Source organism: Streptomyces sp. NPDC051364 (assembly GCF_040682115.1).
In the GTDB taxonomy this organism is placed as follows: Bacteria; Actinomycetota; Actinomycetes; order Streptomycetales; family Streptomycetaceae; genus Streptomyces.
In genome coordinates, this window is record NZ_JBFBAH010000013.1 from 1 (window position 1) to 110021 (window position 110021).

Consider the following 110021-nt stretch of genomic DNA (forward strand, 5'->3'; position numbering starts at 1 on the left):
CTCATCCACCGAAGTGGACGGGGTATCAACTTCTGGCGTTGATTTTTGGCACGCTGTTGAGTTCTCAAGGAACGGACGCTTCCTTTGTACTCACCTCAGTAACACTTACTGGGGCTTTCCTCCGGGCTTCGTTCTTCGTTTCCAACTCTACCAGATCATTTCCGTTGTCGTTTCCGACTTGGATTTGAATTCCGGTGGCCGTTGGGGGCCTTTGCCTTTCGGCGTTCCACCACTTTAGCGCTTATCCCTTGCGACTCATAATCGAGCCATCGGATTCGAATTCGGGCATGCCGAAATCGACCCCGCCAGGGGTACGTCGTAGGTAGTGGGTTGGCCGCTCCGGGGGTCTGCTGACAGCAGTGCCCCGTTCAAGCGGCTCGGGCTACGTTAGGCGTCCGCCAAGGGCGAGTCAAGTTGAGCGGCGGCGTGGCGCGTGGGCGCGATACGGGCTCACCGTCGGGTCGTGGGTGAGCCAGTAGCGGTACGGGTGGCCCGCGCCGGCGCCGCCGACTCCCGTGCGGGGACCGTTGCTCACCAGGTCGGGTGAGGTGGCGGTACCCGTCAGGAGTGCCAGGGGGGATTCCGGACCGGCACAGAGGTCGGCGCCGTCCAGGGAGCGGTCCACCGCCAGGGCAGTGGCCAGGCGGGCCGGGCCTTTGGCCAGTTCCTTGTCGCTTCTGGCTGAAAGTCGACGTTTGCGGGCCAGGTCCGCGCCCACGGTGATCTCGCCCGCGCGCAGCAGGACCCCGCTCGCGTGGTCGGGTGGGCCGCACACCAGGTTGAGGCTGAACCACATGCCGTAAATGAAGTAGACGTACGCGTGTCCGGGCGGACCGAACATCGATGCGTTCCGTCCGGTGCGGCCCCGGTAGGCGTGGGAGCCCGGGTCGGCCTCGCCCTCGTACGCCTCCACCTCCGTGATGCGGAGCTCGAGGGGGCCTTCGGGTGTACGCCGGACCAGGATGCGGCCGAGGAGATCCGGGGCCACCGTGAGGACCGGCCGGTCGAAGAAGGACCGGGCCAGGGGCGTACGGTCGGGGCGCGCGCTCATCCGGTCGAGCGTAGTGGAACGCGTGCACCTGCAACCGGGGCCTAAGGTTCCGCGTTTGTCAGTGTGTACTCGTAAGCGGTAGTCGCACGAGCCTTCAAGGGGAGTCAGAGCATGGGGTTCAAGAAGCTGTTCGCGGCGCTGGGTGCCGGCGGTGCTTCGGTGGACACGATCATCACCGAGCCGAACGTGGTGCCGGGCGGGATCGTCCAGGGCGAGGTCCGCATCCAGGGCGGTTCCGTGGAGCAGCAGATCGAGGGCCTGTCCGTCGGTCTCCAGGCGCGGGTCGAGGTGGAGGGGAACGACCAGGAGTACAAGCAGGACATCGTCTTCACCAAGCAGCGCCTCGGCGGTGCCTTCCAGGTGCAGGCGGGCGCCCTGCACGTGGTGCCGTTCGGGCTGGAGATCCCGTGGGAGACGCCGATCACCCACTTCGGGGGCCAGCACCTGCACGGGATGAACATCGGGGTCAGCACCGAGCTGGAGATCGCGCGTGCGGTGGACGCCGGCGACCTCGACCCGATCAACGTGCACCCGGTGCCGGCGCAGCAGGCGATCCTGGATGCCTTCCGTCAGCTCGGCTTCGGCTTCCGCAGTGCGGACATGGAGCGCGGGCACATCCGCGGGACGCGCCAGACGCTGCCGTTCTACCAGGAGATCGAGTTCCTGCCGCCGTCGCAGTACCGCGGGCTGAACCAGGTCGAGCTGACCTTCATCTCGGACGGCCGTGAGATGGACGTCGTCCTGGAGATGGACAAGAAGTCCGGGCTGTTCTCCGAGGGCAGTGACACGTACCGCTGCTTCCAGGTGGGTCTGCAGTCGTACCAGGAGACCGACTGGGCGGCTTACCTCAACCAGTGGATCGCGTCCGTGGGTTCGCAGCGCAACTGGTTCTAGGCTCGGGCCCGGTACTGGTTCGGTACTGGTTCGCGATCAGGAGGTTCAGCAGTGGCCGAGCAGAACAGGGCACCTCTTCCGCACGACTTCCACCCTCAGGTGCACGCGTTCTCCGTGGAGAGTGTGGATCTGGAGCCCGGTGCGGACCTGGGTGACGCCCAAGTCCTGCGGGGCGGGAACGTCTCGCCGCATCTGCGGTGGGAGGGGTTCCCGGAGGGGACGAGGAGTTTTGCGGTGACGTGCTTCGACCCGGACGCCCCGACGGGCAGCGGGTTCTGGCACTGGGTGCTCTTCGATCTGCCTGCGTCGGTCACCGAGCTGCCGGCCGGGGCGGGGAGCGGGAAGTTCGAAGGGCTGCCCGCCGGGGCCGTGCACGTACGGAACGACTACGGCACGAAGGACTTCGGCGGGGCTGCTCCGCCGGCCGGGGAGCGGCACCGGTACGTGTTCACCGTGTACGCGGTGGACCAGGAGAAGCTGGGCCCCGGTGCGGACGTCTCGCCGGCGGTCGTCGGATTCAACCTGCGGTTCCACTCGTTGGGCCGGGCGCAGCTGATCGGTGAGTACGAGGGCCCCACGGGCTGATCGTTCGCCGTGTGTTTGCCCGGTCCTGGTCTAAAGGCGGCCAGGACCGGGCATTTTTATTGCGTTGTCCCGCGTGGCGCGCGCGGCCAGAGTGGTTGCGGGCCCTGCCGCCGGTGTGGTTGCGGGCCTGCACACGGGAGGTGGGCGAGATGCGGGACACGCTGGTGCTGAATGCGAGCTTCGAGCCGCTGTCGACGGTGACGCTGAACCGGGCTGTGGTCCTGGTGCTCCAGGACAAGGCCGTCGTCGAGCAGTCGCATCCGGAACTGCGTGTGCGCGGTGCCTCCATGGACCTTCCGCTGCCCCGGGTGATCAGGTTGTGCCGGTACGTTCGGGTGCCGTTCCGAAGACATGCCCCCTGGTCGCGGAGGGGGGTGCTGGTCCGGGACCAGCACCGGTGCGCGTACTGCGGGAAGCGCGCGACGACCGTGGACCACGTACTGCCCCGGGCCCAGGGCGGCGGGGACACGTGGTTGAACACGGTGGCCTCCTGTGCCGAGGACAATCACCGCAAGGCGGCCCGGACTCCGGAGGAGGCGGGGATGCCGCTCCTCCGGAAGCCCTTCGTACCGTCTCCGGCGGACGCCATGCTGCTGGCCCTGGGGGTGGGGGGCCGCGATGCGCTGCCTGACTGGCTGGAGCGTTCCGCCTAGTACGGCCGGTCCGGCTGGTCCGGCCGCATCATCGTCGGTGCGCTGGGCGACGTAGTTCCGCTACGTCGCTCAGCGCAACAGCAACTGCACGATCGCGATGACGCCGACCGTCACGATGACCGCGCGGAGCACGGTCGGCGACAGGCGGCGGCCGACCTTGGCGCCGATCTGGCCGCCGAGGGTGGAGCCGACGGCGATCAGGAGCACGGCCGTCCAGTCGAACTCGGCGACGAACAGGAAGAAGACGGCCGCGATGCCGTTCACGAGGGCGGCGATGACGTTCTTGACGGCGTTGATGCGCTGCAGCTCCTCGTGGAGGAGCAGGCCCATCAGGCCGAGGTAGAGCACGCCCTGGGCGGCGCCGAAGTAGCCCCCGTATGCGCTGGAGAGCAGCATTCCGGTGAGCAGGGCGGGGCCGCCGTCGGGGTGTCCGGTGTCTCCTCCGGCGGCTTCCTGGCGCTTGCGCAGGGCCGCGGCGAGCCGGGGCTGGAGGATGACGAGCACGAGGGCGAGTCCGATGAGGACGGGCACGATCGTGTCGAAGGAGTCCGACGGCAGGGTGAGGAGCAGGACGGCGCCCGCGAGTCCCCCGACGAGGGAGACGGCGCCGAGCCGGATGATGCGACGGCGCTGGCCCTGCAGCTCCTTGCGGTAGCCGATGGCCCCGCTGATGGAACCGGGCACCAGGCCGAGGGTGTTGGACACGTTGGCGGTGACCGGCGGGAGTCCGGTGGCGAGCAGCACCGGGAAGGTGATGAGCGTGCCGGAGCCGACGATGGTGTTGATGGTGCCGGCGCCGATGCCGGCGGCGAGCACCGCTACTGATTCCCAGATGGACATGGACATGGACTGGGCCATCCCCTTTGCATGAGTGAGTCGCCTCCCCGCCATGAAGGTCGAGGGGCCTCACTGATCATGCAGGAGGGGATGCCGGTCCGGGGCGTGCGGGGGGGGGTCAGTCGATCGGGGGCTGCTCGCGCCGGTCCGTGCCGTTCGCGCCGTTGCCGGCGCCGTTTCCGTCGGCTCCGGCGGACTTGCCGGAGTTCTGTGGGTTGAAGCCCGAACCGCCGCCCATGGGGCCGAAGTTGCCCATGGCTCCCGAGAGGCCCTTGAGCGCGTCTCCGATCTCGCTGGGCACGATCCAGAGCTTGTTGGCGTCGCCTTCGGCGAGCTTCGGGAGCATCTGGAGGTACTGGTAGGCGAGGAGCTTCTGGTCGGCGTCGCCGGCGTGGATGGACTCGAAGACCGTACGGATGGCCTGCGCCTCGCCCTCGGCGCGCAGGGCCGCGGCCTTGGCCTCACCCTCGGCGCGCAGGATGGAGGACTGCTTCTCGCCCTCGGCGCGCAGGATCTCGGACTGCCGGACACCTTCGGCCTGGAGGATCGCGGCGCGCTTGTCGCGGTCGGCGCGCATCTGCTTCTCCATCGAGTCCTGGATGGAGGTCGGCGGCTCGATCGCCTTGAGCTCGACGCGGTTGACGCGGATGCCCCACTTGCCGGTGGCCTCGTCGAGGACTCCGCGCAGGGCCGCGTTGATCTCCTCGCGGGAGGTCAGGGTCCGCTCGAGGTCCATGCCGCCGATGATGTTGCGCAGGGTGGTGACGGTGAGCTGCTCGATGGCCTGGATGTAGCTGGCGACCTCGTACGTCGCGGCCCGGGCGTCGGTCACCTGGTAGTAGATGACCGTGTCGATGTTGACGACCAGGTTGTCCTGGGTGATGACCGGCTGCGGCGGGAACGGCACGACCTGCTCGCGCAGGTCGATGCGGTTGCGGATCGAGTCGATGAACGGGACGACGATGTTGAGGCCCGCGTTGAGGGTGCGCGTGTAGCGGCCGAAGCGTTCGACGATGGCGGCGCTGGCCTGCGGGATCACCTGGATCGTCTTGACCAGTGCGATGAAGACCAGAACCACCAGAATGATCAGGACGATGATGATCGATGACATGTGGTTCCCCGTGCCCTTCCGGCTGTCTGTGCTGCCCCGTTGGGCGAGTCTCGCAGACCTCGCCGCCGCGGGTCGGCTCCTTGGCTCACAAGCTCACATCACGACCGCGGTGGCTCCGTCGATCTCCACGACGTCCACCTGCTGGCCCGGTTCGAAGCTGCTGTCCGCGTCGAGGGTGCGCGCGGACCAGATCTCGCCGGCGAGTTTGATCCGGCCTCCGCTGCCGTCGACGCGTTCGAGGACGAGCGCGCTTCTGCCCTTCAACGCGTCGATTCCGGTGCGGTGTTGGGGCCGCTGCTCGCGGTGGTGGTTGGCGATCGAGCGCACGACGGCGACGAGCGCCACCGACACGATGACGAAGACCAGGACCTGGGCGACGATTCCCCCGCCGAACGCCGCCGTGACGGCGGCCGCGACCGCGCCGACGGCGAACATGCCGAACTCCGGCATCGCCGTCAGGACGAGCGGGATGCCCAGTCCGACCGCGCCGATGAGCCACCACAGCCACGCGTCGATGTTCACATGGTCATGGTAGGTCCGGCGGGCGCGGTCGGGACAGGGTGCGACGGCGCCCGTACCGGCGGTGTCTGCCCGGTACCAGGCCGTCTCACCTAGCGCAGCGGGAGGCCCTGGGCGGTCCAGCGGTCGTGGTCGTTGCGCTCGACGACGAGCGGGAGGCCGAAGCAGAGCGAGAGGTTGCGGGAGGTCAGCTCGAGCTCGATCGGGCCCGCGGTGACGACCTTGCCCTGGCGGATCATCAGGACGTGGGTGAAGCCGGGGGCGATCTCCTCGACGTGGTGCGTGACCATCGCCATGGACGGCGCGAGCGGGTCGCGGGCGAGGCGGCCGAGGCGGCGTACGAGGTCCTCGCGGCCGCCGAGGTCGAGACCGGCGGCGGGCTCGTCGAGGAGGAGCAGCTCGGGGTCGGTCATCAGGGCGCGGGCGATCAGGGTGCGCTTGCGCTCGCCCTCGGAGAGGGTGCCGAACTTCCGGTCGAGGTACTCCGTCATGCCGAGGCGGTCGAGAAAGGCGCGGGCGCGCTGCTCGTCGATCTCCTCGTACTCCTCCTGCCAGGTCGCCGTCATGCCGTAGGCGGCGGTGAGGACGGTCTGCAGGACGGTCTGGCGCTTGGGGAGCTTGTCGGCGAGCGCGATGCCGGCGACGCCGATGCGCGGGCGCAGCTCGAAGACGTCGCTGCCGGGCTTGCCGAGGGTGCTGCCGAGGATGGTGGCGGATCCCTTGGTGGGGAAGAGGTAGCTGGAGGCGAGGTTCAGCAGCGTGGTCTTGCCGGCGCCGTTGGGGCCGAGGATCACCCAGCGCTCGCCCTCCTTCACCGACCAGGAGACCTGGTCCACCAGAGCCCGGCCCTCGCGGACCACGGATACGTCCACCAGCTCCAGAACATCGCTCATGAGCGTGTTGTCTCCCCTTGCAGTCTCGGTTTCGTCTGTGCACCGGTAGGCGCAGCCCCAGGGGAAAACCTACGCCACTCGGCGAGGGGTCCGGGCGCCAGGTGGGCAGGGGGGCCGGATCCGGGGTGATCCGTAAAGTGGGGGAATGCTTTTCGAACCACGTTCAGGGCGGTTGGCCGCCTGGGGGAACGCACTGCTGGCCGGACTGGCCTCGCCCGACGAGGCCGTGTTGTCGATCGTGGGCGAGGACGCCGTGCACCGGGTGGAGGGGCTGCCGGGCGAGTCGGGTCCGGTGGGCCTCACGCTCGCGCTCGGGCGGATGCGGGCGCTGGGGGTGACCGGGCTGCGGGTGGCACTGCCGGCGCCTGGGCATCCGCTGGGGCTGAGCGGGCCGGCGGAGTTCAATGCGCGGGCGCTGGATGCCGAGGAGGCGGTGGTCGCGGTGGGCGCGGCGCTGGGTCTGGTGCCGGAGGTGGCCGAGGCCGGGCCGGAGGGGGACGTGCACGTCTCGGTGACGTGGCACTGCCTGCCGGTACGGGAGGCCCCGCCGGCGGACGTGCCGTCGCTCGGTGAGGCGGAGCGGGAGCTGGCAGAGGCGCTGCGCGAGGCGACGGTGGTGCTGACCCGGCTGGACGTGGCGGGGTCGGGGCCGGTGGCGGAGGCCGCGCTGTCGGCGTACCGGGCGCGGGCGGAGGCCGGGCGGGAGGTGCTGGCGCCGGGGTATCCGGCGCGGGCGGTGCGGGTGCTGTCGCTGGCGCAGCGGGTGGATCTGCTGGTGTCGCTGGCGTACGAGCACGGGCCGGGCGGTGCGGTGGCGGCCTCGGAGATGGCGGCGAGGGCGGAGGCGCTGCGGCCGGTGGAGCGGGTGGCCCGTCAGGCGCTGGTAGCGGCGTACAACTCGGCGGTGGAGGAGCGCGAGCGCGGCTAGGGGGCGGCTAGGGGGCAAGACACCCCCTGACGCGCCGCGGCCCCGCTTCCCGGGGAGAGGTGGGGGAAGCGGGGCCGGTGGAGGGGGCGTCAGGCGTTCACGCCGGTGTTGCCGAAGGCGCCGTTCAGCAGGCCGATCACCGTGACGGTGTTGCCGACCACGTTCACCGGGACGTGGACGGGGGCCTGGATCAGGTTTCCGGAGGCGACGCCGGGCGAGCCCACGGCCTGGCCCTCCGCCGACGCACCGCCGTGCGCCGAGGAGACACCGGCGCCCGCGGCAAGGAGGCCTCCCGCGATCATGGTGACGGCAGTGGCCTTCTTGATGTTCTTCACGTTCTTCGTCCTCCAGTACGTCTGCCGCGGCCAGCCGCCGCGGCACGTCATGAAGAACGGGTCATCCGACGAACGGGATGCGCCATGTGGGCGACATCCACCCGATGGTATGAATCCGGGATCGGAGCTGGACGGTCCGTTTCCGGCCTGCTCCGGCCCGGTTCAGTCCGTGATCCCGTGCCTGACCGCCCACAACGCGGCCTGCGTGCGGTCCGCGAGGTCCAGTTTCATCAGGATGTTCGAGACGTGCGTCTTGACCGTCTTCTCGGACAGCACCAGCGCACGGGCGATCTCCCGGTTGGAGCGGCCGTCCGCGATGAAGGACAGGACCTCCCGCTCCCGCTCGGTCAGGGAGCCGCCCCGGCTCGACGAGGGCTGTTCCTCCTGGGAGAGCAGGGCCTCCGCCACCTCCGGCTGGAGCAGCACGTGCCCGGCGTGGACGGAGCGGATCGCTCCGGCCAGGGCGTCGGGGTCGATGTCCTTGTAGACGTATCCCGCGGCGCCGCCCCGCAGGGCCGGCACGACCGTCCGCTGCTCGGTGAAGCTGGTGACGATCAGCACCCGCGCCGGGTTCGCCAGTGCGCGCAGCCGGCGCAGGGCCTCGATGCCGTCGGTGCCCGGCATCTTGATGTCCATGAGGATCACGTCGGGCCGCAGCTCCTCGGCGCGGGCCACGCCCTCCTCGCCGTCGGCGGCCTCCCCGACCACCTCGATGTCGTCCTGGACCTCCAGGAACGTGCGCAGGCCGCGGCGGACCACCTGGTGATCGTCCACGAGCAGAACGCGGATGGGCGTGTCAGCCACCGGGGACCTCCATCTCGATCGTGGTGCCCGTACCGGGCTCCGAGTGCACGGTGAGGCGGCCGCCGGCGCCGCTCGCCCGGTCCCGCATGGAGACCAGGCCGAGGTGGCGCCCGGCCGCGCGGATCGAGGAAGGGGAGAAGCCGCTTCCGTTGTCCGTGACGGTCAGGACGGCTCCCGCGTCCCGGCGGGCGAGGGTGACCTCGACGCGGTCGCCGCCCGAGTGCCGCAGGGCGTTGTGGAGGGCCTCCTGGGCCACCCGGAGCAACGCCTCCTCCTGGGCAGCCGGGAGGGCCCGTACGCCGTCACAGGTGAAGGTGACGTGCGCGGTGTGGGCGCGGTCGAGTACGTGGACCTGGTCGCGGAGGGTGGCGACGAGGCCGTCCTCGTCGAGGGCGGCCGGGCGCAGCTCGGTCACGGCGGCGCGCAGCTCGTCTGCGGCCTCCGCGGCGAGGGCGGCGACCTGCTGGAGCTCGCCCTTGGCGCGGGCCGGGTCTCGGTCCACGAGGGTGGCGGCGGCCTGGGCGGTCAGGCGGAGCGAGAAGAGCTTCTGGGCCACGGCGTCGTGCAGCTCGTGGGCGAGGCGGGAGCGCTCCTCGGCGATGGTGAGCTCGCGGCTGCGCTCGTAGAGCCGGGCGTTGGTGAGGGCGATCGCCGCGTGCTGGGCGAGGAGGGCGAGGAGCTCCTCGTCCTCCTCTGTGAAGCCGCCGGGTCTGCGTTTGTTCGCGAGGAAGAGGGCGGCGAGGGTCTCCTCGCCGTCGCGGACGGGCTGTCCGAGGAAGTCGGACATCTCGGGGTGGGCGGCGGGCCAGCCCTCGAAGCGGGGGTCCTTGCGTACGTCGGCCAGCCGCTCGGGGCCGTCCTGGTGGAGCATCGCGGCGAGGATGCCGTGCTGGCGGGGCAGCGGGCCGATCCGGCGCCACTGCTCCTCGGTGATGCCGTCGACGACGAACTGGGCGAAGCCACCGTGGTCGTCCGGGACGCCCAGGGCCGCGTACTCGGCGTCCAGCAGCTCGCGGGCCGAGACGACGATCGTGCGCAGGACGTCGCGGACCTCCAGCCGGCGGCTCATGGCGAGCAGCGCGGTACTCACGGCGGCGAGGCCGCCGCGGGGTCCTCCGAAGACGGGACTACCGGTCATGGGCTCACCGTACTAGCGGCTCTGACCTGCGGGATCGGGCTCGAGCCCTAGGGCTGGGGGCGGTGTCTCCTCCTCCTTGGGGAGGGGGTCGCGGGGGTCTTCTCTGACTTGGGGATGACGGCCTACGCCGGTTTGTGGTCCTCAGGGTGGAGAATTCCGTTACAGAATGCATTGCTTCAGCAACGGATGGTGAGACTGTTACGTGGCCGATGTGAGCCCGCACATAGGACCCACGTCACTTACGAAGGCGCCTAGTGGACGTGTAAAGACGGTGTCAGCACTGCTGCGCCTAGCGGCTGGCCCGGAATTCCGGGATCGGCGGCGCCCCCTGATCCACTAAGCGGCATCGTACGTCACACCTTTGCCACAAGATTTTGCCGCCGCTAAGAATTGCTCCCGTCGCACAGCACCGCGGATCCCGGATCCAACGGCGCTTTCCTGCGGCTCCCGCTATTCGAAGAGGTTGCTACGCATGTCCAAGACCAGCACCCCCGGCCAGATTCGTCGTCTGACGAAGGCGCACAAGATGTCCTTCGCCGCCGTTGCCACCATCGGCGCCGCCGCCCTGGCCGCCACCCTCGTCCCCGCCGGCACCGCCGACGCCGGCACGACCGTGGCCGCCGCCCCCGTGGCGTGGACCCAGGCTGTCGAGGGTGTCCAGGCCAAGACCGTGCAGCACCTCTCCGCGCAGACCAAGCTGGCCACGGACGCCGCGAAGCTCGAGGCCGCGGTGAAGGCCAAGGCCGCCGCCGCGAAGGCGAAGGCCGACGCCGACGCCGCAGCCAAGGCGAAGAAGGACCGCGAGGCGAAGGCGGCCGCCAGCCGCTCCACCGTCCGCAAGCCGATCTACGCGAACAACCTTGACGGCTGGATCAAGGAGTCGCTGGCGATCATGAAGGCGCACAAGATTCCGGGCACGTACAACGGCCTGTACAAGAACATCATGCGCGAGTCGAGCGGCAACCCGCGGGCGATCAACAACTGGGACATCAACGCCCAAAACGGCATCCCCTCGAAGGGTCTGCTCCAGGTCATCAAGCCGACCTTCCTCGCGTACCACGTCTCCGGCACCCCGCTGGACCAGTACCACCCGGTCGCCAACATCGTCGCCGCGGCCAACTACGCCGCCGACCGTTACGGCTCGATCGACAACGTCAACAGCGCCTACTAAGGGCCACGGGCGTAGCAACCCCCATGCGCCTCAGGGCGGCACCCGGTATCCGGGTGCCGCCCTGAGGCGTTCGTGGCGGGGAGTGCGCGCAGCGGTGCCGGCTAGTTGCGCATGACCTCGGGCTCGTGGCGGCGCAGCAGCTTCTGCACGGCGAAGCCGCAGGCGACGCCGATGAGCAGCAGGATCGTGATGTTCACACCCCACTGGGCGATGGAGTGCTCCCACAGCGGGTCGGTGTTGGACGGGTTCTGCTGGTCCCACGGCGGCATGAGCTTGCCGAGGTCGAGCGTGGTGCCCGCGGCGGCGACCGCCCAGCGCGACGGCATCAGCCAGGCGAACTGCTCCAGGCCGGGCGAGTCGTACACCTGGAAGAGGATGCCGGTGAACACGACCTGGACGATCGCGAACATGACCAGCAGCGGCATGGTCTTCTCGGCGGTCTTCACCAGCGCGGAGATCACCAGGCCGAACATCATCGACGTGAAGCCGAGCGCGGTGACCGACAGGCACAGCTCGACGGCCGGCGGCATGACCAGGCCCTCGGTGGGCAGGTCGCGCGGGACGAAGCCGATGGCGCAGATGACCGCGCCCTGGATGGCCGTGATGAAGCCGAGGACGATCACCTTCGACATGAGGTACGCCGACCGGGACAGGCCGGTGGCACGCTCGCGCTCGTAGATGACCCGTTCCTTGATCAGCTCACGGACCGAGTTCGCGGCGCCCGAGAAGCACATGCCGACGCAGAGGATCAGCATGATCGTGCCGGCGTCGCCGTTGAAGCGGGACGGCGGCTTCGGCGGCGCGAGGCCGAAGGTCGCGGGGATGACCGTCGAGACCACGCCCAGGACCGCGGGCAGGATCAGCATCAGGGCCAGGAAGCCCCTGTCGGACGCGATCACCGAGACGTAGCGGCGGATCAGGGTCCACAGCTGGTCGCCCCAGCCCTGCGCCTTCGGCGGCATCAACTGCTGAATCGGCGCCATGGCGACCTGCTGCGGGGCGACCGAGTCGAGGTCGGCGGCGTACAGCTGGTAGTGCTGCGAGCCCTTCCAGCGGCCGGCCCAGTCGTAGTCGCGGTAGTTCTCGAAGGCCGAGAAGACGTCCGCCCACGTGGTGTAGCCGAAGAAGTTCAGCGCCTCGTCCGGCGGGCCGAAGTACGCGACCGAACCGCCCGGGGCCATGACCAGCAGCTTGTCGCACAGGGCCAGCTCGGCGACGGAGTGGGTGACGACGAGGACCGTGCGGCCGTCGTCGGCGAGGCCGCGCAGCAGCTGCATGACGTCGCGGTCCATGCCCGGGTCGAGGCCGGAGGTCGGCTCGTCCAGGAAGATCAGCGACGGCTTGGTGAGCAGCTCCAGGGCCACGGACACGCGCTTGCGCTGACCACCCGAGAGCGAGGTGATCTTCTTGTCCTTGTGGATGTCGAGCTTGAGCTCGCGCAGGACCTCGTCGATGCGGGCGGCGCGCTCGGACTCGGCGGTGTCGCCGGGGAAGCGGAGCTTGGCCGCGTACTTGAGGGCCGTGCTGACCTTCAGCTCCTTGTGCAGGATGTCGTCCTGCGGGACCAGGCCGATGCGCTGGCGGAGCTCCGCGAACTGCTTGTACAGGTTGCGGTTGTCGTAGAGGACGTCGCCCTCGTTGGCGGGCCGGTAGCCGGTCAGCGCCTTGAGCAGCGTCGACTTTCCGGAGCCGGAGGGGCCGATGACGCCGATGAGCGACTTCTCCGGGACGCCGAAGGTGACGTCCTTGAGGATCTGCTTGCCGCCGTCGACCGTCACCGTGAGGTGGCGGGCCGAGAAGGAGACGTCACCGGTGTCGACGAACTCCTCGAGCCGGTCGCCGACGATCCGGAACGTCGAGTGGCCGACGCCGACGATGTCGTTCGGTCCGAGCAGCGCGGTGCCGGACTTGGGCAGCGGCTGGCCGTTGACGTAGGTGCCGTTGTGGCTGCCGAGGTCGTGGATCTCGAAGCGGCCGTTCGCCGAGCGGAACTCGGCGTGGAGGCGCGAGACCTGGAGGTCCGAGACGACCAGCTCGTTCTCCAGCGCACGGCCGATCCGCATGACGCGGCCGACGGCGATCTGGTGGAACGTCGTCGGGCTGCGGTCACCGCCGTAGACGGGAGCGGCACCCTGTGCGGGCACGCCGGCGCCGCCGCCCTGCTGCTGCGGGAAGTGCGGCTGCTGCGGCTGCTGGTGGGCGGCGGCCTGCTGCGGCTGCTGCTGCCAGGCCTGCTGCTGCGGCTGCTGCGCCTGGGCAGGGGCCTGGTACGCAGGGGCGGCCTGCTGGGCCGGGGCCTGGTAGGCGGGCGCCGGGGCCTGGTAGGCCGGCGCCGCCTGCTGCGGTACTGCCTGTTGCGGCGCGGCGGCGGCGCTCAGATTGAGCCGCGGGCCGTCGGTGGCGTTGCCCAGGTGGACCGGCGTGCCGGGCACGAGCTCGGTCTGCTGGACCCGCGCACCGTGCACGTAGGTGCCGTTGGTGCTGCCGTGGTCCTCGATGCCCCAACCCCGGCCGTTCCAGGCAATGGTGGCATGCCGCCACGACACCCGGGCGTCGTCGATCACTACGTCTCCCTGGGGGTCGCGCCCCAGCGAGTACGACCTGGACGGATCGAGCGTCCAGGTCCTTCCATTCAATTCCAGTACGAGTTCCGGCACTCCAGCCCCACTTAGGTCCCCCGAGAATCCCCCTGACGTCAGGGAGTCCGACGTCAGGGAGTCTAGGGATGGCGAACATCCGGGGGAACTATTTCAGGCCTGGGGCCACATGTGGAATCGGGGCCTTCCCGGGGCGTCTACGCCTGCCCGTTGACGGGGTCGAAAGTCACCCGGAGAGTGAGATACGGGACTTCTCGCCCTGGCCGGGCCCGTCCCGCTCGGCACGCACACCCGCCACACCCACCGCACACGCTCGGCACGCATCGGGGGCACGCATGCGCCGCATTCGCTGGGGAGACGTGGTCCTGTCGGCCATCGCCGCCACCGGCTGGGCCCTCGTCGTGATGGCCGGGGTCGCCGCGCTGGGGCTCCACCTGCTGGGCGCCGACGCCGCGGGGGGCTCGCTCGGGGCGATGACGGCCGCCGTGGTGGTCGTCGCGATCGGCGGCACGGTGACCCCGTCGGGGGACGTGTCGGTCCTCGGGGTCACCGGGCCGGGTGCGCAGACCTCACTGGACGTCATGCCGCTCGGGGTGGGGCTGGCCGGGGCGCTGGTCCTGGCCCGGATCTTCCTGCGGTCGGTGCGGACCGGGGCCGGGCCGGGGGAACTCGCCGCCCGGGCGGTCTCGGTGGCGGTGTTGCTCGTCGCCGCGGCGGGCGGGCTGGCCCGGGCCGGGCACGACGTGGTCACCCTGGACGGGCCGCGGCTGCCGAGCACCCCGCCGAAGGTGATGGTCCCCGGGATCGGGGACATCGGCGGGCTGCTCCCGGACCGCATCGGCGACCTGATCGACACCGAGGCCCGGGTGGGGTTCTCGGTGGAGTTCGGGCCGACGCTGCTGGGCGCGGCGCTGTGGGTGCTGGCCGTGCTGACGGTGGCACTGCTGGCTTCGCGGCGCGGCCCGGCGGCGTTCGCGCGGCTGCGGCCCGCGGTGTCGGCGCTGGTGGTGGCGCTGCTGGTGGCGGTGGCGGCCGGGCTGGCGGCGGCGGTGTGGGCGGCGCTGGGGGACGACCATCCGCGGCGGGTGCTGGGCGCCGCGCTGCTGGGGGCGCCGAACGGGGCCTGGACGGGGATGCTGCTGGGGCTGTTCGTACCGTTCGACGGGCAGGCCACGGGCACACTGGGCCGGCTGCTGCCGGATCCGCTGGACGATCTGCTGGGGATGTCGGCCCGCGAGCCGGTGACGGTGGCCCGGCTCGCGGAGTACGACGGGCGGGTCTGGCTGCTGGTCGCGGGGGTGGGGCTGCTGCTGCTCTGTGCCGGTGTGCTGGCCGCCGTACGAACCCCGGGGCCCGGGATCCCGGGGTGCGCGGTGCGACTGTCGGCCGTGACCGGGATGGTGCTGGCGGGACTGGTGTGGCTGACGGGGGTGTCCGTCGACGGCTCGCTGTCGGTACTCGGCGTCGACGCGGTGGACGCCGGGGTGGAGCTGCGGGGCGACGCGCCGTACGCGCTGCTGCTCGGGGCGGCCTGGGGTGCGGCGGCGGGCGGTGCGGGGGCGCTGCTGGCCCGGCGCCGCCGCCCGCCGCGGCCGGTCCCGGCGCCGCCGGGGGCTGCGCCCGATGCGCCGACGGCCCCGTACCGGCCCCCGCCGGGGCGGCCGTACCCGTACCCGAACCCGAACCCCGGGCCGAACCCGTCCCCCGACCCGTACGCCGAGCCCGACGGCTCCTGGGACGTCACGATCACGTGGCTGCCCCGGAGGCCCTCCGGGCGCCCGGCTCCGCCCCACCGCCCGCCTTTCACCCCGCCCCCGCCGCCGCCGCCGCTCGGGCCCCCGGGCTGAGCCGTCAGGAAAGGGGCGGGGCGTATCAAATCGAACATGGTCGGCCGCCCGCCTGCCCCGAAGGCCCCTGACACCTTCCCGGCGGCCCCTGTTCACCCCGCCGCCGTCCCCCGGACGCCTGCACCGGGCAGCGGCGGGGAGCACTCAGCCGGAGAATGGTTCCGGCAGGTGGGACGGGGGTCCAAGCACGGAGGGCGGGAAGATACGGTGAGGGCACCATGAGCGCTTCGCAGACCTCCGACGTCCCCACCCTCCTCGTCAAGATCTTCGGCAAGGACCGTCCCGGGATCACCGCCGGGCTGTTCGACACCCTCGCCGCCTACTCCGTCGACGTCGTCGACATCGAGCAGGTCGTCACCCGCGGCCGCATCGTCCTGTGCGCCCTCGTCACCAAGCCCGCCGGCGGCGCCGAGGGCGAGCTGCGGGCCACCGTCCACAGCTGGGCCGAGTCGCTCAAGATGCAGGCCGAGATCCTCTCCGGCACCGGCGACAACCGGCCGCGCGGCAGCGGCCGTTCCCACGTCACCGTGCTCGGGCACCCGCTGACCGCCGAGTCCACGGCCGCCATAGCCTCCCGGATCACCGCGACCGGTGGCAACATCGACCGTATCTTCCGGCTCGCCAAATACCCCGTGACGGCTGTCGAGTTCGCCGTGTCCGGCTGCGAGACCGAGCCGCTGCGCACGGCCCTGGCCACCGCCGCCGCGCACATCGGCGTCGACGTGGCCGTGGTCTCGGCCGGCCTGCACCGCCGGGCCCAGCGCCTGGTCGTCATGGACGTGGACTCGACCCTCATCCAGGACGAGGTCATCGAGCTGTTCGCCGCGCACGCTGGCTGCGAGACCGAGGTCGCCGAGGTGACCGAGCGGGCCATGCGCGGTGAGCTGGACTTCGAGCAGTCGCTGCACGCCCGCGTGAAGCTGCTGGCCGGCCTGGACGCCTCCGTCGTGGACAAGGTCCGCTCCGAGGTGCGGCTCACGCCGGGCGCCCGGACCCTGATCCGCACCCTCAAGCAGCTCGGCTACCAGGTCGGCGTGGTCTCGGGCGGATTCACCCAGGTGACGGACGATCTGCAGGAGCGGCTGGGGCTGGACTTCGCCTCGGCCAACACCCTCGAGATCGTGGACGGGAAGCTGACCGGCCGGGTCACCGGCGAGATCGTGGACCGGGCGGGCAAGGCCCGGCTGCTGCGCCGCTTCGCCGCGGAGGCCGGCGTACCGCTGGCCCAGACGGTGGCCATCGGCGACGGCGCCAACGACCTGGACATGCTGAACGCGGCCGGGCTGGGCGTGGCCTTCAACGCCAAGCCGGTGGTCCGCGAGGCCGCGCACACGGCGGTGAACGTGCCGTTCCTGGACGCGGTGCTGTACCTGCTCGGGGTCACCCGTGAAGAGGTCGAGGCCGCCGGCCTGACCTGACCCGCCCGTGTACGAGGACGGGCCCCGGCGCGGATCGATCCGCGCCGGGGCCCGTCCTCGTATCCGTGCTCAGTGGTCCTTGGGGGTCCAGTAGTCGAGCAGCGTGCCCACGCCGTGCTCCACGGACTTCCAGGAGCCGGTGAAGGAGACGACGGCGAACGCGGCGGTCGGGAACCCGGTACGGGTCATCCGGGCCAGGGTGTCGCCCTCCGCGCGCCCGGCGAGGGCGTCGGCGAGGGCGTGCACGCCCGGGTTGTGGCCGATGACGAGGAGGTCCTTGACCTCGTCGGACGTCTCGTTCAGCAGGGCGATGAGCTCGCCCAGCGAGGCGTCGTACAGCCGTTCCTCGTACGAGGTCCGCGGCCGGTGCGGCATCTCCTGGACGGCGAGCTTCCAGGTCTCACGGGTGCGGGCGGCGGTGGAGCAGAGGGCCAGGTCGAAGGCGATGCCGGTCTCGGCCAGCTTCAGCCCGGCGGCCGGTGCGTCCTTGCGGCCTCGCTCCGCCAGCGGGCGCTCGTGGTCGGACACCTCGGGCCAGTCGGCCTTGGCGTGCCGGAGGAGGACGATCCTGCGGGGTGTGTCGGCGCTCATGGCTCCCAGCTTCGCATGGATCGGGCCTTGGGGCGCAGGGTGTTGGGGGCTGCGCCGCGGGTGCGGGCGGCTCCCGGCGCACGCCGGCGCGGGCGCCCGGCGGGCGGTCGGGGCGTACCCCGGTCAGCCGACGAAGCGCAGGAGCTGTTCGGCGACGTGGAGGAGCGCGGAGGCCTCGCCGGAGGCGGCATGGGCCTCGGCGGAGCCGGCGAGGAGCAGCAGCAGGAGGCTGAAGGCGAGCGCCGGCAGGGCCAGCGCCCACCAGTGCAGCCGGGCGCTCGCGCCGTGGACTCGGAGACCGGGGCCGGGGATGTGCGGGGGAGTCGTGGGGGCCGACATGGGCCGCCTCCGTGGGTGCGCGGGGTGGGACTGGCTCGCTCTCTTCGAATCTATGGATCCGAAGGCGCGGGGCCCATCCGGGGCACACCCCACTCGACCCTGAACCTGTCCCCCTAAGGGTTGGTGGGGTTACCCCCACCAACGGCCCCTGTCAGGGGGAGACGACGGTCGCGAGGACGGAGATGATCACGGTCACGACGAGCATGGCGCCGAGCACCATGCCGAGCTTCTTGTGGCTGTTCTGCGGGTTCGGTTCGAGTACGGGCGACATGCCGCTCAGTCTCGCATGCCGCATTCGTCCTCGATCGTGCGGTCCCGGCCGGCCAGGACGCCCAGCGCGATCTGCGGGATCAGCAGGCCCGCCATGAGGGTGAGGGGCAGGTCCCAGCCGCCGCTGTGCTGGTAGAGGGCGCCGATGAGGAGCGGTCCGGGGATGGAGATGAGGTAGCCGACGCTCTGGGCGAAGGCGGACAGCTTGACGACGCCGGCCGGGGACTTGGCGCGCAGCCCGATCAGCGTGATGACGAGGGGGAAGGCGCAGTTGGAGACGCCGAGCAGGAGCGCCCAGGCCCAGGCTCCGGCGGCCGGGGCGAAGTGGAGGCCGGTGTATCCGACGAGGCCGAAGACGCCGAGGGTGACGGCGATGGCCCCCTGGTTCTTCATCCGGCCGGCCAGGTTGGGGATGACGAAGGCGAGCGGGACTCCCATGACCATGGTGACGGCGAGCAGGACGCCGGCGGTGGAGGCGGAGACCCCGGCGTCGCGGAAGATCTGCGGGAGCCAGCCCATGGTGATGTACGCGCCGGTGGCCTGGAGGCCGAAGTAGCAGGCCAGGGCCCAGGCGGTGCGGCTGCGGACGATCTTCGGGCCCGTGTCCGCCCGTACGTGCGCGGCCGGCTCGGAGGCGGCGGCCCGCTTCTCCCGCCGGGCGGCCGCCGCGACGGGCAGCCAGGGCAGTACGGCGACCACCGCGAGCACGGCCCAGACCAGCAGGCCCGTACGCCAGCTGCCGCCGAGGGCGGAGGTCATGGGGACGGTCGCGGCGGCGGCGAGCGAGGTGCCGAGGGCCAAGGCCATGGAGCACAGGCCGGTCATGGTGCCGACGCGGTCCGGGAACCAGCGCTTGACGATGACGGGGAGCAGCACGTTGGTCAGGGCTATGCCCGCAAGGGACAGGGCGCTGGCGGCGAGGAAGCCGGCGGCGTTGTGGGTGAAGGGCCGGATCAGCAGGCCCGCCGCGACGGCGGCCATGCCGGCGCAGACGACGGCGGCCGGGCCGAAGCGGCGGGAGAGCCGGGGCGCGGTGACGCCGAAGACGGCGAAGCAGAGGGCGGGGACGGAGGTGATCAGTCCGGCGACGGTGCCGCTCATGCCGAGGCCCGTGCGGACCTCCTCGAAGAGGGCGCCGAGGCTGGTGATGGCGGGCCGCAGGTTGAGGGCGGCCAGCACGATGCCGACGATGAGGACCGGGCCGAGCCAGGTGGGCTGGGGGCGCGCGGGAGCGGCGGGACGGGCCTGTGGGGGTACCGTGCGCGCGGCCTGGGGCCGGTCGATGGTCTGGATTTCTTCGTCGGGCATTACACCATCATAGAATCATGGGATGATTGGTTGTCCACCTCCAGACCGGACCTCCGAGAGGACCCTGCACGTATGCCGCTGACCTCGCCCCGGCGATCCGCGCTGGTCGACCAGGTGATCGCCCAGCTCAGGAACCAGATCACGTCCGGCGAATGGCCCGTCGGATCCCGCATCCCCACCGAGCCGGAGCTGGTGGAGCTGCTGGGCGTCGCCCGCAACACCGTGCGGGAGGCCGTCCGCGCCCTCGCGCACAACGGGCTGCTGGACATCCGGCAGGGCTCGGGTACGTACGTCATCGCCACCAGCGAGCTCGCCGGGGTGATGCACCGCCGCTTCGCGGGCGCCGACCCGCGGCACATCGCGGAGCTCCGCTCGACGCTCGAGTCCTCCGCGGCCCGGCTGGCGGCGGAGCGGCGGACCGAGCGGGACCTCGGACAGCTGGACGCGCTGCTGGCGCGGCGCGAGGAGGCCTGGGCGAGCGGGGAGGCGGAGCGGTTCGTGGCGGCGGACGTGGCGCTGCACATGGCGGTGGTGGCGGCCTCGCACAACGAGGTGCTCATCGAGCTGTACGCGGACCTCGGCGACCTGGTGGCGGACTGGCTGCGCACGGACGTCGGCACGGAGCTGGATCCCGCGTCGCACCTGGACCACGCCCGGCTGATCGAGGCGATCCGGCTCGGCGACGGGGACGCGGCGGCGTCGGAGGCGGCGGGCTATCCGTTCGTGTGCCTCGGCCGGAAGTAGCGCGGGGTTCGCGAGCGAGCCGGCCGGGTCAGAGCCGCTGGTGAGTGACCCAGGCCGAGCGGACTTCCTTCCAGCAGCGGCCGGCGAGCTCGACCCGGCCGGCCGGTCCGACGGCCACGGCGGCACTGTCCGCGTCCAGGTCCCACCAGCGGTCGCATTCCACGTGCAGGCGGACCAGATCGGTCTCCGGATAGCCGTTGTGGCAGGCCGCCGTCACCTGCGAGCCCTCGATCAGGGTGTCGCAGTCGGCGCCGAACAGCTCCCGGGCGGCGGGCGGCTCGGGCCGCAGTGGCGGCTCTGCGGGGATCTGGTCGAGATCCACGACGGCGGGGGCCGCCGCCTCGGGCCCGAGGGCCGGGTCTCCCCCCTCGGGCTGCGCGACGGCGCCCGGGACCAGGAGGCCCGTCAGGACCACCGAGGTGACCAGCAGCGATACCGCTCGGCTCCGCCTCCTACGCACGGCCGCACCTCCTCCCCGCCGGAGCCGGGAAGATCCCGACCCGGTCAGTTTGCAGGCATCTGTCCCGGTTTACGACTCGGGAAGATCCGGCCGGAGGGCGAAAATCTGATCGAGCGCCCGGCCGGAATCCCGCCCCCACCGGCACGTACGGCGGCGGCCGCGCCCCCCGGAAGGGAGACGCGGCCGCCGCCGTACGGACGTACGAGTACCTCGCTCAGGCACCCATCGCGTGCAGGCCGCCGTCGACGTGGACGATCTCGCCGGTGGTCTTCGGGAACCAGTCCGACAGCAGGGCGACGATGGCCCTGCCCGTCGGCTCCGGGTCGCTCATGTCCCACTCCAGCATCGAGCGGGAGTTCCAGACGTCCGCCAGGTCCGAGAAGCCCGGGATGGACTTCGCGGCCATCGAGCCGAGCGGGCCGGCCGAGACCAGGTTGCAGCGGATGTTCTCCTTGCCCAGGTCACGGGCGAGGTAGCGGCTGGTGGCCTCCAGGGCGGCCTTGGCCGGGCCCATCCAGTCGTACTGCGGCCAGGCGAACTGCGCGTCGAAGGTGAGGCCGACGACGGCCGCGCCCTCCGCCGGGAACAGCGGCTTGCACGCCATGGTCAGCGACTTCAGCGAGAACGCCGAGACGTGCATGGCGGTCGCGACCGACTCGAACGGGGTGTTCAGGAAATTGCCGCCGAGGGCGTCCTGCGGCGCGAAGCCGATGGAGTGCAGGACACCGTCGAGGCCGCCGAGCTCGTCGCGGACGAGGCCCTCCAGGCGGGCCAGGTGCTCGTCGTTGGTGACGTCGAGCTCGATCACCTTGACCGGCTTGGGCAGCTTCTTGGCGATGCGCTCGGTCAGCGTCGGGCGCGGCCACGCGGTGAGGATGACCTCGGCGCCCTGCTCCTGGGCCAGCCGGGCGGCGTGGAAGGCGATGGACGACTCCATCAGCACCCCGGTGATGAGGATGCGCTTGCCGTCGAGAATTCCGCTCATGGTGATCAGTGACCCATGCCCAATCCGCCGTCAACGGGAATGACGGCTCCTGTGATGTACGCGGCGTCGTCGGACGCCAGGAAGCTCACGGCTGCCGCGATCTCCTCGGGCTGCGCGTAGCGGCCCAGGGGCACCTGCCCCACGATGCCCGCGCGCTGCTCGTCGGTGAGCACCTTCGTCATGTCGGTGTCCACGAAACCGGGGGCCACGACGTTGAAGGTGATGTTGCGGGAGCCGAGCTCACGGGCGAGCGAGCGGGCGAAGCCGACCAGCGCGGCCTTGGAGGCTGCGTAGTTGGCCTGTCCGGCCGAGCCCAGCAGCCCGACGACCGAGGAGATCAGGACGACGCGGCCCTTCTTGGCACGCAGCATGCCACGGTTCGCGCGCTTGACCACCCGGAAGGTGCCGGTGAGGTTGGTGTCGACGACGGACGCGAAGTCCTCCTCGGACATGCGCATGAGCAGCGTGTCCTTGGTGATGCCGGCGTTGGCCACCAGCACCTCGACCGCGCCGTGCGCGTCCTCGATCTGCTTGTAGGCCTGCTCCACCTGCTCGGAGTCGGTGATGTCGCAGCGGACCGCCAGGACGCCGAGCGCGGTGAGCTCCTGCGGCGGCTCACCCGACCGGTACGTGATCGCGACCTTGTCGCCGGCCTGCGCGAAGGCTCGGGCGATGGCGAGGCCGATGCCCCGGTTTCCTCCGGTGACGAGAACCGAGCGGCTCAACGGATCACCCTTTCGACTAGCGGTCTGATTACCAAAAACCTATAGGCCGGGCCCCCCGAGCGGAGAATCGATCTCCCACAGGGCCTCGGTACGGGCTCTGTCGAGTCCCTACAGAAAGATGTAGGCACAAGCGCCCCGAGCGCGACATGATCGAGGCGACCGGCCCCGACCCCGGGAGGACTTCCGTGCCCCATTCCATCGACGCGGCCTTCACCGCGCTGCCCCTGCGGGCGCTCGCCGACGCGGCGCTCGCCCGGGCCCGCGCGCTGGGCTGCGACCATGCCGACTTCCGGCTCGAGCGGATCCGCAGCGCCTCCTGGCGGCTGCGGGACGCCAAGCCCGCCGGCGGCTCCGACACCACCGACCTCGGGTACGCGGTCCGCGTGGTGCACGGCGGCAGCTGGGGGTTCGCCTCCGGTGTGGACCTGACCATGGACGCCGCCGCCAAGGTGGCCTCGCAGGCCGTGGCCATGGCGAAGCTGTCCGCCCAGGTCATCAAGGCCGCCGGTTCCGAGGAGCGGGTCGAGCTCGCCGACGAGCCGGTGCACGCCGACAAGACGTGGATCTCCGCGTACGACGTGAACCCGTTCGAGGTGCCGGACGCCGAGAAGGCGGCCCTGCTCGCCGACTGGAGCTCCCGGCTGCTGGCCGCCGACGGGGTGGCGCACGTGGACGCCTCGCTGCTCGCCGTGCACGAGAACAAGTTCTACGCCGACACCGCCGGCACCATGACCACGCAGCAGCGCGTGCGGATCCACCCGCAGCTCACCGCGGTCGCCGTGGACTCCGGCACCGGCGAGTTCGACTCGATGCGCACCATCGCCCCGCCGGCCGGGCGCGGCTGGGAGTACCTGACCGGCACCGGCTGGGACTGGGACGCCGAGCTCGAGCAGATCCCCGTACTGCTCGCCGAGAAGATGCGGGCGCCGAGCGTCGAGGCCGGACGCTACGACCTGGTCGTGGACCCGTCCAACCTGTGGCTCACCATCCACGAGTCCATCGGCCACGCCACCGAGCTCGACCGGGCGCTGGGCTACGAGGCGGCGTACGCGGGGACCTCCTTCGCCACCTTCGACCAGCTCGGCAAGCTCAAGTACGGCTCCTCGATCATGAACGTGACCGGTGACCGCACCGCCGAGCACGGCCTCGCCACCGTCGGTTTCGACGACGAGGGCGTCCAGGCGCAGAGCTGGGACCTGGTCAAGGACGGCACCCTGGTCGGCTACCAGCTGGACCGGCGGATCGCGAAGCTCACCGACCTGGGCCGCTCCAACGGCTGCGCCTTCGCCGACTCCCCCGGGCACGTGCCCGTCCAGCGGATGGCGAACGTCTCGCTCCGGCCGGATCCGGGCGGGCTGTCCACCGAGGACCTGATCGGCGGGGTGGAGCGCGGCATCTACGTCGTCGGCGACCGCTCGTGGTCGATCGACATGCAGCGCTACAACTTCCAGTTCACCGGCCAGCGGTTCTTCCGGATCGAGAACGGCAAGCTGGCAGGGCAGCTGCGCGACGTCGCCTACCAGGCCACGACCACCGATTTCTGGGGCTCGATGGAGAAGGTCGGCGGGCCGCAGACGTACGTACTGGGCGGCGCCTTCAACTGCGGCAAGGCCCAGCCGGGCCAGGTCGCGGCGGTCTCGCACGGCTGCCCGTCCGCGCTGTTCCGCGACGTGAACATCTTGAACACCACGCAGGAGGCGGGACGCTGATGTCGACGAGTCGCACGAATCCACACGAGATCGTCGAGCGCGCGCTGGAGCTGTCCACCGCCGACGGCTGTGTCGTCATCGCCGACGAGGAGTCGACGGCCAATCTGCGCTGGGCGGGCAACACGCTCACCACCAACGGCGTCACCCGCGGCCGGACCCTGACGGTCATCGCCACGGTCGACGGCAAGGAGGGCACGGCCTCGGGGGTCGTGTCGCGCTCCGCCGTGACCGCCGCGGACCTGGAGCCGCTGGTCCGGGCCGCCGAGGCCGCGGCACGGGGCGCAGGCCCGGCGGAGGACGCCCAGCCGCTGGTCACCGGCACCCCGTCCTCGCCGGACTTCACCGACGCCCCCGCCGAGACCTCCTCGGCGGTGTTCGCGGACTTCGCGCCGGCCCTCGGCGAGGCCTTCGCCCGGGCCCGCGCCGGCGGCCGGGAGCTGTACGGCTTCGCCAACCACGAGCTGGTCTCCACGTACGTCGGCACCTCGACCGGGCTGCGGCTGCGCCACGACCAGCCGAACGGCACCCTGGAGCTCAACGCAAAGTCCCCCGACCGGCAGCGCTCGGCCTGGGCCGGCCGCTCCACCCGGGACTTCAAGGACGTGGACCCGACCGTGCTGGACGCGGAGCTGGCCGTACGGCTGGGCTGGGCCGAGCGGAAGATCGACCTGCCCGCCGGCCGGTACGAGACCCTGCTGCCGCCGACGGCCGTGGCCGACCTGCTCATCTACCAGATGTGGTCCGCGGCGGCCCGGGACGCGGTGGAGGGCCGGACGGTCTTCTCCAAGCCCGGCGGCGGCACCCGGCTCGGCGAGAAGCTGTCCGGGCTGCCGCTGACCCTGCGCAGCGACCCGAACGCGCCGGGCCTGGAGTCCGCGCCGTTCGTGATCGCGCACAGCTCGGGCGACGACGCCTCGGTCTTCGACAACGGCCTGCCGGTCCCGGCGACCGAGTGGATCCAGGACGGCCGGCTGGCCCGGCTGACCACGACCCGGCACAGCGCGGCGATGACCGGGATGCCGGTCTCGCCCGGCTTCGGGAACCTGATCCTGGACGGCGGCGGCGACAAGTCGCTGGAGGAGATGGTGGCCGCCACCGAGCGGGGCCTGCTGCTGACCTGCCTCTGGTACATCCGCGAGGTCGACCCGGCGACGCTGCTGCTCACGGGCCTGACCCGGGACGGCGTGTACCTGGTGGAGAACGGCCAGGTCGTGGGCGAGGTGAACAACTTCCGGTTCAACGAATCGCCGGTGGACCTGCTGTCGCGGGCCTCGGAGGCGGGCCGGACCGAGAAGACCCTGCCGCGCGAGTGGAGCGACTGGTTCACCCGGGCCGCGATGCCCGCGCTGCGGATCCCGGACTTCAACATGAGCTCGGTCAGCAAGGGCGTCTGATCCACCTAGACTGAATCCTTGGCGCGACGCACACCATCCGAAGGAGTCGAGAAACCGTGACGGACATCGTCGACGAGTTGAAGTGGCGCGGGCTCTTCGCCCAGTCCACCGACGAAGAAGCGCTCCGCAAGGCGTTCGCGGACGGTCCGGTCACCTTCTATTGCGGCTTCGACCCGACGGCGGCCTCGCTGCACGTGGGACACCTCGTACAAGTGCTGACCGTACGCCGGCTCCAGCTGGCCGGGCACCGACCGCTGGCGCTGGTCGGGGGGGCCACCGGGCAGATCGGTGACCCGCGGCCGACCGCGGAGCGGACCCTGAACGACCCGGAGACCATCGCGAACTGGGTGACCCGGCTGCGCACCCAGATCGAACCGTTCCTGTCCTTCGAGGGCGAGAACGCGGCGCTCATGGTGAACAACCTGGACTGGACGGCGGGCTTGTCCGCCATCGAGTTCCTGCGGGACATCGGCAAGCACTTCCGGGTCAACAAGATGCTGACGAAGGACTCGGTCGCCAAGCGGCTCGACTCCGACCAGGGCATCAGCTACACCGAGTTCAGCTACCAGCTGCTCCAGGGAATGGACTTCCTGGAGCTGTACCGGCGCTACGGCTGCGTGCTCCAGCAGGGCGGCTCCGACCAGTGGGGCAACCTGACGGCCGGGCTCGACCTGATCCACCGGGTCGAGCCGGGCGCGGTCGTGCACGCGCTGGCGACCCCGCTGATGGTCAAGGCGGACGGCACCAAGTTCGGCAAGTCCGAGAGCGGGGCCGTGTGGCTCGACCCGGAGATGACCACGCCGTACGCGTTCTACCAGTTCTGGCTGAACGTGGACGACCGGGACATCTCCACCTACATGCGGATCCTCTCCTTCAAGTCCCGCGAGGAGCTGGAGGAGCTGGAGGCGCAGACCGCCGAGCGGCCGCAGGCGCGCGCCGCCCAGCGGGCGCTGGCGGAGGAGCTGACCACGCTGGTGCACGGCGCCGACCAGTGCGCGGCCGTGATCGCCGCGTCGAAGGCGCTGTTCGGCCAGGGCGAGCTGGCGGACCTGGACGAGGCCACACTGGCCGCCGCCCTGTCCGAGCTGCCGCACGCCCGGGTCGGCGAGCTCGGCCTGGTGGTGGACCTGCTCGCGGAGACCGGGCTGGTGGCGAGCAAGTCGGCCGGCCGCCGGACCGTGAAGGAGGGCGGCGCCTACGTGAACAACGCGAAGGTGACCGCCGAGGACGCGGTCCCCGCCAAGGAGGACCTGCTGCACGGGCGCTGGCTGGTGCTGCGCCGCGGCAAGAAGAACCTGGCGGCGGTCGAGGTCACGGGCTGACGCCCGGGGCCTGACGCCTGAGCGCGGCGGAGGGGCCGGTCCGGACACCACGTCCGGCCGGCCCCTCCGTCGTGCCGCCCTCAGGTCATCTGCTTGCTGCCACCCCTGAGCGACTTGTAGACCATCTCACCGAGAGCCACGATCAGCACTGCTCCGGCAAGTTGCAGCAAGTGCCTGGTCCAGTCGATGCCCTTGGTTTCCCCGACGCCGATCCATACCGCGACGGCGTTGCCGAGGATGCCGCCGGCGATGCCGAACAGGGTGGTCAGCCAGAGGGGCTGATGCTGCTTGCCCGGCAGGACGGCCCGGGCTATGAGGCCCAGCACGAAACCGACGATGATCGCCCACAACCATGACATGTCGAGCCTCCTCGTGGCGCGTTGTGCGCATGTGGGCCCAGTTTCAACCTGTCCGGCGTACTGCGCATTTCGGACAGCCCCGTTCGGGGGACACCCCCTCTCCTCGCCGTGGGTGTGGCGGCGTACGGTGGGAGGATCCGGACCGGGGAGTGTCCGGCAGGCGGATCGGGCGGTGGAGCGTGGAGCGGAAGAAGCGGAACGGGGCCGGGGTCTTCCGGATCACCGGAGCCCGGATGGGCCTCGACGAGGACGTGCGGGGACGGCAGCGCCGGTACGTCATCTCGATGTCGATCAGGACGCTGTCGGTCCTGGCGACGGTGATCCTGTGGAACGTGGAACGTCATGTGGCGATCGTGACGCTCATCGCGGGCGCGCTGCTGCCGTACGTGGCCGTGGTCATCGCCAACGCGGGACGCGAGTCGACCCCCTCGCTGCCCTCACACTTCATCCCGTCACCTGTGCGTCCGGCACTGAACACGGGAAACCTCAATAAAAGCTCAGATCAATCATGAAGTTCCGGTGCACTGCACCGGGTCCTGCGTGACATACTGCCTACGCGCTCCGCATCCCCCGTCGGAGCGACGGACCGACGCCGGGCAGCTCCCCCCGTGGCTGCTCGGCGTCGCCCTTCCGTGACAGGGGTTTGTAGGGTTGAGGCGTGAACTCCCCTGACTCCCCCGACTCCGCTCGTTCCACCGGTCCCGTGGACGTGCCCACCTGCTCGGCCAAGGGCTGCCGCGATGCGGCCGTCTGGGTCCTGGCGTGGAACAACCCGAAGCTGCACACCCCGGAGCGCCGCAAGACCTGGCTGGCGTGCGGGGAGCACCGCGAACACCTCTCCCAGTTCCTGGGGGTCCGCGGTTTCCTCAAGGACGTCGTGAAGCTCGACGAATGGGTCCAGCCGGAGGGCTCGGAACGCCTCTGAGCGGCCTTGGTGAAGTGGGGTGCGTTTTCGCGTCGTCCGGTGCGGTGCATCGCAAGGCGGAGCGGCACGCTTGTACTGGACAACGCGGCGAGGCGCCGTGCCGGGCGGCGCGGGGGCGTGCCCCCACTTCCCCGAGGCCGCTTAGCCACCCCTGCCGGGGCCCTCAGCCGCCGATCGCGGACATCGGGCGGTCGGGCTGCAGGAAGGACGGGTCGTCGAGACCGGACCCGGCCTTCTTGCCCCACATCGCCACCTTCCACAGGCGGGCGATCTCCTCGTCCGGGGCGCCGGATCGCAGGGCTCCGCGCAGGTCCGACTCCTCGGTGGCGAACAGGCACGTACGGACCTGACCGTCGGCGGTGAGCCGGGTGCGGTCGCAGGCGCTGCAGAAGGGCCTGGTCACCGAGGCGATCACGCCGACGGTGGCCGGGCCGTCGTCGACCACCCAGCGCTCGGCCGGGGCGGATCCGCGCTCCGTGGCGCCTTCCTCGGTGAGCGTGAAGCGGGTGCGCAGCGACGTGAGGATGTCCCCGGCGGTGATCATGCCGTCGCGCTTCCAGCCGTGCTGGGCGTCGAGCGGCATCTGCTCGATGAAGCGGAGCTCGTACTCGTTCTCCACGGCCCAGGCGAGCAGGTCGGGGGCCTCGTCGTCGTTCAGGCCCGGCATCAGGACGGCGTTGACCTTGACGGGGGTCAGGCCGGCCTCGCGGGCGGCGGCCATGCCGTCGATGACGTCGCGGTGCCGGTCACGCCGGGTGAGGGTCTTGAAGACCTCGGGCCGCAGGGTGTCCAGCGAAACGTTCACGCGGTCCAGGCCGGCGGACTTGAGCGCCTGTGCGGTGCGCTTGAGGCCGATGCCGTTGGTGGTGAGGGACATCTTGGGGCGGGGCTCCAGCGCCGCGCACTGCTCGACGATCCCGACCAGGCCGGGGCGCAGCAGCGGCTCGCCGCCGGTGAAGCGGACCTCGGTGATCCCGAGCTGCGTGACGGCGATCCGGATCAGCCGGACGATCTCCTCGTCACTCAGCAGATCCGATTTCCCGAGCCACTGCAGACCCTCCTCGGGCATGCAGTACGTACAGCGCAGGTTGCACCGGTCGGTGAGCGAGACGCGCAGGTCAGTGGCCACGCGACCATAGGTGTCGAGAAGCATTTCAGGCCCCCTCCCCTGTCCGGTTCGTAGAGGTTCGCGCCACCTCGGAGAAACGCCTGGCGCCGTTATCGAGCCTACGCGACGCGTATGAGGCGTAGGGATGCCGGAATGAACGAGACACGACGTGGCCGCGTCGTAGGGAAGTACGACGCGGCCACGCTGTGTGTTCGGCCCATGTCACATGAGCACGGTCTCAGTGCGCGCCGGTTCCCGTAAGGGAGCGCACCTCGAGTTCCGCGAACTTCTGGGGGTCGGCCTTCTCCTTCGACAGGACGGTTCCCAGCCAGCCCAGCAGGAAGCCGAGCGGGATCGAGACGATGCCCGGGTTCTCCAGGGGGAACCAGTAGAAGTCGGCGTCCTTGAACATCGAGGTGGGCTTCCCGGAGACGACCGGCGAGAAGAGCACCAGGACGACCGCGGAGACGAGGCCGCCGTAGATCGACCACAGCGCGCCCTGGGTGCTGAAGCGCTTCCAGAAGAGGCTGTAGAGGATGGTCGGCAGGTTGGCGGAGGCGGCGACCGCGAAGGCGAGGGCGACGAGGCCGGCGACGTTGAGGTCGCGGGCGAGGGCCCCGAGGCCGATGGCGACGGCGCCGATCACGACCGTGGACCAGCGGGCCGCCCGGACCTCCTCCTGCTCGGTGGCGTTGCCCTTGCGGATCACGTTCACGTACAGGTCGTGGGCGAAGGACGAGGAGGAGGCGAGGGTGAGCCCGGCCACCACCGCGAGGATGGTGGCGAAGGCGACCGCGGAGATCACGGCGAGCAGGACGGCACCGCCCGTGGAGCCCGCGCCGCCGCCGAGTTCCTGGGCGACCAGCGGGGCCGCGGTGTTGCCGGCCTTGTTGGAGGCGATGATGTCGGTGCGCTTGAGCAGGGCCGCGGCGCCGAACCCGAGGGCGATGGTCATCAGGTAGAAGGCACCGATGATGCCGATGGCCCAGTTCACGGACTTGCGGGCGGCCTTGGCCGTGGGAACCGTGTAGAAGCGGATCAGGATGTGCGGCAGGCCGGCGGTGCCGAGGACCAGGGCGATGCCGAGCGAGATGAAGTCCAGCTTCGTCGTCGCGTCCTTGCCGTACTTGAGACCGGGCTCCAGGAACTTGGTGCCCTGGCCGCTGTTCTCGGCCGCCTTGCCCAGCAGGTCGGAGATGTTGAAGTTGAACTTCAGCAGCACCAGGAAGGTGATGAGCAGAGCGCCCGCGATGAGCAGGACGGCCTTGATCATCTGGACCCAGGTGGTGCCCTTCATACCGCCGATGGTGACGTAGAGGATCATCAGTAGGCCGACCAGCGCGACGACCGCGACCTTGCCGCCGTCGCTGGTGATGCCGAGGAGCAGCGAGACGAGCACGCCGGCGCCGGCCATCTGGGCGAGCAGGTAGAAGATCGAGACGACGATGGTCGAGGTTCCGGCGGCGGTACGGACGGGCCGCTGGCGCATCCGGAACGCGAGGACGTCGCCCATCGTGTAGCGGCCGGAGTTGCGCAGCGGCTCGGCGACGAGCAGCAGGGCGACCAGCCAGGCCACGAGGAAGCCGATGGAGTAGAGGAAGCCGTCGTAGCCGAAGAGCGCGATGGCGCCGGCGATGCCGAGGAACGACGCGGCGGACATGTAGTCGCCGGAGATGGCGAGGCCGTTCTGGAAGCCGGTGAACTGGCGGCCGCCCGCGTAGAAGTCGGCGGCGTCCTTGGTCTGGCGGCCGGCCCAGATCGTGATGATGAGGGTGGCGACGACGAACAGCCCGAACAGGGTGATGATCAGCGGCCGGTGCTCGGTGGCGCCTGCGGCCACGTTCGTCGCGAGGTGGAGGGTGCCGCTCATTCGCCGGCCTCCATCCGCGCCTTGATCGCCGCGCCCTTGGGGTCGAGCTTCGCGGCGGCGTGCCGGGAGTACAGCCAGGCGATGAGGAAGGTCGTCGCGAACTGGGCGAGGCCGAACACGAGGGCGACGTTGATGTTGCCGAAGAGCTTGGTCCCCATGAAGCCGCCGGCGTAGTTGGACAGCAGGACGTAGAGCAGGTACCAGACGATGAAGGCCACGGTGAGCGGGAAGGCGAAGGAGCGGTAGGAACTGCGCAGTTCGGCGAATTCGGCGCTCTGCTGGACGGCTGTGAACTCTTCGGCCGTGGGGCTCGCCGTGGTTGTTCCCGCGCTGCCGTGCGGCGGCGCTGCTTCGGTGGTCACGGGGGGTTCTCCTTGTGACGCGGGTGCGGTGGGGACGACGGACAAAACAACCTCCGTGTGGGGGGACGGTGGCGCTGAGTCCCCCTGCCCAACGGCACGGCCGGCGCGGCGGGACGGTTCAACACCTGTTGATTCTTCGGAAACTGATTTCTCGAACTGATGGCGGAAAGACGAACGGCGGCACTAGGTTCACCTGTCATGAACCCGTCGTCCTGCGCGACCAGACGCGGACGGCTTCTTTCACGGATGATGTGGAGAACCCATGGCTCAGCTGGGGTCACGATCCCCTAAGAGGCACGGTCGTATTGCCGTACCGGTCGGCCTGGCGCTCACCGCCTCGCTCGCCTTCCTGCCCTCGGTCGCGGCCTCTGCCGCCCCGCTGGGCAACACGGCGGGTACGGCGGCCGCGGCGAAGCCCGACACCACCGGCCCCAAGCTCTCGTACGTCGCGAACCTGAACACGTACGCCACGGTGAAGGCCGCGAACAAGGCCATCGAGCGGGCCGGCGGAACGGTGGTGACGTCCTATGAGCAGATCGGGGTCGTCGTCGCACACTCCCAGAACCCGGACTTCGCCAAGCAGCTGCGGGCGCAGCGCGGCCTGTTCGTGTCGGTCGGCGCCACCCGGACGGCCCCCCTCCAGCCGGTGCAGACCACCGAGGAGGGCACAACCCAGAAGCTGAGCGCGGCGGACGCCGCCAAGGCGGCATCGGCCGCCGCGGACGGTCAGGAGCCGCTGGAGCCCAACCAGTGGGACCTGCGGGCGATCAAGGCCGATCAGGCGCACAAGATCAACGATGGCAGCCGGGACGTCACGGTGGGCGTCATCGACACGGGTGTCGACGACACCCACCCGGATCTCGCGGCGAACTTCTCCAAGGGCCAGTCGGCCAACTGCGTCGGCGGTGTCGCGGACACCACCGAGGGCGCGTGGCGCCCGTACGCCGACGGCAGCGACCACGGCACGCACGTGGCCGGCACCATCGCGGCCGCGCGCAACGGCATCGGCATCTCGGGCGTCGCGCCGGGCGTGCAGGTCGCCGCGATCAAGGTGAGCGAGCCGGGCACCAGCCTGTTCTTCACCGAGGCGGTCGTCTGCGGCTTCATGTTCGCCGCCGAGAAGGGGATCGAGGTGACCAACAACAGCTACTACGTCGACCCCTGGCTCTACAACTGCAAGGCGGACGACGACCAGAAGGCGCTGGTGGAGGCCCTCGGCCGGGCGACCAAGTACGCCGAGCGCAAGGGTGTGCTCAGCGTGGCCTCGGCCGGCAACTCGAACCACGACCTGGCGTCGAACGCGATCCTCGACGACACGAGCCCGGACGACGGCACCCCGGTCCCGCGCACGATCGACCCGCACGTCTGCCTGGACCTGCCCACCCAGCTGCCGGGTGTGGTCACGGTGAGCGCGACCGGCGACCAGGGCTTCAAGTCGTACTACTCCAGCTTCGGCCTGGGCGTCGTCGACGTCGCCGCCCCCGGCGGCGACAAGTGGCAGGTCCCGGCCACGCCGGACGCCAACGGCCGCGTGCTGTCGACCCTGCCGGGCGGCGGCTACGGCTACAAGCAGGGCACCTCGATGGCCGGACCGCACGTCGCGGGCGTGGCGGCGCTGCTCAAGAGCGCGCACCCGTCGGCCACGCCGTCGCAGCTCCAGGCCATGCTGAAGGCCCAGGCCACCAAGGCGGCCTGCCCGGAGAAGGTCTACGACGGCACGGGCGCGCTGGTCGACGCCACCACCTGCCAGAGCAAGTGGGGCCAGACCGGCTACTACGGCTACGGCGTGGTGGACGCGCTGAAGGCCGTGAAGTAGCGGGTTGAACGGAAGGGGCCGGCCTGGGGGATTTCCCCCGGGCCGGCCCCTTCCGCCATTCTCGTGCCGTCAGGGCTTTCAGGGCTTGATGAGCACCTTCAGCGCGCTGCGGTCGTCCATCGCGCGGTAGCCGTCCGGGACCTCGTCCAGGGACACGGCCCGGTCGAAGACGGGCGCCGGGTCGATCGCGCCGCTCAGCACGTCCTCCAGCAGCTCCGGGATGTACGCGCGCACCGGTGCCACGCCGCCGCGCAGGGTGATGTTGCGGTCGAACATCACGCCGAGGTCGAGGCCGGTGCCGCTGCCGTGCGGGACACCGACGTAGCCGATGGCCCCGCCGTCGCGGGTGATGTTCACGGCGGTGCGCATCGACTGCTCGGTGCCGACCGCCTCGATGACCGCGTGCGCGCCCCGGCCGCCGAGGAGTTCGCGCACGGCCGCCTCGGCGGCCTCGCCGCGCTCGGCGACGACATCGGTGGCCCCGAAGAGCTTGGCGATGTCGGTACGTGCGGTGTGGCGGCCCAGGGCGATGATCCGCTCGGCGCCCAGGCGCTTGGCGGCGAGGACGCCGCACAGGCCGACCGCGCCGTCACCGACGACGGCGACCGTGGAGCCCATGCGTACGCCCGCGCCCAGCGCCGCGTGGTGGCCGGTGCCCATGACGTCGGACAGCGCGAGCAGCCCGGTCAGCAGGTGGTCGTCGGAGACGGCCTCGGCGGGCAGCGTCACCAGGGTGCCGTCGGCGTGCGGGACGCGGACGGCCTCGCCCTGGCCTCCGTCGTGGCCGACCGAGCCCCAGAAACCGCCGTGGTCGCAGGAGGTGAACAGGCCCTCCTTGCAGTACTCGCAGGTGCCGTCCGACCACATGAAGGGCGCGACGACGAGGTCACCGGCGCGCAGGCCGGACACGGCGGAGCCGGTCTCCTCGACGATGCCCAGGAACTCGTGGCCGATGCGCTGGCCGGGCTGGCGCGCGGCCTCACCGCGGTAGGCCCACAGGTCGCTGCCGCAGATACAGGCACGCAGGACGCGGACGACGGCGTCCTCGGGGCGCTGGATCGCAGCGTCGGGCACCTCCTCCACGCGTATGTCGTGCGGGGCGTGGATGACGGTGGCGCGCATGGTGGTGCAGTCCTCCGGTTCGGGATCGTTCAGTCTTGTACGACTGTGGAACCGTCCTACCGTACGCCTGCTTCCCAGGAGGTCGCGCCAGTGGCCAGCAGGTACTGGGCGGCGAGGTACGTGGCCATGATCCAGAAGTCCGGTCGGGGCAGCTGGGGCCATTCGGCGACACCGGTGGCGATGAGGGTGTCGGAGAGCAGGAACAGCGCGCCGCCGATCCCGGCCCGCAGGCCGAGGGCGCTGGAGCGGAACGCCATGGCGGTGAGCAGCAGGCTGTAGCCGGCCACGGGGATCCGCAGGTCGGCCGGCAGATCGGACCACAGCAGGGCGACGGTGCCGAGGAGGGCGAGCGTGTACGCGCCCCCGACCAGCGGGTTCGCGGGCCGCTTGCCGAAGAGGACGAGGTAGCAGACGTGCCCGGCGGCGAAGGAGCCCATGCCCACGAGGAAGGCGGGCTCGGCGTCGAAGAGCAGGGCCAGGTCCCCGCCCCAGCCGAACAGCAGGGCGACGAGCAGCAGCCGGGGGGCGCCGCGGGTGGCCATGTGGGTCACGAGCAGCGGCATCAGCAGCGGCTTGGCGATGACGTGCCCGAGGTGCCAGCCGGCGAGCAGCGAGCCGAGGTCGACGGCGGCGGCCACGGCGAAGGCCACGAGGGCGATGCGGCCGAGGCGCGGCCGGCCGGCCGGCGCCTGGTCCGCCGCCCAGGCGGGGGCGGGTCGGCCCGGGGACTCGGCGGTGCTCACGCGGTGGTCTCCTGTACGGCCGGGGCGGTGGAGTCGGCTGCGGCGCCGGCGGCCGGAGCGGGGGCGGGTGCGGGGGCAGGGGTTGATGCGGTGGCGGGGGCGGATGCGGCGGCGGGCTGCCAGCCGGGGCCGCGGAAGACGCGTCCGGCGCGCTCGCGCCAGCTGCCGGCGGCGCGGACGTCGCGGGCGATGGCCGCGTACTCGTGGGTGGCGACCCGCAGCGGGTTGTAGGTGCCGATGTTCTTGGTGAGCCCGTAGACGGGCTTGTCGGTCTCGCCCACCCAGGAGCCGAACATCCGGTCCCAGATGATCAGGATCCCGCCGAAATTGCGGTCCAGGTAGCCGCCCTGGGAGGCGTGGTGGACGCGGTGGTGGGAGGGGGTGTTGAAGACGTACTCGTAGGCCCGCGGCAGCTTGCCGATGCGCTCGGTGTGGACCCAGAACTGGTAGAGGAGGTTGATGCCGTAGCAGAACGGGATCGCGGCCGGGTGCACACCGAGGGCGACCATCGGCAGGTAGAACCACCAGGTGGTCGCGCTGGTCCAGGGCTGGCGCAGGGCCGTGGTGAGGTTGAAGTTCCGGCTGCTGTGGTGGACGACATGGCAGGCCCACAGGATGCGGATGACGTGGTGGAGGCGGTGCTGCCAGTAGTAGAGGAAGTCCTGGACGAGCAGCATCAGCAGGGCGGTCCACCACAGGAACGGCACCCGCAGCGGGGTCAGTTCGTAGACCGCGGTGAAGACGGCGACGACCGGGAGCTTCCACAGCAGGTCGAAGCCGATGCTGCCGAGCCCCATGGCGACGCTCGTGGCCGCGTCCTTGGTGTCGTAGCCGGCGGCATCCTCGTCGGGATGGAGCCGGTAACTCACCACCTCGATGACGGTGAGCAGCACAAAGGCGGGTATGGACCACAGCACGACATCGGGCAGGTTCGGCATGCCCGCACCATAGAGCGGGTTCGGGGGCTTCGCCAGGGGTTGTTACCGATCGGTATCCATCGGGGTTACCGGCGGTTCACGCGATGATGTCCGAGCCAAGGGGAGGGCAGGGGATGACGGGCTTCGAGACGGTTCTCTTACGGGTGGCGGGTACGGCGGCGGGGGCACTGGTGAAGTCCCTGCTGAGCCGGTCCCCGGGGGCCGGGCTGGCGGTGGATCCGGCCGCCCCGGTCCCGCGCTGGCGCCGGCCGGCGGAGCTGGGGGCGGCGGAGGTGCGCCGCCTCGCCGAGACACTGGCGGCCAGGCTGGGCGAGGCCACGCGCGGCCTCCCGGAGCACGAGCGCCTGGCGGCCCTCGACGCGGTGGGCGACGCCTTCGCGGCGCTGGGCCCGCTGAATGCGGAATCCCTCTTCGCGGCGGACCTGGACCCGCATGCACTGGCGGCGGCGCTGCCACCACCATCCGGTGCGGGCCTGAGCCGGCCGGCCGAGGCCGTCTACCGCGGCCTGGTCCGGCTGTGCTGCGTCCACGCGGTGGAGTACCTGACGACCCTGCCGGGCTTCGGGGCCCGGGCGGATGTGGAACTGGTCCGCCGGACGGGCGAGCTGGCGCGCGCGGTGGACCGGCTGGGCGACCGCTCAAACGGCGCCGCCTACGCCTTCGAGGAGCAGTACGCGCGCTACCTCGCCGAAACCCACAGCCGCCTCCAGCTGTTCGGCCTGACCCTCGGCCACGCTCGCCAGGAGTGGCCGCTGGACCTGGCCTACATCAGCCTGGCGGTGACGGGCGAGCAGCTGCTGGAGGAGCCGGGCCGCCACTCGGCGATGAAGACCGAGCTGGCGCTGAGCACTTCCGAGCGTGTACTGCTGCGCGGCCCGGCGGGTTCGGGCAAGAGCACCCTGGTGCAGTGGCTGGCCCTGAATGCGGCGAGACGGAGCTTCAAGCTCGGCCTGCGCCACTGGAACACGCTCGTCCCCTTCGTCCTGCGGCTGCGCTCGTTCAACTCGCCCGAGGGCCTGCCGATGCCGGAGAACTGGCTGCGCGCCTCGGGCGTGCCGCTGCGGGCCCCGGAGGGATGGGTCGAGAACCTGCTGTCCGAAGGGCGGGCACTCGTCCTGGTCGACGGCGTCGACGAGGTGCCGTCCAAGCTCCGCAGCCGCACGGAGGAGTGGCTGAGATCCCTGCTCACGGCCTATCCCAGGGCCCGCTACGTGGTGACCACCCGCCCGTCGGCGGTCCCGGAGGACTGGCTGACCGGGCAGGCCTTCTCCCTCCTCTCCCTGCTGCCGATGGAGCGCGCCGACGTGAGCGCGTTCATCACGCACTGGCACGACTCCGCCCGCGCCGAGTGCGGCTCCGAGGAGGAGCGGGACAGCCTGGACCGGTACGAGAAATCGCTGATCCAGTCCGTCGGTTCCCGCCGGGACCTCGGATGGCTGGCCTCGAACCCCCTCATGTGCGCCTTGCTGTGCGCCCTGAACCGGGACCGCCACATGCACCTGCCGAGGGCGCGCAAGGAGCTGTACGACGCCGCCCTGGACATGCTCCTCGTACGCCGGGACACCGAGCGGGACATCTCCGGTGTCGAGGGGGTGTACCTCAGCAGGGACGAGCAGACCCTGCTGCTCCAGCGGCTCGCGTACTGGCTCATCCGCAACGGCCAGGTGGAGGCGTCCTGCACGGAGGCCGAGGAGATGGTGGGCGAGTGGCTCGGCGCCATGCCCCAGGTACGGGCGCAGGCCGGCGCGGAGCAGGTGTTCCGGCACCTGCTGATCCGCAGCGGGCTGCTGCGGGAGCCGGTACCGGGGTCGGTCCACTTCGTGCACCGCACCTTCCAGGACTACCTGGGGGCCAAGGCGGCCGTGGAGGCACGGGACTTCGGCGTGCTGGTGGGCAACGCCCACGAGGACGCGTGGGAGGACGTGGTCCGCATGGCGGTGGGGCATGCCCGCCCCGACGAGCGCGCACGCCTGCTCCGGCAGCTGCTGCGGCGGGCCGACAAGGTCAAGCGGGACTACAGCCGGCTGGTGCTGCTGGCTGCGGCCTGCCTGGAGCACGCCCCGGAACTGGACCCCGAGGTCTGGCACGAGGTGGAGGCGCGTACGGCGCACCTGCTGCCGCCGCACTCGGTGGGGCAGGCCGAGGAGCTGGCCAAGGCGGGCGAGCTGGTCCTGGAGCTCCTGCCGGGCCCGAAGGGCCTGGACGAGCAGCAGGCCGCCGCCGTCATCCGTACGGCCGCGCTGGTCGGCGGGGAGCGGGCGCTCCAGGTCATCGCCGGCTTCCGGAGGGACGACCGCTACGACGTGGTCCATGAACTGTGCGACTCCTGGGGGCGGTTCCCCACCGATACGTACGCGGACGCGGTCCTGGCCGACGCCCCCGTGCGCGTCGGACATCTGCACGTCCGCACGCCGGAGCAGCTGGCCGCGCTCGGCCGGATGCCCCACATACGGCGGGTCCACCTCACCTGGAACGGCGCCGTCCCGACGGACATATCCGGGCGGCGGGACCTGGAGTGGCTCGTCATCCACCGCAATCCGAGCCTGACCGATCTCGCACCGCTGGCCGGGCATCCGACGCTGCGGCACCTCGGCGTGCTGGACTGCCCGGAGGTCACGGGCATCGAGGCGGTCGCCGAGCTGTCGGCGGACAGCCTCGCCTTCGGCTACCTCCGGGAGGGTCTCTCGCTGGCCCCTCTGGCGGCGGTCGACGGGCTCAAGTCCCTGGTCATCGGGTTCGAGCCGGCGCAGCGGTGGATCGGGGACGTCCCGGCGGCCGAGGGGCTGACCTCCCTGGCCCTGTGGCAGGGCGTCCGCAGGATGACCCTCGACGGGATCGAGCGGTGGCCGGGGGTGAAGGACCTGACGATCGCGGGCAGCCTGCAGTACCGGCAGCTGATCCGCTCGCTCCCGCTCCCGGGGCTCGGCTCCCTGCAGATCCGCCACGCCGCACCCGTGTCGGTCGCGGCTCTCCTGCCGTATCAGCGCCTGACCGAACTCGTGCTGATCAGGTGCGTGTTCGAGGGGACGCTGGAGCCGCTGACCGAGCTGCCCGGGCTGCGGCTGCTCGTCCTGCGCGAATGCCTCGGAACGGTGGACCTTTCACCCTTCGCGGAGATGGACGGGCTGGTCATCGAGGTGGACCGGCGCACCAGCGTGGCCGGCACCGAGAGCATCCCGCCGGAGCGGCTCGTGTACAAGAACTGAGCCGCCCGGCGGGAGCCGGTCACCGGTTCACCAGACGCGGACCGAGCCTCCCCGGGCGAAGGCCGGGCTCGTGGCCTCGGGGGGGATCCGGGTCAGCGGCTCGGCGATCTCCGAGACCAGGGGGCCGTGCTTCGCGGCGACCGCGTCCAGCAGGGGCAGGTCGAAGCCGTACACGCGGGCCGCGTTGCCGCCGGCCATCGCGGCGACCTCCTCCCGCGGGAGTCCTGCGTACGCGATGCGCAGGCCCTCGCGGGAGAACGGGGTGGTGCCCTCGTCGTGGGGGTAGTCGCTGCCCCACATGATCTTGTCGAGGCCGATCCGCTCCCGCAGCGGGACCTCGTGGGGGCGCATGAAGCTCGCCCCCACGAAGCAGTTGTCCCGCCAGACCTCGCTCGGGCCCTTGCCCATGGACTCCGCCAGGCCCGCCCCGAACTTGGCCTCCGCCGTGGCCGACGCCGCGACCAGGCGGCCGTGGTAGTAGTCCAGCATCTCCACGACCCCCGGGATCCAGCCGGAGCCCTGCTCCGTCAGGACCAGCTTCAGGCCGGGGTGGCGGCGGAAGGCCCCGCCGAAGATGAGGTGCCACAGGGCGCGGTGCGAGAACCAGGTCGTCTCGACCATGAAGACGGCCCGGGCGGCCGGTTCGTCGCCGAGCGGCGGGGACGCCGAGCCGCCGTGGTGGTTGACCGGGACGTCCAGCTCGTCGCACACCGCCCAGATCGGGTCGTACGCGGCCGAGTACAGCTCGGGGACCGACGAGCCGGGCGGGACGCCGGGCAGCAGGATGCCACCCGTCAGGCCCGCCTCCCTCGTGCGGCGGATCTCCTTCACCGCCGCGTCCACGTCGTTCAGCAGGATCTGGACCACGCCCGCCCGCCGGCCCGGTGCGTCCGCGCAGAAGTCCGCCAGCCAGCGGTTGTGGGCCTGGAGCCCCGCCCAGCGCAGCGTGTACTCCGCGGCCGTCGGAGGCTGGGCCATCAGCGAGGCCTTGGGAAAGAACGGCGGGATGGTGTTGGGGAAGAGGACCTCGGCCACGATGCCGTCCGCCTCGAGCTCGGACAGCCGGCGCGCGGAGTTCCAGTTGCGGTCCGCGGTGTCCGCGAGGAGGTCCTCGTACGGGTTCACGTACGTGGCGGCCCAGGCGTCGAACTCATCGTGGTACCGCTTCTCCAGGTACGGCTTGTAGTCCAGCAGGTCCGCGCCCGCGTGGCAGTCCGCCGAGATGACCGTGTAGCGGTCCGCCATCAGGCCACCCCCAGGACGGGGAAGTCGTGGCCCGTCAGCCAGTGGCGGCCCGTCGCCCGCGAGCGGGCCCACGAGGACTCCACGGAAGCCTGGTCGGCCGGCTGGCCCAGCTCCGCCGGGGCCGGGCCGATCCGGCGGGCGACCGGGGCCAGCTTCTGCGTGTCGAAGCCGAAGACGTCCGCCGCGGCCAGGCCCAGCATCCGGCGGGTCTCGCCGACCGGGATGTCGTGGAAGGTGTTCTTCAGCCAGGTCCGGGTGCCCGGCCAGGTGCCCTCGGGGTGCGGGAAGTCCGAGCCCCACAGAATGTTGTCCACGCCGATCTCGTAGCGCTGCGCGAGTTCGCGCCGCTTGGTGTTCGTCGCGCAGATGAACACCTGGCGGTCCAGGTACTCGCTCGGCGGGCGCTTGAGCTCCTCGAACGGCGACAGCTTCTTGCCGCCGTGCGCGCCGAGGTACAGCCGGTCCATGAACCACAGCTGGTTCGGCAGCCACCAGCAGCCCGATTCGGCGACGCCGAACTTCAGGCCCGGGTGCCGCTCGAAGACCCCTGACCAGAGCAGGAACCACAGCGGGCGGGCCGGCCACCAGGTGACCTCGGAGACGAAGATGCCCAGGTGGTCGCCGTACTCGTGGCGGGGCGAGGACCCCGAGTGGGTGACGATCGGCATCTGCGTCTCGGCCGCGGCGGCCCAGACCGGGTCGTAGCGGCGGTCGTGGTACGGCGCCTTGTCCACCCACATCGCGGGGATCATCAGCGCGCCGAGCCCGGACTCCTTGGCCCGGTGGATCTCGGCGACGACCTTCGAGGGCTCGCCCGTGATGGGCAGCAGGGCGACCCCGCAGTGCCGCTCGGGGGTCCCGGAGACGAACTCCGCCAGCCAGCGGTTGTGCGCCTGCGCGCCCGCCATGCCGAGCTCGGGGTCCTGGTCTCCGGAGAGCCCGAGGCCCACGCCGAAGGGGGCGGCGGTCTGGCTGTCCACGGCGTCGGCGTCCGGGAAGACGACCTCGGCGGCCACCCCGTCGCCGTCGAGTTCCTTCAGGCGCTGCGCCGTGTCCCAGCCGCCCTTGAGGCCTTCCTCGTGGTCGTGGAACCACTTCTCGGCGAAGGCCTCGTTGCGGACGCCGAGGCGGGTGGCCTCGGCGCGGCGGGCGTCGCGCTGGCCGAGGAACTCGTCGAACTGGGGGTGGAATCGGGAGTCGAGGTACGGGCGGTACTGCTCGGTGGGCAGGCCCGCGTGGCAGTCGGAGGAGATGATCAGGTACGGGTCTTCGTACGTGCTGTCGCTCACGGTCTCACTCACTGCAAACGCTCCTCAGTCGAGGATGAAGCTCTCCAGGTAGGCGGGGTCGGCGCGGTCGAGCATCGACTGCGACCGGGCGCGGATCTGCCGGTCGCTGTGCTCGCTCGCCGGGAGCATCCAGAAGCGGTCGGCGCGGATGCCGTCGACGACGTGCTCGGCGACCTCCTCGACCGGGGTGAAGTTCACCTCGTGGCCGGCCTTCTTCATCGCGGCCTCGTACTGGTCGAGGCTGCGGTACGGGGACTTGCGCGGCCGCTCCTTCGCGTACCGCTCGGGCCGGTTGCGGTGCGACTCCCACAGTCCGGTGCGCAGCATGTGCGGGCCGGGGAAGAGGACGGAGGCGCCGACGGCCGCGCCCTCCGCCTTGAGGTGGGCGTACAGCGACTCGGTCATGGTGACCACGGCCGCCTTGGTGACGGCGTAGACGGAGGCGGTGGGCAGCGGGGCGATGCCGCCGTCGCCGGAGGAGGTGTTGACGACGTGGCCGGGGCCGCCGGCCGCGATCATGCGGGGGACGGAGGCCTGGATGCCGTGGAAGACGCCCCAGACGTTGACGGAGAAGGCCCATTTCCAGTCGTTGGGCTCGTGCTCCCACATCCGGCCCTCGGCGCCGGAGCCCACGCCCGCGTTGTTGCAGAGCACGTGCACGGCGCCGAACCTGTCGTACGCGGCGTCGGCCAGCGCGATCACGGAGTCGCGGTCGCTGACGTCGACGAGCCGGGCGAGCACCTGGGCGCCGTCGGCGGCCAGCTCGTCGGCGGCCTTGCGCAGGGCGCCCTCCTCCACGTCGGCGAGGACGACCTTCAGCCCCTCGGCGGCGAAGCGGCGGGCCATGGCGAGGCCGATGCCGCCGGCGGCGCCGGTGACGACGGCCACCTGTCCCGGTTCGAGCCGCATCAGACGCTCCCCTCGGGCGGGCCGTCGAGGATCTGCATCGGGTCGTCGTAGCGCTGGTGGATGTACGGGAGGAGGGCCCGGGCGCTGACCCGCTCGACGACGCGGCCCTTCTGGTCGGTGGTCTTCTCGCCGATGGTGATCTCCACGATCCGGCGTACGGGGAGGTCGGCGACGGGGTCGAACATCGACTCGCGCAGCACCACGTCACCGGTGATGTGCTCCAGCTTGCGGACCTTCTCGTTGCGGGTGACGTGGACGAGCACCGGGTCGGCGTCGAAGCCCGAACCGTCCACCGCCGGAAGGAACTTGAAGTAGAAGTCGGTCTTGGCGGCGGGCTCGGGCAGCGGCAGTGCACGGTCCACCGCCCCGCGCACCTCCACGAAGGCGATCCCGTGCCGGGCCAGGGAGGCCCGTACGACGAGGCCGTCGCGCTCGACGCCGACCTCGCCCAGCTTCTTCGGCTCGCCGAAGACCTCGCGGCCGCCGGTCAGGGCCCGCTCGTGGGTCATCGGCATGACCAGCGGGTACCAGCCCTCGACCCCGCCGTGCTGCGCGGCGACGGCGACCGATCCGGCGCCGAGGGGGTAGCCGGGCAGGTCGACCTTGCTGATGTTGGCCCGTACGAGGGGCCGCTCGGCGGGCTTGAGCGGCGGCGGCAGGACCGCCGCCACCACGTCCGGGTCGCTCTCCCAGACCGCCACCACACCGGTGGACCAGATGTCGGGGAGCTTGGCGCTCTTCTCGCGCGACGCCGTGATCTCGGCCTCGGTGCGCGCTCCGTACCGTACGCGTGCCATGTCTCGCACCATCCCTCGTCTTGAGCGGATCGGTTCTGTAACACAGTTACACCGACACCGATGAAGGGTAAAGACCCCTGCACGGACCAGAACTGACGATCCGACAGATTGGCGGGACGGCCATGGCCAGAACCACGCTCACCCGCGACGAGGTACTGGAGGCGGCCGCCCGCCTGGTCAAGCAGCACGGCCCGGCCGCCCTCACGATGCGCAAACTCGCCGCCGAGCTGGGCACCGCGGTCACGTCCATCTACTGGCACGTCGGCAACCGCGAATCGCTGCTCGACGCCCTCGTGGAGCGGACCGTCCAGGACATGGGCGCGATCCGGCCGGCCGGCCGCACCCCCACCGAGCGGATCCTCTCCGTGGCCCGGATCCTGCGCCGCGAACTGCGCGAGCGGCCGCACCTGATCGCGATGGTCCACGAACGCGGGCTCACCGAGCGGATGTTCCTGCCCGCCCAGCAGGCCCTGGTCCACGAGGTGCACGCGGCCGGGCTGCGCGGGGCCCGGGCCGCCGACGCGGTGCGCGCGGTCCAGTTCCAGATCGTCGGCTTCCTGCTCGTGGAGCGCAACCGCGAGCGCTCCCCCGCCCAGTCCCCCGCCGAGAGCGACCTCTGGGACCCCACCGCCGCCCCCGACGACCCGGAACTCGCCAGCGCCCTGGCCCGCCCGGCGGATCCGGAAAGGCTGTTCCTGCTGTCCGTACGGGCCCTTGTCCACACCCTCCTGACCCGGGGCGCGGCCTGTTGACGCCTGCGGGCTCGAACAGCTCGCGGCGGGCGGCCTCGGCGCGGCGCCGGGGTGAGGGGCGGACGGCGACCGCTGACAGCCCATCGGGCCACGGGTGTCAGTCCGTGCCGATATCCTCTGTGACCATGCTCGACGACCGTACGACCGCAGAGACGACGTGGCCGACCGCGTACCCCGAGGGGTACGCGGTCGTCGACGTGGAGACGACCGGGCTCGCTCGCGACGACCGGATAATCTCCGCCGCCGTCTACCGGCTCGACGCGCAGGGCAATGTGGAGGACCACTGGTACACCCTGGTCAACCCCCTGCGGGACCCGGGGCCGGTCTGGATCCACGGGCTCACCAGCGACATGCTCCAGGACGCGCCGCTCTTCAAGGACATCGCCGAGGAGTTCGCGGGCCGGCTCGCGGACCGGGTGCTGGTCGCACACAACGCCATCTTCGACTGGCAGATGATCGCCCGCGAGTACGCGCGGGCCGACGAGACCGCACCGGTCCGTCAGCGGCTGTGCACCATCGCCCTTTCGAAGGAGCTGAACCTCCCGCTGCCCAACCACAAGCTGGAGTCGCTCGCCGCGCACTTCGGCGTGGTCCAGCAGCGCGCCCACCACGCGCTCGACGACGCCCGTGTGCTCGCGGAGGCGTTCCGCCCGTCGCTGCACGCCGCCGCCCGGGACGGCGTACGGCTGCCCCTGCTGGAATGCCGGCCGCTGACGGAGTGGTCGGACTCCCCCGTCACCCCGCGGATCGGGCAGCAGGCCTCGTACGGGAGCGGCAGCTGGCGGCCCTCGCGCAAGCGGCCGCCGTGCCCGCACCCGAACCCGGGGCGCTTCGAGGACGGCAAACCGCTGAAGCAGGGCATGCGGATCGCCTTCTCGGGTGACACCTCGGTGGACCGGGAGCTGCTGGAGGACCGGGCGATCGAGGCGGGTCTGCACGTCGCGACGAGTGTGTCGCGGCTCACGAGCCTGCTCGTGACGAACGACCCCGACTCGGCCACCTCCAAGACGGTCAAGGCGAAGTCCTTCGGTACGCCGGTGGTCGACGAGGCGGCCTTCACCCAGCTGCTGCGGGACGTGGCTGCGGCAGACGGGTGACCGTCGGGCGACTCGCCCGGCATCCGCTTCCGCGTTCGCCCGTCCGGTCCCACCCTGTGGCGCATGGCACGTTGTGAGGTCTGCGGAAACGATTACGGCATGTCCTTCGAAGTGCACGCGCAGGGCAGCGTGCACGTCTTCGACTGCTTCTCCTGCGCCATCCACCGCATGGCGCCCATCTGCGAGCACTGCCGTGTGCAGATCATCGGGCAGGGCGTCGAGGTCGAGGGCCAGTGGTTCTGCGGGGCGCACTGCGCCCGCGCGGAAGGGAAGGTGGGCATCGTCGACCGCGTGTGACCCTCCGGCCCTCCGACCCTCAGTGTGACGCTCCCCCGGTTTCCCTCCCCCGTTCCCCTTCCCGACCCCGGACGGCCACCCGGCCACCGGGGTCTTCCCGGCTGGGGGTACCGTCGTGGGCGTGTACCGCTTTGTGCTGACCCGGCAATGGGTGTGCCTCACCCTCGTCGCCCTCGCCCTCATCCCCGCGATGATCAAGCTGGGGTTCTGGCAGTACCACCGCCATGGGCACCGGGTCGCCCAGAACGAGCTGATCGCGTCAAACCTGTCCGCGAAGCCGGTTGCGATGACCGAGGTGACCTCCCCCGGCCACCAGGTCCCGCGGGCCGACTTCTGGCGTGCCGTCACCGCCACCGGGACGTACGACACCGCGCACGAGGTCGTCGTACGGATGCGCACCGACAACGACGACAAGGTCGGCTTCCACGTCCTGACCCCGCTGGTGCTGGCCGACGGCCGGGTGGTGCTGGTCAACCGCGGCTGGGTGGCCGGCGGCGACGACCCGCGCGCGTACCCGCCGGTGCCGGCCGCGCCCGCGGGCGAGGTCACGGTCACCGGGCGGCTGAAGGCCGATGAGACGAGCGGCGGCAGCGGCATCAAGGACCGCAAGGGCCTGCCGGACCGCCAGGTGATGCTGATCAACAGCGTCCAGCAGGCGGAGTACCTGGGCAAGCCCGTCCTCGGCGGCTACCTGGAGCTCACCGCCCCGGCCCCGGCGGGCGGCAGCCCGGAGACGGTCGCCGATCCCGACCACGACTCGATCGGCCCGCACATGGCGTACGCCGTGCAGTGGTGGCTGTTCGCCGCGTCGGTGCCGGTGGGCTGGCTGGTCCTCGTACGGCGCGAGAAGCGCGACCGCGCGGCGGCTGCGACGGCCGGCGCCACCCCCGAGCGGGAGCCGGCGCCGACGGCGTAGCGTGTCGGGCATGGATCTTGGACTGAAAGACCGCGTCTACGTCGTCACCGGAGCCACCCGCGGCCTGGGCTTCGCCTCCGCGCGCGAACTGGCGGCGGACGGCGCGAAGGTGATCGTGACGGGCCGCGACGCGGCGCGCGCCGCCGAAGCGGCGGCCTCGCTGGGTCCGAACGCGGTGGGGGTCGCCGCGGACAACGCCGACCCGGAGGCGGCGGCCACGCTCGTCGCCACCGCGAAGGAACGCTTCGGCCGCTTCGACGGCATCCTCGTCAGCGTCGGCGGCCCCGCCCCCGGTTCGGCGGCGAGCAACACCGACGAGCAGTGGGCCGCGGCGTTCGAAGCGGTCTTCCTGGGCGCCGTACGCCTGGCCCGCGCGGCGGCGGCCGAGCTGGGCGAGGGCGGGGTCATCGGCTTCGTCCTGTCGGGCTCGGTCCACGAGCCGATCCCGGGCCTGACCATCTCCAACGGCCTGCGGCCGGGGCTGGCGGGCTTCGCCAAGTCCCTGTCGGTGGAGCTCGGACCGCGCGGCATCCGCGTGGTCGGGCTGCTGCCGGCCCGGATCGACACCGACCGCGTCCGCGAGCTCGACGCGCTGTCGGGCGACGCCGAGGCGGCCCGCGCGGCCAACGAATCCGGCATTCCGCTGCGGCGCTACGGCACCCCGGAGGAGTTCGGCCGCTCGGCGGCGTTCCTGCTGTCGCCCGCGGCCTCGTACCTGACGGGCATCATGCTCCCGGTCGACGGCGGCTTCCGGCGCGGCTTCTGAGTCCCCTGGGCCCGCCGTCAGGTGACGCGGCGGGCCCGGTGGGAGGTGATACGGAAGCGGGCCTCCGCGGGGAGTCCGGGGAGACCCGCCGACCGGCGGGCGTGGTTCAGCACCGGCCCGGCCAGCGCGGCCAGCGCATCGGCCGGCACGGCATGCGGCTCCAGCTCCAGCTCCACCTGCAGCTTGGGCGCACCGCGCCGGCCGCGTCTGCCCTGCCGCCCGCGCAGTGCGACGCTGCACCGGGCGACCCCGTCCAGCGCCCCCGCCTCGGCGGCCATCGCCTCCTCCAGCGCCCTCCCCCGCAGCACCGCGAACGCCCCGTCCCCGGTGTCCACCACCAGCGCGGGCAGCCGCGGACGCCGCAGCTGGGCCAGCAGCCACCACAGCGTGAGCACCACGCACACCCCGAGCCCGGCGAGCAGCGCCCACCACCACCAGCCCTCGGCATGCCAGTACTGCTGCCGGGTCGCTTCCGTCAGCAGCGGCTCGTGGCTGCCGCCGAGCGGCCGGAACGCCGTCAGCAGCGTCACCCCGGCCGCCAGCAGGACGAGGCCGATGATCCCGAGCAGGATCCGGTTCACCGTCCCGAGCATCCCCTCACCCCTTCCCGACGGCGGCCCGGGTGACCCGTACCCGCGGCTGCGGCGGGTGGGCGAGGCCCAGTTCCCCGATGCCGACCGCGAGTACCGCCTCCAGGTCGGCCCTTACGTCGTCCAGCTCGCGGAAGTGCGACGCGGCCCGGACCGCGACGTGGGACCGGCCCACCGCGACCCGCGCCGACTGCACCCCGGACACCTCCATGGCCCGGTCCCGCAGCACCTGCGCGGCGGCCTTCCGCCCGAGCCCGGCCCGTACCCCGGCGTCCGGGTCCGCCGGCCGCATCGGCAGGATCCCGCGGAGCCCGGGGGCCAGCGCGAGGAACAGGAGCACCGCCCCGGCCAGGGCGAGGGCCCCGGCGCACACGAGCACCCACGGGTCCGCGGGGGTGTGCCGCTCCAGCTGGTGGGCGAGTTCGCGGCGCCACTCCATCCCGGGACGGCCGGCCCGTACGGCCGCGAGGTCGTAGAGGAACAGGCCCGCCACCCCGAGCACGGCCAGTGCGGTCAGCGCGGCCGGGATCCGCCGGGCCGACCGGAACCGGGCGACGTGGACCGGGGCCCGTCCGGGATCCGGGTCCGGGACCGGGGCCCGGCCGGGAGCGGGCGCCGTCACCGCAGCTTCCGGTCCCGTACGGCGGAGCCGGGGGTGTGCGCGGTGTGCAGGTGCTCGATGTCGATGTCCACCTCGGGTACGGACATGGCGGCGCACTCCTCGATACGGAGGACGACCCGGCGGCGTACGGCCGCGCACTGGGCGGCGAGGTCGGAGGGGTAGTCGAGCTCGAGGCTCACCCGCACCCGGGCGATGTCGTGGTGCACGGTGACGGTGGCGTGCGGGGCGGCCGGCCCGGCGGACCCGGCGGTGCGCTTCGCCTGGCCCGCGGCCGTCGGCGGCCCGCCCGGCGGCGCGGCGAGCGCCTCCCGGGCGGCCTGGGCCGCGATCTTGGCGACGACCCGGTCGGCGATCCGGGTGGCCCCCCGGTCGCCCGGCGGCACCCGCGGCGGGGTCGCCCGTGGCGTGCTCATCGGGGCCTCACCTGTCACGGTCGCGGGGGCGGAAGAAGTCGCCGAATTCCAGGTCCCCCTCCAGGAACCGGCCCACGACGAAGCCGACGGCGCCGAGCGCCGCCACCAGCAGGAAGGCCCCAAAACCACCGAAGTATCCGGCGAAGGCCAGCGCCATGCCGGCGAAGAGGCCGACGACCGCCATCCTCATACGGGCTCCTTCACTGGAGTCGTGACTCCGGCTCTTCGTCGGGCTCGTCGGGGAGCTTGACGTCGCTGACCGCGATGTTGACCTCGACGACCTCGAGGCTCGTCATCCGTTCGACCGCCGAGATGACGTTCTCACGGACGGCCCGGGCCACGTCGCGGATCGACACGCCGTAGTCCACGACGATCTCCAGGTCGAGGGCCGTCTGCACCTCGCCGACCTCGGCCTTGACCCCGCGGGTGGCGGACGACTTCGCCCCGCCGGGGACGCGGTCGCGGACGGCGCCGAAGGTACGGGAGAGGCCGCTGCCACTGCCCATGGCATGGACACCGACCACCTCGCGGGCCGCGAGCCCGGCGATCTTCTCGACCACTCCGTCCGAAATGGTGGTGCGGCCGCGGTCGGCCGGCTGGCGGGAGGCGCCCCCGGATGTGGATTCGGTCATCGCGTGTCCCTTCGCGCGGATGGACTCACTCCCCACCACGGTAAGCGCGCGGCCGCGGCGGCGCGCCGGGACTACGCCGGTCGGCCGGGACCGGATTCCTGCCGCCGCTTGACCTCAACCACGGTCGAGGTCCGAGAGTGGGGTGAGTGATCAAGGCCGAAAGGCCATGGCGCGTTCCGAATGTCGAACGGAACGTCGAACGAGGGGGATGTCATGCGGGCGATACGGGTGGACGGGTACGGCGGTCCGGAGGTCCTGGTGCCGGTCGAGCTGGCGGACCCGGTCCCGGGGGCGGGCGAGGTGGTGGTCAGGGCCGAGGCCGTGGACACGATCTACGTGGAGACCCAGATCCGCGGGGGCTGGGGCGAGTCCTTCGGCATCCACCCGCCGTACGTGCCGGGCGGCGCGGCTGCCGGGACGGTCGTCGCGGTGGGCGAGGGGGTGGACCCGGACTGGCAGGGCCGCCGGGTGGTGGCCGCACCGGGTACGAAGGGGACGTACGCGGAACTGGTCCGGGTCCCGGTGGAACTACTGATCCCGGTCCCGGAGGAGCTGGAATCGGCGGAGGCTGCGGCGCTGGCGCACGACGGGGTGACCGGCTCGGGCATCGTCGAGGGCGTCGGGATCAAGCCGGGCGACCGGGTGCTGATCCTGGGCGCGGCCGGCGGGATGGGGACGCTGCTGGTGCAGATGGCGGTGGCGGCGGGGGCGTACGTGGTGGGGGCGGCGCGGGGCGAGCAGAAGCTGGCGCTGGTCCGGGAGCTGGGCGCCGACCGGGCGGTGGACTACACGGAACCGGGCTGGACCGAGGCGGTCGGCGGTCCGGTGGACGTCCTGCTGGACGGGGTCGGCGGTGAGCTGGGCCTGGCCGGCTTCGGGCTGGTCCGGGACGGCGGGAGGGTCTCGGCGCACGGCGCCCCCAGCGGCGGCTTCACGGAGCTGGACCCGGCGGAGGTGGAGCGGCGCGGGATCGCCCTGCGAGGGATCGCGGAGGTCCAGTTCCCGCCGGCGGAGATCACCCGTCTGGCGGGCCATGCCCTGGCCGAGGCGGCGGCGGGGCGGCTCCGCCCGGTGATCGCGCGGAGGTTCCCCCTGGCGGAGGCTGCGGAGGCGCACCGCGCCATCGAAGCCCGCCGGATCCCGGGCAAGGCGCTCTTGATCCCCTGACGAATCAGCCCGCCGGCGTGTGAGGCGCGGGTCCGGGGGCGGAGCCCCCGGCAACCGCGCCGCACCCGCAGGTCAGTCCGAGAGGCCGGCCAGGTCGCGGAGGCGGCGGGCCTGGGCGGCGCGTTCCGCCGAGCGCTGGTCGTCGTAGGGGCGGGACACCGCCTCGCGGAGCAGCGCCTTCGTCTCGATCACGGCATCCCGCGGCGGAGCCAGCAGCGCCGTCGTGAGGTCCTGCACCGCCGCGTCGAGCTCATCGGCCGGCACGACCAGGTTGGCCAGCCCGACCCGCTCCGCCTCCTCGGCATGCACGAAGCGGCCCGTCGCGCAGATCTCCAGCGCGCGGGCATAGCCCACCAGGGAGGTCAGCGGCTGCGTGCCCGCCAGGTCCGGCACGAGGCCGAGGCTGGTCTCGCGCATGGCGAACTGCACGTCGTCCGCGACCACCCGAAGGTCACACGCCAGCGCGAGCTGGAAGCCGGCGCCGATCGCATGCCCTTGCACGGCGGCGATGGAGACGATGTCGTTGCGCCGCCACCAGGTGAAAGCCTCCTGGTACTCGGCAATGGTCGAGTCGAGCAGTTCGTCCGAACCGCGCGCCAGATCGAGGAAGGACGGCTCACCCTCGAAACCCTCGGGGGTGAACGCCTGCCGGTCGAGTCCGGCGGAGAAGGACGTGCCCTCACCGCGCAGCACCACGACCCGGACGGTGCCCGGCAGCGACCTTCCGGCCTCCGTCAACGCCCGCCAGAGCGCGGGGGACTGAGCGTTTCGCTTGGCCGGATTGGTCAGTGTCACCGTGGCGACCGAGTCGTCCACGGTGAGCCGTACGCCGTCCTTGTCGAGCAGAGCCATCTGGTGCCTCCGGTGTGCAGTCGGCCGCAATCCCGGCCTAAGTGACTGCACAGTAACCACCCGATCGACCACACGGCCGACCGGGGGTCACCGAAGGAACCGCGGTGTGGGCAGGCAAGCGTCTTCCACCCCGGCCCCGGGCCTGACGGCCAGGGTTCCGGGTCAGGCCGAAGCCGCCTTCTTGCCACGCGTCGCGCCACCGCGACCACGCAGCACGACTCCGGACTCACTGAGCATCCGGTGGACGAATCCGTAGGACCGGCCGGTTTCCTCGGCCAGTGCCCGGATACTCGCACCGGAGTCGTACTTCTTCTTCAGGTCTGCCGCGAGCTTGTCGCGCGCGGCGCCGGTTACCCGGCTGCCCTTCTTCAGAGTCTCGGCCACCCGTGCCTCCTCATGGGAAGTGCGCTCTGGACTTCTCATGATCACCCCTCCCCGGCTTCCTGGCCACCCATTCAGCAAGGTCGGTACGACGGCATTTCTCGACCGGTGGACACATCAGCAGAACGGAATCTTCTCTTCCGCTGCATGACGTCCGTCACACTTCTCCACCCTCACCGGGAATCGCCAGGTCAGGGGCCGGACGCCGAAAAACGACGACCCCGGCCGCGTGCCCGGACGGGCACGGCCGGGGCCGTCGTACAGAGCGCAGAGGTACGAGACCGTCTCACTCAGATGATGGATCACGCCTGAGCCGAATGATCCATAAGGAACTGGATCAACCCGCCAGGCAGCCGCCGGGCACCCCCGGTGGACCTCAGGCGAGGGAGACGAGGTCCCGGTAGTCCGGGCCCCACAGGTCCTCGACGCCGTCCGGGAGCAGGATGATCCGCTCCGGCTCCAGCGCCTCGACCGCGCCCTCGTCGTGCGTGACGAGGATGACCGCGCCCTTGTACGTGCGCAGCGCGCCCAGGATCTCCTCGCGGCTGGCCGGGTCGAGGTTGTTGGTGGGCTCGTCGAGCAGCAGCACGTTCGCCGAGGAGACGACCAGCGTGGCCAGGGCCAGACGGGTCTTCTCGCCACCGGAGAGGACCCCGGCCGGCTTGTCCACGTCGTCCCCGGAGAAGAGGAAGGAGCCGAGGGTCTTGCGTACGGCGACCAGGTCCAGGTCGGGCGCAGCGGAGCGCATGTTCTCGAGGACCGTGCGCTCCGGGTCCAGGGTCTCGTGCTCCTGGGCGTAGTAGCCGAGCTTGAGGCCGTGGCCCGGGGTGACCTCGCCGGTGTCCGGCTTCTCGGTGCCCGAGAGCAGGCGCAGCAGGGTGGTCTTGCCGGCGCCGTTGAGGCCGAGGATGACGACGCGGGAGCCCTTGTCGATGGCCAGGTCGACGTCGGTGAAGATCTCCAGGGAGCCGTACGACTTCGACAGGCCCTCGGCGGTCAGCGGGGTCTTGCCGCAGGGCGCCGGGTCCGGGAAGCGGAGCTTGGCGACCTTGTCGGAGGCGCGGACGGCCTCCAGGCCTGCGAGCAGCCGGTCGGCGCGCTTGGCCATGTTCTGCGCGGCGACGGTCTTGGTGGCCTTGGCGCGCATCTTGTCGGCCTGCGAGTTCAGGGCCGCGGCCTTCTTCTCGGCGTTCTGGCGCTCGCGCTTGCGGCGCTTCTCGTCGGCCTCGCGCTGCTGCTGGTAGAGCTTCCAGCCCATGTTGTAGACGTCGATCTGGGAGCGGTTGGCATCCAGATAGAAAACCTTGTTGACGACGGTCTCGACCAGGTCGACGTCGTGGGAGATCACGACGAAGCCGCCGCGGTAGTTCTTCAGGTAGTCGCGCAGCCAGACGATGGAGTCGGCGTCGAGGTGGTTCGTCGGCTCGTCGAGGAGCAGGGTGTCGGCGTCCGAGAAGAGGATCCGGGCGAGCTCGACGCGGCGGCGCTGGCCGCCGGAGAGAGTGTGCAGCGGCTGGCCGAGGACCCGGTCGGGGAGGCTGAGGGCGGCCGAAATGGTCGCGGCCTCGGACTCGGCGGCGTACCCGCCCTTGGTGAGGAACTCGGTCTCCTGGCGCTCGTACTGCTTGAGCGCCTTCTCGCGGGTGGCGCCGGCGCCGGTGGCGATGCGCTCCTCGTTCATCCGCATCTTCTTGATCAGGACGTCGAGGCCACGGGCGGACAGGATCCGGTCACGGGCGAGCACGTCCAGGTCGCCGGTGCGCGGGTCCTGCGGGAGGTAGCCGACCTCGCCCGAGCGGGTGATGGACCCGGCGGCGGGCTGACCCTCGCCGGCGAGGCACTTGGTAAGGGTGGTCTTGCCCGCTCCGTTGCGGCCGACCAGGCCGATGCGGTCGCCCTTGGCGATACGGAACGAGGCGGACTCGATGAGGACGCGGGCGCCGGCGCGCAGCTCGACGCCGGTGGCGGTGATCACGGAAATACTCCAGGGCGGGGGGACGGCGGAAGGGGGGCAGGACGCGATGCTTCGACGCCGCTAATCCGCGAGGAGATTTGCCATGGGATTCATTCTACCGGGGGTGTGCAACTGCTTATGGGGGCGTCCGGCCCTTGACGCACGCCCCGTCCGTCCCCCTTCCGCTCCCCCGCCCGCCCCTCTTCCGGTCCCCCGTTCGGTCCACGGATCGCCCCGGCGGGCCGGGGCACGTATCAGGATGGACCGGGTGATATTCGCCGCAGTGCGGCCACGTGGAATCGAGGGCAGTGCGGGATGCAGTTCGACGACGACGCCGATCTGGACACTTCCGAGGTCAAGGACGTGCGTGGCAACCGCATCCCGGGCGGGCGGGCGACGATCGGCGGCGGTATCGCGGGCCTCATCGCGCTGGTACTCGGGCTGCTCTTCGGCGTGGGCCCGGACGAACTGGGGCTGTCCTCGGGAAACCCGGAGCCGGCGGTGACCTCGTCGTCCGTCAGTCAGGTGGAGCAGTCCTGCAAGAAGGGGCGGGACGCGAACGCGCGGGAGGACTGCCGACTGGTCGCGGTCGTCAACAGCACCCAGGACTTCTGGAGGGAAGAGTTCACCCGGCGCGGCGGCCGGTACGCCCCGGCGTCGACGGTCTTCTTCACCGGCCGGGTGAACACCGCCTGCGGGGCCGCCACCTCGGCGGTCGGCCCCTTCTACTGCCCGGCCGACCGGCAGGTCTACCTGGACCTCGGCTTCTTCGACGACCTGAGGACGAAGTTCGGCGCGAGCGGCGGCCCGTTCGGCCAGGCCTACGTCGTCGCCCACGAGTACGGGCACCACATCCAGAACCTGACCGGAACCCTGCAGAAGGCCCAGGGCGGACAGCCGGGCGCGAACAGCAACGCGGTCAAGGTCGAATTGCAGGCCGACTGCTACGCCGGGGTGTGGGCGCACAACGCGACGAGGACCCCGGACGAGTCCACGGGCCGGCCGCTGATCACGAGCCTCACCGACCAGGACATCAAGGACGGCCTGGACGCGGCGGCCGCGGTCGGCGACGACCGGATCCAGGAGAAGTTCCAGGGCCGGGTGACCCCGGAGTCCTGGACGCACGGCTCGGCCCAGCAGCGCCGGCAGTGGTTCTACCAGGGGTACCGCACGGGCGACATGGCCCAGTGCAACACCTTCCGCTGACTGTCGGCGGCGCCTGCCATGCTGTGACGCAGGTCACCGTCACGAGAGGGAGTGGTCGTCATGTCAGGCGTTCCGTCCATCTGTCCCACGCTGCGCTATCGCGACGCGAAGGCGGCCATCAAGCTGCTGGCCGAGGCCTTCGGCTTCAGCCAGGTCGCGGTGTACGAGGGCGAGGACGGCTCGGTGATGCATGCGGAACTGTCCTACGGCAGCGGCTTGGTGATGCTGGGCAGCAAGGGCACCGGCAGCGTCTTCGACAAGGCCATGGAGGGCGGCGGTCCCGTGGGGGTCTATGTGGTGGTCGACGATGTGGACGCCCACCACCGGCGGGCCGCAGAGCACGGCGTGGAGATCCTGATGGAGCCCACCGACCAGGACTACGGGTCCCGCGACTACATGGCCAGGGACGCCGAGGGCAACATCTGGAGCTTCGGGACGTACACGCCGCAGGTCTGAGACCCGCGGCGCGTTCCTGCGTACGTTCCCCTACGGGCGCTACGCGCCGCCGGTGTGGACCTGGAACGCGGCCCGGCGGACCGCTTTGGCCAGGGCCGGGTCCGGGTGGGCGGCGGCCAGGGCGACCAGGACCTGGACGGTGCGCGGATGGCCGACCGCGCGGACCTCGTCCAGCAGCCGCGGGACGGTGGTGCGGACGGCCGAGTCGAGGTGGCGTGCCAGCAGGTCGGCCTCGCCGTGGTCGGCGATGGCGGCCGCGGTGTCCACCCAGAGCCAGGTCGACTCCTCGGCGGTGAGCACGTCCTGGGCCTCGTCGGGATCCACCCCGTCGTGCTCGGCGAGCCAGAGCAGGGCGTAGGGCCGCAGGGCGGCGTCGCGGACGGCGGCGCGCACCTCGGGTTCGGCCGGGGCGCCGACCACGCGCAGGGCCTCGAAGGCCAGGCCGCGCAGCAGGGCGTCCTCGCCGCGGGCGGCGTGCAGCAGCTCGCTGACGGCGTGGCCGACGGGCCGGGCGGCGAGCCAGGCCTGGTACTCGGCGCGGGCCGGTCCCGGGGTGAGCCGGGCGCAGCCGTGCAGCATCGCGGCGGCGGACTGCTCGATGTTCCCGGCGGGGCTCTGCGCGGCGACGCAGATCTGTTCGAGCTTGACCCAGACGGCCCAGCTGCCGAGCGGGGTGAGCGCGGCCTGCGCGGGACCGAGGGTGACGGCGTCGACGGCGGCGAGTCCGCCGAGCGCCCAGCGCAGCAGCCGGGCGAGCGGGACGGGCGCCGCGTGGGCGGTGGCGGTGGCGGTGGCGGCGTCCGCGACCGCGACGGCCGCCACGGGGCCGGCCGCCTCGGCGTCGGCGGTGGCTGCCGTCCCGTCAGACGGCGAAGTCTCGCGCGCCGGGACGTCGTAGGGGACCTCGCACCGCTCGTCGCGCAGTTCGGTGACCCGCTGGCCGAGCAGGTCCAGCAGGTCCGGCACGGTCACGGGACCGGCGGACAGCTGGAGCAGGGACAGCAGTTGGGGCATGGCCTCGACCACCTCGGCGACGACCGCGGGCGCGATGTCGGCGGGGGCCGGGTGGACCAGCGACCAGGCGTCGAACAGGGCGACCCAGCCGCGCAGTACGGCGGCGTCGTCGCGGTCCCAGGCGCGCAGCCGCCAGCCGGGCCGGGCGTGGCCGCCGTGCACTTCCACGAGGCCGGCCAGCCGGGAGCGGTCCCAGCCGACCCGGATCTGCCCCGGTGTCAGGTTCAGTTCAGCGGCGGCCCGTTCCACATCGGGGGCGGGCAGCGCTCCCGCCGGGGCGGGTCGGCCTCCGCCGCTGGCACCGAGGTTGAGCTCGGCCCAGCGGGCGAGCCGTACGGCGTCGGCGAGCGAGGCCCGGGCCCGGTTCGCGAGTTCGGCCGTGGCCGGGGTACCCGCCGGGGGCCGGGAGGCGGTACGGGCGCGTCGGTCGGTCACCGCCTTGCGGGCCGCGGCGACGGAACGCGGGGAGACGAGTCGGAGTCTGGAGTCGCGAGCCAACTGCTCATCAGGCTTTCGGGACGTCACGGAAGCAGTCTCGCCCGTCACCGGCCGAAAGCCCAAACGGAACCAGCCATTATCGCCGGTGGTCAGGGGGACATACAGGGAGAATGCACCCTCCCTGCCCCGTCCGGCACACGGCCTTCACATAAGAGGGGTGAGAAAGCGCCTCATGGCTTCCTCGTATCCGGCCGGGTCGGCGTTCCACATCGCCCCGTGCGGGGCTTCGCGGACGGTCTTCAGGGATACGAGGTCGGGGCGGGCGGCGGCGAGCCGGCGGGAGGGCTCCCAGGGGGCGAGCGTGTCGTCCGGACCGTGGAAGATCAGGACGGGGACGCGCAGCGCCGCGGGTTCCGCCCCGGGCCCCCGGCGGTCGGCGCGCAGCCCGGCGCTCCCCTCGGCGGCCCGCACCGCGAGCGGCACCAGCGGAGCCGGGGTGCGGCGGGCGGCGACGAGCGCGCGCAGGGTGGTGTGCCAGTCGAGCACCGGCGAGTCCAGCACGAGCCCGGAGATCCGGTCGGCGAGGGCCGAGCGCTCCGCGGCGTACAGGGCCATGGCGGCGCCGGTGGACCAGCCGTGCAGGACGACCCGGCGGGCGCCGTAGCGCAGGGCGTAGCGGATGGCGGCGTCCACGTCCCGCCATTCCGACTCGCCGAGGTGGCCGAGACCGTCCGGTGAGGCGGGGGCGCCGAGGTCGCCGCGGTAGGCGAGGTCGAGGACGGGCATCCGCTGGCGGTGCAGGAAGGGCATGACCACCATCGGGTGCTCGCGGCCGGCGCCGAGCCCGTGCACGGTGATCACCCAGGTGTCGCGGGCGGCGGGCACGAACCAGGCGGGCAGCCCGCCGAGCTCACCGGGGATGTCCACATCGGCATGGTCGAGGCCGAGGGCGGTGCGTGGGTTGCCCGCGTGGACCTGGGGGGTGAGGGCGACCCGGGTGCCGGGCTCGAGGCTGCCGTGGGTGACGGCGAGGAGCCGGCGTACGACGGTGTCCGGACCGGGCGCGGCTCCCTCGAGGACGGGCCCGGCCACGGCGTGCACCCCGGGGGCGGTGAGTCCGTACGTACCGGGGCGCAGGGAGGCCAGCGAGCGGGTCAGCACGATCCGCCCGGAGCCGGCGGAGTGGACGCTGAGCCGCGCCTCGCCGGGCAGGGGGCGGCCGGGCTCGTGTCGCAGGGCGGCGTCGGCGGCGTACCGGCCGGCCGCGACCGCGGCTGCACCGGCACCGACGAGGGAGGTGGCGACGACCGCGGCCGTCGCTGTGGCGGTACGCACGGCTCCAGTGTCGAGGCGCGAGCCCGGGCGGGCCACCTGAACGGAATGCTCCGCATACCGCCGGGCGGGGCCGGGAAGGGATCACGCAGCGGCGCAGCGGGTCGGCCGGAGGAGTGATCTAGATCTCTTCCAGGACCCCTCGAGGGTGGGTCCAGGGGCCTCTGATCGCCTGCGGATCCTTTCGTTCACCCGGCTTTGACGTGCATTAATCGCGGTATCAGCGGCAAAATCAGGACGAAGGTCCCGATGACACGACGGGCCAGTACACCGCTCCGCCCACGCCAGTTCATCTTCCGTTCACTCAGGTTGCCTACGGTCGCCGAGCCACTGACGTCAAACAGAAGCCTGGGTAAATGGAGCACATAACGCTTCTCCTCGGGATCGTGATCATCACCGCTCTCGTGTTCGACTTCACGAACGGTTTCCACGACACAGCCAACGCGATGGCCACCACCATCTCGACCGGCGCCCTCAAGCCCAAGACGGCGGTGGCCATGTCCGCCGTGCTCAACCTCGTCGGCGCGTTCATGTCCGTGGAGGTCGCCAAGACGATCTCCAAGGGCCTGGTCAACGAGGAGGGCATCCAGCCAGAAGTGATCTTCGCCGCCCTGGTCGGCGCGATCCTCTGGAATCTCGTCACCTGGCTGGTCGGACTCCCCTCCAGCTCCTCCCACGCGCTGATGGGCGGCCTGGTCGGCGCGGCCGTCGCCTCCGCCGGCCTCGGCGCCGTCAACGGCGGCACGCTCGTCAGCAAGGTGCTGCTCCCCGCGGTCGCCGCGCCGATCGTGGCCGGTGTGGCCTCGATGCTGGCCGCCAAGGTCACGTACAAGCTGGGCGGGAACGTCGGCAAGAAGACCTCCGCCAAGGGCTACAAGGCCGGTCAGATCGCCTCGGCCGGACTCGTCTCCCTCGCGCACGGCACCAACGACGCGCAGAAGACGATGGGCATCATCACCCTGGCGCTGGTCGCCGGCGGCGCGCTCGCACCCGGCTCCAACCCGCCGGTCTGGGTCATCGTCTCCGCCGGCATGGCCATCGCCCTGGGCACCTCCCTGGGCGGCTGGCGCATCATCCGCACCATGGGCAGCGGCCTGACCGACCTGCAGCCGCAGCAGGGCTTCGCCGCCCAGACCTCGGCCGCCAGCGTCATCCTGGCCTCCTCCAGCCTCGGCTTCTCGCTCTCCACCACCCACGCGTGCTCCGGCGCCGTCATGGGTGCGGGCCTGGGCCGCAAGGGCGGTGCGGTCCGCTGGTCCACCGCCACCCGCATGTTCATCGCCTGGGGCCTGACCCTGCCGGCCGCGGCCGTCGTCGCCTCCGGTGCCGAGCTGGTCATGCGTACCGGTGACCTCGGCGTCGCCGCCGTCGCGCTCTTCCTGATCGCCTCCTGCGTCGCCATCTGGGTCATCTCCCGCCGCCAGGTCGTCGACCACGGCAACGTCAACGACGTGCAGCCGGCCGCGGCCGAGGAGCCGGGTGTCGTCACCACGGCGATGGCAGCCGTCACCGTCCCGCCGACCGTGGCCGCCGCCGGTACGACCGCCGCGGTGACCGACGAGGACCTGAAGGCCACCATCCCGGCGGCCGCCCCGACTGCGCCTGCGGCCCCCGCAGCCGCGGTCTGACCCCGAGAACGACAGAGGAATCCGCAGTATGAAGATCGACTGGGCAGCACTCGGCTCCGTCTTCGGGGTCAGCCTCTCCGCCACCGTCGCGCTCGTGGCCCTGTTCACCCTGGGCCTGGTGGGCCTCTCCAAGCACGAGACCGCCACCGAGCAGGGCGGCACCGCCACCCTGGCCCGCAGCGGCGCGTACGCCTGCTTCGCGCTCGTCGCGGCGGCCGTGGCGTACGGCATCTACCTGATCGTCAGCTGACCGATTCGGGCACGGCACACAAAAGCTCCCTCCGGGCTTCCCGGGGGGAGCTTTCCCGTACCTGAGGCCCGGCGTGGTGACCTGCCTCGCCGCAGGTCAACGGCGAGTTGACGGGCCTTCGCGGTGCGTGGTGGACTGCCCGAGCCAATACGGCGGCATGGAGAGGAAGTCCGGTGCGAATCCGGCGCGGTCCCGCCACTGTCACCGGGGAGCACGCGGCACGTGCGCCCCGGGAGCCAGGAACTCCCACCGCCGGACACGTCGAACCAGGGCGCGGACCCTGAGTGAGGACATACCTGCCACCATGCGTGCCGATCGCGTCTTCGCGTACGGCGCCACGGCGGGCCTGATCGGCGACCGGATCCTCGGTGATCCGCGCCGAGGGCACCCCGTGGCCGCCTTCGGACGAGCAGCCGCCGCTGTCGAAGGCGCCCTGTGGCGCGACGACCGCGCCCGGGGCCTCCTCCACACCCTCGTGTGCGCCGGGGGCGCGGCCGCCGTCGGCGCGCTGGGCGCCCGCGCCGTGCGCTCCCGGCCCGCAGCCGCCCGTATCGCCCTGACCGCAGCGGCCACCTGGGCCGTCGTCGGCGGCACCTCCCTGGGCCGTGAGGCCCGCGCCATCGGCGGCGCGCTCGCCGCCGGGGACGCCGAGGTGGCCCGGGAGCGGCTGCCGCACCTGTGCGGGCGGGACCCGCAGGCCCTGGACGAGCAACAGATGGCCCGCGCCGTCGTGGAGTCGGTCGCCGAGAACACCTCCGACGCGGTGGTCGGGGCCCTGGTGTGGGGCGCCGCCGCCGGTGTCCCCGGGCTGCTGGCCTTCCGCGCCGTGAACACCCTGGACGCGATGGTGGGCCACAAGTCGCCGCGCCACCTGCGCTACGGCTGGGCCTCGGCCCGGCTCGACGACCTCGCGGGCTGGCCGGGCGCCCGGCTGACCGCGCTGGCCGCCGTACTGGCCGGACCCGACCGGCGGGGAGCCGTACGGGCCTGGCGTGCGGACGCCGCGAAGCACCCGAGCCCGAACGCCGGCCCGGTGGAGGCCTCGTTCGCCGGGGCCCTCGGCGTACGGCTGGGGGGCACTCTGGCGTACGCGGGACGGGTCGAGCACCGGGCCGTACTGAACGGCGAGTCGGGGCGGCCGGTGCAGGTCGCGGACATCGAACGGGCGGTGCGGCTGTCACGGCAGGTGACGTGGCTGGCGCTGGGGGCTTGTGTGGCACTGCGCTGTGCGGTGTCACGTGTTGCTGGGAGGGGACGCCCGTGAGCGGCGGAAAGCTGGGCGGGGGACTCCTCGTCGCCGGTACGACATCGGACGCGGGCAAGAGCGTGGTCACGGCGGGCATCTGCCGCTGGCTGGCCCGGCAGGGCGTGAAGGTGGCGCCGTTCAAGGCCCAGAACATGTCGCTGAACTCGTTCGTGACGCGCGAGGGCGCCGAGATCGGGCGGGCGCAGGCGATGCAGGCGCAGGCGGCGTGCGTGGAGCCTACGGCGCTGATGAACCCGGTGCTGCTCAAGCCCGGCAGCGACCGCAGCAGCCAGGTGGTGCTGCTGGGCAAGCCGGTGGGCGAGATGAGTGCCCGGGGCTACCACGGGGGCAGGCAGGAGCAGCTTCTCGGGGTCGTCACGGACTGCCTGGAGCAGCTGCGGGGCACGTATGACGCCGTGATCTGCGAGGGGGCGGGCAGTCCGGCCGAGATCAACCTGCGCCGGACCGACATCGTGAACATGGGCATCGCGCGGGCCGCACGGTTCCCGGTGGTCGTGGTCGGAGACATCGACCGGGGCGGGGTCTTCGCCTCGTTCTTCGGGACGACGGCGCTGCTGTCGCCGCAGGACCAGTCGCTGATCGCCGGATACATGGTGAACAAGTTCCGCGGCGACGTGTCGCTGCTGGAGCCGGGCATGGAGATGCTGCGTTCCCTGACCGGCCGGGCGACGTACGGCGTGCTGCCGTTCCAGCACGGGCTGGGCATCGACGAGGAGGACGGGCTCCGGGTCTCGCTGCGGGGCGCGGTGCGCGAGTCGGTCGTGGCGCCGCCGGTAGGCGAGGACGTCCTGCGGGTCGCGGTGTGCGCGGTGCCGCTGATGTCGAACTTCACGGATGTCGACGCGCTCGCGGCGGAGCCGGGGGTCGTGGTGCGGTTCGTGGACCGGGCCGAGGAGCTGGTCGACGCGGACCTGGTGGTGGTTCCGGGCACCCGGGGCACGGTGAAGGCGCTCGAGTGGCTGCGCGAGCGCGGCCTCGCCGATGCACTGGTGCGGCGGGCCGCGGAGGGCCGGCCGGTGCTGGGCATCTGCGGCGGCTTCCAGGTGCTCGGCGAGCACATCGAGGACGAGGTCGAGTCCAGGGCGGGCTCGGTGGACGGGCTCGGCCTGCTGCCGGTACGGATCCGCTTCGAGCGGGAGAAGACCCTGGCGCGCCCGGAGGGTGCGGCGCTGGGCGAGCCGGTGACGGGCTACGAGATCCACCACGGGGTGGCCGAGGTCCTGGGCGGGGAGGCGTTCATCTCTGATGACCATGGACGCAGTCTGGAAGGCTGCCGGGTCGGGTCGGTGTGGGGCACGCACTGGCACGGCTCGCTGGAGTCGGACGGCTTCCGCCGGGCGTTTCTCCGTGAGGTGGCCGCGGCTGCCGGACGCCGCTTCGTCCCGTCCCCGGACACCTCGTTCGGCGCCCTGCGGGAGGAGCAGCTGGACCTGCTGGGCGACCTGATCGCCGAGCACGCGGACACAAATGCCCTGCTCCGCCTGATCGAGACCGGGGCCCCGGCCGGCCTCCCGTTCCTCCCCCCGGGGGCCCCGTGACGGCGGCAGCCCCAGGCAGACCCGCACATCGCACCCGGCCCGCGGCCACCACCCCGTACGACCGCACCGGCCCGCGCACGCGTACTCGTACTCGTACCCGCAAAAGGAGAGGCACCGCATGAGCACGCCCTACCCGTTCACCGCAGTGGTCGGCCAGACCGACCTGCGGCTGGCGCTCCTGCTCAACGCCGTGAGCCCAGCGGTCGGCGGCGTGCTGGTCCGCGGCGAGAAGGGGACCGCCAAGTCCACCGCCGTCCGCGCGCTGTCCGCGCTGCTGCCGCAGGTGGACGTCATTCCCGGCTGCCGCTTCTCCTGCGCTCCCGCCGCCCCCGACCCGGCCTGCCCCGACGGCCCGCACGAGCCCGGCCCGGGCCAGGACCGGCCCGCGCGCATGGTCGAGCTGCCCGTCGGCGCCTCCGAGGACCGCCTCGTCGGCGCCCTCGACATCGAGCGGGCCCTCGCCGAAGGCGTGAAGGCCTTCGAGCCCGGCCTGCTGGCCGACGCGCACCGCGGCATCCTGTACGTCGACGAGGTCAACCTCCTCCACGACCACCTGATCGACCTGCTCCTCGACGCCGCCGCGATGGGCGCCTCGTACGTGGAGCGCGAGGGGGTCTCCGTACGCCACGCCGCCCGCTTCCTGCTCGTCGGCACCATGAACCCCGAGGAGGGCGAGCTCCGCCCGCAGCTCCTCGACCGGTTCGGGCTGACCGTCGAGGTGGCGGCCTCCCGCGAGCCCGCCCAGCGCGTCGAGGTGGTGCGCCGCCGGCTCGCGTACGAGGACGACCCCGCCGGGTTCGCCACCCGCTGGTCCGGTGACGAGCAGGACATCCGCGCCCGCGTCGTGGCCGCCCGGGCCCTGCTCCCGAAGGTCCGCCTCGGCGACGCCTCGCTGCTGCAGATCGCGGCGACCTGCGCCGGCTTCGAGGTCGACGGCATGCGCGCCGACATCGTGATGGCCCGCACCGCGACCGCGCTGGCCGCCTGGGCCGGGCGGACCGACGTACGCAAGGAGGACGTACGGCAGGCCGCGCTGCTGGCGCTCCCCCACCGGCGGCGCCGCAACCCCTTCGACGCGCCCGGCCTCGACGAGGACAAGCTCGACGAGATCCTGGACCGGTTCCCCGACGAGGAGCCGGAGAACGAGACCGACCCGGACCCGGAGCCCGAACCCGAGGGCCCGGACGACGGCGGTCCGCAAGACGGCGGCCCCGACGGCGGAGGCGGCGGGGTTCCCCCGCAGAGCGGACCGGACGCACCCGAGCCCGAGGCCCCCGAGGCACCCGAGGCGCAGGACGACACGGCGCCGCCGGCCCCGGACGCCCCGGAGTCCCCCGAGCCGCAGCCCGCCTCCCAGGACGGCGCCGCACCGGAGCAGGCCGCCGTACGGGCCGCCGAGCCGTTCCGGACCAAGATGCTCAGCGTGCCGGGCCTCGGCGAGGGCGCGTCCGGGCGGCGTTCGCGCGCCCGCACCGCGCACGGCCGGACCACCGGCGCCCAGCGCCCCCGCGGCCACCTGACGAAGCTGCACCTCGCGGCGACCATCCAGGCCGCCGCCCCGCACCAGAAGGCTCGCGGACGCAGCGGGCGCGGGCTCGTCGTCCGCAAGGACGATCTGCGCCAGGCCACCCGGGAGGGCCGCGAGGGCAACCTGGTCCTCTTCGTCGTCGACGCCTCCGGCTCGATGGCTGCCCGGCAGCGCATGGGCGCGGTCAAAGGGGCGGTGCTCTCGCTGCTGCTGGACGCCTACCAGCGCCGGGACAAGGTCGGCCTGATCACCTTCCGCGGCGCCGCCGCCGAGCTGGCGCTGCCGCCCACCTCCTCGGTGGACGCGGCCGCGGCCCGGCTCGAGCAGCTGCCGACGGGCGGGCGCACCCCGCTCGCCGCGGGCCTGCTCAAGGCCCACGAGGTGCTGCGCATCGAGCGGTTGCGGGATCCGAGCCGCCGTCCGCTGCTCGTGGTCGTCACCGACGGGCGGGCCACCTCGGCCGGTTCCGTCGGCGGGGACCCGCGCGAACTCTCGGGCCGCAGCGCCCGGCTGCTCCAGGCGGAGGGCGTCGCGTCGGTGGTCGTGGACTGCGAGTCGGGGCCGGTCCGGCTGGGGCTGGCCGGTGTACTGGCCGCCGACCTCGGCGGGCCCGCCGTCACGCTCGACGGGCTGCGGGCCGACTCGCTGGCCGGGCTCGTGAAGAACGTACGTACCGCAGTGACTTCACCGTCTCACCACACCACCAGGAGGGCCGCGTAATGCCGCAGGGACAGCCGACCGTCGTTCCGGACGACGGACTCACGACGCGCCAGCGCCGCAACCGCCCGCTCGTCTTCGTCCACACCGGCCCGGGCAAGGGCAAGTCGACGGCGGCCTTCGGGCTGGCGCTGCGCGCCTGGAACCAGGGCTGGTCGATCGGGGTGTTCCAGTTCGTCAAGTCGGCGAAGTGGAAGGTCGGCGAGGAGAACGCGCTCAAGGTGCTCGGCGCCTCCGGCGAGGGCGGCTCGGTCGTCTGGCACAAGATGGGCGAGGGCTGGTCCTGGGTCCAGCGCGACGCGCAGCTCGACAACGAGCAGGCGGCCAAGGAAGGCTGGGAGCAGGTCAAGCGCGACCTGGCCGCCGAGACGCACAAGCTGTACGTGCTGGACGAGTTCGCCTACCCGATGCACTGGGGCTGGATCGACGTCGACGAGGTCATCGAGGTGTTGCGCAACCGGCCCGGTACGCAGCACGTGGTGATCACGGGGCGCAACGCGCCGGAGAAGCTGCTGGAGTTCGCGGACCTGGTCACGGAGATGACCAAGGTCAAGCACCCGATGGACGCCGGCCAGAAGGGCCAGAAGGGCATCGAGTGGTGACATCTCTGCACGTTCCGCGCCTGGTCATTGCCGCGCCGTCGTCCGGCAGCGGCAAGACCACGGTCGCGACGGGCCTGATGGCGGCCTTCTCGGAGCGCGGCCTCGCCGTGTCCCCGCACAAGGCCGGGCCCGACTACATCGACCCCGGCTACCACGCGCTGGCCACGGGCCGGCCGGGGCGCAACCTGGACGCGTTCATGTGCGGGCCGGAGCTGGTCGCTCCGCTGTTCGCGCACGGGGCTGCGGGGTGCGATCTCGCCATCGTCGAGGGCGTGATGGGGCTGTACGACGGAGCCGCGGGGCGGGGTGAGCTGGCGTCGACGGCGCAGGTCGCGAAGCTGCTGCGGGCGCCGGTGGTGCTGGTGGTCGACGCGTCGTCGCAGTCTCGGTCGGTGGCGGCGCTGGTTCACGGCTTCGCGTCGTTCGACCCGCAGGTGCGGCTGGGGGGCGTGATCCTGAACAAGGTCGGGTCCGACCGGCACGAGGTGATGCTGCGGGAGGCGCTGGAGGAGGCCGGCATGCCGGTGCTCGGCGTGCTGCGGCGGGCTCCGCAGGTGGCTGCGCCGTCGCGGCACCTGGGTCTGGTGCCGGTCGCCGAGCGGCGGTCGGACGCGCTGTCCTCGGTCGCGGCCCTGGCCGACCAGGTCCGGGCGGGCTGCGACCTGGAGGCCCTCATGGCCCTGGCCCGCACGGCCCCGCCGCTGGCCTGCGAGCCGTGGTCGCCTGCCGCTGCGCTGGAGGGTGTCCGGGGCGCTGCCCCCGACAACGGCGCCGCGCCGAACGGACGGCCCGTGATCGCCGTCGCAGGCGGCCCCGCGTTCACGTTCTCCTACGCCGAGCACGCCGAGCTGCTCACCGCCGCCGGGGCGGAGGTCGTCACCTTCGACCCGCTCCGGGACGAGGCCCTGCCCGGCGGAACCACCGGCCTGGTGATCGGCGGCGGGTTCCCCGAGGTGTACGCCCCCGAGCTCGCCGCCAACGAGCCGCTGCGCAAGGCCGTCGCGGCCTTCGCCGCGGACGGCGGGCCCGTCGCCGCCGAGTGCGCCGGGCTGCTGTACCTCGCCCGCTCCCTGGACGGCAAGTCCATGTGCGGGGTCCTGGACGCCGACGCGCGGATGTCGGAGCGGCTGACCCTCGGCTACCGCGAGGCCGTCGCGGTGTCGGACAGCGCCCTCGCCGCCACCGGCACCCGGCTGCGCGGTCACGAGTTCCACCGCACGGTGATCGAGCCCGGCGCCGGCGCCGCCCCCGCCTGGGGGTTCACGCACCCCGAACGCCGGGTCGAGGGCTTCGTACAGCGGGGTGTGCACGCCAGCTACCTGCACACGCACTGGGCGGCGGAGCCCTCCGTGGCCCTTCGGTTCACGGAAGCCGCGGCGCGGGCCAGGTGAGTTCAGTTCGCGAGGCCCACCACCAGCCAGATCCCGGCCACCCCGCCCACCGTGCACATCAGCGTGGACAGGGCGGGGTGCTTGTGGTGCGCCTCGGGCAGGATCTCGGCGGCCGCCAGGTACAGCAGGGCTCCGCCGAAGAAGCCGAGGTACGCCCCGAGCGGTTCCTCCGGAAGGGTGAACAGCAAAGTGGACGCCGCGCCCAGTACCGGGGCCACCGCGTCCGCGAGGAGCATCATCACGGCCTTGCGGCGGGCGTTCCCGTACAGCCGGGTGAGCGTGTACGTGTTGAACCCGTCGGCGAAGTCGTGCGTGACGACGGCCAGCGACACGGCCACGCCCATCCCGCCGCCGACCTGGAAGGCCGCGCCCAGGGCCACTCCGTCGGCGAAGCTGTGGCCGACCATCGCCGCGGCCGCCGTCAGCCCGACCTCGGGGACGCGGCCCCCGTTCTCGGCTCCGTGCGCGGCCTGCCGTACCGCCAGCAGGCGTTCCACGACGTGCGCGATCAGGAACCCGGCCACGAAGAGCAGCAGCGCGAGCGGGACGCCGAACACCTCGCGGCCCGCCGCGCGCAGCGATTCCGGCAGCAGGTCGAGGCCCACGACGCCGAGCATCAGCCCGCCGGCGAGGCCCAGCACGAGGTGGCGGCGGTCGGTGACGCGCTGCGCCGTCCATCCGCCCGCCAGGGTCATCAGGAACGCGCCCAACGCCACGATCACGGCCATGTGCCCCTGAATACCGACTCCTCGCCCCGTGCGCACGTGTGCGCGCGGGCGGCGGGTCACGAACCATTGACGACTACGGAGGGGGCATGATCCCGGTGGGCGAGTACGCGACGCAGCTGGTGGTCGGGGTCGGCGGACGGGCGGGGGTGTCCGTGGCGGAGGTCTGCGCCCTGGTCGAGGAGACGCTGCGGGGGGCCGGGCTGGCCGCCGGGGCGGTGAAGGCGCTGGCAACGGTGGAGTCGAAGGCGGGCGAGGCGGGGATCACGGGCGCGGCGGAACGTTTCGGCGTACCGCTGCTCAGCTATCCCGCCGAGGAGCTCGCGGGTATCTGCGTACCGCACCCCTCCGACGCAGTGCGCGACGCCGCCGGGACCTCCTCGGTGGCGGAGGCCGCAGCGCTCGCGGGCGGCGGCGAGCTGCTCGTACCGAAACGCCGCTCGGTCGCGGCAACCTGCGCCGTGGCCACCGCGCAGGCCCATGACCTGCGCCATCACGGGGACGCGGAGGTGCGCGGCGACGGCGGCGCGCTGGTGGACCTCGCAGTGAACGTACGGGCGCACACCCCGCCGGAGTGGCTCAAGCAGCGCATCGCGGCTTCGCTCGACGTTCTCTCCGCATACCCCGACGGGCGGTCGGCCCGCGCGGCGGTGGCGGCTCGGCACGGACTGCCGGCCGATCGGGTGCTGTTGACGGCGGGGGCCGCGGAGGCGTTCGTGCTGATCGCGCGGGCCCTGGGCGCGCAGCGACCGGTCGTCGTGCACCCGCAGTTCACGGAGCCGGAGGCGGCCCTGCGCGACGCGGGGCACACCGTGGAGCGGGTGGTGCTGCGGGCGGCGGACGGGTTCCGGCTGGACCCGGCGGCGGTGCCCGAGGACGCGGACCTGGTGGTGGTGGGCAACCCGACGAACCCGACGTCGGTCCTGCACCCGGCGGCGGTGCTGATCGCGCTGGCCCGGCCGGGCCGGATCCTGGTCGTGGACGAGGCGTTCCTGGACGCGGTCCCGGGTGAGCGGGAGGCGCTGGCCGGGCGGACGGACGTGCCGGGTCTGGTGGTGCTGCGGAGCCTGACCAAGACGTGGGGGCTGGCGGGGCTGCGGATCGGCTACGTGCTGGCCGAGCCGCAGGTGATCGCGAAGCTGGCGGCGGCGCAGCCGCTGTGGCCGGTGTCTTCGCCGGCGCTGGTGGCGGCGGAGGTCTGTATGGCTCCGGCGGCGCTGGCCGAGGCGGAGGCCGCGGCCCGGCAGATCGCGGTGGACCGGGCTCATCTGCTGGCGGGGCTCGCGGAGTTCGAGGAGATCACGGTGTCGGGGGTGGCGGAGGGGCCGTTCGTCCTGATCCAGGTGGCGGGGGCCATGGAGGTCCGCACCCGGCTGCGCGCCCTGGGCTTCGCGGTCCGCCGCGGGGACACCTTCCCGGGCCTGGACCACTCCTGGCTCCGGCTGGCGGTCCGGGACCGCGCCACGACGGGCCGCCTCCTCCAGGCCCTCGACCACGCCCTGGCGCTGACCGCCCGCTGACCTGCGCCTCCCGGCCGCGGGGCCGGTCACCCGGGCGGCCCGCGCCGCGCAGCCGGCACCCCTGACCTGCGGCGCCTCGGATATCCGGACGATCCGGCTCCGTTGGCGGGGCGGGCGGAGGTAGGCGATGATCTCGGCATCAGCAGGGAACCCCGGGGGGCCGGAATGAAGACACATACAAAAACAGGCTTGGCGCTGACCGCGGTGGCGGCCGTCGCCGGCGGGATCCTCGCCCTGCCGACCCTGCTCGACCACCTCGACGCCGAGGGGGGACGGGGCAGCGCCGGCGAGCAGCGGCTCGGCGCCAAGCCCGGCCAGGGCAAGTCGAGCCCGGGCAAGGCGAGTCCCACGACGCCCGCCGGCGCCAAGCCCTTCACGCTGGTCGCGACGGGCGACATCATCCCGTACCCGTCGATCATCCAGCGGGCCGCGGACGATGCGCAGGGCAGCGGCCAGAGCCACGACTTCCGGAAGATACTCGCGGGGGTCAAGCCCCTGGTGGCCGCCGCGGACCTGGCGATATGCCACCACGAGATACCGTACGGCCGGCCCGGCGGCCCCTACACCGGATATCCCGCGTTCAAGGCCCCGCACCAGCTGGCCGACGCCCTGAAGGACGCCGGGTACGACAGCTGCTCGACCGGCTCGAACCACACCCTGGACGACGGCTACGACGGCCTCGTCCGCACCCTGGAGCACCTGGACCGGGTCGGCATCAAGCACGTCGGCTCGGCCCGCAGCGCCGACGAGGCCAAGGCCCCGGCGGTGCTCTCCGCCGGCGGCGCCAAGGTCGCCCAGCTCGACTACACGTACGGGACGAACGGCATCCCCGTCCCGGCCGGCAAGCCCTGGTCCGTCAACCTGCTCGATCAGAACCGGGTCGTCGCCGACGCCCGCGCCGCCCGCGCGGCCGGCGCGAACGTCGTCGTCCTCAGCGTCCACTGGGGCACCGAGTGGCAGACGGCCCCCGACCAGCAGCAGCGCGATCTGGCGCAGGCGCTGACCGCCTCGCGCGGCCCGGACGGGCTCCCCGACATCGATCTGATCATCGGCACGCACAACCACGTGCCGCAGCCGTACGAGAAGATCAACGGCACCTGGGTCGTCTTCGGCATGGGCGACCAGGTCGCCAGCTTCTACGAGGCCGACAAGGCGCGCGGCAACATGTCCTCGATCCCGCGCTTCACCTTCGCCCCGGCGGCCGCCAACCCCGGCCGCTGGGAGGTGACCAAGGCCGAGTACCTCACGCAGTACTCGGACATGAACCCGCCGTTCCGCGTCGTCTGCGCCTCCTGCGCCCCCTCCGACTCCGGGCTCGGCGCGGCCAAGCAGTCCGCGTACGCCGCCGTCGACAAGCAGGTCAGCGAGGCCGTGCTGTCGCGCGGAGCCGACAAGCAGGGCCTGGTGCACGCCACCCGCTGAGCTGCGGACTCCGTTGCGAGGTCACGAGGTCACGAGCTGCGGCCGCGCCGGGTCACGACCAGCGCGGTCACGCCCATGCCGAGCAGGGCCAGTGCACCGCCCGCGACGTAGGGGGTCACCGAACCCCCGCCGGTCTCGGCCAGGTTGGCCTCGGCGGTGAGGGCGGATCCGGTCCCGGAGGCAGCCGTCTGCGGCTTGACGCCGGGCTTCGCCGAAGGCTCCGGGGCCGGCCCGGCCGGGGTTTCGCAGTGCGCCTCGGCGAGCACGACCTCGCCCTCGACCTGCGCCACGTTGAGGTCCAGCGGGTTCACGGACACCTTCAGCCGAAGGGCGGCCGCGGCGGCCGTGGTGGACGTGGTCTCGGTACCGGAGAGCTCCAGGCTGACCAGGCCGACCTTGGGGACCTCGACCTTGGTCGGGCCGCCCGCCGAGAGGGTGACCTTCTTGCCGAGCGCGGTCACCGTGCCCAGGACGTTCGAGCTGGCCACGGGCTTCTTGCCCGCCTCGCACACGGCCTTGGAGGTGACCTTCTCCACCTGGATGAGGGAGAGCACCGGCAGCCCCGGCACGTGCACGTTGGCGTTGGCCAGGTTGGCCTCCGCCTCGGCGCGGTTCTTGTCCGCGGTCGCCTTGGAGGTGGCCACGTCGGCACGCAGCACGCTCACCGGTTGCCCTCCCTCGACCCCGTCCAGGGTCACGGAGAGGGCGGTCTTCTGAGCCGTCGCGGGGGCGCTGACCTCGTTGAGGGTGGTCTTCAGCGGCACGTGGACGGCCTTGTTGAGCAGGCCCACGTCCAGTCCGGCGCGCAGGACGACCGCGCCGGCCTTGCCCTCGCCGCCGCCCGTGGAGCCGCCGCCTCCGGTGGCGAAGGCGGGCGGGGCGGTGAGCAGGGCGACCGCTCCCGTGGCGAGCAGGACGGCTGCGGGCATGCGGAAGGTGTTGCTGTTCAAGGTGGTGGAACCCCCGGGGAGATGGGAGCCGTCGCGCCGCCAATGGGGGACATTGCGCGCCGACGGCCTCTAACCCTCGGAATCTTTACGCACGGAGAGTGAACGGGCGGCAACCCGAGGTGAGTTCACCCCAAAGGGTGGTTTCCATGCACGTATTCGATTAACTGCGCATCATGAGGAACGGGAGTGCTTTTCCGCCACAGGGCGGAGGGCAATGCGCCGACGCCGGTGCCCCGGAGGGCCGTTCACAACGACCGCCGGGGCGCCGGCGTCACGCGCGCGTCAACTCTGCCCTCAGGCCCGGACCTTGCCGTTCACGACCACGCGCCGCGGCTGCGCCAGCGCCCGCACGTCGGCCCGCGGGTCGGTGTCGTAGACCACGAGGTCCGCCGGCGCCCCCTCGGTCAGGCCTGGCCTGCCGAGCCACTCGCGTGCCGCCCAGGTCGTCGCCGAGAGGGCTTCCAGCGCCGGGATCCCGGCCCGCACCAGCTCCGAGACCTCCGCCGCGACCAGGCCGTGCGGCAGGGAACCCCCCGCGTCGGTGCCGACGTACACACCGATGCCCGCGTCGTAAGCGGCCCGTACGGTGTCGTACCGGCGCTCGTGCAACCGCCTCATGTGCGCCGACCAGCGCGGGAACTTGGCCTCGCCGCCCGCGGCCATCTTCGGGAACGTCGCGATGTTCACGAGCGTCGGGACGATCGCCACGCCGCGCTCCGCGAACAGCGGGATGGTGTCCTCCGTGAGCCCGGTGGCGTGCTCGATGCAGTCGATGCCCGCCTCGACCAGGTCGCGCAGCGAGTCCTCCGCGAAGCAGTGCGCGGTGACGCGGGCGCCCAGCCGGTGCGCCTCGGCGATGGCCGCCTCGACCTCGGCCCGCGGCCAGCAGGGTGCCAGGTCCCCGACCTCGCGGTCGATCCAGTCCCCCACCAGCTTCACCCAGCCGTCGCCGCGCTGCGCCTCGCGGCCCACGTACGCGACGAGGTCGGCCGGCTCGATCTCGTGGGCGAAGTTGCGGATGTAGCGGCGCGGGCGGGCGATGTGCCGACCGGCGCGGATGATCTTCGGCAGGTCCTCGCGGTCGTCGATCCAGCGGGTGTCGGAGGGGGATCCGGCGTCGCGGATGAGCAGGGTGCCGGCGTCGCGGTCGGTCAGGGCCTGCCGTTCGGCGGTCTCCGCGTCGACCGGGCCGTGGGCGTCCAGCCCCACGTGGCAGTGCGCGTCGACCAGACCGGGCAGGGCCCAGCCGGACACCGTGGTGATCTCGCGGGCCCCGTGCGGGCGTTCGTACGAGATCCGGCCGCCGACCACCCAGAGCTCGTCGCGCGCGTCGTCGGGCCCGACGAGCACACGCCCCTTCACATGCAGCACGTCATCGGTCATGTCCCGCACTGTACGTGCGTGCTGGGTAGGCTCTTGCGGTAGCCCCGGACGAAGAGAGCAGCCGTGAACCACCCCCTCCTGGACCTCCCGCCGCTCACGGCGGAGCGCTTCGCGTCGATCGAACAGGGGGTCGCGGACCTCCTCTCCACCGGGCAGGACGTGGTGATCACGCAGGGCGAGGCGCTGCTGCCGCTGGAGGGGTGCATCCGGTCGGGGGCGCGGCCCGGTTCGACGGCGCTGAACGTCGTGACCGGCCCGTACGGGACCACCTTCGGCAACTGGCTGCGCGACTGCGGGGCGAACGTGGTGGACCTGGCGGTCTCCTTCGACACGGCGGTGACAGCCGACCAGGTGGCGCGCGCCCTGGCCGACCACCCGGAGATCGACTTCGTGTCCCTGGTCCACGCGGAGGCGGCGACCGGCAACACGAACCCGGTCGCGGAGATCGGCGAGGCCGTACGGGCCCACGGCGCGCTGTTCATGCTGGACGCGGTGGCGTCGGTGGGCGCGGAGGCGCTGCTTCCGGACGTATGGGGTGTGGACCTGTGCGTGATCGGCGCCCAGAAAGCGATGGGCGGCCCGGCGGGTGTCTCGGCGGTGTCGGTCTCGGAGCGGGCCTGGGCCCGCTTCACGGACAACCCGGCCGCTCCGAGGCGCTCGTACCTCTCTCTCATGGACTGGAAGGAGCGCTGGATCGACGCGGGCCGCACGGCGCTCCCCCATGCCCCGGCGCAGCTGGAGATGCTGGCGCTGGAGGCCTGCCTGGACCGGATCGCGGCCGAGGGCCTGCCGGCGGTGACGGCCCGCCATGCGGCTGCCGCGGCGGCGACCCGGGCGGGCGCGGTGGCGCTGGACCTCGCCCCGTACGTCGGCCGGGCCTCGGAGGCGGCTCCGGTGGCCACCACGCTGCGGGTGCCGGACGCCTCGCTGGTGGTGGCCAAGGCCCTCGCCGCCGACCCGGCGGCCCCGCTCGCGGCGGGCGGCGGCGCGCTGGCCCGGGAGATGGTCCGGGTGAACCACTACGGCCAGGCCGCATCGCTGCAGACGGTCCTGACCTCCCTGACGGCCCTGTCCACCGCCCTCTCGACGGACCCGTCCGAGGCGGTAGCCGCCGCCGAAGCAGCCTGGGCAGAAACCCTCCACTGACCCGTCCGGCCTCCCGGTGCCGGCCGGGGCTCGGGGGGGGCGGAGCCCCGTCAGCCGGGTGTCCGGGGGCGGAGCCCCCGGGGACACGGCGAAAGGGCGGGGCGGGGAGACGGCTCCGCGCAGCGGCGCGTGCTCGCCCGCGCCCTCCCCGGCCGCCGGCCAGTTCCGGCCCCGGCCACCTGGGCCAAGCCGGCCGGCGGCCGGCACCCGGGCACGACCTCGTCAGGCCGGGGCCGGGCCGGCAGGGCCGGGGAGCGGTCAGGCCTGCGGGACGGCGCAGGTGCCTTCCGGGTCGCAGGCGTCGGCCGTGGCGGCCGACTCGGTGAGCTCGCGGCCCGCCCACGCCTGCTCCAGCGCCTGCGTGAACACCTCCGCGGGCTGCCCGCCGGAGATCCCGTAGCGGCGGTCGAGGACGAAGAACGGCACGGCGTTGGCGCCGAGTTCCGCCGCCTCGCGCTCGTCCGCCCGTACCTCCGCCGCATACGCGGACTCGTCCGCGAGGACCGCACGGGCCTCCGCCTCGTCCAGTCCCGCCTCGACCGCGAGAGCGACGAGCACCTCGGAGTCGAACACCGACCGCTCCTCCGCGAAGTTCGCCCGGTAGGCGAGATCGAGCAGCTCCTCCTGGCGGCCGCGGGCGGCAGCCAGGTGCAGCAGGCGGTGGATGTCGAACGTGTTGCCGTGGTCGCGGCCGTCGGTGCGGTACGTCAGTCCCTCGGCGCGGGCGCCGGCGGCGACGTGCTCCTCCATGCCGCGCGCCTCGTCGAGGGTGCGGCCGTACTTCTTGGCGAGCATCTCCAGGACCGGCGCCGTGCTGCCCTTCGGGCTGTTCGGGTCGAGCTCGAAGGACCGGAAGACGACCTCCACCTCGTCGCGGTGCGCGAACTCGGCCAGCCCCTTGGTGAAACGGGCCTTGCCGATGTAGCACCAGGGGCACCCATGAACCACGGGAACCAGACCGCCTCTGACCTGCGGAAACAGCGAAGCTGAGCTATCGACTCGCTCACAGGTTGGAGAACGGACCACCCACGGTGAATGGACCCCGATGGAACGCGAAGACCTCCCCAACCTGCATGCGCTGGGCTTCGAAGACGAAGAACTCAAGACATTGGGACTCTGGGGACCGGCGATCGGCACACCTGCCAACTTGGCAGAGATGTACCTCCGCCGTAGCAAGAAAAAGGACACGCTTAGTTCGCTGCGGGAACAGGTACGCCGCATGTGTGCTCACGCTGCGCGCGAGGGAAAGCAGGTCCGACACGTCTGGTTCGAGCAGAAGAGCGCAAGCAAGGCGTATGTCAGGCGTGAGGAATTCGAGAAGGCTACAGCGGCAATCGCTGATGCTGGCCTGTCTAAGACCCTGTACGTATTCAAAATCAGCCGCCTTTCGCGTAGAGGATCAGGGCAGGTAGGCCTGTTGCTCGACAAGTTCGAGGAGCAGGAAGCGCGCATCTTCTCCGTTGCTGAGGGCATGGACTCACGAAATAACCGTCTCACTCTAACAATCTTTAGCGAGCAAGCCCGAGACCAGGCAGCAGATATCAGCATCTTTACAAAGAATGGCATCGACGCCAACAAAGCCGACGGACGCTGGACGGGAGGAGTCACGCCTTACGGCCTTTACTCCCCGAAGGGTTCGGGCAAGCTGGCCCGCAATCCCAGCGAGTACCCCACTGCACGCCGTATCGCCGCACACCTGGTAGACCGCAAGACACCTGCCTGGATTGCTAACACGCTGAACACCGAGGGAATCCCGACGCGCCACGGCAAGAAGTGGACCGGACCGGGAATAGTCAGTCTCGCGCACTCCGTCACGTGGGCTGGACTGGTGGCCAACCGGGAAAAGATGCTGGACAAGAACGGAAAAGATGTAGGCAAATATCACAGGGGTGGAACTCCGCTGCTGAACAGGTCAGGAAAGCCCGTCTCCTGCGGGGAAGGTGTGATCACGTTCGCCGAGCACGTGAAAATAAATTCTATACTTGCCGAGCGCGCACAGAAGGGCACCAGCATTGGAGACCGGACACGCGGTAAGCGAGAGATCGTCGCCCTTCTCTCCGGGATACTCCGCTGCGGACTCTGCAATGGACCCATGGCGAATGGCGGAGTCAACTACAGGTGCTACGCACGGCAGGTCGAAGGAGAATCGTCCTGCAGGGGGGTTTCTACTGACCGTAAGCGCGTTGACGCCGCCGCTACAGCCATGTGGATCAACCACGTCCTCAGCCTCTCCCTGGAGTCGCCAACAATTTACGCCATCGCGAAAGACTGGCTGGCGTACAGCGACCCGGAAAAAGATGCTCATAAGGCTCACGTTGGCGCGGCCCTTGAGTCGGCTGTGGGCCGAGAAATGAAGCTCGAAAAGGAATTTTTCGTCTTCGGTCGCATGGACGAGGAGAAGTACGATCGGCTACGCGAGCAGGTGGCAGCACAGATCGCAGAACTCAAAGTTGAACTGGCAGAGCTTTCACGCGCAACTGACCTTTCTCCGCTCATGGACCCATTCTCACTAGCCGACCTTTGGGAGGATGCTGGAATTGGCGGACAGCGCGCACTACTCAAGGCGGCATTGCGAGGCATCACGCTAACTCCACCGAAGTTCCGGGGAGACCGGACGCCCATCCGTGACCGCCTGATGCCGGAATGGCGAGATGACAGCTTCAATCCGGCAGTGGAAGCCGCATGGGATGCATGGGAGGAGCGGCGCACGCGAGCCACTCTGACGAACTAGCCCCACGCTTCGAGACTCTGAGCCCCCGTTCGGTCAATGACCGGCGGGGGCTTTGTCGTCCCCTGAGAGGCCCCTGACGGCTTTACGCGTGCTCGCCGACACCCCGGGACGGGCGAACCACTCAAGGGCTCTCAGGCGGACGCACAGGCGATCGACTCCCTAACCCCCCGGTGAAGAGGCTTACATGTAGCCGCTCCAACGATGGGAATCACCATGACCGACGCTCTCAACCGCGCGCGCAGATCAGGACCCGGTACGTCGAAATGACCGACGGGCCGATGGACGCGACTGCACTCACGGATGTAATCACGGACCTTGCCCTGTGGGGCTACAACAACGGCTTTGACTCTGCGGAGTCGGTTCGGGAGGCAATGGATACGCACGTTCCCGCTGAGCGCTGACACCTGCCCTGGCGGCCCCCGCTTGTTCAACGACTGGCAGGGGCTTCCCCATATCCCGAGAGGCCCTGAGAGGGCATAGAGCGTGCTTGGTGGCACCGCAGGCCGGCGAACCACTCTGGGGCTCCCGTAAGGGTATGCAGGACTTCCCCTACAGCGAGGCAGGGCCGCGCAAGCGGATGGGTGCCAGATTTCTTGACACCCGAGAACACTCCCAATACGCGTATGAGAGCTCTCTATAGGTGCCAACTTTCTTGACACCCTTCCGCTGTCGCGCCCCCTGTAGGTAAAGGATTATCAAGGCGTGCAGCCCGGCGTGTCCGCCTTTGCTTGCGTGTGCCCTTTCTGTCGCGCGATCGACTCCCTAGATATATAGAGAAGGGGCAGTGAGGAGGCCCGCTGCTAACGCGGCAGGCAACCGACTCCCTAACCCCTTTCCGAAGCACCGGTTGGACGGCGAACCCACACATCCCGGTCATGCGCTGATGCGCACCCATTAGCTAAGCCCCCGGTCTCGTACCGGTTTCATCGCTGTGGATTTCGCCGTCCACGCAGCGGGTGAGACCAGGTATGAACCGGGGGCTTTTCTGTATCCAAAGGACGGCGAAATCCATGAACGGCCACCAGCATTACCAGCGCGCTGAAGAGATTGCAGCGGAGTGCGCGAGGTACGGCGTGAACCCCGAAACAGTGACCCTGGCTCAGGTTCACGCGACGCTAGCTCTTGCCGCTGCCACTGCTGACGCGACGAATTTCAGGCGAGACCTGTACGCGGGAAATGGTGAAGAGCTCCCGGGCACTAAGACAGCAAAGAGTCGTGCCGAGCGTGCTGTTGCATCCGCTGCTGCTTTTCTCGACTAGGAATGGCCACCATGACTTTTGATGATGCCTACTGGGCTAAACAGCGTGCTCGGCTGGACGTAGACAAAGAAGTCCTACACGTCAATTTCGCGAAGTTCGTTGCTGATCATTGCGCGCACCGACTCAAGCATGTTGAGCACGTCGGATGGTATCGATGGAATGGCATTGTCTGGGAAGCAACCGGCAATGAAGGCGCTGCGATGCAGGCAATCACAGATGCGGTTGCCGTCCTCGCTCAACGAATTGCCGAATCACCTAGTGACACATTCTGGGCTGCCGCTGCAATGAATAAGATGCTGGTCAACCATCAGCGCAAGGCGATCGTCTCCGAAATGAGCGTGCTGCGCGAGTTCCATGCTGGTGCGGATGACTTGGACGCACAGCGCCACCTATTGACGTTCCAGAATGGGACCGTAGATCTGCGGTCCGGAGAGATACGGCCGCATGATCCGGCCGATATGTTGACTCAGTCCGCGCGGGTCAATTACGTGCCTGGTGCTGATGCTCCTCGCTGGCTGCGCTTTGTCGAAGAGGTTTTCCCGGGCGACAGTGAGCTACAGCGGTACTACCAGACGTTCTTGGGCTATTGCGTGACCGGTGAGGTTCGCGAACATGCGCTCGGTGTTTGGTATGGCGCTCATGGCCGTAATGGTAAGGGGACTACGGTTCGCACCATGCAAAAGGTGTTCGGCGCTGAAATCATTCGTGAGGTCGAGTTCTCTATATTCGAGAACGTACGCGGGCAGCCGCCCCACACGGAACAGCTTGCAGGTTTGCGCGGGGCGCGAATGGTGGTTGCCCAGGAGGGAAACCCCGGCACCCCGATGAACACAGCGTTGCTGAAAAATCTGAGCGGCGGTGACCGGATTAGTGCGCGACACCTTTACGGCAAGGTGTTTTCGTTCGAGCCGACTTTTACCGTCGTGCTGGCGACGAACCACCTTCCTGAGTTTGCGTCTGGCGGCGCAGCATTGTGGGCGCGGACTAAGGCAGTTCTGTTCGGTCAGTCTTTCGCTGACAGGCGGGACCCGAACCTAGAGCCGACCATTCAGGGCCCGGAATCCGAAGGCGTTGCCGCATGGGTTGTTGAGGGCGCGAAGCGCTATTACACGGAGGGGCTCCGGGACACGCTGAGCGTCATTGCGGCGACGGAGCACCACAAAGATTCGGTTGACCCGCTGAAGGATCTCGTAGGCGAGCTCTTCGACTACTGCGAAGGCGGGGAAGTCGGGCGCTCTTCGTTCAATGCCGAGCTGAAAATGTGGCGAGACAACAACGGCGACAAGTCGACAAAGTTCAGTCCGTCCAGCGTGAAGCGTCACCTACTCGACAGCGGAAAGGTCGAAGAGGTGCGGCGCAAAAGCAAGGGTTGGGCCTATATGGGAATTCGCTTGATGGGCGACCCAGAGCCCTCGGCCGGCTCGGGCATCTTCGATCGGCCGGAGGGAGCGGCCTAACAGCGACGCCCTGAAGTTCTTCAATTCACCTAAGAGGTCACCGGCACCCTTCCCGCCGGTGACCTCCTTCATTTCCGGAGACCTCAAGTGGCCGAGTTCCGCCCCGAAGACCTTCCACACGTGGCGAATATATGCGCCGCCCTAGATGTCAGCGTGAAACCTGCTCCCGGGGCTTATGAGTGCATCAGCAATGTCTATGCGCTTACCCAGGATTGGCTAGCGGCGAATGACCGGCCATCCGTTCCACTCGGGGCCTTTACTCGGACTCTTCGCGCGTTGGGTCTCAGGACTGCCAACAAACACGTAGTCGGAATTGTACTGACTTCCCGCCAGCACCATTGATCCCCTACCAGATCTGGTAGGGGATCCCATTCTATCGACAAGGAAAGACTAATGACGACCCCCTGGTACATGAATTCCACTGACACGACGAGCGTGGACAAGGGAAGTCGGGAGCGCAACGAGAAGCACATTCGCTCTATTGCTGAGACTGCCAGCGAAGAGGCTGACGCTGTCTCGGCTCACCTTCGTGCCGCTGAGGCAAAGGGAGTCCAGCTAAGCGTCACCCAGCGAATGGCTATGGGCTACGCGTCCAATGCCCGAGCGGCTGCCAATCAGCTTCGCAACAACTGAACTTCGAGAGGACAGCACCCATGACTGACAACCCACGCGCCGCCACTCAGGACGAGATCGAGAAGGCTCGTGCTGCCGCTGAGGCCGCCGCAGCGAAGCTAGCCAAGCTCCAGGCCGCCCAGGATTCGAAGGACGCCCAGGAAGCCGCACAGCGCGCCGAACGGGAGCTTGCGTACGCCCGTGCGTTTCATGCTGGTTGGCGTCAGCGCGCCGACGATTCAAAAGCAGTCGCTGGCACTACTTCCGTTTCGTATGACCCTGAAACCATGGGTTTCCTTGAAGGGCTTATCCGCATGGGCGTCGGGCGTGAGAACCGACGGGCAGTGCTGGAAGCTGCACAGCGCGCAGAGTCCATCATGGGGGTTCCCACCTCGCAGAGTAATGTTCCGGAGGCTCGGTACTACTCGCCGGATATAGCCGCGCACATTAACCAGATCATTGGTACTGAGGTTACGCGCCGCAATGCCGAGTTCCGGGATGCGCTGGACGCGGAGCGCGAGAAGTTCATTAGCGATGAGGCGTAGTCATGGCGCATGACGCATTGGATCCAGGCCCGAATCACGACTTCCCATATTTCCCAAGGCTGCCGGACGGTTCGCCCGCATGGTCTGATCGCTGCCCCGCTGACTATCACGGTTCGCGTGTGCCTCGGGGCGTGACCACCATTGTTCGGGACCGTGAGCGCTACCTCATCGACCAGACCCCGCACGACGCCGAGAGCAATCCGATTAGCCCGCCAGTTCTGCCATGATGGGCGTGAGTCCTTTCTGTGAGCTGTGCCCCCGGATGCCATACGGCACGGAGACTACAGCCGTCGTGTCTGCCTGGTATCCGCTCGCCCGGGCCGAGTTGATCGCCCGGGGTATCCGTCCGGACTATCCCGGGTACCGGAAGTCCATGTGCCTGGCTTGCTACCAGGCGTGGAGTCGCCGTTGATGAGAGGTGCCCTGTGTCCGACACAGGGCACCTAGTCCTTTGTCCCGTCATTGTCCAGTGCCACCCGCGCCCTTTCAGAGAAGTCATCCACCGCTTCCATGAAATTACAAAAGCGCGTAGCTCCATCCCGCCACTGGTCAGACAGACTGGGCATGCCTGGAAGAGTGACAGGCACACGCATTACTGCAAGCACGGCATACACCTCACGAGACCTTTTGTCGACAAGAGCTGCCGCCGCACTCACTTCTTTAGGGCCAGCAAGTTGAACCCGTGTAGATATCTTCTTCACATTCTCGTGGAGACCCTTGGATTCGCGGATTACCGTCACCAAATCCATCCCCGCCGGAAGGATTCGAAGACGATCTAGGTCGCTAAAATCTTCTGGTGTCGGAGCTAGCAGCAGTTTGGTGAGGTCTGAGTGTGCGTGAGCTGCGGTGATGAGCTCTTCGTAGACGGCCTGCCGCGCATCACGTCGCTGCCGAAGATGCTCAGCCCTCGCTACTGTCCTCGTCTGCGCGCGTGCTGACCAGCCGGTAGCCACCGACGCGCCAATGGTCGCCACCGAACCCGCCAACGCCCCGAGCACTGCTGCCAATCCTGCGTCCATGCGAGCAACCTTCTTGGCTCAGAAGACGGGCCGTCAAGGGGGACGATGCGACAGTGGGCACGGCCCGTTCCCTTGCGCAACCCTCCTCCCCTCGCCGGCATTTGGGCCCCACCCCCACTGACCAGCAGACACGCCCCCATGGGCTCCACCCGACCCCCCTTAGCTGCCGCTATGCCCCCAGTCACGGGCGGGCACTCCGACCCTTGGAGAAGCCATGCCACGAAAGCGCAGGAAGCCATGCACTCAGCGCGGTTGCAGCGAACTCACGGATGGTGGTCCGCGCGCTGAACGCAAGAGGCAGAGAGAGCAGCAGCGAGGCTCAGCGGGTAAGCGCGGGTATGACGTTGGATGGCGGCCAAAACGAAAGGCTGCCGTGATGTGTGATGTGCAGTCGACGTACGAATGTCGCGGACCATTGACAGTTGAGCTGCAAGAAATTGCTGGCAAGAGGCGAGTCAATGCCTGATGCGCCAAAGCACTTGAAACCGTTGTGCCCTGTCTGCCACGACAAGGAAACAGTCAAGCATCAGCCGGGCGGGTGGGCTGCCACGAAGGCCAAGCCAAAGCGGAATGACGTTCCGCCGTGCTGATTTCCGCTGCCTCTCCTCGCTGCCCCTGGGGGGTGCCCCCCTCCCAGTCCCCTAGTCACTCGGCAGGGAGCGCAAGCGCTAGCCCCGGGGCAGTGAGCGTTTTTGGAGACCTAATCCAACCCCTGAATATCTGACCACACGTTGAGGAGTCGTCACCATGGCTGACCGATACCGCCCGAAGCCAGCACTACAGCGAATGCGAGAGGGCAACCCCAGCAAGAAGGCCATCAAGGAAGGTGTCGTAATCCCGCGCGCTGTCCTTATGGAGCCGGATTGGTCGGCCGTCTTCAAGGCGTCGAAGTCTGCCAGCGTGGAAGCCGAGAATGCCCGTTGCCGTGAAATGGCTTCCGAGGAATGGCGGCGCATCGTTCCGATACTCGAAGTCTCGGCGGGCATAGGGGAAGTGGACCATTCGACGGTCAAGGATCTCTGCGTCTGCGTCGCGCGTATCGACCAGTGCGAGCGTGAGCTTTCTGAGCGCGGACTCATGGTCACCGCTGAGCGAGGAACTGTGAAGAATGGCGCTGCCACGATTGCTGGCCAGTACCGGTCACAGCTTGCCCGCTATATCCGCGAGCTGGGGCTAAGCCCGTCTGCCCGAACTGCAATCACAGTCCCTCAGCCTTACGACGGCGACGACGACATTTGGGATTGACCTGCGAGCCGGCCCCGTACCCGCTGCCTTTCTGGTGGCAGGTACGGGGCATTTTGTGTTTCATCCCACGGCGTCAATGGCTGCGGTGATGAGCGACCGAGCCTCAGCCCCGTAGGCCGCAACCCTCTTCAGGTTCCCAAATGCCTTGAGGTACAAAGCTACGTCACTCGGCTGAGTTTCCTTGATGGCTGCCGACAGGGTTTCGACGTGGACACGCTGGCCGTCAAAAATTGTGAACGTTTCCAGCGGCCATGCTTGCCGGGGCGCCGTGAACGGGATAATTCCCAGCGAGACTGAAGGAAGCGCCATCACGGACAGCAGATGACCCAGCTGAGCGGCCATTATTTCCGCGCTGCCGATCCGGTACCGCAAGACTGATTCCTCAACCAGAACGGCAAATCGGTGGTCACCTTCACGGATCACGTGCGATCGGTTCATTCGGGCTGTCACAGCCTCTGAGACGTCATTAGGTGCCCCTCGGAACTGAGCGATTGAGGTCAGCAGGGCCGTTGCGTAGCCGGGAGTTTGGAAGAAGCCAGGCACCACGTTGGAGCAATAGACGTGGAATTGCTGCGTCTGCTCATAGAGGGGTACACCCGACTCCTGTAGCTGCCTCAGTCCAGTTCGTTGCAGGCGTTTCCATTGGACGTACATGGACTCAGCCTGACGGTTGGCGGCAATCAAGTCATCGGCGGTTCCCGGCATCCCGCATGCTGTGCACCAGGCCCTTATGTCAGCGTCGCTGGGTGGTGTTTTAGCGTGCTCAATCCGCGATGACTTGGACTCACTCCACCCGCACCGGACAGCCAACTCACGGCCCGTGATTCCTGCGTCAAGCCTCATTTCCCGCAACCGACTGGCTACGGCTTCCCTGGCTTGTTGGGCTTTGGACGAAGGGGATGACATGAATCGGCTGTCCGGTTGCTCAGATCTTATATTCGCTGTGCGGGGTGGCTCGCTGCCAGATGTCCTCAAACGCGTTGACACAAAGCTTCAACATGCCTGCGTCTGAGCTGAGTTCATCCGTCACGTGGTGGCCGTCCCCAGCGAAGTGGTGGATGCGGAGTAGCTTGCCGTCGAACAGCCAGAAGTCATTGGCGGGAACCAGGAAGCCCGTTGCCTGACTACGTGGAATCCAGCGCACCTCTTCGCCAGCAATGAGGTTGGCCTGCGTGGCGTAGTGCTCCCAGCGGATGTACTCGCTGACAGGCTCTGAGACCACACGGGCACGACGAACGGCCACACCACGGGCTACGGCATCGGCAATGGACTGGTGGAAGGGGTGCCACCAGGATTCGCGGTTGTTCCAGTCAACGCGTTCCCCGCGCCGCCATGCTTCTAGCCGGGGGTTGGTGCCGTAGTCATCCCGCATTTCCAAATGGAGAGCGGTGTCACGGGTGTTGGCCAGTAGCTCAGTGAACGGCGGAACGCTCGACGGCATCGCATGCTTCCCTGATCATCGGCACCATGCGCGCCGGAATCCTGATGACTTCTTCGGTATCCGGGATCGATCCGTTGGCCGGCGTGTTGGACTCGCAGGCCGCGCGGAGTTCAAAGCTGGCCTTCCAGCCCTGCAACACGAGTTCTCCCGCCTCTTCATCGGCCCAGACGGTAGGGCAGTGCTCAAGGTCGGTGTTCGGGTCGATCCCGACGAACCGTAGCGCCATGACAGCCTCTCTCCGTTGCGGATTGCATGAACTTGCAGAGTCCATAGTCCAGTTGCTGGGTTCGCAGTCAAGACCGCCTGTTAGGAATCAGCGTGCAAGCTCATGCAAGTTGCTGGAACCCTCAAGGCCCGACTCCTAGCGTCGCCATCACCACGACGGAGGGGACGGCGGGACATGGCGGAGACAGCAGCGACCGACGCACGACTTTGGGAGTACGAGACTTTCGCCCCGGCGGGCGAGACGTGCCCCTCGTGCCTCAAGCCGGTAGGCACTCTGGACCGTTGCCGCCGAGGCTCCATTCCCCGAGCATCCGGGCCCGATGTGGTTGTGTACCGACACATTGATTGCGCCGACCCGGCGGGGCTCAAGAGGCGCGCGAAGCGATGACCCTTCCCGTCGGCAAGGTGGACCGGTTGGAGCCTGTAGCGCATCCTCGTTGCCGGTTCTGTGTGGGTCGGCATGTGGCCCGGGAGGTTGCCCGTCAGAAGGGCGCCATGGGGCTTGTGAGGCTCTATAACCGGCAGATGCAGCAGCACCCCCACCACGAGCCCGAAAGGCCGTCCGACGGCCCAGTGGGCATCTGGGAGCAGTGACCGCCCCTCACCGGCGGCGTTCGCCCTTTGTCGTCACCCGCAAGCCCCAACGTCAGAATGGCGGCCGGACGGGCGGGGAGCCCCGTTGGTCGCTCTGGAAGGAGGGGGATCTGTGCGGGTACTGCTGTGGCGATACCCGGGTTTGGTGCCCGGACTGTGGCGGGTTCGCCGGTTGCTCCACCTGCAAGCGCACATACAAGGTTCCGTGCCCTCAGTGTTCCGGGGGTACCCGCGAGAAATTCCGTCCTTAGACCCGCCCCGTCTGTGCGTCTCCCCCGGCGCATGGGTGGGGCTTCCTGCTGCCCAACTCCCGCCGCGTAGACGCTGGTCAGAGCCTCGCGGTAACCTGTGGCTCTCGTGGTTCAAGGGCAGGCGATGTCGCTCCAGATCTCGACGCGCATGATCCTTCTTCTCTCCGGGTTCATTGGGTCGCCGCGGCTGCGAGCCGCGGCGGTTTCCTGTTCAACCAACTGGCGGAGCGTCTCATTCCCCGGACGCGGCCTGCGGGCCGACGCTGAGCCAGAGCGTGAGGTGGGAGCCGGACCGCGCGGCCCCGGCCGGATCCGGGCGCCAGCCGTGGCGGGCGTAGAAGGCCTGGGCCCGGAGGTTGTGCTCGTAGACCTCCAGCCGGGCCCGCTCGACACCGGCCCGCCGCCAGGCGTCGAGGCAGGCGGCGTGCAGGGCGGCCCCAGTGCCCCGGCGCCAGTGGTCCGGGTCGACGTGCAGCTGGGTGAGGGTGGTCTCGCCTTCCGCGGTGCGGAAGGCGGCGACCCCGGTGACCTCACCGTCCTGCTCCGCGCAGAGCACCCCGCCGTCGGCGGCGGCCCGTGCGACGGCCCGGGACCAGCCCTCGCGGGTCCGCGCGAGTTCGGCTGCGCCTGCGTAGGCCTGCTCGGGGACGCGGCCGCGGTAATAGGTGGCCCGGGCCCGGCTGTGGAGGGCGGCTATGGCGTCGAGGTCTGCGGGTTGCGCGGTCCTGATCATGGGAAAGGAAACGCGCCGGGAACCGTGTCGGTTCCCGGCGCGCCCTGCGATGACCGGCGCGGCTACTTCTTCAGCCACGCCGCCATCATCTTCTGGGCGATGGGAGCGGCGAGCTTGCCGCCGCCGATCTCGGAGCGGTCGGTGTCCGAGTTCTCGATCACCACGGCAACCGCGATCTGCTTGCCGCCCTGCTTGCCGTACGAGGTGAACCAGGCCAGCGGCGGCAGGCTGTTGTTCACGCCGCGCTGCGCGGTGCCGGTCTTGCCGCCCACCTCGGCGCCCGCCACCTGGGCGGGCTTGCCGCCGCCTTCGGTCGCGACCGTCCGCATGGCGTCCTGCAGCATCGACGCGGTCCTGGCGCTCATGACCTGCTCGGACTTCGGGTTCTTGAAGCTCTCCAGCACGTTGCCGTTCGCGTCGGTGACGTCGGAGACCGAGTGCGGGGCGACGAGCTTGCCGCCGTTCTCGATCGCGGCGGTCACCATCGCCATCTGGAGCGGGGTGGCCTGCACGTCGAACTGGCCGATACCCGTCTGCGCGACCTGGTCGACCGACATCTTCTTCGTCGGGTACTTGCTCCCCGGCCGGGCGGTGACGGGCGTCGCGGTCTCTGTGTTGAAACCGAGCTTCTCGGCCATCGCCCGCATCTTGTCCTGGCCGAGGTTGTGCGCCAGCTCCGCGAACACGTTGTTGCAGGACAGCCGCAGCGCGGTGCGCGCGGAGACGTTGTTGCAGGCCGCGGAGCCCGCCTCGCTGGGCAGCAGGGTCCGGGTCCCGGGGATCGTGTACGGGTCCGGGGTGCCGGTCGGCGTGTCGAGATTGGTGACGAGCCCGTTCTCGATGGCCGCCGCCAGGGTGACCAGCTTGAAGGTGGAGCCGGGCGCCTGCGGCTTGCGCAGGGCCACGTTCTCCATGGCCTTGCCCTTGTCCTCGATCAGCTTCTCCCAGGCCGCTTTGTCGTTGGCGCCCGTGATGCTGCCCGGATCGAAGGAGGGGTTGTTCACGATGGCGAGGATCTCGCCGGTCGCCGGGTCGATGGCGACGGCGGCGCCCTGCTTGCCCTGGAGCGCGTCGTACGCGGCCTTCTGCACGTCCTTGTCGACCGTGGTCAGCACGTTGCCCGGCGCGGCCCGCTTGTTGGTGAGCATGTCCATCACGGTCTTGAGCCGGTCGTCGGAGCCGTTGAGGATCTTCTTGTAGACGCCTTCCAGCATGCTCGTGCCGAAGGCCTGGGAGCTGTAGCCGGTGAGCGGCGCGTAGAGCGGACCGTCGACGTACGTGCGCTTGTACCCGAAGTCCTTTCCGTCCGTCTTCACCGAGCCGGTGATCGCCTCCCCGCCCACGATGATGTTGCCCAGCGGGTTCTCGTACTGCCCGATGAGGTTCCGCCGGTTGTTCTCGTTGTCTGCGAGGGCCTGGCCTTGGTAGGCCTGCACCCAGGTGACCCGCACCAAAAGGGCCAGCACCAGGAGCAGACAGAAGACCGACGCACGCCTGATCGTCTTGTTCATCCCCCAGAAGGACGCACCAAGGCCCCCGGTCGTTCCGCTCTGCCCCGATTGTGTCCGGGTTCTCAGCTTTTCTTCATGAAGCCGCCCTCGTAGGCCGCGATGACCGCCTGGGTGCGATCGCGGGAGCCGGTTTTGGAGAGGACCGCGGCGACGTGGGTCTTGACCGTCTGGGGGCCGACGCCGAGGCGTTCGCTCATCTCGTGGTTGGACAGTCCGGTGGCCATCAGGCGCAGTACGTCGGCCTCCCGCTCGGTGAGCCGGGCCACCCAGGGGGCGGCGGGGTCCGGGACCCCGGGGGCGTACGAGGCGGCGAGCGAGCGGACGGCCGCAGGGAAGAGCAGGCAGTCGCCGCGGGCGACGAGGCGGACCGCGCCGATCAGCTCGTCGGGGTCGGCCCGCTTGAGGAGGAACCCGGAGGCGCCCGCGCGCAGCGCTTCGTAGACGTACGCGTCGTTCTCGAAGGTGGTGACGACCACGATCCGGGGCGGTTCGGCCATGCCGGCGACGATCTGCTCGGTGGCCCGGATGCCGTCGATCTCGGGCATCCGGACGTCCATCAGCACCACGTCGGGGGCCAGGGAGCGGACCAGCGGGACGGCTTCCGCGCCCGAGGCCGCCTCGCCGACCACCTCCAGGTCCGGTTCGGCCTCGAGGATCACCCGCAGGGCGGTGCGGACCATGCGCTCGTCGTCGGCGAGCACGATGCGCAGCGGCGGCCGCCGTGCCGCGGGCACCGCGCTCATCGGGGTCCCCCGCCGAGCGGAAGGACGGCCCGCAGCCGCCACAGCCCCTGGTGCGGGCCCGCTTCGACGCGGCCGCCCAGCAGGGTGGCCCGCTCGGCGGCGCCGTGCAGCCCGCGGCCCCCGCCGGTGCGGGGCTGCTGCCCGTCGGGGGTACCCGGCGGATTGGTCATGGTGATCTCCAGTTCACGGTGGTTGCTGCCGGTGCCGTCCTTCCTGCCCTGTACGGCGATCCGCAGCTCGACGGGGCCCTCGCCGTGGCGCAGGGCGTTGCTCAGGCCCTCCTGGACGATCCGGTACGCCTCGCGGGAGGCGATCGCCGGGAGCTGCGCCCAGTCCCCCGCCGGTCCGGGGTCCTGCTGGGCGGTGACGGTGGTGCCGGCGGCCCGGGTGCGGGCCAGCAGCCCGTCGAGGTCGGCGGCGAGGGTCGGCGCGGGTGCGGCGTCGGGCCGGGCCGGGTCGCCGTCCCGCAGCAGGCCCAGCACGGCGTCCAGCTCGCCCACCGTCCGCCGGGTGGTGTCCTCGATCGCGGCCAGTGCCTCCCGTACGAACCCGGGGTCGCTGTCGAGCACCCGTCGGGCGGCGACCGCCTGGAGGGTGACGGCGCTCAGGGCGTGCCCGACCGCGTCGTGCAGCTCCCGGGCCAGCCGGTTGCGCACGGCCAGGTCGGCGGCCCGCTCCTCGGCCGCGGCCAGCCGGTCCGCCGCCGTCGGCCCGAGCAGTACGGGGGCCAGCCGGGCCAGCAGCGCCCCGGCCCCGGCGGCGCACAGGACGAGCCCGCACAGCAGCCCGATCCCGAGCAGCGGGGCGGTGTACGGCGCGGCGTCGCTGCTGAACCAGCCCAGGCCCGTCGGGTCCTCCCGCAGCGCCCTCACGAACGGCAGCGCGATCAGCACCACTGCCATGGGCGGCACCGCGAGGCTCATCCCGCTGATCGCCGCGCCGACCCCCAGGTGCAGGGTCCACCAGGCCGAGGTCCGGCCCCGGGCCGCCCAGGACCGGGCCGGCCCCTCCGCCAGCCGCTCGCCCGGCACCCCGCACAGGGCCCGTACGGCGCCCACCGACATCGGCCTGACGAGCCCGAAGACGGCGGTCGCCGCGGCCATGGGCAGGGAGAGCCCGTAGGAGGCGAAGGTCAGCGGGGTGGAGCCGAAGACGTTGCCCTCGCCTGCTACGACACTGACCACCACCTGGGCGAGGAGGAAGTAAGGCATCAACAGGGCCCCGCCCAGGATCAGGTGCACCCAGCGCAGCCTGGCCCGCGCCCCCAGCACCCGCCCCACACCGACCCGTATCCCCGCCCACATCCCACTGCCCCCCGGCATCCCGCTGACCCAGCCCTGTCTGCCCTGTCTTGCCCCGGCTGCCCCGGCTGCCCCGGCCCCAGCCCCCGACGTTCCTCTCCCGCTCGCGCCCCTCCGTGTCACCCAGCGCTGCGTCGTGAGGCGAGGAACCGGGCCAGGACGGCTGCGGCGAGCAGACCGGTGATCATCTGGCCAGCGTAGGTCAGCACCGTCGCGGTGGTGACCTCCTTCTCGGCATCGGTGCTGCCCGTCGCGGCGATCAGCAGCCACAGGCCCCAACTCGCCGCGGCCGCCGCCCCGGTCCACGCGATGGCCAGTGCCCACCGGGCCCGTCGAGCTCCGCCCCGGGCCAGGTTCACTGCGCCCGCCCCCGCGACCAGCGCGCATATCCCGTGGGTGGCGAACACCACGCCCGTCTCCGGACTGAACTGCGCGATCTGTGAGGCGCTGAGCCCGGCCGTGCCGCCGAAGGCCCAGGTGAGCTGCGCCGCCGCCACGGCCACGGCCATCACCGCCGCGGCTCCCGCCACCACCCCCGTGGGTGACGGGAGCCGCTTCCCCTGGACGCCCTGCCACCGGCTGCCCCAACGCTTCCGCGCATAGGGGACGAACAGCCCGGCCAGGGCTATGGCCTGCACGGTGAAGCCGCTGTAGACGGCGTTGAAGACCCAGGGGTCGAGGAAGGGCTCCTTGGCCGCCTCCGCGGCCGCGCCCGGCCCCAGCCCCACGGCCCTCATGAGGAGTTGGGCGGGGAAGGCCACGACGATCGGAACGAGCAGCCCGGTGGCGACGAAGACCGGGAGGGTCAGCAACCAGGACGGGACCCGCCTACCCCAGGGCCGGGTGAACACCAGCACCAGCACGATGACGGCCGCGTCCATGACCAGAGTGACGGCGTTCGCCACTTTGAAGAACATCCCGGGCTCCAGCAGCACGCTGCCGTCCGGTATCCCGATGTGGCTCCCCGCCAGCCAGGCGCCCTTGAGGCAGAGATACGGCAGGGTGGCGGCCAGGGCCACCGCCCGCAGGACCCTGCGCCCGGTCCCCAGGCCGGGGGCCGACGGCTGCGCCGCGTACGCCGTCTCGCTCGTGTGCACCGCTCGTGTGGTCATGACTCAACGGTCGCGGGCACGCCGCCCCGCCGCCTCCCCCATGAAGGTGAACCGTCTCCCCCACCCGGGGGAGACGGTTCGCATACGGCGGGCCTGCCTCCACGGCTTCTCATGCGGCGGGCCCACCTCCACCGACTCACATACGGCGGGTCGCCACCGACAGCCGGTCCCGCGCCTCGAACAGTGCCGCCTTGATCTTCTGCTCGTGGCCCGCCGTCAGCCGGGCCACCGGCACCGAGCAGCTCACCGCGTCCCGGGCCGGCGTCCGGTACGGCACCGCCACCCCGAAACAGCGCAGCCCGAGCGTGTTCTCCTCGCGGTCCACCGCGTAGCCCTGCTCCCGTACCAGCGCCAACTCGTCGACGAGCTGCTCCCGGTCAGTGATCGTGTGCTCGGTGACCGCCTCCAGCCGCCGCGGCAGGAGCGCCCGTACCTCCCCGTCGGAGTGGGTCGCCAGCAGGGCCTTGCCCAGCGCCGTCGAGTGCACGGGCAGCCGCCGCCCGACGCGGGTGAACGGCCGCAGGTAGTGCTGGGACTGGCGGGTGGCCAGGTAGACGACGCTCGTGCCGTCCCTCCGGGCCAGGTGGATGGTCTCGGTGGTGTCGTCGGAGAGCCGGTCCAGGGTGGGCCGGGCCGCGGCGACGACCTCGTCCCCGTCGATGTACGAGCTGCCGACGAGCAGGGCCCGTACGCCGATGCCGTACCGGGTGCCCGTCGCGTCCGTCTCCACCCACCCCAGGTTCACCAGCGTGCGCAGCAGCATGTAGAGGCTCGACTTGGGCAGCGAGAGGTCGTGCTGGATGTCGGCCAGGCTGTGCAGTCCGGGCCGCGCCGCGAAGTGCTCCAGCAACAGGACCGTGCGGACGGCCGATTTGACGGCCGCCGGCGCCCCCGGGCCCCCCGGCCCCTCCGGTTCCGCGGCGGACCGGTCCGGCTCAGCTGTGGTCATTCGCCTTCTTGCCCCTCTTGTCTCTTGTCAACGCGGAAGACCCGGAAATAGAGTCCGGAGCGGATGTGATCATTCATCCATCGGAACGGCGTTCAGAATACTGAACGCCACCGCGCGGGTCAGCGTAGATCCAGGAGGCAGTGCGCCATGGCAGCAACACCAGTCTGGAGTGTGGACCCCCGCACCGGGAAGCAGCGCGAACAGGTTGCGGTGGAAGCCACATCCAGTGAGGTGGACGAGGCCGTACGCGCCGCCCACGCGGCCCGCGGCGCGCTCGTCGACCGCACCACCCGCGCGGCCTTCCTGCGCGCGGCCGCCGAGCTGCTCGACGAGGCCGCGGACCACGTGATCGAGGCCGCCGACGCCGAGACCGCCCTCGGGCCGGGCCGGCTCACCGGCGAGCTCGCCCGCACCACCGGCCAGCTGCGGGCCTTCGCCGACGCCGTGGACGAGGGCTCCTACCTCGACATCCGCATCGACCGCGCCGACACCGGCACCGTCCCGCCGCGCCCCGAACTGCGGCGCTACAAGGTACCGCTGGGCGTGGTCGCGGTCTATGCCGCCTCCAACTTCCCGCTCGCGTTCTCCGTCCCCGGCGGGGACACCGCGAGCGCGCTGGCCGCCGGCTGTCCGGTGGTCGTCAAGGCGCACCCCGACCACCCGGCCACCTCCGAGCTGTGCGCCTCGCTGCTGCGCCGGGCGGCCGTGGCGGCCGGGCTGCCGGCCGACGTGGTCTCCGTCGTCCACGGGTTCGACGCGGGCCTGGAGCTGATCCGCCACCCCCTCGTCTCCGCTGCCGGATTCACCGGTTCCATCCGGGGCGGGCGGGCGCTGTTCGACGCGGCCGCCGCCCGTCCCGTCCCCATCCCCTTCCACGGCGAACTCGGCTCCCTCAACCCCGTCGTGGTCACCCCCGCGGCCGCCGCCGAGCGTGCCGAGGAGATCGCCGCCGGGCTCGCGGGCTCGGTCACCCTCGGGGTCGGCCAGTTCTGCGTCAAGCCGGGCCTGGTCCTGATCCCCGAGGGCGCGGACGGCGACCGGTTCACCGGCGCGCTGACGAAGGCCCTCGGCGAGACCGAGCCGGGCGTCCTGCTCGACCACCGGATGCGGGAGAACTTCGTCTCCGGCGTGCGCGAGCGGGCCGGGCTGCCCGGCGTCACCGCGCCCGTCACCCCGGGTTCCGGCGGCGAGCACACCGTCGGCGCGGGCTACCTGACCGTGCCGGCCGGGACCCTCCTCGAGGGCGGCGCGTACGAGGTGCTGCTCGAGGAGTGCTTCGGACCGGTGACCGTGGTCGTCCGGTACGCCGACCAGCGCGAGGCAGGGTCGGTGCTCGGCCTGCTCGCCGGGAACCTGAGCGCCACGCTCCAGCTGTCCGCGGCCGAGGCCAGCGGCGGTCCTGGCCCGGCGGCGGAGCTGATCGCGCAGGTCACGGCGCTGGCCGGGCGGATCGTGGTCAACGGCTGGCCGACCGGTGTCGCGGTGGCCCCCGCCCAGCACCACGGCGGCCCGTACCCGGCGGCGACCTCGCACTCCACGTCGGTCGGCGGGACCGCCATCGAACGCTGGCTGCGGCCGGTGGCCTACCAGTCGGTGCCGGACCCGCTGCTTCCGGCGGAACTGCGCGAGGCGAACCCGCTGGGGCTGCCGCGCCGCGTCACCGGCGACTGAGGCGGGCCGCGGGTCAGGCCCTGCCCGCCACGGGCCCCGGCCTGCCACGCCCTGACCCGCCGGGCCGTAAACCCGTTGCCTGCCCCGCCCGCGCGGGGGCAGGCTGCCGGTCATGCCGAGACCTCACGGATTCACGTACGAACAGCGCAGCGACAACAGCGTGGCCATCACGCACCAGGGCCGGGCCGCGAGCACCCTGCGGGGCGGGCGGGCCGAGAAGTTCCTCGCCGAGGTCGAGTCGGGCGACGCGCAGCTCGTGATGGCCCGCTGGACCGGCGCGTACAAGTTCGGCAACGAGCGGACGGCGAAGAACCACCCCCGCAACCGGCGCTGAAATCCGCGGCGAGGGTAAGGGAACGGCAAAGGGCCTCCGGTCGTTGTCCCGGCATGACCGCTATGACCCCAGGTTCCAACCTGCCGCTCAATACCGTCCGTGTGACGGTGGACGTGGCTGCCCCGGTGCGGCTCGACGTGTCGGGACTCCTTCTCGCGGCGGACGGCAAGGTGCGTTCCGACGCCGACTTCATCTTCTACAACCAGCCGTCCGGTCCCGGTGTCAGCCACCGGTCGGGCGGCGGGGCGGCGCCGGACTCGATCACGGTGGACACGGGCGCGCTGCCGCCGGGCATCGAGCGGATCGTGGTCACGGCCAGTCCCGACGCCGCAGGTCAGACCTTCCAGGGCATCGAGCCCACGGCCACCGTGCGGAATGCGGACAGCGGCGCGGTGATCGCCACCTTCACCCCTCCGCAGCTGGGCACCGAGACCGCGCTCGTGGTCGTCGAGGTCTACCAGCGCGGCGGCGCGTGGAAGGTGCGTGCGGTCGGCCAGGGGTACGCCAACGGCCTCGCCGGGATCGCGACCGACTTCGGGGTCTCCGTGGACGAGGAACCCGCCCCGCCGCCCGCGGCCGCCCCGCAGGCTCCTGCAGCCCGGGTCACCCCTTTGGCCCCGGTCACCCCTTCGGCCCCGGTCTGGGGTCAGACCCCCTCGGCGCCGTCCGCCCCGTCCCCCTCCTCCTGGCCGAGCGCCCCCACGGCGCCGGCGGCCCCTGCCGCTCCGCCCGCGCCGCCGGCCGCGGCCCCTGCCGCCGCCGGCACCGGGAAGATCAACCTCGACAAGGGCCGGGTCAGCCTCCAGAAGAACCAGACGGTCTCCCTGGTCAAGAACGGCCGCCCGCTGCTCTCCCAGGTGAAGATGGGCCTGGGCTGGGAGCCTGCGTTCCGCGGCCGGGACATCGACCTCGATGCCTCCGTCATCGCGTACGGCCCGCAGCGCAACCACATCGACAGCTGCTACTTCGGCAAGCTGTCGATCCTGGGCGGCGCCATCAAGCACTCGGGCGACAACCTCACCGGTGAGGGCGCCGGGGACGACGAGGTGATCGTGGTGGACCTCGGGCGGCTGCCCGCCGAGGCCACGGGCCTGGTCTTCACGGTCAACTCCTTCTCCGGCCAGAAGTTCACCGAGGTCGCCAAGGCCTACTGCCGCCTGATCGACGCCGCGAGCGGGGAGGAGCTGGTGCGCTTCGACCTCACCGGCGCCCAGCCGCAGACCGGGGTCATGATGGCCAAGCTGGTTCGCCAGTTCTCGGGCGAATGGGAGATGACGGCGATCGGAGACTTTGTGAAGTCGCGCACAGTACGCGGCATGGTCCAGCCCGCCTCACAGGCACTCTGAGCAGGTGGGCGGGCACACGGAGCTACCGTGACCGATCGGCCCGAGGGCCGAGGTGATGGATTCCACCCTTAATCCGGAGGTGACTGTCAGTGCCCGCCCGTAGCCTTGAAAGCATGTACAGCACACTCCGGCCCGCGGGTCCCGCCCGTCCGTCCGCCGCTGAGGCGAACGAGGCGATACGGCACCTCGTCGAGACCCGGGTGGACGAGGAGTGGCCCTCCGAGGCGTACGAGTTCCTGCTCGAGGAATGGGCCGCAGCCAGCCACGCCGAGACCGCCGCCGCTCAGTGAACGACCGAAGGCTCGCCGCCGCCCGGTGAACGGGCGGCGGCGCAGCCGCCGATCGTGAGTACCGGCCGCCGGAATACCGGCCTCCGGTCCGTCGGCGGCCGAGGCGTCAGTGCGCGCGCCGCCACGGTCCGGTGATCGCGAGCATGATGCCGGGGTCCTGGATGTTGGCGTACAGCGTGCGCCCGTCAGGGGAGAAGCAGACCCCCGTGAACTCCGAGTACTCCGGCTCCTCCGCCGTCCCCATGTTCAGCTCGTTGCGCGCCAGCGGGTAGGTGCGTCCCGACTCGGTTGCGCCGAACAGGTGCTGCAGGCCGCTGCCGTCCTCCGCGATGACCAGACCGCCGTACGGGGAGACCGTGATGTTGTCGGGGCCGTCGAAGGAGCCGTCCTTGGCCGGGTCGGCGTTCACCCCGAGCACCACCATCAGCCGGACCGTGCGCCGCTTCGGATCGTAGAACCACACCTGGCCGTCGTGCGCCGCGCCCGGGCTCTCCTCGCGGGCGTACGAGGAGACGAAGTAGGCGCCGCCGTCGGCCCACCACATGCCCTCCAGCTTGCGCGCGCGGGTCACCGCGCCGTCCGCGAACTGCTTGCGCACCGGCACCGTCCGCGCGTCGCGGTCCGCCACGTCCACCCAGTCGACCCCGTAGACGGTGCCGGTCTTCGTCGCGCGCGAGAGGTCGTCGACGAACCGGCCCGCACTGTCGAAGCACTTGGCGGCGGCCAGCACGCCGGCGTCGGCGGCGAGGGTACGGAGCTTGCCACGCCCGTGGCGGAAGCCGCTCGGCGGGGTCCAGCGGTAGAGCAGCCCGTTGGGGCCGGAGGCGTCCTCGGTCAGGTACGCGTGGCCCTGGCGCGGGTCGATGACCACGGCCTCGTGGGCGTACCGGCCGAAGGCCTTGACCGGCTTCGGGTCGCGGTTGGCGCGGCGGTCGTGCGGGTCGACCTCGAACGCGTACCCGTGGTCCTTGGTCATCCCGTTCTTGCCGGCGAGGTCCTCGGTCTCCTCGCAGGTCAGCCAGGTGCCCCAGGGGGTGGCACCGCCCGCGCAGTTGGTCGACGTACCGGCGACGCCCACCCATTCGGCGACCTCGCCGCCGCGCCGGACCTCGACGACCGTGCAGCCGCCGGCCGCGGCCGGGTCGTAGACCAGGCCCTCGGTGAGGGGGACGGGGTGCGCCCAGTTCTCCCGCTTGCCCTTGAGCTCGTGGTTGTTGACGAGGAGGGTGACCCCGCGGTGGCCCTCGAAGGCGGCCGTGCCGTCGTGGTTGGACGGCGTGGACTCGCCGGACTCGAGTGTGGTGACACCGCTGTGGGTGATCACGCGGTAGCCGAACCCGGCGGGGAGGGCGAGCAGTCCTGCCGGGTCCGGGAGGAGCGGGCCGTAGCCGGGCTCGCAGGGCCGGCCGTGCTCGTCGCGCCGGGTGCTGTCGTCGGCCGCCAGCGCTCCCGGGGCGGTGGCGAGTGCGCCGACCGTTCCGGTGAGCGCGACTCCCGCGCCGGCGATGACGGTGCGGGCGGTGAAGTCTCTACGGCTGAGCGGCATCGGGTCTCCAGGGGTGGGGAGGTGGTGAGCCTGTCGTGCGGTCGTCGGCGCACACGCTCCCGTCCGCACGTGAACGGCGGCTGAACTACCCGCGAAGGGAAACCGACCCCTTCCCGGTGGCCGGAATGGCCAACTCCGGCCCAGGAACGGCGCGTTCCGGGGCCCCCGCTCCCAGCACCCCCAGCGCGTCAGGACGGCCGCGAGCGGGCCTTGAAGGCGGCCTTGCGGGCCTCCTTGGCGGCCTTCTTGTCCGGGTGCACCCGGCCCATCGCCTCCAGCACGTACGCCGTCGCCGGGTGCTCCACCCGCCAGACCTGGTCGAAGAACCCGGCGTGGTGCGCGGTCAGCGACTCCATCAGCAGCGGCAGTTCCGCGGTCTCCCCGTCCGCCGCGAGCTGCGCCGCGATCGTGTCGACGGTCAGCCAGAACACCATCGCTCCGTCCGGCGCCGGTACGTCGGCCACCCCGCGCTCGGACAGCCAGACCCGGGCGAGCCCGCCGAGCTCCGGGTCGTCGAGCACCGCGCGCACCGCAGGCTCGGCCTCCGGGCCGGCCGGGGCGAGGGCCTGCTGGCAGCGCAGCCGGCGCAGCGGGCCGCCCTCGTCGGCGCCGCGGGCGGCGGCCAGCAGTTCGGCGACCGCGGCGGGCAGTTCGCGGCCGGTGAGCCACTGCTCGATCTCGGCCTGGGCCGCACCCTCGGGGTAGCCGGAGACGGCGTCGAGAAGGGCGTCCGCGCCCTTGTCGGCCAGCTCTCCGACGGCGGGGGCGACGACCCCGGCCTCCAGCATGCGGGCGCGGATCCCGTACAGGCCGAGCGGGGTCAGCCGCACCATCCCGTACCGGGAGACGTCCTCGTCGTCGGCAGCGCCGCCCGCCACCGAACCGGCGGCGAGCTCCTCGTCGTCCGCCTCCGCCATCAGCGCCTCGTCGACGGGCCGGAACTCCACGAGCCCGATCGGCTCCAGCTGCCGGAACTGGTCGTCGAGGCGCATCATCGCGTCCGAGACCTGCTCCAGCACAGCGTCGGTCGGCTCGCTCATGTCCTCCGGGATGACCATCGAAGCGGCGAGCACGGGCAGCGGAACCGGGCCGTCCGAGGCGCCGCGCTCGGCGACGGTGAGCAGGTAGAGGTTGGCGAGGACCCCGTCGAGGAAGTCCGCCTCGCGGCGCGGGTTCCAGTCCAGCTGGTCGAAGTCGATCTCGCCGCCCGCGTCCAACGCGTCGACGAGGCCGTCCAGATCGGGCACGGCCGTGTCCGCGAGGACGGTGTCCAGGGCGGCCAGCCACAGGTCGAGCACCTCGCCAGGCGCGCCGCCGGTCACCAGAGCCAGGTCCTCGCCGGGCACGGCGGTGCCGGACTCCTCGTCGCCGTCGTCCTCGGGCTCGGTCACGTCGACCAGGCCGGTGTCCACGGCCACGCGCCATGCCTGGCTCGCGAGGACCGGTCCTTCCTCGTCGGCGGCGTCGAAGCCGAGCGCGGCGGCGGCCCCGGGCAGCTGTGCGGCGACGAGTTCGCCGCCGATGTCGACGCGGGTGTCCGGTCCGGCCCAGCGGGCCAGCCGTACGGCGCGGGCGAACAGCGGGGCGACGAGGGCGTCGCGGGCCAGTTCCGCATCGGAGGGCAGCCGTACGGGCGGCAGCGTGGCGTGCGGCTCTGCGGACATGGGGCGGTCTCCTCGCGGACGCAGTGGGGCGGTGGGCACGGCCGCCGTGGGGCGGCGGTCGGGCCGCCCCCGGGGCGGTGGTCCGGCCGCCGCGGGCGGTCGTACGGCGCACAAGCGTAGACGCATATCGGGCGCGTCCGGCGGGTCATCTCCCTTGGTTCATCCCACAGTCAGCTTCCGTATCCCCTGGAGGCCTTGACAACTTCCCTGGTCACACAGGAAATTGACGCGCGTAGACATATGGGGAACCACCGGGATTCCAGCGGATCTCCTGCGGCCCGGCCGCGGACCCACCGCACGTATCCCGCCAAAACCACGCATCACCGCCTTCGCTTCTCTCTTCCACACACCGGAGTTCCTGACCATGCGCTCCTCGCATCCCCGTTCCGCCGCCGTCTCGGCACTCGTCGCCACCGCCCTGGCCACCGGCCTGCTGGCGGGCACCGCCGACGCCGCCGAAGGCGCCGCGTCCGCCGATCCGATACGCATCCACGACATCCAGGGCACCACCCGGATATCGCCGCTCAACGGCAAGCAGGTCGCCGATGTCGCGGGCATCGTGACCGGCGTGCGCACGTACGGCTCGCGCGGTTTCTGGATGCAGGACCCGGACGCCGACGACAACGACGCGACGAGTGAGGGCGTCTTCGTCTTCACCAGCTCCGTCCCGACCGTCGCCGTCGGCGATGCGGTCAAGGTCTCCGGCCTGGTCGGCGAGTACATCCCCGGCGGCGTCTCCTCCGGCAACCAGTCGGTCACCCAGATCTCCAAGCCGGCCGTGACCGTCGTCTCCTCGGGCAACGCGCTGCCCGAGGCCGCCGCGATCAACGAGTACAACGTGCCCGCCGAGTACGCCCCGGCAGGCGACCCCGCCGCCGCCGGCAGCATCAACGGCCTGACCCTGGACCCCTCGCGCTACGCCCTGGACTTCTACGAGTCCCTCGAGGGCATGAACGTGAAGATCGGCACCTCGCGCGTGGTCGGCGCCACCGACCCTCACGCGGAGCTGTGGGTCACGGTGAAGGGCTGGGAGAACACCGCCAAGCGCGGCGGCACGATCTACGGCTCGTACGAGTCCCAGAACACCGGCCGGCTCCAGATCCAGCAGCTCGCGCCGCTGGCGGAGCAGCCCTTCCCGGTGGCCAACGTCGGCGACAAGCTGACCGGCACCACCGAAGGCCCGCTGGACTTCAACCAGTTCGGCGGATACACGCTGGCGGCCCGCACCCTCGGCACGGTCAAGGCGGGCACCCTCGCCCCCGAGAAGACCAAGGCGCAGGCCGCGAACGAGCTCGCGGTGGCCACGTACAACGTGGAGAACCTCGACCCGAGCGACCCGCAGGAGAAGTTCGACAACCTGGCGAAGGCCGTCGTCGCGAACCTCGCCTCGCCCGACATCCTGGCCCTGGAGGAGATCCAGGACGACAACGGCGCCAAGAACGACGGCACCGTGTCGGCGGAGCAGACGCTGACGAAGTTCACGGCGGCGATCGTGGCGGCCGGCGGCCCGGCGTACCAGTGGCGCACCATCAACCCGGAGGACAAGAAGGACGGCGGCGAGCCCGGCGGCAACATCCGCCAGGTGTTCCTGTTCAACCCGGCCCGCGTCTCCTTCACCGACCGTGCGGCGGGCGACGCGGTGACCGCGACCGGTGTCGTCAAGGAGCAGGGCAAGGCCGCCCTGACCCACTCCCCCGGCCGGATCGACCCGGCGAACCCGGCGTGGGCCGACAGCCGCAAGCCGCTCGCGGGCGAGTTCGTCTTCAAGGGCAAGACGGTCTTCGTGATCGCGAACCACTTCGGCTCCAAGGGCGGCGACGAGGGCCTGACCTCGTCCCACCAGCCGCCGGTCCGCTCCTCGGAGGCCAAGCGGCTGCTGCAGGCGCAGGCCGTGAACGGCTTCGTCAAGGAGCTCCTGGCGGCGGACAAGAACGCGAACGTCCTCGCCGTCGGCGACATCAACGACTTCGAGTTCTCGGGGACCACGCAGGCGCTGGAGGACGGCGGATCGCTGTACGCGGCGGTCAAGTCGCTGCCGAAGGCGGAGCGCTACTCGTACGTCTTCCAGGGCAACGCCCAGGTGCTGGACCAGATCCTGACCAGCCCGGCGATCAAGTCGTTCACGTACGACAGCGTGCACATCAACGCGGAGTTCTCGGCGCAGAACAGCGACCACGACCCGCAGGTGCTCCGCTTCCGCCCGTAACCGCGGTGCGGACCTGAGCCGCAGGGGGCCCGGACGCCGTCTCGTCCGGGCCCCCTGCCACACTTCCGGTCATGATCTTCCGTACTGCCACCCGTGAGGACCTGCCCGCCGTACTGGCCCTGCTGGCGGACGCCGGCGAGGAGGAGCGGGCCGAGGTCACCGAGGCGCACGAGCAGGCTTTCGCCGCGATCGAGGCGGACGCCCGCAACGAGATGCTGGTCCTCTGCGAGGGCGGGACGGGGACGGTGCTCGGCTGCCTCCAGCTGACGTACGTCCCGGGCCTCGGCCAGGGCGGGCGGGAGCGGGCGCTGGTCGAGGCGGTGCGGATCCGCGAGGACCGCCGGTGCGGCGGGCTGGGCGCGGAGCTGATGCGGCTGGCGGTGGCGCGGGCGCGCGAGCGCGGCTGCGGCCTGGTCCAGCTGACCAGCAACAAGCAGCGGGCGGACGCCCACCGCTTCTACGAGCGGCTGGGCTTCGCGCGCAGCCACGAGGGCTTCAAGCTGCGCCTGGCGGAGTGAGCGGGGAGGCCTCCGGACCGGTTCGGGGGACAAGTGGGGACTTTCGCCCCTGGCGTGACGCTCGCCACATCACTCCCCATTCGACCCGGGTTGTGGTGTTGAGTGTCCCCACGCTCGACAGCGTCCCCACGCTCGGCCATGTCCGCCCGTATCCCCGGAGGACCGCGTGTTCCCCTCCATCTCCCTCGCCCAGGAAATCGGCCTTGCCGTCCTGCTCGTGGCCGCCCTCGTCTGGGTGCTCGGCCTCGGCCACATGCTGTGGGACGCCCGCTTCCACCACCCGGAGCCCGGCGCGTTCGAGGGCATCGCGGTGATCCCGGCGCAGCGCACTGCTGCCGCGCACCCGATGGAGTCGGTCGAACTGACCGAGGCGGAGGAAGAGGCCTTCGCCGGCCTCATCCGCACCCTCCCCCACTCCTGACCGACCCGTCCTCCCGCGCTCGGGGCGGGGGGACGTTCCCGGGACCGGGAGAAACACGACGCCCTCACCACCCCTTGCCGGGGTGATGAGGGCGTCGTGGCCGTACCGGGCAGCCGGGGCCCGTAGGCGTCAGTTGTGGGAGTGGAGGACCTCGTTCAGGCCGCCCCAGACCGCGTTGTTCGGGCGGGCCTCGACCGTGCCGGTGACCGAGTTGCGGCGGAAGAGGATGTTGCTGGCGCCCGAGAGCTCCAGGGCCTTGACGATCTGGCCGTCCGGGAGGGTGACGCGGGTGCCCGCGGTCACGTACAGGCCGGCCTCGACGATGCACTCGTCGCCCAGCGCGATGCCGACGCCCGCCTCGGCGCCGATCAGGCAGCGCTCGCCGATCGAGATGATCTGCTTGCCGCCGCCCGAGAGGGTGCCCATCGTGGACGCGCCGCCGCCGATGTCGGAGCCGTCGCCGACCACGACGCCCGCCGAGATGCGGCCCTCGATCATGGAGGTGCCGAGGGTGCCGGCGTTGAAGTTGACGAAGCCCTCGTGCATGACGGTGGTGCCCTCGGCGAGGTGCGCGCCGAGGCGGACCCGGTCCGCGTCGGCGATGCGCACGCCCTTGGGGGCGACGTAGTCCGTCATCCGCGGGAACTTGTCGATCGAGGTGACCTGGAGGTACAGGCCCTCGGCGCGCGCGTTCAGGCGTACGGCCTCCACCTGGTCCACGGCGACCGGGCCCAGCGAGGTCCAGGCGACGTTGGCCAGCAGTCCGAAGACGCCGTCCAGGCTCTGGCCGTGCGGCCTGACCAGGCGGTGGCTGAGCAGGTGCAGGCGCAGGTACGCGTCGTGCGCGTCCAGCGGCTTGTCCTCGAGGGAGGAGATCACGGTGCGGACGGCTACGACCTCGACGTCGCGGACCGCGTCCAGGCGGATCGCCTTGGCCGCGGCGGCGCCCAGCAGGTCCACGGCCTGGTCGGCGGTGAGGCGCTCGGTGCCGGCCGGGCCGGGCTCGGCGACCAGCTCGGGGGCGGGGAACCAGGTGTCGAGGACGGTGCCGTCGGAGGCGATGGTGGCAAGTCCGGCGGCGACGGCGCCGGTGGTACGCGTAGCAGTCATGTCCGAAACCTAACCGGCGACGGCCTGCGGTTGCGAACCGGTCTCATGTGCCGGTCGGCCCGCGTGTCGCCGCTGCCGCGCCGACACCCACAGCACCGCCCCGCCCGCGCCCGCCGCCAGCGCCGCGCACAGCGGCCACAGCAGCCCGGGCGCAGCCGCGTACAGCGCTCCGCCCAGCGGCGGCCCGAGGACGACGCCGCTGACCGAGACCCCCGCGTACAGGCTCTGGAACCGCCCGATGGCGTGCTCGGGCGCCTGGTCGGCGACGTACGCGGTGGCGGTGGTCTTGTACAGGATCTCGCCGAGGCTCAGCAGCACCATCATCACCACGGCGCTCGTCACCCCCACCCCGGGCAGCAGCGCCGCGTACCCGGCCCCGACCAGCACCAGGCCGGTCCCGATGACCGGGAGCGGCGGCCGGGCGCGCAGTGCGACGGCGGCCGGGAGCTCGAGCAGCAGGATGACCGCGCCGTTGAGGGCGATCACGAGGCCGAAGGCCCGGGTGCCCTGTCCGTGGTCGGCCAGGAAGACGGGGAAGGTGCCGTACTGCTGGCGGTAGACGAGGTCGGTCACCAGGATCGCGCCCAGGAGGACGAGTACGGCGGGCCGGGCGCGCAGCTGCGCCCACAGGCCGCGGCCCCGACCCCCGTCCGGGGCCGCGGCGGCATTGCGGGAGGCGCCGCGGGCGGGGACGACCCGCGCGGTCCAGAGGGCGAAGAACAGGGTCCCGAGCCCGTCGCAGACGAAGAGCCAGTCGTACGAGAGTCCGGTCGCGATCACGGCTCCGAGGGGCGGGCCGAGGGTGAAGCCGCCGTTGGAGACGCAGCGGACGACGGCGAAGGCGTGCCGGCGGGCCCCCTCGGGGACGGTGACGGCGACCAGCGCGGAGTTCGCGGCCCGGACCACGCCGGAGGCGTACTGGGCCAGCGGCAGGGCGGCGTAGAGCCCGGCGGTGGGCAGGAGCGGGAGGGACATCAGGGCGAGGCCGCCGGCGGTGGAGGCGGCGAGCAGCACCCGGCGGTGGCCGAAGCGGTCCCCGTACCAGCCGCCGGTGAAGTTCCCGGCGACGAGGCCGACGCCGCCGATGCCGGTGACCAGGCCCGCCTGGGCGGCGCCGAGGCCGCGCGGACCGGTCAGGTACAGGAAGACGAAGACGAAGGTGAAGCTGACGACGGCGTTGACGAACACCCCCGCCGCCAGCAGCCACACCGCTCTCGGCACGTCCTTGAAGCCTTGCACCACACCCCCCGCGCCACTCAGTTCCTTTTGGGAACGGACTATGTCAGCATGACAGCCTTGGGTCAACGGACAAAGGAGTGCCCATGGCCCAGCGCACACACCTCGACGACGCGGACTGCGCCATCGCCCAGGCCCTCGACGTGGTGGGCGACTGGTGGACGCTGCTGATCGTGCGCGACGCCGCGCGCGGCGTGCACCGCTTCGACGCGTTCCAGCGCGAGCTGGGGATGTCCCGCAAGGTGCTGGCCGAGCGGCTGAAGCTGCTGGTCGAAGCCGGGGTGCTGACGCGCGAGCCGTACCAGGAACGTCCGGTGCGGCACGAGTACCGGCTGACCCCGCGCGGGCGGGGGCTGCTGCCGGTCCTGGTGGCCCTCCAGGACTGGGGAGACGCCTGGGTCCTGGGAGAGGGAGAGATGACGGCGACGACGGAGGAGTCCTCGCGGGAGGCGGAACGGGTGCATGCGCTGCGCGGCACGCGGCTGCCGGAGCTGGCGCTGCCGGACCGGTTCGGGGAGGTCCGGGATCCGGTGGCGGACACGCCGTTCACGGTCCTGTACTGCTTCCCTGGCGCGTACGCCCGGGCCGAGTCCTACCCGCCGGGGTGGGCGGGGATCCCGGGGGCGAAGGGCTGCACGTTCGAGTCGTGCACGTACCGGGACCAGCTGGCGGAGTTCACGGCGGCGGGGGCGACGGTGCACGGGGTGTCCACCCAGCGGCCCGATGAGCAGCGGGAGTTCGCGGAGGCGGAGGGGCTGCGGTTTCCGCTGCTCTCGGATGCGGAGCTTTCGCTGACGGCGGCGTTGCGGTTGCCGACGTTTCGGGCGGCGGGGGTGAGTCGGCTGAAGCGGTTGACGCTGGTGGTGGATCGGGGGCGGGTGGTGCGGGAGGTGATCTATCCGATCCGGGACATCGAGGGCAGTGTCGCTGCGGCGTTGGCCGCGGTGCGGGCTGCCGAGTAGCGTCGCCGCCGGGTGCGGGTTCCGCCGCGCGGGACTTTCTCCCCGCCCCGCCCTTTCACCGTCTCCCCGGGGGCTCCGCCCCCGGACCCCCCGCGCCTCAAACACCGGCGGGGCCGCAGCTCAGGATTCGGCCGAGCATCTCGCGGGTGTACGGCTCGTCGTACTCCGTCGCCGTCAGCAGTACCTGGAGGCTGATGCCGTCCATCACCGCCACCAGGGCCCGGGCCGTCCGCGGGTCCACTCGGTGGGTCAGGGCCGCCGAGACCGACTCCGTCCACTCCGCCGCCACCGGGCGCAGCGCCGGACGGCGCAGCGCCTCCAGGTACAGCTCGTACTCCAGCTCCGCCCGCGCCCGGTCGGCCGTCAGGAACTCCCCCAGCAGCCGCGCCAGTGCCCCCGCCAGGTCCGGGTCGTCGACGTCCGGCACCGGCACGAAGCCTGCGTTCGCCTGTCGCAGTGCCGCGACCAGCAGGTCGTCCTCAGTTCAGCGTGAACCAGGCCGCACGGGCCTTCTTCCACTCCGGGTGCGCCAGGTCCTTCGCCTCGACCCCGTCCCCGTACAGGTCCGCGGACCCGCTGTCCGTGATCAGCTGCACGCGCGCCCCCGCCACCGACAGGTCCGGAACGTCCACGACGGCCTCCCAGCCGCCCGGGTCGGTCGTCGGCAGGTCGGCCCGCTTGACCGGGGCGTGGCCCGCGACGCCGTCCCACTGGTAGAGCGCGTACGGGTCCGAGTTGTCGTCCGCGGCCCAGGAGCCGGCCAGGATCAGGTACTGGTTCGCCGCGTTCTTGCGGATGTCGCGGATCGCCAGCCCGCCGAGGTCGAGCTCGATGCCCGCCCCGAAGGTGGCCTTGGCCCCGCTGGAGAGCACCTTGTCGAAGTTGGTCACCGGCACGATCAGCGCCTTGCCGCCCGGCACCGCCGGGGCCAGCGGGGCGCGGAAGCCCAGGTAGGCGGTCGTGGTCGAGCCCGGCGCGAACTCCAGCCCCTCCACGTTGAAGCCGTCGATCTGCTTGGGCGCCTCGCCCGCCGCCGTGCCGGCCGCGAAGCCGTAGCGGTTGCCGTTCGCCGTGTCCCAGGCCACCAGCTCGTCGCGGAGCTTCTTGTACGAGCGCCCGTACGCGAGCTGCGTGCCCGACCCGGAGCCGGTCACCGTGGTGGTGAACACCGTGTTCCGGGGCGCCTTGTACTCGCCGTCCTTGTTGTTGCCGAGCGAGCCCGTCCAGTAGATGGTGTTGCCGATCAGGGTCGCCCCCTCGATGTCCACCTCCTTGGTGACGCCGAGCTGCGAGCTGAAGTCCCAGGTCCGGACCGGGGCGGCCGAGCAGGAACGGTCGTACAGGCGCAGCACGTTGCTCTCGTCGTCGGCGACCACGGTGTAGCCGCCGTCCACGTCCACGGCGGCCGAGGAGTCCGAGGCACCGGTGAAGTACCGGGCCTCGGCCGGGTTCTGCACGGCGGCCGAGGCGGCGTAGGACAGGGTCTTGGTGGCGCTCTTGCCGCCCAGCCCCGCCACCTTGACGGTGAGGTTGGTGTAGCCGCGGCCGCGCGCGGTGACGGCCAGCTGCCGCACCGCCCCGGCCCCGGTGACGGTCACGTCGCCCGTGCCGGCGACCGAGGCCTTGCTCGACGCGGAGGCGCTGACCGTCAGCGCGGACACGTCGGCGCCGCTCTGCCCGACGGTCACGTTCACCACGGGGTCCCCGACCGCGCCGACGGCGCCGGACAGGTACGACGCGGACAGGCTGATGGTCGGCGTCCCGTACGTCACCGCCTGCGCGGGCACGACCGTGACCGTCCCGGCGACGACCAGCGCCGCGATCCCTGCGATACCAAGCTGCTTCTTCATCGGTGTCCCCACGAGTCGAGCCGAGCGCGAACCACACGTCACGCCGTGACGGCCGTCGAGCAGGTTCGGCCACCGTGGCCAACTGCCGGTGCACTTCAATCGTCCGCCGGACGAACACGCAGGGCCTCCCGGGAGCTTCCGGAAACTCCCGGAAAACGCGAGGGGCCCCCGGCACAGAGTGCCGGGGGCCCCTCGCGGAACGAGGTCGCTCAGACGTTGAAGCCGAGCGCGCGCAGCTGCTCGCGGCCGTCGTCCGTGATCTTGTCCGGGCCCCACGGGGGCATCCAGACCCAGTTGATGCGGAGCTCGTTGACGATGCCGTCCGTCGCCGACTTCGCCTGGTCCTCGATGACGTCCGTCAGCGGGCAGGCCGCCGAGGTCAGCGTCATGTCGAGGGTCGCGATGTTCGCGTCGTCGATGTGGATGCCGTAGATCAGGCCCAGGTTGACGACGTCGATCCCCAGCTCGGGGTCGACCACGTCGTAGAGGGCCTCGCGGACCTCCTCCTCGGTGGCCGGCTTGATCGCCGCCTCGGCGGGCGTCGCGTTCTCGGTCATGCCGTCTTCCTCTCCGCGTCGCCCAGTGCTTGGGCGGTCGCGTCCTTCCAGGCCATCCAGCTCAGCAGAGCACACTTCACGCGAGCCGGGTACTTGGAGACGCCGACGAACGCGACCGCGTCCTCCAGCACCTCCTCCATGGCCTCGTCGGGCTCGATCTTGCCCTTCGACTGCATCATCTCCAGGAACACGCCCTGGATCTTCTGCGCCTCGGCCAGCTCCTTGCCGACGAGCAGCTCGTTCAGCACGGACGCGCTGGCCTGGCTGATGGAGCAGCCCTGGCCCTCGTACGAGACGTCGGTGAGCGTCTCGCCGTCGTACTTCACGCGCAGCGTGATCTCGTCGCCGCACGTCGGGTTGACGTGGTGCACCTCGGCATCGCCGTCGCGCAGGCCACGCCCGTGCGGGTGCTTGTAGTGGTCCAGGATCAGTTCCTGGTACATCGAATCCAGCTTCACTGCGTCGTCCTCGTCGCCCTCGTCAGCCGAAGAAGTTCCGTACGTGCTCCAGCCCGTCGATCAGTGCATCGACGTCGGCCGGAGAGGAGTACAGGTAGAAAGACGCTCGCGTGGTCGCAGGAATTCCGTAGCGCAGGCAGACCGGGCGCGCACAGTGGTGTCCCACGCGGACCGCGATGCCCTGCTCGTCCAGGACCTGGCCGACATCGTGGGGGTGGATGTCACCGAGCGTGAAGGAGATCGCGGCGCCGCGGTCCTCGGCCGTGGTGGGGCCGATGATCCGCAGGTCGGGGACCTCCAGGAGGCGCTTCACCGCGTACTCGGTGATCGCGTGCTCGTGCGCGGCGATCTTGTCCATGCCGATCGCGGTCAGGTAGTCCACGGCCGCGCCGAGGCCGACGGCCTGGGCGATCGGGGGCGTACCGGCCTCGAACTTGTGGGGCGCCGGGGCGTACGTCGAGGCGTGCATCGACACGGTCTCGATCATCTCGCCGCCGCCGAGGAACGGAGGCAGGTCTTCCAGGAGCTCCTGGCGGCCCCAGAGCACGCCGATGCCGGTCGGGCCGCACATCTTGTGGCCGGTGAAGGCCACGAAGTCGGCACCGAGCGCCTGGACGTCCAGCGGCATGTGCGGAGCGGCCTGCGAGGCGTCGATCAACACGAGCGCGCCGACCTCCTGCGCGCGCCGGACGATCGCGTCGACCGGGTTGATCGTGCCCATGATGTTGGAGACCAGCGTGAAGGAGACGATCTTCGTCTTCTCCGTGATGACCTCTTCGATGTTGGACAGGTCGAGCCGGCCGTCGTCGGTCAAGCCGAACCACTTCAGCTTCGCGCCGGTCCGCTGCGAGAGCAGCTGCCACGGGACGATGTTGGAGTGGTGCTCCATCTCCGTGATGGCGATCTCGGTCTCGCGGTCGACCCGGTAGGGCTCGTCCGCCCAGCCGAGCATGTTCGCGACCAGGTTGAGCGACTCCGAGGCGTTCTTGGTGAAGATCACCTCGTCGCGGCTCGGCGCGTTGATGAAGGCGGCGACCTTGTCGCGGGCGCCCTCGTACAGCGCCGTGGCCTCCTCGGCGAGCACGTGCACGCCACGGTGGACGTTGGCGTTGTGCTGCTCGTAGTACTCGTTCAACGCGTCGAGCACCTGGCGCGGCTTCTGCGAGGTCGCCGCATTGTCCAGGTAAACGATCTTCTTCCCGTCGTGGACCACACGATCCAGAAGGGGGAAGTCCTTGCGGATCGCCTCGATGTCGAGGAGGCCAGGCATCTGTGTCACGCGGTCGCGCCACCCTTCGTGCTGTACGACTCGTAGCCTTCCGCCTCCAGCTTGTCGGCGAGTTCGGCGCCGCCGGACTCGACGATGCGGCCTTCGGAGAAGACGTGGACGAAGTCGGGCTTGATGTAGCGGAGGATCCGCGTGTAGTGCGTGATCAGCAGGGTGCCGACCTCACCGGTCTCGTGGACGCGGTTGACGCCCTCGGAGACCTGGCGCAGGGCGTCGACGTCGAGGCCGGAGTCGGTCTCGTCGAGGATCGCGATCTTCGGCTTCAGGAGCTCCAGCTGGAGGATCTCGTGGCGCTTCTTCTCACCGCCGGAGAAGCCCTCGTTGACGTTGCGCTCGGCGAAGGCCGGGTCCATCTGGAGCTGCTCCATCGCGGACTTGACCTCCTTCACCCAGGTACGCAGCTTCGGCGCCTCGCCGCGGATGGCGGTGGCCGACGTACGCAGGAAGTTGGAGACCGAGACGCCGGGGACCTCGACCGGGTACTGCATGGCGAGGAAGACGCCGGCGCGGGCGCGCTCGTCGACCGACATCTCCAGGACGTCCTCGCCGTCGAGGGTCACGGTGCCA

Annotated in this window: 107 protein-coding genes, 1 pseudogene and 1 riboswitch (1 of these 109 running past the window's edge); of the genes and pseudogenes, 47 read left to right on the plus strand and 61 right to left on the minus strand. The window is 71.0% G+C overall.

Features of this window, described 5'->3' with window-relative positions; genetic code table 11:
• Positions 1 to 238 (plus strand): hypothetical protein (locus tag AB0M76_RS25315; protein WP_365955027.1); only part of this gene is annotated, 238 nt, incomplete at its 5' end.
• Positions 239 to 409: 171 nt separating this feature from the next.
• Here the strand turns inward: AB0M76_RS25315 and AB0M76_RS25320 are convergent.
• Positions 410 to 1051, minus strand: coding sequence for a DNA-3-methyladenine glycosylase (locus tag AB0M76_RS25320; protein WP_365955028.1), 642 nt, complete (start codon positions 1049 to 1051; stop codon positions 410 to 412).
• A gap of 111 nt (positions 1052 to 1162) precedes the next feature.
• Here AB0M76_RS25320 and AB0M76_RS25325 point away from each other — a divergent pair, with 111 nt between their 5' ends.
• The 3 genes from AB0M76_RS25325 to AB0M76_RS25335 all read left to right on the plus strand — a co-directional run bounded on the left by AB0M76_RS25325 (position 1163) and on the right by AB0M76_RS25335 (position 3183).
• Positions 1163 to 1945: a sporulation protein gene (locus AB0M76_RS25325; RefSeq protein ID WP_266630575.1), complete on the plus strand. Its 783-nt coding sequence runs from the start codon at positions 1163 to 1165 to the stop codon at positions 1943 to 1945.
• Positions 1946 to 1996: 51 nt separating this feature from the next.
• The gene (locus tag AB0M76_RS25330) at positions 1997 to 2530 is read left to right on the plus strand and encodes a YbhB/YbcL family Raf kinase inhibitor-like protein (protein WP_365955029.1); all 534 of its coding nucleotides are present in this window, start codon (positions 1997 to 1999) and stop codon (positions 2528 to 2530) included.
• A 149-nt stretch (positions 2531 to 2679) separates the two neighbouring features.
• Positions 2680 to 3183 carry an HNH endonuclease gene (locus AB0M76_RS25335; RefSeq protein WP_266630572.1) on the plus strand — a complete coding sequence of 168 codons (504 nt, stop codon included), beginning with the start codon at positions 2680 to 2682 and terminating at the stop codon, positions 3181 to 3183.
• 69 nt (positions 3184 to 3252) lie between these two features.
• On the opposite strand, the gene AB0M76_RS25340 is transcribed toward AB0M76_RS25335, so the two are convergent.
• The 4 genes from AB0M76_RS25340 to AB0M76_RS25355 all read right to left on the minus strand — a co-directional run bounded on the left by AB0M76_RS25340 (position 3253) and on the right by AB0M76_RS25355 (position 6543).
• Positions 3253 to 4029 carry a sulfite exporter TauE/SafE family protein gene (locus AB0M76_RS25340; protein ID WP_365955030.1) on the minus strand — a complete coding sequence of 259 codons (777 nt, stop codon included), beginning with the start codon at positions 4027 to 4029 and terminating at the stop codon, positions 3253 to 3255.
• A gap of 109 nt (positions 4030 to 4138) precedes the next feature.
• On the minus strand, positions 4139 to 5131 hold the full coding sequence (locus tag AB0M76_RS25345; protein WP_365955031.1) for an SPFH domain-containing protein: 993 nt from the start codon (positions 5129 to 5131) through the stop codon (positions 4139 to 4141).
• 93 nt (positions 5132 to 5224) lie between these two features.
• On the minus strand, positions 5225 to 5653 hold the full coding sequence (locus AB0M76_RS25350; protein ID WP_266668348.1) for an NfeD family protein: 429 nt from the start codon (positions 5651 to 5653) through the stop codon (positions 5225 to 5227).
• Between the two features lie 89 nt (positions 5654 to 5742).
• The gene (locus AB0M76_RS25355; RefSeq protein WP_136227123.1) at positions 5743 to 6543 is read right to left on the minus strand and encodes an ABC transporter ATP-binding protein; all 801 of its coding nucleotides are present in this window, start codon (positions 6541 to 6543) and stop codon (positions 5743 to 5745) included.
• 145 nt (positions 6544 to 6688) lie between these two features.
• Between AB0M76_RS25355 and AB0M76_RS25360 the strand changes: the two genes are divergently transcribed.
• Entirely contained in the window at positions 6689 to 7471 is a 783-nt protein-coding gene (locus AB0M76_RS25360; RefSeq protein ID WP_365955033.1) for a hypothetical protein, read from the plus strand.
• Positions 7472 to 7560: 89 nt separating this feature from the next.
• Here AB0M76_RS25360 and AB0M76_RS25365 read toward each other — a convergent pair whose 3' ends face one another.
• The 3 genes from AB0M76_RS25365 to AB0M76_RS25375 all read right to left on the minus strand — a co-directional run bounded on the left by AB0M76_RS25365 (position 7561) and on the right by AB0M76_RS25375 (position 9748).
• On the minus strand, positions 7561 to 7806 hold the full coding sequence (locus AB0M76_RS25365) for a chaplin (protein WP_365955034.1): 246 nt from the start codon (positions 7804 to 7806) through the stop codon (positions 7561 to 7563).
• Between the two features lie 162 nt (positions 7807 to 7968).
• Positions 7969 to 8610 (minus strand): response regulator transcription factor, encoded by a 642-nt coding sequence (locus tag AB0M76_RS25370; protein ID WP_365955035.1) that lies wholly within the window; start codon positions 8608 to 8610, stop codon positions 7969 to 7971.
• Positions 8603 to 9748, minus strand: coding sequence for a GAF domain-containing sensor histidine kinase (locus AB0M76_RS25375; RefSeq protein ID WP_365955036.1), 1146 nt, complete (start codon positions 9746 to 9748; stop codon positions 8603 to 8605). The genes AB0M76_RS25370 and AB0M76_RS25375 overlap by 8 nt, the downstream gene beginning before the upstream one ends.
• A gap of 472 nt (positions 9749 to 10220) precedes the next feature.
• Here AB0M76_RS25375 and AB0M76_RS25380 point away from each other — a divergent pair, with 472 nt between their 5' ends.
• Positions 10221 to 10919 carry a transglycosylase SLT domain-containing protein gene (locus tag AB0M76_RS25380; RefSeq protein WP_365955037.1) on the plus strand — a complete coding sequence of 233 codons (699 nt, stop codon included), beginning with the start codon at positions 10221 to 10223 and terminating at the stop codon, positions 10917 to 10919.
• 101 nt (positions 10920 to 11020) lie between these two features.
• Here the strand turns inward: AB0M76_RS25380 and AB0M76_RS25385 are convergent, their stop codons facing one another.
• Entirely contained in the window at positions 11021 to 13576 is a 2556-nt protein-coding gene (locus AB0M76_RS25385; protein ID WP_365955038.1) for an FHA domain-containing protein, read from the minus strand.
• Positions 13577 to 13851: 275 nt separating this feature from the next.
• On the opposite strand from AB0M76_RS25385, the gene AB0M76_RS25390 reads away from it, so the two are divergent.
• Together AB0M76_RS25390 and serB are read left to right on the plus strand one after the other, a co-directional pair.
• Positions 13852 to 15363 carry a streptophobe family protein gene (locus tag AB0M76_RS25390; RefSeq protein WP_365955039.1) on the plus strand — a complete coding sequence of 504 codons (1512 nt, stop codon included), beginning with the start codon at positions 13852 to 13854 and terminating at the stop codon, positions 15361 to 15363.
• A 218-nt stretch (positions 15364 to 15581) separates the two neighbouring features.
• On the plus strand, positions 15582 to 16781 hold the full coding sequence (gene serB / locus AB0M76_RS25395) for a phosphoserine phosphatase SerB (RefSeq protein ID WP_365955040.1): 1200 nt from the start codon (positions 15582 to 15584) through the stop codon (positions 16779 to 16781).
• Positions 16782 to 16850: 69 nt separating this feature from the next.
• Here serB and AB0M76_RS25400 read toward each other — a convergent pair whose 3' ends face one another.
• From AB0M76_RS25400 to AB0M76_RS25415, 4 genes are all read right to left on the minus strand, one after another.
• Positions 16851 to 17372: a histidine phosphatase family protein gene (locus tag AB0M76_RS25400; RefSeq protein ID WP_365955041.1), complete on the minus strand. Its 522-nt coding sequence runs from the start codon at positions 17370 to 17372 to the stop codon at positions 16851 to 16853.
• A gap of 123 nt (positions 17373 to 17495) precedes the next feature.
• Positions 17496 to 17711 (minus strand): hypothetical protein, encoded by a 216-nt coding sequence (locus tag AB0M76_RS25405; RefSeq protein ID WP_365955042.1) that lies wholly within the window; start codon positions 17709 to 17711, stop codon positions 17496 to 17498.
• A 151-nt stretch (positions 17712 to 17862) separates the two neighbouring features.
• The gene (locus AB0M76_RS25410) at positions 17863 to 17982 is read right to left on the minus strand and encodes an SGM_5486 family transporter-associated protein (RefSeq protein ID WP_266630545.1); all 120 of its coding nucleotides are present in this window, start codon (positions 17980 to 17982) and stop codon (positions 17863 to 17865) included.
• Positions 17983 to 17987: 5 nt separating this feature from the next.
• On the minus strand, positions 17988 to 19289 hold the full coding sequence (locus AB0M76_RS25415; protein ID WP_365955043.1) for an MFS transporter: 1302 nt from the start codon (positions 19287 to 19289) through the stop codon (positions 17988 to 17990).
• A gap of 72 nt (positions 19290 to 19361) precedes the next feature.
• On the opposite strand from AB0M76_RS25415, the gene AB0M76_RS25420 reads away from it, so the two are divergent.
• Positions 19362 to 20033, plus strand: a complete 672-nt coding sequence (locus AB0M76_RS25420) for a FadR/GntR family transcriptional regulator (RefSeq protein ID WP_365955044.1) — start codon at positions 19362 to 19364, stop codon at positions 20031 to 20033.
• A 28-nt stretch (positions 20034 to 20061) separates the two neighbouring features.
• On the opposite strand, the gene AB0M76_RS25425 is transcribed toward AB0M76_RS25420, so the two are convergent.
• The 3 genes from AB0M76_RS25425 to fabG all read right to left on the minus strand — a co-directional run bounded on the left by AB0M76_RS25425 (position 20062) and on the right by fabG (position 22203).
• Positions 20062 to 20493 (minus strand): hypothetical protein, encoded by a 432-nt coding sequence (locus AB0M76_RS25425; RefSeq protein WP_365955045.1) that lies wholly within the window; start codon positions 20491 to 20493, stop codon positions 20062 to 20064.
• A gap of 214 nt (positions 20494 to 20707) precedes the next feature.
• A complete protein-coding gene (fabI, locus tag AB0M76_RS25430) occupies positions 20708 to 21478 on the minus strand; it encodes an enoyl-ACP reductase FabI (RefSeq protein ID WP_365955046.1) in 771 nt (256 codons plus the stop codon).
• Positions 21479 to 21483: 5 nt separating this feature from the next.
• Positions 21484 to 22203, minus strand: coding sequence for a 3-oxoacyl-[acyl-carrier-protein] reductase (gene fabG, locus AB0M76_RS25435; RefSeq protein WP_030162292.1), 720 nt, complete (start codon positions 22201 to 22203; stop codon positions 21484 to 21486).
• 185 nt (positions 22204 to 22388) lie between these two features.
• Between fabG and AB0M76_RS25440 the strand changes: the two genes are divergently transcribed.
• Genes AB0M76_RS25440 through tyrS form a run of 3 tightly spaced genes read left to right on the plus strand, consistent with a single transcriptional unit; the run spans position 22389 to position 26628 of the window.
• Positions 22389 to 23912, plus strand: a complete 1524-nt coding sequence (locus tag AB0M76_RS25440) for a TldD/PmbA family protein (protein ID WP_365955047.1) — start codon at positions 22389 to 22391, stop codon at positions 23910 to 23912.
• Entirely contained in the window at positions 23912 to 25306 is a 1395-nt protein-coding gene (locus AB0M76_RS25445) for a metallopeptidase TldD-related protein (protein WP_365955048.1), read from the plus strand. Before AB0M76_RS25440 ends, AB0M76_RS25445 begins: the two co-directional genes overlap by 1 nt.
• A gap of 56 nt (positions 25307 to 25362) precedes the next feature.
• Positions 25363 to 26628 carry a tyrosine--tRNA ligase gene (tyrS, locus tag AB0M76_RS25450; RefSeq protein ID WP_365955049.1) on the plus strand — a complete coding sequence of 422 codons (1266 nt, stop codon included), beginning with the start codon at positions 25363 to 25365 and terminating at the stop codon, positions 26626 to 26628.
• Between the two features lie 80 nt (positions 26629 to 26708).
• Here tyrS and AB0M76_RS25455 read toward each other — a convergent pair whose 3' ends face one another.
• The gene (locus AB0M76_RS25455; RefSeq protein ID WP_365955050.1) at positions 26709 to 26987 is read right to left on the minus strand and encodes a GlsB/YeaQ/YmgE family stress response membrane protein; all 279 of its coding nucleotides are present in this window, start codon (positions 26985 to 26987) and stop codon (positions 26709 to 26711) included.
• 149 nt (positions 26988 to 27136) lie between these two features.
• Here AB0M76_RS25455 and AB0M76_RS25460 point away from each other — a divergent pair, with 149 nt between their 5' ends.
• Together AB0M76_RS25460 and AB0M76_RS25465 are read left to right on the plus strand one after the other, a co-directional pair.
• Complete coding sequence (locus AB0M76_RS25460) at positions 27137 to 27499, plus strand: DUF3099 domain-containing protein (protein ID WP_365955051.1); 363 nt, start codon at positions 27137 to 27139, stop codon at positions 27497 to 27499.
• Positions 27500 to 27645: 146 nt separating this feature from the next.
• A complete protein-coding gene (locus tag AB0M76_RS25465) occupies positions 27646 to 27912 on the plus strand; it encodes a hypothetical protein (protein WP_365955052.1) in 267 nt (88 codons plus the stop codon).
• Between the two features lie 163 nt (positions 27913 to 28075).
• Here the strand turns inward: AB0M76_RS25465 and moaA are convergent, their stop codons facing one another.
• The 3 genes from moaA to AB0M76_RS25480 form a co-directional block, all read right to left on the minus strand.
• Positions 28076 to 29065, minus strand: coding sequence for a GTP 3',8-cyclase MoaA (moaA, locus tag AB0M76_RS25470; protein WP_365955053.1), 990 nt, complete (start codon positions 29063 to 29065; stop codon positions 28076 to 28078).
• 193 nt (positions 29066 to 29258) lie between these two features.
• Positions 29259 to 30890 (minus strand): cation acetate symporter, encoded by a 1632-nt coding sequence (locus AB0M76_RS25475; RefSeq protein ID WP_365955054.1) that lies wholly within the window; start codon positions 30888 to 30890, stop codon positions 29259 to 29261.
• Positions 30887 to 31252: a DUF485 domain-containing protein gene (locus tag AB0M76_RS25480; RefSeq protein WP_365955055.1), complete on the minus strand. Its 366-nt coding sequence runs from the start codon at positions 31250 to 31252 to the stop codon at positions 30887 to 30889. The genes AB0M76_RS25475 and AB0M76_RS25480 overlap by 4 nt, the downstream gene beginning before the upstream one ends.
• Before the next feature lie 262 nt (positions 31253 to 31514).
• On the opposite strand from AB0M76_RS25480, the gene AB0M76_RS25485 reads away from it, so the two are divergent.
• Positions 31515 to 33068, plus strand: a complete 1554-nt coding sequence (locus AB0M76_RS25485; RefSeq protein WP_365955056.1) for a S8 family serine peptidase — start codon at positions 31515 to 31517, stop codon at positions 33066 to 33068.
• 78 nt (positions 33069 to 33146) lie between these two features.
• Here AB0M76_RS25485 and AB0M76_RS25490 read toward each other — a convergent pair whose 3' ends face one another.
• The 3 genes from AB0M76_RS25490 to AB0M76_RS25500 all read right to left on the minus strand — a co-directional run bounded on the left by AB0M76_RS25490 (position 33147) and on the right by AB0M76_RS25500 (position 35871).
• Entirely contained in the window at positions 33147 to 34190 is a 1044-nt protein-coding gene (locus AB0M76_RS25490) for a zinc-dependent alcohol dehydrogenase family protein (protein ID WP_365955058.1), read from the minus strand.
• A 56-nt stretch (positions 34191 to 34246) separates the two neighbouring features.
• Positions 34247 to 34849, minus strand: a complete 603-nt coding sequence (locus tag AB0M76_RS25495; RefSeq protein ID WP_365955190.1) for a lysoplasmalogenase — start codon at positions 34847 to 34849, stop codon at positions 34247 to 34249.
• Positions 34850 to 34929: 80 nt separating this feature from the next.
• The gene (locus AB0M76_RS25500) at positions 34930 to 35871 is read right to left on the minus strand and encodes a sterol desaturase family protein (protein ID WP_365955059.1); all 942 of its coding nucleotides are present in this window, start codon (positions 35869 to 35871) and stop codon (positions 34930 to 34932) included.
• Positions 35872 to 35984: 113 nt separating this feature from the next.
• On the opposite strand from AB0M76_RS25500, the gene AB0M76_RS25505 reads away from it, so the two are divergent.
• A complete protein-coding gene (locus AB0M76_RS25505; RefSeq protein WP_365955060.1) occupies positions 35985 to 39077 on the plus strand; it encodes an NACHT domain-containing protein in 3093 nt (1030 codons plus the stop codon).
• Between the two features lie 27 nt (positions 39078 to 39104).
• Here AB0M76_RS25505 and AB0M76_RS25510 read toward each other — a convergent pair whose 3' ends face one another.
• The 4 genes from AB0M76_RS25510 to AB0M76_RS25525 are packed head-to-tail and all read right to left on the minus strand — an operon-like array spanning position 39105 to position 43317.
• Positions 39105 to 40322, minus strand: coding sequence for an amidohydrolase family protein (locus AB0M76_RS25510; protein ID WP_365955061.1), 1218 nt, complete (start codon positions 40320 to 40322; stop codon positions 39105 to 39107).
• On the minus strand, positions 40322 to 41611 hold the full coding sequence (locus AB0M76_RS25515) for an amidohydrolase family protein (protein WP_365955191.1): 1290 nt from the start codon (positions 41609 to 41611) through the stop codon (positions 40322 to 40324). Before AB0M76_RS25515 ends, AB0M76_RS25510 begins: the two co-directional genes overlap by 1 nt.
• 24 nt (positions 41612 to 41635) lie before the next feature.
• Entirely contained in the window at positions 41636 to 42520 is an 885-nt protein-coding gene (locus AB0M76_RS25520) for an SDR family NAD(P)-dependent oxidoreductase (protein ID WP_365955062.1), read from the minus strand.
• The gene (locus AB0M76_RS25525; protein WP_365955064.1) at positions 42520 to 43317 is read right to left on the minus strand and encodes an acetoacetate decarboxylase family protein; all 798 of its coding nucleotides are present in this window, start codon (positions 43315 to 43317) and stop codon (positions 42520 to 42522) included. Before AB0M76_RS25525 ends, AB0M76_RS25520 begins: the two co-directional genes overlap by 1 nt.
• 122 nt (positions 43318 to 43439) lie before the next feature.
• Here AB0M76_RS25525 and AB0M76_RS25530 point away from each other — a divergent pair, with 122 nt between their 5' ends.
• From AB0M76_RS25530 to AB0M76_RS25550, 5 genes are all read left to right on the plus strand, one after another.
• Positions 43440 to 44069: a helix-turn-helix domain-containing protein gene (locus tag AB0M76_RS25530; RefSeq protein ID WP_365955065.1), complete on the plus strand. Its 630-nt coding sequence runs from the start codon at positions 43440 to 43442 to the stop codon at positions 44067 to 44069.
• Positions 44070 to 44188: 119 nt separating this feature from the next.
• Positions 44189 to 45166: a DEDDh family exonuclease gene (locus AB0M76_RS25535; protein ID WP_365955192.1), complete on the plus strand. Its 978-nt coding sequence runs from the start codon at positions 44189 to 44191 to the stop codon at positions 45164 to 45166.
• A 63-nt stretch (positions 45167 to 45229) separates the two neighbouring features.
• Positions 45230 to 45463, plus strand: a complete 234-nt coding sequence (locus tag AB0M76_RS25540; protein WP_078613516.1) for a hypothetical protein — start codon at positions 45230 to 45232, stop codon at positions 45461 to 45463.
• 121 nt (positions 45464 to 45584) lie between these two features.
• Positions 45585 to 46379, plus strand: coding sequence for an SURF1 family protein (locus AB0M76_RS25545; protein ID WP_365955066.1), 795 nt, complete (start codon positions 45585 to 45587; stop codon positions 46377 to 46379).
• 10 nt (positions 46380 to 46389) lie between these two features.
• The gene (locus AB0M76_RS25550) at positions 46390 to 47145 is read left to right on the plus strand and encodes an SDR family oxidoreductase (RefSeq protein ID WP_365955068.1); all 756 of its coding nucleotides are present in this window, start codon (positions 46390 to 46392) and stop codon (positions 47143 to 47145) included.
• Positions 47146 to 47162: 17 nt separating this feature from the next.
• Here AB0M76_RS25550 and amaP read toward each other — a convergent pair whose 3' ends face one another.
• From amaP to AB0M76_RS25575, 5 genes are read right to left on the minus strand one after another with little or no spacing between them, the layout of a single operon-like run.
• Positions 47163 to 47738, minus strand: coding sequence for an alkaline shock response membrane anchor protein AmaP (amaP, locus tag AB0M76_RS25555; protein ID WP_365955069.1), 576 nt, complete (start codon positions 47736 to 47738; stop codon positions 47163 to 47165).
• Positions 47739 to 47742: 4 nt separating this feature from the next.
• Positions 47743 to 48357, minus strand: a complete 615-nt coding sequence (locus tag AB0M76_RS25560; protein ID WP_365955070.1) for a DUF6286 domain-containing protein — start codon at positions 48355 to 48357, stop codon at positions 47743 to 47745.
• Positions 48354 to 48770, minus strand: coding sequence for a hypothetical protein (locus tag AB0M76_RS25565; RefSeq protein ID WP_365955071.1), 417 nt, complete (start codon positions 48768 to 48770; stop codon positions 48354 to 48356). The genes AB0M76_RS25560 and AB0M76_RS25565 overlap by 4 nt, the downstream gene beginning before the upstream one ends.
• A 7-nt stretch (positions 48771 to 48777) precedes the next feature.
• A complete protein-coding gene (locus tag AB0M76_RS25570; RefSeq protein ID WP_365955072.1) occupies positions 48778 to 48960 on the minus strand; it encodes a hypothetical protein in 183 nt (60 codons plus the stop codon).
• Positions 48961 to 48970: 10 nt separating this feature from the next.
• Positions 48971 to 49402 (minus strand): Asp23/Gls24 family envelope stress response protein, encoded by a 432-nt coding sequence (locus AB0M76_RS25575; protein ID WP_365955073.1) that lies wholly within the window; start codon positions 49400 to 49402, stop codon positions 48971 to 48973.
• 213 nt (positions 49403 to 49615) lie between these two features.
• Here AB0M76_RS25575 and AB0M76_RS25580 point away from each other — a divergent pair, with 213 nt between their 5' ends.
• On the plus strand, positions 49616 to 50569 hold the full coding sequence (locus AB0M76_RS25580) for a zinc-binding dehydrogenase (protein WP_365955074.1): 954 nt from the start codon (positions 49616 to 49618) through the stop codon (positions 50567 to 50569).
• A 72-nt stretch (positions 50570 to 50641) separates the two neighbouring features.
• Here the strand turns inward: AB0M76_RS25580 and AB0M76_RS25585 are convergent, their stop codons facing one another.
• The 3 genes from AB0M76_RS25585 to AB0M76_RS25595 all read right to left on the minus strand — a co-directional run bounded on the left by AB0M76_RS25585 (position 50642) and on the right by AB0M76_RS25595 (position 53777).
• Positions 50642 to 51421 (minus strand): enoyl-CoA hydratase/isomerase family protein, encoded by a 780-nt coding sequence (locus tag AB0M76_RS25585; protein ID WP_266668280.1) that lies wholly within the window; start codon positions 51419 to 51421, stop codon positions 50642 to 50644.
• Between the two features lie 162 nt (positions 51422 to 51583).
• Entirely contained in the window at positions 51584 to 51805 is a 222-nt protein-coding gene (locus tag AB0M76_RS25590) for a helix-turn-helix domain-containing protein (RefSeq protein ID WP_005319113.1), read from the minus strand.
• 373 nt (positions 51806 to 52178) lie between these two features.
• Positions 52179 to 53777 carry an ABC-F family ATP-binding cassette domain-containing protein gene (locus tag AB0M76_RS25595; RefSeq protein ID WP_266668278.1) on the minus strand — a complete coding sequence of 533 codons (1599 nt, stop codon included), beginning with the start codon at positions 53775 to 53777 and terminating at the stop codon, positions 52179 to 52181.
• A gap of 294 nt (positions 53778 to 54071) precedes the next feature.
• Between AB0M76_RS25595 and AB0M76_RS25600 the strand changes: the two genes are divergently transcribed.
• Positions 54072 to 54962 (plus strand): neutral zinc metallopeptidase, encoded by an 891-nt coding sequence (locus AB0M76_RS25600; RefSeq protein ID WP_365955076.1) that lies wholly within the window; start codon positions 54072 to 54074, stop codon positions 54960 to 54962.
• A 60-nt stretch (positions 54963 to 55022) separates the two neighbouring features.
• Positions 55023 to 55418: a VOC family protein gene (locus AB0M76_RS25605; RefSeq protein WP_365955077.1), complete on the plus strand. Its 396-nt coding sequence runs from the start codon at positions 55023 to 55025 to the stop codon at positions 55416 to 55418.
• Between the two features lie 39 nt (positions 55419 to 55457).
• Here AB0M76_RS25605 and AB0M76_RS25610 read toward each other — a convergent pair whose 3' ends face one another.
• Both AB0M76_RS25610 and AB0M76_RS25615 read right to left on the minus strand, forming a co-directional pair.
• Positions 55458 to 56867, minus strand: coding sequence for a hypothetical protein (locus AB0M76_RS25610; RefSeq protein WP_365955193.1), 1410 nt, complete (start codon positions 56865 to 56867; stop codon positions 55458 to 55460).
• Between the two features lie 207 nt (positions 56868 to 57074).
• Entirely contained in the window at positions 57075 to 58205 is a 1131-nt protein-coding gene (locus AB0M76_RS25615; protein ID WP_365955078.1) for an alpha/beta fold hydrolase, read from the minus strand.
• A gap of 353 nt (positions 58206 to 58558) precedes the next feature.
• Here AB0M76_RS25615 and AB0M76_RS25620 point away from each other — a divergent pair, with 353 nt between their 5' ends.
• From AB0M76_RS25620 to AB0M76_RS25650, 7 genes are all read left to right on the plus strand, one after another.
• On the plus strand, positions 58559 to 59830 hold the full coding sequence (locus AB0M76_RS25620; RefSeq protein ID WP_365955079.1) for an inorganic phosphate transporter: 1272 nt from the start codon (positions 58559 to 58561) through the stop codon (positions 59828 to 59830).
• Between the two features lie 28 nt (positions 59831 to 59858).
• Positions 59859 to 60080 (plus strand): hypothetical protein, encoded by a 222-nt coding sequence (locus AB0M76_RS25625; RefSeq protein ID WP_266630466.1) that lies wholly within the window; start codon positions 59859 to 59861, stop codon positions 60078 to 60080.
• Between the two features lie 114 nt (positions 60081 to 60194).
• Positions 60195 to 60346: riboswitch (cobalamin riboswitch) on the plus strand.
• Positions 60347 to 60384: 38 nt separating this feature from the next.
• A complete protein-coding gene (locus AB0M76_RS25630; protein ID WP_365955080.1) occupies positions 60385 to 61344 on the plus strand; it encodes a cobalamin biosynthesis protein in 960 nt (319 codons plus the stop codon).
• Between the two features lie 11 nt (positions 61345 to 61355).
• Complete coding sequence (locus tag AB0M76_RS25635; RefSeq protein ID WP_365955194.1) at positions 61356 to 62885, plus strand: cobyric acid synthase; 1530 nt, start codon at positions 61356 to 61358, stop codon at positions 62883 to 62885.
• A gap of 118 nt (positions 62886 to 63003) precedes the next feature.
• Positions 63004 to 65133: a putative cobaltochelatase gene (locus tag AB0M76_RS25640; RefSeq protein ID WP_365955081.1), complete on the plus strand. Its 2130-nt coding sequence runs from the start codon at positions 63004 to 63006 to the stop codon at positions 65131 to 65133.
• Positions 65133 to 65732 carry a cob(I)yrinic acid a,c-diamide adenosyltransferase gene (cobO, locus tag AB0M76_RS25645; protein WP_365955082.1) on the plus strand — a complete coding sequence of 200 codons (600 nt, stop codon included), beginning with the start codon at positions 65133 to 65135 and terminating at the stop codon, positions 65730 to 65732. The genes AB0M76_RS25640 and cobO overlap by 1 nt, the downstream gene beginning before the upstream one ends.
• Complete coding sequence (locus tag AB0M76_RS25650; RefSeq protein ID WP_365955083.1) at positions 65726 to 67123, plus strand: cobyrinate a,c-diamide synthase; 1398 nt, start codon at positions 65726 to 65728, stop codon at positions 67121 to 67123. The genes cobO and AB0M76_RS25650 overlap by 7 nt, the downstream gene beginning before the upstream one ends.
• Before the next feature lie 2 nt (positions 67124 to 67125).
• Here AB0M76_RS25650 and AB0M76_RS25655 read toward each other — a convergent pair whose 3' ends face one another.
• On the minus strand, positions 67126 to 67851 hold the full coding sequence (locus AB0M76_RS25655; protein WP_365955084.1) for a ZIP family metal transporter: 726 nt from the start codon (positions 67849 to 67851) through the stop codon (positions 67126 to 67128).
• Positions 67852 to 67937: 86 nt separating this feature from the next.
• On the opposite strand from AB0M76_RS25655, the gene cobC reads away from it, so the two are divergent.
• Together cobC and AB0M76_RS25665 are read left to right on the plus strand one after the other, a co-directional pair.
• The gene (gene cobC / locus AB0M76_RS25660; RefSeq protein ID WP_365955085.1) at positions 67938 to 69368 is read left to right on the plus strand and encodes an Rv2231c family pyridoxal phosphate-dependent protein CobC; all 1431 of its coding nucleotides are present in this window, start codon (positions 67938 to 67940) and stop codon (positions 69366 to 69368) included.
• 189 nt (positions 69369 to 69557) lie between these two features.
• Positions 69558 to 70790, plus strand: a complete 1233-nt coding sequence (locus tag AB0M76_RS25665; protein WP_365955086.1) for a CapA family protein — start codon at positions 69558 to 69560, stop codon at positions 70788 to 70790.
• Between the two features lie 29 nt (positions 70791 to 70819).
• Here AB0M76_RS25665 and AB0M76_RS25670 read toward each other — a convergent pair whose 3' ends face one another.
• Together AB0M76_RS25670 and AB0M76_RS25675 are read right to left on the minus strand one after the other, a co-directional pair.
• The gene (locus tag AB0M76_RS25670) at positions 70820 to 71740 is read right to left on the minus strand and encodes an SCO1860 family LAETG-anchored protein (RefSeq protein WP_365955087.1); all 921 of its coding nucleotides are present in this window, start codon (positions 71738 to 71740) and stop codon (positions 70820 to 70822) included.
• A gap of 294 nt (positions 71741 to 72034) precedes the next feature.
• The gene (locus tag AB0M76_RS25675) at positions 72035 to 73123 is read right to left on the minus strand and encodes an amidohydrolase family protein (RefSeq protein ID WP_365955088.1); all 1089 of its coding nucleotides are present in this window, start codon (positions 73121 to 73123) and stop codon (positions 72035 to 72037) included.
• Between the two features lie 63 nt (positions 73124 to 73186).
• On the opposite strand from AB0M76_RS25675, the gene AB0M76_RS25680 reads away from it, so the two are divergent.
• Complete coding sequence (locus AB0M76_RS25680; RefSeq protein WP_365955089.1) at positions 73187 to 74269, plus strand: aminotransferase class V-fold PLP-dependent enzyme; 1083 nt, start codon at positions 73187 to 73189, stop codon at positions 74267 to 74269.
• Between the two features lie 258 nt (positions 74270 to 74527).
• Here AB0M76_RS25680 and AB0M76_RS25685 read toward each other — a convergent pair whose 3' ends face one another.
• Entirely contained in the window at positions 74528 to 75217 is a 690-nt protein-coding gene (locus AB0M76_RS25685) for a DsbA family oxidoreductase (RefSeq protein ID WP_365955091.1), read from the minus strand.
• Between the two features lie 97 nt (positions 75218 to 75314).
• Here AB0M76_RS25685 and AB0M76_RS25690 point away from each other — a divergent pair, with 97 nt between their 5' ends.
• From AB0M76_RS25690 to AB0M76_RS25705, 4 genes are all read left to right on the plus strand, one after another.
• Positions 75315 to 77000, plus strand: coding sequence for a recombinase family protein (locus tag AB0M76_RS25690; protein ID WP_365955092.1), 1686 nt, complete (start codon positions 75315 to 75317; stop codon positions 76998 to 77000).
• Positions 77001 to 78010: 1010 nt separating this feature from the next.
• Positions 78011 to 78259, plus strand: a complete 249-nt coding sequence (locus AB0M76_RS25695) for a hypothetical protein (protein ID WP_365955093.1) — start codon at positions 78011 to 78013, stop codon at positions 78257 to 78259.
• Positions 78260 to 78270: 11 nt separating this feature from the next.
• Positions 78271 to 79716 carry a phage/plasmid primase, P4 family gene (locus AB0M76_RS25700; RefSeq protein WP_365955094.1) on the plus strand — a complete coding sequence of 482 codons (1446 nt, stop codon included), beginning with the start codon at positions 78271 to 78273 and terminating at the stop codon, positions 79714 to 79716.
• Positions 79717 to 80369: 653 nt separating this feature from the next.
• The gene (locus tag AB0M76_RS25705; RefSeq protein ID WP_365955095.1) at positions 80370 to 80873 is read left to right on the plus strand and encodes a hypothetical protein; all 504 of its coding nucleotides are present in this window, start codon (positions 80370 to 80372) and stop codon (positions 80871 to 80873) included.
• Between the two features lie 443 nt (positions 80874 to 81316).
• On the opposite strand, the gene AB0M76_RS25710 is transcribed toward AB0M76_RS25705, so the two are convergent.
• The gene (locus AB0M76_RS25710) at positions 81317 to 81892 is read right to left on the minus strand and encodes a hypothetical protein (RefSeq protein WP_365955096.1); all 576 of its coding nucleotides are present in this window, start codon (positions 81890 to 81892) and stop codon (positions 81317 to 81319) included.
• 747 nt (positions 81893 to 82639) lie between these two features.
• Here AB0M76_RS25710 and AB0M76_RS25715 point away from each other — a divergent pair.
• Positions 82640 to 83137, plus strand: a complete 498-nt coding sequence (locus AB0M76_RS25715; protein ID WP_365955097.1) for a phage terminase small subunit P27 family — start codon at positions 82640 to 82642, stop codon at positions 83135 to 83137.
• 60 nt (positions 83138 to 83197) lie between these two features.
• Here the strand turns inward: AB0M76_RS25715 and AB0M76_RS25720 are convergent, their stop codons facing one another.
• From AB0M76_RS25720 to AB0M76_RS25760, 9 genes are all read right to left on the minus strand, one after another.
• A complete protein-coding gene (locus tag AB0M76_RS25720; RefSeq protein WP_365955098.1) occupies positions 83198 to 84043 on the minus strand; it encodes a helix-turn-helix transcriptional regulator in 846 nt (281 codons plus the stop codon).
• Positions 84044 to 84062: 19 nt separating this feature from the next.
• Complete coding sequence (locus tag AB0M76_RS25725; RefSeq protein ID WP_365955099.1) at positions 84063 to 84578, minus strand: DUF6879 family protein; 516 nt, start codon at positions 84576 to 84578, stop codon at positions 84063 to 84065.
• Positions 84550 to 84804: a hypothetical protein gene (locus tag AB0M76_RS25730; protein ID WP_365955100.1), complete on the minus strand. Its 255-nt coding sequence runs from the start codon at positions 84802 to 84804 to the stop codon at positions 84550 to 84552. The genes AB0M76_RS25725 and AB0M76_RS25730 overlap by 29 nt, the downstream gene beginning before the upstream one ends.
• 1076 nt (positions 84805 to 85880) lie before the next feature.
• Positions 85881 to 86381, minus strand: coding sequence for a GNAT family N-acetyltransferase (locus AB0M76_RS25735; RefSeq protein WP_365955101.1), 501 nt, complete (start codon positions 86379 to 86381; stop codon positions 85881 to 85883).
• A gap of 62 nt (positions 86382 to 86443) precedes the next feature.
• Entirely contained in the window at positions 86444 to 87892 is a 1449-nt protein-coding gene (locus AB0M76_RS25740) for a penicillin-binding transpeptidase domain-containing protein (RefSeq protein WP_365955102.1), read from the minus strand.
• 62 nt (positions 87893 to 87954) lie between these two features.
• On the minus strand, positions 87955 to 88635 hold the full coding sequence (locus tag AB0M76_RS25745; protein WP_365955103.1) for a response regulator transcription factor: 681 nt from the start codon (positions 88633 to 88635) through the stop codon (positions 87955 to 87957).
• Positions 88632 to 89939 (minus strand): histidine kinase, encoded by a 1308-nt coding sequence (locus AB0M76_RS25750; protein WP_365955104.1) that lies wholly within the window; start codon positions 89937 to 89939, stop codon positions 88632 to 88634. The genes AB0M76_RS25745 and AB0M76_RS25750 overlap by 4 nt, the downstream gene beginning before the upstream one ends.
• Before the next feature lie 116 nt (positions 89940 to 90055).
• On the minus strand, positions 90056 to 91048 hold the full coding sequence (locus AB0M76_RS25755) for a hypothetical protein (protein ID WP_365955106.1): 993 nt from the start codon (positions 91046 to 91048) through the stop codon (positions 90056 to 90058).
• A gap of 136 nt (positions 91049 to 91184) precedes the next feature.
• Positions 91185 to 91997, minus strand: a complete 813-nt coding sequence (locus tag AB0M76_RS25760; protein WP_365955107.1) for an IclR family transcriptional regulator — start codon at positions 91995 to 91997, stop codon at positions 91185 to 91187.
• 147 nt (positions 91998 to 92144) lie between these two features.
• Here AB0M76_RS25760 and AB0M76_RS25765 point away from each other — a divergent pair, with 147 nt between their 5' ends.
• From AB0M76_RS25765 to AB0M76_RS25780, 4 genes are all read left to right on the plus strand, one after another.
• Positions 92145 to 93668, plus strand: a complete 1524-nt coding sequence (locus tag AB0M76_RS25765) for an aldehyde dehydrogenase (NADP(+)) (RefSeq protein ID WP_365955108.1) — start codon at positions 92145 to 92147, stop codon at positions 93666 to 93668.
• A gap of 112 nt (positions 93669 to 93780) precedes the next feature.
• Positions 93781 to 94002, plus strand: a complete 222-nt coding sequence (locus AB0M76_RS25770; protein WP_365955109.1) for a hypothetical protein — start codon at positions 93781 to 93783, stop codon at positions 94000 to 94002.
• Positions 94003 to 94064: 62 nt separating this feature from the next.
• A complete protein-coding gene (locus tag AB0M76_RS25775) occupies positions 94065 to 95348 on the plus strand; it encodes a TerD family protein (RefSeq protein WP_365955110.1) in 1284 nt (427 codons plus the stop codon).
• Between the two features lie 113 nt (positions 95349 to 95461).
• Positions 95462 to 95638 carry a hypothetical protein gene (locus AB0M76_RS25780; RefSeq protein WP_266668225.1) on the plus strand — a complete coding sequence of 59 codons (177 nt, stop codon included), beginning with the start codon at positions 95462 to 95464 and terminating at the stop codon, positions 95636 to 95638.
• 106 nt (positions 95639 to 95744) lie between these two features.
• Here AB0M76_RS25780 and AB0M76_RS25785 read toward each other — a convergent pair whose 3' ends face one another.
• Together AB0M76_RS25785 and AB0M76_RS25790 are read right to left on the minus strand one after the other, a co-directional pair.
• Complete coding sequence (locus AB0M76_RS25785) at positions 95745 to 97184, minus strand: alkaline phosphatase PhoX (protein ID WP_365955111.1); 1440 nt, start codon at positions 97182 to 97184, stop codon at positions 95745 to 95747.
• A 188-nt stretch (positions 97185 to 97372) separates the two neighbouring features.
• Entirely contained in the window at positions 97373 to 98848 is a 1476-nt protein-coding gene (locus AB0M76_RS25790; protein ID WP_365955113.1) for a hypothetical protein, read from the minus strand.
• A 364-nt stretch (positions 98849 to 99212) separates the two neighbouring features.
• On the opposite strand from AB0M76_RS25790, the gene AB0M76_RS25795 reads away from it, so the two are divergent.
• From AB0M76_RS25795 to AB0M76_RS25805, 3 genes are all read left to right on the plus strand, one after another.
• Positions 99213 to 101054 (plus strand): endonuclease/exonuclease/phosphatase family protein, encoded by a 1842-nt coding sequence (locus AB0M76_RS25795; protein WP_365955114.1) that lies wholly within the window; start codon positions 99213 to 99215, stop codon positions 101052 to 101054.
• A gap of 71 nt (positions 101055 to 101125) precedes the next feature.
• Positions 101126 to 101572: a GNAT family N-acetyltransferase gene (locus AB0M76_RS25800; RefSeq protein ID WP_365955115.1), complete on the plus strand. Its 447-nt coding sequence runs from the start codon at positions 101126 to 101128 to the stop codon at positions 101570 to 101572.
• 166 nt (positions 101573 to 101738) lie between these two features.
• The gene (locus AB0M76_RS25805) at positions 101739 to 101993 is read left to right on the plus strand and encodes a hypothetical protein (protein ID WP_365955117.1); all 255 of its coding nucleotides are present in this window, start codon (positions 101739 to 101741) and stop codon (positions 101991 to 101993) included.
• Positions 101994 to 102122: 129 nt separating this feature from the next.
• Here AB0M76_RS25805 and dapD read toward each other — a convergent pair whose 3' ends face one another.
• Both dapD and AB0M76_RS25815 read right to left on the minus strand, forming a co-directional pair.
• Positions 102123 to 103103: a 2,3,4,5-tetrahydropyridine-2,6-dicarboxylate N-succinyltransferase gene (gene dapD / locus AB0M76_RS25810; protein ID WP_365955118.1), complete on the minus strand. Its 981-nt coding sequence runs from the start codon at positions 103101 to 103103 to the stop codon at positions 102123 to 102125.
• A 9-nt stretch (positions 103104 to 103112) separates the two neighbouring features.
• The gene (locus tag AB0M76_RS25815; RefSeq protein ID WP_365955119.1) at positions 103113 to 104324 is read right to left on the minus strand and encodes an MFS transporter; all 1212 of its coding nucleotides are present in this window, start codon (positions 104322 to 104324) and stop codon (positions 103113 to 103115) included.
• A 101-nt stretch (positions 104325 to 104425) separates the two neighbouring features.
• Here AB0M76_RS25815 and AB0M76_RS25820 point away from each other — a divergent pair, with 101 nt between their 5' ends.
• Positions 104426 to 105301: a winged helix-turn-helix transcriptional regulator gene (locus AB0M76_RS25820; protein ID WP_266668211.1), complete on the plus strand. Its 876-nt coding sequence runs from the start codon at positions 104426 to 104428 to the stop codon at positions 105299 to 105301.
• Between the two features lie 97 nt (positions 105302 to 105398).
• Here the strand turns inward: AB0M76_RS25820 and AB0M76_RS25825 are convergent.
• From AB0M76_RS25825 to sufC, 6 genes and pseudogenes are all read right to left on the minus strand, one after another.
• Positions 105399 to 105785, minus strand: a pseudogene (locus tag AB0M76_RS25825) (TetR family transcriptional regulator); the annotation flags it as partial.
• The gene (locus AB0M76_RS25830; protein ID WP_365955120.1) at positions 105781 to 107151 is read right to left on the minus strand and encodes a DUF3616 domain-containing protein; all 1371 of its coding nucleotides are present in this window, start codon (positions 107149 to 107151) and stop codon (positions 105781 to 105783) included. The gene AB0M76_RS25830 and the pseudogene AB0M76_RS25825, both read right to left, overlap by 5 nt.
• 209 nt (positions 107152 to 107360) lie before the next feature.
• Positions 107361 to 107708, minus strand: a complete 348-nt coding sequence (locus AB0M76_RS25835) for a metal-sulfur cluster assembly factor (RefSeq protein ID WP_365955121.1) — start codon at positions 107706 to 107708, stop codon at positions 107361 to 107363.
• Entirely contained in the window at positions 107705 to 108166 is a 462-nt protein-coding gene (gene sufU, locus AB0M76_RS25840) for a Fe-S cluster assembly sulfur transfer protein SufU (protein WP_030292254.1), read from the minus strand. The genes AB0M76_RS25835 and sufU overlap by 4 nt, the downstream gene beginning before the upstream one ends.
• A 22-nt stretch (positions 108167 to 108188) precedes the next feature.
• Positions 108189 to 109445 carry a cysteine desulfurase gene (locus tag AB0M76_RS25845; RefSeq protein WP_365955122.1) on the minus strand — a complete coding sequence of 419 codons (1257 nt, stop codon included), beginning with the start codon at positions 109443 to 109445 and terminating at the stop codon, positions 108189 to 108191.
• On the minus strand, positions 109442 to 110021 hold the 3' portion of the coding sequence (sufC, locus tag AB0M76_RS25850; RefSeq protein WP_365955123.1) for a Fe-S cluster assembly ATPase SufC. 188 nt of this gene lie beyond the right edge of the window; the window shows 580 of its 768 coding nt (coding positions 189-768); the start codon falls outside the window, past its right edge — the gene reads right to left on this strand; the stop codon is at positions 109442 to 109444. Before sufC ends, AB0M76_RS25845 begins: the two co-directional genes overlap by 4 nt.

Excerpts from the sequence above, each read along its gene's own strand:
- AB0M76_RS25320 (WP_365955028.1), bottom strand. The coding sequence starts at position 1,051 with ATGAGCGCGCGCCCCGACCGTACGCCCCTGGCCCGGTCCTTCTTCGAC.
- AB0M76_RS25325 (WP_266630575.1), top strand. The coding sequence starts at position 1,163 with ATGGGGTTCAAGAAGCTGTTCGCGGCGCTGGGTGCCGGCGGTGCTTCG.
- AB0M76_RS25335 (WP_266630572.1), top strand. The coding sequence starts at position 2,680 with ATGCGGGACACGCTGGTGCTGAATGCGAGCTTCGAGCCGCTGTCGACG.
- AB0M76_RS25340 (WP_365955030.1), bottom strand. The coding sequence starts at position 4,029 with ATGTCCATGTCCATCTGGGAATCAGTAGCGGTGCTCGCCGCCGGCATC.
- AB0M76_RS25345 (WP_365955031.1), bottom strand. The coding sequence starts at position 5,131 with ATGTCATCGATCATCATCGTCCTGATCATTCTGGTGGTTCTGGTCTTC.
- AB0M76_RS25355 (WP_136227123.1), bottom strand. The coding sequence starts at position 6,543 with ATGAGCGATGTTCTGGAGCTGGTGGACGTATCCGTGGTCCGCGAGGGC.
- AB0M76_RS25360 (WP_365955033.1), top strand. The coding sequence starts at position 6,689 with ATGCTTTTCGAACCACGTTCAGGGCGGTTGGCCGCCTGGGGGAACGCA.
- AB0M76_RS25375 (WP_365955036.1), bottom strand. The coding sequence starts at position 9,748 with ATGACCGGTAGTCCCGTCTTCGGAGGACCCCGCGGCGGCCTCGCCGCC.
- AB0M76_RS25380 (WP_365955037.1), top strand. The coding sequence starts at position 10,221 with ATGTCCAAGACCAGCACCCCCGGCCAGATTCGTCGTCTGACGAAGGCG.
- AB0M76_RS25390 (WP_365955039.1), top strand. The coding sequence starts at position 13,852 with ATGCGCCGCATTCGCTGGGGAGACGTGGTCCTGTCGGCCATCGCCGCC.
- serB (WP_365955040.1), top strand. The coding sequence starts at position 15,582 with ATGAGCGCTTCGCAGACCTCCGACGTCCCCACCCTCCTCGTCAAGATC.
- AB0M76_RS25400 (WP_365955041.1), bottom strand. The coding sequence starts at position 17,372 with ATGAGCGCCGACACACCCCGCAGGATCGTCCTCCTCCGGCACGCCAAG.
- AB0M76_RS25405 (WP_365955042.1), bottom strand. The coding sequence starts at position 17,711 with ATGTCGGCCCCCACGACTCCCCCGCACATCCCCGGCCCCGGTCTCCGA.
- AB0M76_RS25410 (WP_266630545.1), bottom strand. The coding sequence starts at position 17,982 with ATGTCGCCCGTACTCGAACCGAACCCGCAGAACAGCCACAAGAAGCTC.
- AB0M76_RS25415 (WP_365955043.1), bottom strand. The coding sequence starts at position 19,289 with ATGCCCGACGAAGAAATCCAGACCATCGACCGGCCCCAGGCCGCGCGC.
- AB0M76_RS25420 (WP_365955044.1), top strand. The coding sequence starts at position 19,362 with ATGCCGCTGACCTCGCCCCGGCGATCCGCGCTGGTCGACCAGGTGATC.
- fabI (WP_365955046.1), bottom strand. The coding sequence starts at position 21,478 with ATGAGCGGAATTCTCGACGGCAAGCGCATCCTCATCACCGGGGTGCTG.
- AB0M76_RS25445 (WP_365955048.1), top strand. The coding sequence starts at position 23,912 with ATGTCGACGAGTCGCACGAATCCACACGAGATCGTCGAGCGCGCGCTG.
- AB0M76_RS25455 (WP_365955050.1), bottom strand. The coding sequence starts at position 26,987 with ATGTCATGGTTGTGGGCGATCATCGTCGGTTTCGTGCTGGGCCTCATA.
- moaA (WP_365955053.1), bottom strand. The coding sequence starts at position 29,065 with ATGCTTCTCGACACCTATGGTCGCGTGGCCACTGACCTGCGCGTCTCG.
- AB0M76_RS25475 (WP_365955054.1), bottom strand. The coding sequence starts at position 30,890 with ATGAGCGGCACCCTCCACCTCGCGACGAACGTGGCCGCAGGCGCCACC.
- AB0M76_RS25485 (WP_365955056.1), top strand. The coding sequence starts at position 31,515 with ATGGCTCAGCTGGGGTCACGATCCCCTAAGAGGCACGGTCGTATTGCC.
- AB0M76_RS25490 (WP_365955058.1), bottom strand. The coding sequence starts at position 34,190 with ATGCGCGCCACCGTCATCCACGCCCCGCACGACATACGCGTGGAGGAG.
- AB0M76_RS25500 (WP_365955059.1), bottom strand. The coding sequence starts at position 35,871 with ATGCCGAACCTGCCCGATGTCGTGCTGTGGTCCATACCCGCCTTTGTG.
- AB0M76_RS25505 (WP_365955060.1), top strand. The coding sequence starts at position 35,985 with ATGACGGGCTTCGAGACGGTTCTCTTACGGGTGGCGGGTACGGCGGCG.
- AB0M76_RS25510 (WP_365955061.1), bottom strand. The coding sequence starts at position 40,322 with ATGGCGGACCGCTACACGGTCATCTCGGCGGACTGCCACGCGGGCGCG.
- AB0M76_RS25520 (WP_365955062.1), bottom strand. The coding sequence starts at position 42,520 with ATGCGGCTCGAACCGGGACAGGTGGCCGTCGTCACCGGCGCCGCCGGC.
- AB0M76_RS25525 (WP_365955064.1), bottom strand. The coding sequence starts at position 43,317 with ATGGCACGCGTACGGTACGGAGCGCGCACCGAGGCCGAGATCACGGCG.
- AB0M76_RS25530 (WP_365955065.1), top strand. The coding sequence starts at position 43,440 with ATGGCCAGAACCACGCTCACCCGCGACGAGGTACTGGAGGCGGCCGCC.
- AB0M76_RS25540 (WP_078613516.1), top strand. The coding sequence starts at position 45,230 with ATGGCACGTTGTGAGGTCTGCGGAAACGATTACGGCATGTCCTTCGAA.
- AB0M76_RS25550 (WP_365955068.1), top strand. The coding sequence starts at position 46,390 with ATGGATCTTGGACTGAAAGACCGCGTCTACGTCGTCACCGGAGCCACC.
- amaP (WP_365955069.1), bottom strand. The coding sequence starts at position 47,738 with ATGCTCGGGACGGTGAACCGGATCCTGCTCGGGATCATCGGCCTCGTC.
- AB0M76_RS25565 (WP_365955071.1), bottom strand. The coding sequence starts at position 48,770 with ATGAGCACGCCACGGGCGACCCCGCCGCGGGTGCCGCCGGGCGACCGG.
- AB0M76_RS25570 (WP_365955072.1), bottom strand. The coding sequence starts at position 48,960 with ATGAGGATGGCGGTCGTCGGCCTCTTCGCCGGCATGGCGCTGGCCTTC.
- AB0M76_RS25575 (WP_365955073.1), bottom strand. The coding sequence starts at position 49,402 with ATGACCGAATCCACATCCGGGGGCGCCTCCCGCCAGCCGGCCGACCGC.
- AB0M76_RS25580 (WP_365955074.1), top strand. The coding sequence starts at position 49,616 with ATGCGGGCGATACGGGTGGACGGGTACGGCGGTCCGGAGGTCCTGGTG.
- AB0M76_RS25585 (WP_266668280.1), bottom strand. The coding sequence starts at position 51,421 with ATGGCTCTGCTCGACAAGGACGGCGTACGGCTCACCGTGGACGACTCG.
- AB0M76_RS25600 (WP_365955076.1), top strand. The coding sequence starts at position 54,072 with ATGCAGTTCGACGACGACGCCGATCTGGACACTTCCGAGGTCAAGGAC.
- AB0M76_RS25605 (WP_365955077.1), top strand. The coding sequence starts at position 55,023 with ATGTCAGGCGTTCCGTCCATCTGTCCCACGCTGCGCTATCGCGACGCG.
- AB0M76_RS25620 (WP_365955079.1), top strand. The coding sequence starts at position 58,559 with ATGGAGCACATAACGCTTCTCCTCGGGATCGTGATCATCACCGCTCTC.
- AB0M76_RS25625 (WP_266630466.1), top strand. The coding sequence starts at position 59,859 with ATGAAGATCGACTGGGCAGCACTCGGCTCCGTCTTCGGGGTCAGCCTC.
- AB0M76_RS25630 (WP_365955080.1), top strand. The coding sequence starts at position 60,385 with ATGCGTGCCGATCGCGTCTTCGCGTACGGCGCCACGGCGGGCCTGATC.
- AB0M76_RS25640 (WP_365955081.1), top strand. The coding sequence starts at position 63,004 with ATGAGCACGCCCTACCCGTTCACCGCAGTGGTCGGCCAGACCGACCTG.
- cobO (WP_365955082.1), top strand. The coding sequence starts at position 65,133 with ATGCCGCAGGGACAGCCGACCGTCGTTCCGGACGACGGACTCACGACG.
- AB0M76_RS25655 (WP_365955084.1), bottom strand. The coding sequence starts at position 67,851 with ATGGCCGTGATCGTGGCGTTGGGCGCGTTCCTGATGACCCTGGCGGGC.
- cobC (WP_365955085.1), top strand. The coding sequence starts at position 67,938 with ATGATCCCGGTGGGCGAGTACGCGACGCAGCTGGTGGTCGGGGTCGGC.
- AB0M76_RS25675 (WP_365955088.1), bottom strand. The coding sequence starts at position 73,123 with ATGACCGATGACGTGCTGCATGTGAAGGGGCGTGTGCTCGTCGGGCCC.
- AB0M76_RS25690 (WP_365955092.1), top strand. The coding sequence starts at position 75,315 with ATGGAACGCGAAGACCTCCCCAACCTGCATGCGCTGGGCTTCGAAGAC.
- AB0M76_RS25695 (WP_365955093.1), top strand. The coding sequence starts at position 78,011 with ATGAACGGCCACCAGCATTACCAGCGCGCTGAAGAGATTGCAGCGGAG.
- AB0M76_RS25700 (WP_365955094.1), top strand. The coding sequence starts at position 78,271 with ATGACTTTTGATGATGCCTACTGGGCTAAACAGCGTGCTCGGCTGGAC.
- AB0M76_RS25705 (WP_365955095.1), top strand. The coding sequence starts at position 80,370 with ATGACTGACAACCCACGCGCCGCCACTCAGGACGAGATCGAGAAGGCT.
- AB0M76_RS25710 (WP_365955096.1), bottom strand. The coding sequence starts at position 81,892 with ATGGACGCAGGATTGGCAGCAGTGCTCGGGGCGTTGGCGGGTTCGGTG.
- AB0M76_RS25715 (WP_365955097.1), top strand. The coding sequence starts at position 82,640 with ATGGCTGACCGATACCGCCCGAAGCCAGCACTACAGCGAATGCGAGAG.
- AB0M76_RS25720 (WP_365955098.1), bottom strand. The coding sequence starts at position 84,043 with ATGTCATCCCCTTCGTCCAAAGCCCAACAAGCCAGGGAAGCCGTAGCC.
- AB0M76_RS25725 (WP_365955099.1), bottom strand. The coding sequence starts at position 84,578 with ATGCCGTCGAGCGTTCCGCCGTTCACTGAGCTACTGGCCAACACCCGT.
- AB0M76_RS25730 (WP_365955100.1), bottom strand. The coding sequence starts at position 84,804 with ATGGCGCTACGGTTCGTCGGGATCGACCCGAACACCGACCTTGAGCAC.
- AB0M76_RS25735 (WP_365955101.1), bottom strand. The coding sequence starts at position 86,381 with ATGATCAGGACCGCGCAACCCGCAGACCTCGACGCCATAGCCGCCCTC.
- AB0M76_RS25740 (WP_365955102.1), bottom strand. The coding sequence starts at position 87,892 with ATGAACAAGACGATCAGGCGTGCGTCGGTCTTCTGTCTGCTCCTGGTG.
- AB0M76_RS25745 (WP_365955103.1), bottom strand. The coding sequence starts at position 88,635 with ATGAGCGCGGTGCCCGCGGCACGGCGGCCGCCGCTGCGCATCGTGCTC.
- AB0M76_RS25750 (WP_365955104.1), bottom strand. The coding sequence starts at position 89,939 with ATGTGGGCGGGGATACGGGTCGGTGTGGGGCGGGTGCTGGGGGCGCGG.
- AB0M76_RS25755 (WP_365955106.1), bottom strand. The coding sequence starts at position 91,048 with ATGACCACACGAGCGGTGCACACGAGCGAGACGGCGTACGCGGCGCAG.
- AB0M76_RS25760 (WP_365955107.1), bottom strand. The coding sequence starts at position 91,997 with ATGACCACAGCTGAGCCGGACCGGTCCGCCGCGGAACCGGAGGGGCCG.
- AB0M76_RS25765 (WP_365955108.1), top strand. The coding sequence starts at position 92,145 with ATGGCAGCAACACCAGTCTGGAGTGTGGACCCCCGCACCGGGAAGCAG.
- AB0M76_RS25770 (WP_365955109.1), top strand. The coding sequence starts at position 93,781 with ATGCCGAGACCTCACGGATTCACGTACGAACAGCGCAGCGACAACAGC.
- AB0M76_RS25775 (WP_365955110.1), top strand. The coding sequence starts at position 94,065 with ATGACCCCAGGTTCCAACCTGCCGCTCAATACCGTCCGTGTGACGGTG.
- AB0M76_RS25780 (WP_266668225.1), top strand. The coding sequence starts at position 95,462 with ATGTACAGCACACTCCGGCCCGCGGGTCCCGCCCGTCCGTCCGCCGCT.
- AB0M76_RS25785 (WP_365955111.1), bottom strand. The coding sequence starts at position 97,184 with ATGCCGCTCAGCCGTAGAGACTTCACCGCCCGCACCGTCATCGCCGGC.
- AB0M76_RS25790 (WP_365955113.1), bottom strand. The coding sequence starts at position 98,848 with ATGTCCGCAGAGCCGCACGCCACGCTGCCGCCCGTACGGCTGCCCTCC.
- AB0M76_RS25795 (WP_365955114.1), top strand. The coding sequence starts at position 99,213 with ATGCGCTCCTCGCATCCCCGTTCCGCCGCCGTCTCGGCACTCGTCGCC.
- AB0M76_RS25800 (WP_365955115.1), top strand. The coding sequence starts at position 101,126 with ATGATCTTCCGTACTGCCACCCGTGAGGACCTGCCCGCCGTACTGGCC.
- dapD (WP_365955118.1), bottom strand. The coding sequence starts at position 103,103 with ATGACTGCTACGCGTACCACCGGCGCCGTCGCCGCCGGACTTGCCACC.
- AB0M76_RS25820 (WP_266668211.1), top strand. The coding sequence starts at position 104,426 with ATGGCCCAGCGCACACACCTCGACGACGCGGACTGCGCCATCGCCCAG.
- AB0M76_RS25830 (WP_365955120.1), bottom strand. The coding sequence starts at position 107,151 with ATGAAGAAGCAGCTTGGTATCGCAGGGATCGCGGCGCTGGTCGTCGCC.
- AB0M76_RS25835 (WP_365955121.1), bottom strand. The coding sequence starts at position 107,708 with ATGACCGAGAACGCGACGCCCGCCGAGGCGGCGATCAAGCCGGCCACC.